At 73.1% G+C, this 108763-nt stretch carries 115 protein-coding genes, 1 tRNA gene, 3 pseudogenes and 1 riboswitch (2 of these 120 only partly in view); of the genes and pseudogenes, 64 read left to right on the top strand and 55 right to left on the bottom strand.

All coding sequences use genetic code 11. The annotated features are described in order from the left end of the window. The 3 genes from ACFYXS_RS19610 to ACFYXS_RS19600 all read right to left on the bottom strand — a co-directional run. On the bottom strand, positions 1 to 988 hold the 5' portion of the coding sequence (locus ACFYXS_RS19610; RefSeq protein WP_389249678.1) for a SpoIIE family protein phosphatase. 1163 nt of this gene lie to the left of the window's left edge; the window shows 988 of its 2151 coding nt (coding positions 1-988); the start codon lies at positions 986 to 988; its stop codon lies off the left edge, out of view. A 426-nt stretch (positions 989 to 1414) separates the two neighbouring features. Next, positions 1415 to 2182: a DUF4118 domain-containing protein gene (locus tag ACFYXS_RS19605; RefSeq protein ID WP_389249676.1), complete on the bottom strand. Its 768-nt coding sequence runs from the start codon at positions 2180 to 2182 to the stop codon at positions 1415 to 1417. 49 nt (positions 2183 to 2231) lie between these two features. Next, positions 2232 to 2756, bottom strand: coding sequence for a universal stress protein (locus ACFYXS_RS19600; protein WP_389249674.1), 525 nt, complete (start codon positions 2754 to 2756; stop codon positions 2232 to 2234). A gap of 248 nt (positions 2757 to 3004) precedes the next feature. On the opposite strand from ACFYXS_RS19600, the gene ACFYXS_RS19595 reads away from it, so the two are divergent. Together ACFYXS_RS19595 and lysA are read left to right on the top strand one after the other, a co-directional pair. Then, complete coding sequence (locus tag ACFYXS_RS19595) at positions 3005 to 3376, top strand: SAV_915 family protein (RefSeq protein ID WP_389249672.1); 372 nt, start codon at positions 3005 to 3007, stop codon at positions 3374 to 3376. A 13-nt stretch (positions 3377 to 3389) separates the two neighbouring features. Then, positions 3390 to 4739: a diaminopimelate decarboxylase gene (lysA, locus tag ACFYXS_RS19590; protein WP_389249669.1), complete on the top strand. Its 1350-nt coding sequence runs from the start codon at positions 3390 to 3392 to the stop codon at positions 4737 to 4739. A gap of 55 nt (positions 4740 to 4794) precedes the next feature. On the opposite strand, the gene ACFYXS_RS19585 is transcribed toward lysA, so the two are convergent. Genes ACFYXS_RS19585 through modA form a run of 3 tightly spaced genes read right to left on the bottom strand, consistent with a single transcriptional unit; the run spans position 4795 to position 7531 of the window. Next, positions 4795 to 5844, bottom strand: coding sequence for an ABC transporter ATP-binding protein (locus ACFYXS_RS19585; protein ID WP_389249667.1), 1050 nt, complete (start codon positions 5842 to 5844; stop codon positions 4795 to 4797). Next, entirely contained in the window at positions 5841 to 6644 is an 804-nt protein-coding gene (locus tag ACFYXS_RS19580; RefSeq protein WP_389249888.1) for an ABC transporter permease, read from the bottom strand. The genes ACFYXS_RS19585 and ACFYXS_RS19580 overlap by 4 nt, the downstream gene beginning before the upstream one ends. A gap of 32 nt (positions 6645 to 6676) precedes the next feature. Beyond that, entirely contained in the window at positions 6677 to 7531 is an 855-nt protein-coding gene (gene modA, locus ACFYXS_RS19575; protein WP_389249665.1) for a molybdate ABC transporter substrate-binding protein, read from the bottom strand. Between the two features lie 171 nt (positions 7532 to 7702). Between modA and ACFYXS_RS19570 the strand changes: the two genes are divergently transcribed. The 4 genes from ACFYXS_RS19570 (at position 7703) to ACFYXS_RS19555 (ending at position 9994) form a co-directional block, all read left to right on the top strand. Continuing rightward, a complete protein-coding gene (locus tag ACFYXS_RS19570) occupies positions 7703 to 8182 on the top strand; it encodes a molybdopterin-dependent oxidoreductase (RefSeq protein ID WP_389249663.1) in 480 nt (159 codons plus the stop codon). 56 nt (positions 8183 to 8238) lie between these two features. Next, on the top strand, positions 8239 to 8670 hold the full coding sequence (locus ACFYXS_RS19565) for a MazG nucleotide pyrophosphohydrolase domain-containing protein (RefSeq protein ID WP_389249661.1): 432 nt from the start codon (positions 8239 to 8241) through the stop codon (positions 8668 to 8670). A 101-nt stretch (positions 8671 to 8771) separates the two neighbouring features. Beyond that, on the top strand, positions 8772 to 9572 hold the full coding sequence (locus ACFYXS_RS19560; protein WP_389249659.1) for a VOC family protein: 801 nt from the start codon (positions 8772 to 8774) through the stop codon (positions 9570 to 9572). A 26-nt stretch (positions 9573 to 9598) separates the two neighbouring features. Then, on the top strand, positions 9599 to 9994 hold the full coding sequence (locus ACFYXS_RS19555; protein WP_389249657.1) for a DUF1992 domain-containing protein: 396 nt from the start codon (positions 9599 to 9601) through the stop codon (positions 9992 to 9994). Between the two features lie 440 nt (positions 9995 to 10434). On the opposite strand, the gene ACFYXS_RS19550 is transcribed toward ACFYXS_RS19555, so the two are convergent. The 3 genes from ACFYXS_RS19550 to ACFYXS_RS19540 are packed head-to-tail and all read right to left on the bottom strand — an operon-like array spanning position 10435 to position 12682. Then, positions 10435 to 11415 (bottom strand): RNA polymerase subunit sigma-70, encoded by a 981-nt coding sequence (locus ACFYXS_RS19550; RefSeq protein WP_389249655.1) that lies wholly within the window; start codon positions 11413 to 11415, stop codon positions 10435 to 10437. Further along, complete coding sequence (locus ACFYXS_RS19545; RefSeq protein ID WP_389249653.1) at positions 11412 to 11858, bottom strand: glyoxalase superfamily protein; 447 nt, start codon at positions 11856 to 11858, stop codon at positions 11412 to 11414. Before ACFYXS_RS19545 ends, ACFYXS_RS19550 begins: the two co-directional genes overlap by 4 nt. 35 nt (positions 11859 to 11893) lie before the next feature. After that, entirely contained in the window at positions 11894 to 12682 is a 789-nt protein-coding gene (locus ACFYXS_RS19540) for an SDR family NAD(P)-dependent oxidoreductase (protein ID WP_389249651.1), read from the bottom strand. A gap of 126 nt (positions 12683 to 12808) precedes the next feature. On the opposite strand from ACFYXS_RS19540, the gene ACFYXS_RS19535 reads away from it, so the two are divergent. Then, positions 12809 to 13684, top strand: coding sequence for a YhjD/YihY/BrkB family envelope integrity protein (locus ACFYXS_RS19535; RefSeq protein ID WP_389249649.1), 876 nt, complete (start codon positions 12809 to 12811; stop codon positions 13682 to 13684). A gap of 15 nt (positions 13685 to 13699) precedes the next feature. On the opposite strand, the gene ACFYXS_RS19530 is transcribed toward ACFYXS_RS19535, so the two are convergent. Beyond that, positions 13700 to 14194: a hypothetical protein gene (locus ACFYXS_RS19530; protein ID WP_389249647.1), complete on the bottom strand. Its 495-nt coding sequence runs from the start codon at positions 14192 to 14194 to the stop codon at positions 13700 to 13702. 98 nt (positions 14195 to 14292) lie between these two features. Between ACFYXS_RS19530 and ACFYXS_RS19525 the strand changes: the two genes are divergently transcribed. The 6 genes from ACFYXS_RS19525 (at position 14293) to ACFYXS_RS19500 (ending at position 20567) form a co-directional block, all read left to right on the top strand. Continuing rightward, complete coding sequence (locus ACFYXS_RS19525; RefSeq protein WP_389249645.1) at positions 14293 to 15600, top strand: hypothetical protein; 1308 nt, start codon at positions 14293 to 14295, stop codon at positions 15598 to 15600. Beyond that, positions 15597 to 17411, top strand: coding sequence for an APC family permease (locus tag ACFYXS_RS19520; RefSeq protein WP_389249643.1), 1815 nt, complete (start codon positions 15597 to 15599; stop codon positions 17409 to 17411). Before ACFYXS_RS19525 ends, ACFYXS_RS19520 begins: the two co-directional genes overlap by 4 nt. A gap of 276 nt (positions 17412 to 17687) precedes the next feature. Continuing rightward, positions 17688 to 18410 (top strand): response regulator transcription factor, encoded by a 723-nt coding sequence (locus ACFYXS_RS19515; RefSeq protein WP_389249641.1) that lies wholly within the window; start codon positions 17688 to 17690, stop codon positions 18408 to 18410. Then, positions 18407 to 19906 carry a sensor histidine kinase gene (locus ACFYXS_RS19510; RefSeq protein ID WP_389249639.1) on the top strand — a complete coding sequence of 500 codons (1500 nt, stop codon included), beginning with the start codon at positions 18407 to 18409 and terminating at the stop codon, positions 19904 to 19906. The genes ACFYXS_RS19515 and ACFYXS_RS19510 overlap by 4 nt, the downstream gene beginning before the upstream one ends. Before the next feature lie 53 nt (positions 19907 to 19959). After that, positions 19960 to 20343, top strand: coding sequence for a hypothetical protein (locus ACFYXS_RS19505; RefSeq protein WP_389249637.1), 384 nt, complete (start codon positions 19960 to 19962; stop codon positions 20341 to 20343). After that, positions 20340 to 20567: a hypothetical protein gene (locus ACFYXS_RS19500; RefSeq protein WP_389249634.1), complete on the top strand. Its 228-nt coding sequence runs from the start codon at positions 20340 to 20342 to the stop codon at positions 20565 to 20567. The genes ACFYXS_RS19505 and ACFYXS_RS19500 overlap by 4 nt, the downstream gene beginning before the upstream one ends. On the opposite strand, the gene ACFYXS_RS19495 is transcribed toward ACFYXS_RS19500, so the two are convergent. After that, the gene (locus ACFYXS_RS19495; RefSeq protein ID WP_389249631.1) at positions 20568 to 21512 is read right to left on the bottom strand and encodes a ribose-phosphate diphosphokinase; all 945 of its coding nucleotides are present in this window, start codon (positions 21510 to 21512) and stop codon (positions 20568 to 20570) included. 10 nt (positions 21513 to 21522) lie between these two features. Then, positions 21523 to 23175 carry a HEAT repeat domain-containing protein gene (locus ACFYXS_RS19490; RefSeq protein WP_389249629.1) on the bottom strand — a complete coding sequence of 551 codons (1653 nt, stop codon included), beginning with the start codon at positions 23173 to 23175 and terminating at the stop codon, positions 21523 to 21525. 107 nt (positions 23176 to 23282) lie between these two features. Here ACFYXS_RS19490 and cbiE point away from each other — a divergent pair, with 107 nt between their 5' ends. The 4 genes from cbiE to ACFYXS_RS19470 all read left to right on the top strand — a co-directional run bounded on the left by cbiE (position 23283) and on the right by ACFYXS_RS19470 (position 27263). Next, positions 23283 to 24521: a precorrin-6y C5,15-methyltransferase (decarboxylating) subunit CbiE gene (cbiE, locus tag ACFYXS_RS19485; protein ID WP_389249627.1), complete on the top strand. Its 1239-nt coding sequence runs from the start codon at positions 23283 to 23285 to the stop codon at positions 24519 to 24521. Beyond that, the gene (gene cobM, locus ACFYXS_RS19480) at positions 24518 to 25288 is read left to right on the top strand and encodes a precorrin-4 C(11)-methyltransferase (protein ID WP_389249625.1); all 771 of its coding nucleotides are present in this window, start codon (positions 24518 to 24520) and stop codon (positions 25286 to 25288) included. Before cbiE ends, cobM begins: the two co-directional genes overlap by 4 nt. A 203-nt stretch (positions 25289 to 25491) precedes the next feature. Next, positions 25492 to 26160: an RNA polymerase sigma factor gene (locus tag ACFYXS_RS19475; RefSeq protein WP_389249623.1), complete on the top strand. Its 669-nt coding sequence runs from the start codon at positions 25492 to 25494 to the stop codon at positions 26158 to 26160. Further along, on the top strand, positions 26157 to 27263 hold the full coding sequence (locus tag ACFYXS_RS19470) for a CU044_5270 family protein (protein WP_389249621.1): 1107 nt from the start codon (positions 26157 to 26159) through the stop codon (positions 27261 to 27263). Before ACFYXS_RS19475 ends, ACFYXS_RS19470 begins: the two co-directional genes overlap by 4 nt. A gap of 103 nt (positions 27264 to 27366) precedes the next feature. Here the strand turns inward: ACFYXS_RS19470 and ACFYXS_RS19465 are convergent, their stop codons facing one another. Continuing rightward, entirely contained in the window at positions 27367 to 27855 is a 489-nt protein-coding gene (locus tag ACFYXS_RS19465) for a MarR family winged helix-turn-helix transcriptional regulator (protein ID WP_389249619.1), read from the bottom strand. A gap of 189 nt (positions 27856 to 28044) precedes the next feature. Here ACFYXS_RS19465 and ACFYXS_RS19460 point away from each other — a divergent pair, with 189 nt between their 5' ends. The 3 genes from ACFYXS_RS19460 (at position 28045) to ACFYXS_RS19450 (ending at position 30238) form a co-directional block, all read left to right on the top strand. After that, positions 28045 to 28890, top strand: coding sequence for an alpha/beta fold hydrolase (locus ACFYXS_RS19460; protein ID WP_389249617.1), 846 nt, complete (start codon positions 28045 to 28047; stop codon positions 28888 to 28890). Positions 28891 to 28940: 50 nt separating this feature from the next. Next, positions 28941 to 29360, top strand: a complete 420-nt coding sequence (locus ACFYXS_RS19455; RefSeq protein ID WP_389249615.1) for an organic hydroperoxide resistance protein — start codon at positions 28941 to 28943, stop codon at positions 29358 to 29360. A gap of 119 nt (positions 29361 to 29479) precedes the next feature. Next, positions 29480 to 30238 (top strand): cobalt-precorrin-6A reductase, encoded by a 759-nt coding sequence (locus ACFYXS_RS19450; protein ID WP_389249613.1) that lies wholly within the window; start codon positions 29480 to 29482, stop codon positions 30236 to 30238. A gap of 13 nt (positions 30239 to 30251) precedes the next feature. Here ACFYXS_RS19450 and ACFYXS_RS19445 read toward each other — a convergent pair whose 3' ends face one another. The 3 genes from ACFYXS_RS19445 to cobG are packed head-to-tail and all read right to left on the bottom strand — an operon-like array spanning position 30252 to position 33717. Continuing rightward, positions 30252 to 31742 carry a precorrin-2 C(20)-methyltransferase gene (locus ACFYXS_RS19445; protein ID WP_389249611.1) on the bottom strand — a complete coding sequence of 497 codons (1491 nt, stop codon included), beginning with the start codon at positions 31740 to 31742 and terminating at the stop codon, positions 30252 to 30254. Next, on the bottom strand, positions 31739 to 32371 hold the full coding sequence (locus tag ACFYXS_RS19440) for a precorrin-8X methylmutase (protein ID WP_389249609.1): 633 nt from the start codon (positions 32369 to 32371) through the stop codon (positions 31739 to 31741). Before ACFYXS_RS19440 ends, ACFYXS_RS19445 begins: the two co-directional genes overlap by 4 nt. Further along, positions 32368 to 33717, bottom strand: a complete 1350-nt coding sequence (gene cobG / locus ACFYXS_RS19435; RefSeq protein WP_389249607.1) for a precorrin-3B synthase — start codon at positions 33715 to 33717, stop codon at positions 32368 to 32370. Before cobG ends, ACFYXS_RS19440 begins: the two co-directional genes overlap by 4 nt. Positions 33718 to 33834: 117 nt before the next feature. Beyond that, a riboswitch (cobalamin riboswitch) is annotated at positions 33835 to 33918 on the top strand. 52 nt (positions 33919 to 33970) lie between these two features. Here cobG and cobN point away from each other — a divergent pair. The 6 genes from cobN (at position 33971) to ppk2 (ending at position 42245) form a co-directional block, all read left to right on the top strand. Continuing rightward, positions 33971 to 37573, top strand: a complete 3603-nt coding sequence (gene cobN / locus ACFYXS_RS19430) for a cobaltochelatase subunit CobN (RefSeq protein WP_389249605.1) — start codon at positions 33971 to 33973, stop codon at positions 37571 to 37573. Positions 37574 to 37648: 75 nt separating this feature from the next. After that, positions 37649 to 38116, top strand: a complete 468-nt coding sequence (locus tag ACFYXS_RS19425; RefSeq protein ID WP_389249603.1) for a DUF4442 domain-containing protein — start codon at positions 37649 to 37651, stop codon at positions 38114 to 38116. 182 nt (positions 38117 to 38298) lie between these two features. Further along, a complete protein-coding gene (locus tag ACFYXS_RS19420; protein ID WP_389249601.1) occupies positions 38299 to 39858 on the top strand; it encodes a substrate-binding domain-containing protein in 1560 nt (519 codons plus the stop codon). A gap of 69 nt (positions 39859 to 39927) precedes the next feature. Continuing rightward, positions 39928 to 41079 carry an anion permease gene (locus ACFYXS_RS19415; RefSeq protein WP_389249599.1) on the top strand — a complete coding sequence of 384 codons (1152 nt, stop codon included), beginning with the start codon at positions 39928 to 39930 and terminating at the stop codon, positions 41077 to 41079. 34 nt (positions 41080 to 41113) lie between these two features. Next, positions 41114 to 41335, top strand: coding sequence for a hypothetical protein (locus tag ACFYXS_RS19410; RefSeq protein WP_389249596.1), 222 nt, complete (start codon positions 41114 to 41116; stop codon positions 41333 to 41335). A 13-nt stretch (positions 41336 to 41348) separates the two neighbouring features. Then, complete coding sequence (gene ppk2, locus ACFYXS_RS19405; RefSeq protein ID WP_389249594.1) at positions 41349 to 42245, top strand: polyphosphate kinase 2; 897 nt, start codon at positions 41349 to 41351, stop codon at positions 42243 to 42245. A gap of 79 nt (positions 42246 to 42324) precedes the next feature. Here the strand turns inward: ppk2 and ACFYXS_RS19400 are convergent, their stop codons facing one another. From ACFYXS_RS19400 to ACFYXS_RS19390, 3 genes are all read right to left on the bottom strand, one after another. Continuing rightward, complete coding sequence (locus tag ACFYXS_RS19400; RefSeq protein ID WP_389249592.1) at positions 42325 to 44304, bottom strand: Ig-like domain repeat protein; 1980 nt, start codon at positions 44302 to 44304, stop codon at positions 42325 to 42327. 257 nt (positions 44305 to 44561) lie between these two features. After that, positions 44562 to 45014 carry a hypothetical protein gene (locus ACFYXS_RS19395; protein WP_389249590.1) on the bottom strand — a complete coding sequence of 151 codons (453 nt, stop codon included), beginning with the start codon at positions 45012 to 45014 and terminating at the stop codon, positions 44562 to 44564. A 93-nt stretch (positions 45015 to 45107) separates the two neighbouring features. Then, entirely contained in the window at positions 45108 to 47174 is a 2067-nt protein-coding gene (locus ACFYXS_RS19390) for a putative Ig domain-containing protein (RefSeq protein WP_389249588.1), read from the bottom strand. A gap of 378 nt (positions 47175 to 47552) precedes the next feature. Between ACFYXS_RS19390 and ACFYXS_RS19385 the strand changes: the two genes are divergently transcribed. From ACFYXS_RS19385 to ACFYXS_RS19350, 8 genes and pseudogenes are all read left to right on the top strand, one after another. Continuing rightward, positions 47553 to 48356, top strand: a complete 804-nt coding sequence (locus ACFYXS_RS19385) for a MerR family DNA-binding transcriptional regulator (protein WP_389249586.1) — start codon at positions 47553 to 47555, stop codon at positions 48354 to 48356. Continuing rightward, positions 48353 to 49228, top strand: coding sequence for a hypothetical protein (locus ACFYXS_RS19380; protein ID WP_389249584.1), 876 nt, complete (start codon positions 48353 to 48355; stop codon positions 49226 to 49228). The genes ACFYXS_RS19385 and ACFYXS_RS19380 overlap by 4 nt, the downstream gene beginning before the upstream one ends. A 105-nt stretch (positions 49229 to 49333) precedes the next feature. Further along, positions 49334 to 50146, top strand: coding sequence for a putative protein N(5)-glutamine methyltransferase (locus tag ACFYXS_RS19375; protein WP_389249582.1), 813 nt, complete (start codon positions 49334 to 49336; stop codon positions 50144 to 50146). Between the two features lie 911 nt (positions 50147 to 51057). Continuing rightward, positions 51058 to 51360, top strand: a pseudogene (locus ACFYXS_RS19370) (transglycosylase SLT domain-containing protein); the annotation flags it as partial. A 179-nt stretch (positions 51361 to 51539) separates the two neighbouring features. After that, positions 51540 to 51980, top strand: coding sequence for a GntR family transcriptional regulator (locus tag ACFYXS_RS19365; protein ID WP_389249580.1), 441 nt, complete (start codon positions 51540 to 51542; stop codon positions 51978 to 51980). A gap of 8 nt (positions 51981 to 51988) precedes the next feature. After that, positions 51989 to 52912, top strand: a complete 924-nt coding sequence (locus ACFYXS_RS19360; RefSeq protein WP_389249578.1) for an ATP-binding cassette domain-containing protein — start codon at positions 51989 to 51991, stop codon at positions 52910 to 52912. After that, on the top strand, positions 52909 to 53913 hold the full coding sequence (locus tag ACFYXS_RS19355) for an ABC transporter (protein WP_389249576.1): 1005 nt from the start codon (positions 52909 to 52911) through the stop codon (positions 53911 to 53913). The genes ACFYXS_RS19360 and ACFYXS_RS19355 overlap by 4 nt, the downstream gene beginning before the upstream one ends. 107 nt (positions 53914 to 54020) lie before the next feature. Then, the gene (locus tag ACFYXS_RS19350; RefSeq protein WP_389249574.1) at positions 54021 to 54812 is read left to right on the top strand and encodes a maleylpyruvate isomerase family mycothiol-dependent enzyme; all 792 of its coding nucleotides are present in this window, start codon (positions 54021 to 54023) and stop codon (positions 54810 to 54812) included. A 22-nt stretch (positions 54813 to 54834) separates the two neighbouring features. On the opposite strand, the gene ACFYXS_RS19345 is transcribed toward ACFYXS_RS19350, so the two are convergent. Then, the gene (locus ACFYXS_RS19345) at positions 54835 to 55845 is read right to left on the bottom strand and encodes a trypsin-like serine peptidase (RefSeq protein ID WP_389249572.1); all 1011 of its coding nucleotides are present in this window, start codon (positions 55843 to 55845) and stop codon (positions 54835 to 54837) included. Positions 55846 to 55917: 72 nt separating this feature from the next. Further along, positions 55918 to 56802 (bottom strand): hypothetical protein, encoded by an 885-nt coding sequence (locus ACFYXS_RS19340; RefSeq protein ID WP_389249570.1) that lies wholly within the window; start codon positions 56800 to 56802, stop codon positions 55918 to 55920. Positions 56803 to 57000: 198 nt separating this feature from the next. On the opposite strand from ACFYXS_RS19340, the gene ACFYXS_RS19335 reads away from it, so the two are divergent. After that, positions 57001 to 57702 (top strand): Clp protease N-terminal domain-containing protein, encoded by a 702-nt coding sequence (locus tag ACFYXS_RS19335; RefSeq protein ID WP_389249568.1) that lies wholly within the window; start codon positions 57001 to 57003, stop codon positions 57700 to 57702. 9 nt (positions 57703 to 57711) lie between these two features. Then, positions 57712 to 58128, top strand: a complete 417-nt coding sequence (gene tsaA / locus ACFYXS_RS19330; RefSeq protein WP_389249566.1) for a tRNA (N6-threonylcarbamoyladenosine(37)-N6)-methyltransferase TrmO — start codon at positions 57712 to 57714, stop codon at positions 58126 to 58128. A 63-nt stretch (positions 58129 to 58191) separates the two neighbouring features. On the opposite strand, the gene ACFYXS_RS19325 is transcribed toward tsaA, so the two are convergent. Further along, on the bottom strand, positions 58192 to 59049 hold the full coding sequence (locus ACFYXS_RS19325) for a class II glutamine amidotransferase (protein ID WP_389249564.1): 858 nt from the start codon (positions 59047 to 59049) through the stop codon (positions 58192 to 58194). Positions 59050 to 59321: 272 nt separating this feature from the next. Here ACFYXS_RS19325 and ACFYXS_RS19320 point away from each other — a divergent pair, with 272 nt between their 5' ends. Both ACFYXS_RS19320 and ACFYXS_RS19315 read left to right on the top strand, forming a co-directional pair. Then, a complete protein-coding gene (locus ACFYXS_RS19320; protein WP_389249562.1) occupies positions 59322 to 60269 on the top strand; it encodes a LysR substrate-binding domain-containing protein in 948 nt (315 codons plus the stop codon). Positions 60270 to 60384: 115 nt separating this feature from the next. Beyond that, positions 60385 to 61563 carry an NAD-dependent formate dehydrogenase gene (locus ACFYXS_RS19315; protein WP_389249560.1) on the top strand — a complete coding sequence of 393 codons (1179 nt, stop codon included), beginning with the start codon at positions 60385 to 60387 and terminating at the stop codon, positions 61561 to 61563. A gap of 27 nt (positions 61564 to 61590) precedes the next feature. Here the strand turns inward: ACFYXS_RS19315 and ACFYXS_RS19310 are convergent, their stop codons facing one another. From ACFYXS_RS19310 to ACFYXS_RS19290, 5 genes are all read right to left on the bottom strand, one after another. Continuing rightward, complete coding sequence (locus tag ACFYXS_RS19310; protein ID WP_389249558.1) at positions 61591 to 61989, bottom strand: molybdopterin-binding protein; 399 nt, start codon at positions 61987 to 61989, stop codon at positions 61591 to 61593. Positions 61990 to 62073: 84 nt separating this feature from the next. Next, the gene (locus tag ACFYXS_RS19305; RefSeq protein WP_389249555.1) at positions 62074 to 63270 is read right to left on the bottom strand and encodes an ABC transporter permease; all 1197 of its coding nucleotides are present in this window, start codon (positions 63268 to 63270) and stop codon (positions 62074 to 62076) included. Next, positions 63267 to 63977, bottom strand: coding sequence for an ABC transporter ATP-binding protein (locus ACFYXS_RS19300; protein WP_389249553.1), 711 nt, complete (start codon positions 63975 to 63977; stop codon positions 63267 to 63269). The genes ACFYXS_RS19305 and ACFYXS_RS19300 overlap by 4 nt, the downstream gene beginning before the upstream one ends. Then, positions 63974 to 65101: a hypothetical protein gene (locus ACFYXS_RS19295; protein ID WP_389249551.1), complete on the bottom strand. Its 1128-nt coding sequence runs from the start codon at positions 65099 to 65101 to the stop codon at positions 63974 to 63976. The genes ACFYXS_RS19300 and ACFYXS_RS19295 overlap by 4 nt, the downstream gene beginning before the upstream one ends. Next, entirely contained in the window at positions 65094 to 65720 is a 627-nt protein-coding gene (locus ACFYXS_RS19290) for a hypothetical protein (RefSeq protein ID WP_389249549.1), read from the bottom strand. Before ACFYXS_RS19290 ends, ACFYXS_RS19295 begins: the two co-directional genes overlap by 8 nt. Before the next feature lie 123 nt (positions 65721 to 65843). Here ACFYXS_RS19290 and ACFYXS_RS19285 point away from each other — a divergent pair, with 123 nt between their 5' ends. Both ACFYXS_RS19285 and ACFYXS_RS19280 read left to right on the top strand, forming a co-directional pair. Beyond that, positions 65844 to 66542 (top strand): response regulator transcription factor, encoded by a 699-nt coding sequence (locus tag ACFYXS_RS19285; RefSeq protein ID WP_389249546.1) that lies wholly within the window; start codon positions 65844 to 65846, stop codon positions 66540 to 66542. Then, the gene (locus ACFYXS_RS19280) at positions 66539 to 68413 is read left to right on the top strand and encodes a sensor histidine kinase (protein WP_389249544.1); all 1875 of its coding nucleotides are present in this window, start codon (positions 66539 to 66541) and stop codon (positions 68411 to 68413) included. Before ACFYXS_RS19285 ends, ACFYXS_RS19280 begins: the two co-directional genes overlap by 4 nt. Here the strand turns inward: ACFYXS_RS19280 and ACFYXS_RS19275 are convergent. After that, positions 68343 to 69308 carry a DUF1152 domain-containing protein gene (locus ACFYXS_RS19275; protein WP_389249541.1) on the bottom strand — a complete coding sequence of 322 codons (966 nt, stop codon included), beginning with the start codon at positions 69306 to 69308 and terminating at the stop codon, positions 68343 to 68345. The genes ACFYXS_RS19280 and ACFYXS_RS19275 overlap by 71 nt on opposite strands. 206 nt (positions 69309 to 69514) lie before the next feature. Here ACFYXS_RS19275 and ACFYXS_RS19270 point away from each other — a divergent pair, with 206 nt between their 5' ends. Together ACFYXS_RS19270 and ACFYXS_RS19265 are read left to right on the top strand one after the other, a co-directional pair. Then, positions 69515 to 69901, top strand: a complete 387-nt coding sequence (locus ACFYXS_RS19270; RefSeq protein WP_389249538.1) for a hypothetical protein — start codon at positions 69515 to 69517, stop codon at positions 69899 to 69901. Positions 69902 to 69999: 98 nt separating this feature from the next. Beyond that, positions 70000 to 70317: a hypothetical protein gene (locus ACFYXS_RS19265; protein ID WP_389249536.1), complete on the top strand. Its 318-nt coding sequence runs from the start codon at positions 70000 to 70002 to the stop codon at positions 70315 to 70317. 31 nt (positions 70318 to 70348) lie between these two features. Here the strand turns inward: ACFYXS_RS19265 and ACFYXS_RS19260 are convergent, their stop codons facing one another. From ACFYXS_RS19260 to ACFYXS_RS19235, 6 genes and pseudogenes are all read right to left on the bottom strand, one after another. Further along, a complete protein-coding gene (locus tag ACFYXS_RS19260) occupies positions 70349 to 72397 on the bottom strand; it encodes a sulfatase (protein ID WP_389249534.1) in 2049 nt (682 codons plus the stop codon). A gap of 100 nt (positions 72398 to 72497) precedes the next feature. Beyond that, positions 72498 to 72917: a hypothetical protein gene (locus tag ACFYXS_RS19255; protein ID WP_389249532.1), complete on the bottom strand. Its 420-nt coding sequence runs from the start codon at positions 72915 to 72917 to the stop codon at positions 72498 to 72500. 3 nt (positions 72918 to 72920) lie between these two features. Continuing rightward, on the bottom strand, positions 72921 to 73349 hold the full coding sequence (locus ACFYXS_RS19250) for a hypothetical protein (protein WP_389249530.1): 429 nt from the start codon (positions 73347 to 73349) through the stop codon (positions 72921 to 72923). A gap of 19 nt (positions 73350 to 73368) precedes the next feature. Beyond that, positions 73369 to 74973 carry a peptidoglycan-binding protein gene (locus ACFYXS_RS19245; protein WP_389249528.1) on the bottom strand — a complete coding sequence of 535 codons (1605 nt, stop codon included), beginning with the start codon at positions 74971 to 74973 and terminating at the stop codon, positions 73369 to 73371. Between the two features lie 64 nt (positions 74974 to 75037). Beyond that, positions 75038 to 75394, bottom strand: a complete 357-nt coding sequence (locus ACFYXS_RS19240; RefSeq protein WP_389249526.1) for a WXG100 family type VII secretion target — start codon at positions 75392 to 75394, stop codon at positions 75038 to 75040. 68 nt (positions 75395 to 75462) lie between these two features. After that, positions 75463 to 75687: pseudogene (locus ACFYXS_RS19235) on the bottom strand (ATP-binding protein); the annotation flags it as partial. A 384-nt stretch (positions 75688 to 76071) separates the two neighbouring features. Here ACFYXS_RS19235 and ACFYXS_RS19230 point away from each other — a divergent pair. The 3 genes from ACFYXS_RS19230 to ACFYXS_RS19220 all read left to right on the top strand — a co-directional run bounded on the left by ACFYXS_RS19230 (position 76072) and on the right by ACFYXS_RS19220 (position 78216). Then, positions 76072 to 76845, top strand: coding sequence for an isocitrate lyase/phosphoenolpyruvate mutase family protein (locus tag ACFYXS_RS19230; RefSeq protein ID WP_389249524.1), 774 nt, complete (start codon positions 76072 to 76074; stop codon positions 76843 to 76845). Between the two features lie 118 nt (positions 76846 to 76963). Beyond that, positions 76964 to 77179: a hypothetical protein gene (locus ACFYXS_RS19225; RefSeq protein ID WP_389249522.1), complete on the top strand. Its 216-nt coding sequence runs from the start codon at positions 76964 to 76966 to the stop codon at positions 77177 to 77179. Between the two features lie 107 nt (positions 77180 to 77286). Continuing rightward, positions 77287 to 78216, top strand: coding sequence for a DUF4232 domain-containing protein (locus tag ACFYXS_RS19220; RefSeq protein WP_389249520.1), 930 nt, complete (start codon positions 77287 to 77289; stop codon positions 78214 to 78216). Between the two features lie 16 nt (positions 78217 to 78232). Here ACFYXS_RS19220 and ACFYXS_RS19215 read toward each other — a convergent pair whose 3' ends face one another. The 4 genes from ACFYXS_RS19215 to ACFYXS_RS19200 form a co-directional block, all read right to left on the bottom strand. Continuing rightward, positions 78233 to 78916, bottom strand: coding sequence for a hypothetical protein (locus ACFYXS_RS19215; protein WP_389249518.1), 684 nt, complete (start codon positions 78914 to 78916; stop codon positions 78233 to 78235). A gap of 137 nt (positions 78917 to 79053) precedes the next feature. Beyond that, on the bottom strand, positions 79054 to 79623 hold the full coding sequence (locus tag ACFYXS_RS19210; RefSeq protein WP_389249516.1) for a hypothetical protein: 570 nt from the start codon (positions 79621 to 79623) through the stop codon (positions 79054 to 79056). Next, positions 79616 to 80167, bottom strand: a complete 552-nt coding sequence (locus ACFYXS_RS19205) for a SigE family RNA polymerase sigma factor (protein ID WP_389249514.1) — start codon at positions 80165 to 80167, stop codon at positions 79616 to 79618. The genes ACFYXS_RS19210 and ACFYXS_RS19205 overlap by 8 nt, the downstream gene beginning before the upstream one ends. A gap of 177 nt (positions 80168 to 80344) precedes the next feature. Continuing rightward, positions 80345 to 80776, bottom strand: coding sequence for a hypothetical protein (locus ACFYXS_RS19200; protein WP_319660392.1), 432 nt, complete (start codon positions 80774 to 80776; stop codon positions 80345 to 80347). A 423-nt stretch (positions 80777 to 81199) separates the two neighbouring features. Here ACFYXS_RS19200 and ACFYXS_RS19195 point away from each other — a divergent pair, with 423 nt between their 5' ends. The 5 genes from ACFYXS_RS19195 to ACFYXS_RS19175 all read left to right on the top strand — a co-directional run bounded on the left by ACFYXS_RS19195 (position 81200) and on the right by ACFYXS_RS19175 (position 84813). Continuing rightward, positions 81200 to 81484: an FmdB family zinc ribbon protein gene (locus ACFYXS_RS19195; protein WP_389249512.1), complete on the top strand. Its 285-nt coding sequence runs from the start codon at positions 81200 to 81202 to the stop codon at positions 81482 to 81484. A 45-nt stretch (positions 81485 to 81529) separates the two neighbouring features. After that, positions 81530 to 82150, top strand: a complete 621-nt coding sequence (locus ACFYXS_RS19190) for an AmiS/UreI family transporter (RefSeq protein ID WP_389249510.1) — start codon at positions 81530 to 81532, stop codon at positions 82148 to 82150. Positions 82151 to 82239: 89 nt separating this feature from the next. Next, positions 82240 to 83490, top strand: coding sequence for a formamidase (gene fmdA / locus ACFYXS_RS19185; protein WP_389249508.1), 1251 nt, complete (start codon positions 82240 to 82242; stop codon positions 83488 to 83490). A gap of 142 nt (positions 83491 to 83632) precedes the next feature. Continuing rightward, a complete protein-coding gene (locus ACFYXS_RS19180) occupies positions 83633 to 84373 on the top strand; it encodes a carbonic anhydrase (protein ID WP_389249506.1) in 741 nt (246 codons plus the stop codon). A 71-nt stretch (positions 84374 to 84444) separates the two neighbouring features. Continuing rightward, a complete protein-coding gene (locus ACFYXS_RS19175) occupies positions 84445 to 84813 on the top strand; it encodes a VOC family protein (protein ID WP_389249504.1) in 369 nt (122 codons plus the stop codon). Positions 84814 to 84838: 25 nt separating this feature from the next. Here ACFYXS_RS19175 and ACFYXS_RS19170 read toward each other — a convergent pair whose 3' ends face one another. Next, positions 84839 to 85639: a hypothetical protein gene (locus ACFYXS_RS19170; protein ID WP_389249501.1), complete on the bottom strand. Its 801-nt coding sequence runs from the start codon at positions 85637 to 85639 to the stop codon at positions 84839 to 84841. Between the two features lie 252 nt (positions 85640 to 85891). Between ACFYXS_RS19170 and ACFYXS_RS19165 the strand changes: the two genes are divergently transcribed. Next, positions 85892 to 86038 (top strand): ABC transporter permease, encoded by a 147-nt coding sequence (locus ACFYXS_RS19165; RefSeq protein WP_389249499.1) that lies wholly within the window; start codon positions 85892 to 85894, stop codon positions 86036 to 86038. A 25-nt stretch (positions 86039 to 86063) separates the two neighbouring features. Here the strand turns inward: ACFYXS_RS19165 and ACFYXS_RS19160 are convergent, their stop codons facing one another. The 4 genes from ACFYXS_RS19160 to ACFYXS_RS19145 form a co-directional block, all read right to left on the bottom strand. Then, the gene (locus ACFYXS_RS19160) at positions 86064 to 86411 is read right to left on the bottom strand and encodes a MerR family transcriptional regulator (protein ID WP_384280813.1); all 348 of its coding nucleotides are present in this window, start codon (positions 86409 to 86411) and stop codon (positions 86064 to 86066) included. A gap of 180 nt (positions 86412 to 86591) precedes the next feature. Next, the gene (locus ACFYXS_RS19155) at positions 86592 to 86903 is read right to left on the bottom strand and encodes an SCO5918 family protein (protein WP_389249497.1); all 312 of its coding nucleotides are present in this window, start codon (positions 86901 to 86903) and stop codon (positions 86592 to 86594) included. Positions 86904 to 86954: 51 nt separating this feature from the next. Further along, entirely contained in the window at positions 86955 to 88493 is a 1539-nt protein-coding gene (locus ACFYXS_RS19150) for a DEAD/DEAH box helicase (protein WP_389249495.1), read from the bottom strand. 376 nt (positions 88494 to 88869) lie between these two features. Beyond that, positions 88870 to 89073 (bottom strand): cold-shock protein, encoded by a 204-nt coding sequence (locus ACFYXS_RS19145; RefSeq protein WP_272118185.1) that lies wholly within the window; start codon positions 89071 to 89073, stop codon positions 88870 to 88872. Between the two features lie 542 nt (positions 89074 to 89615). Between ACFYXS_RS19145 and ACFYXS_RS19140 the strand changes: the two genes are divergently transcribed. Further along, on the top strand, positions 89616 to 89840 hold the full coding sequence (locus ACFYXS_RS19140; RefSeq protein ID WP_319660205.1) for a hypothetical protein: 225 nt from the start codon (positions 89616 to 89618) through the stop codon (positions 89838 to 89840). Positions 89841 to 89974: 134 nt separating this feature from the next. On the opposite strand, the gene ACFYXS_RS19135 is transcribed toward ACFYXS_RS19140, so the two are convergent. Beyond that, entirely contained in the window at positions 89975 to 90340 is a 366-nt protein-coding gene (locus ACFYXS_RS19135) for a DoxX family protein (RefSeq protein ID WP_389249492.1), read from the bottom strand. 106 nt (positions 90341 to 90446) lie between these two features. Between ACFYXS_RS19135 and ACFYXS_RS19130 the strand changes: the two genes are divergently transcribed. The 3 genes from ACFYXS_RS19130 to ACFYXS_RS19120 all read left to right on the top strand — a co-directional run bounded on the left by ACFYXS_RS19130 (position 90447) and on the right by ACFYXS_RS19120 (position 92752). Then, on the top strand, positions 90447 to 90824 hold the full coding sequence (locus ACFYXS_RS19130) for a winged helix-turn-helix transcriptional regulator (RefSeq protein WP_389249490.1): 378 nt from the start codon (positions 90447 to 90449) through the stop codon (positions 90822 to 90824). A 100-nt stretch (positions 90825 to 90924) separates the two neighbouring features. Continuing rightward, a complete protein-coding gene (locus ACFYXS_RS19125; protein WP_389249886.1) occupies positions 90925 to 91440 on the top strand; it encodes a SigE family RNA polymerase sigma factor in 516 nt (171 codons plus the stop codon). Between the two features lie 55 nt (positions 91441 to 91495). Then, positions 91496 to 92752 (top strand): hypothetical protein, encoded by a 1257-nt coding sequence (locus ACFYXS_RS19120; protein ID WP_389249488.1) that lies wholly within the window; start codon positions 91496 to 91498, stop codon positions 92750 to 92752. A gap of 118 nt (positions 92753 to 92870) precedes the next feature. Here the strand turns inward: ACFYXS_RS19120 and ACFYXS_RS19115 are convergent, their stop codons facing one another. Continuing rightward, entirely contained in the window at positions 92871 to 93806 is a 936-nt protein-coding gene (locus ACFYXS_RS19115; RefSeq protein ID WP_389249486.1) for a helix-turn-helix domain-containing protein, read from the bottom strand. A gap of 249 nt (positions 93807 to 94055) precedes the next feature. On the opposite strand from ACFYXS_RS19115, the gene ACFYXS_RS19110 reads away from it, so the two are divergent. Next, positions 94056 to 95252, top strand: coding sequence for an MFS transporter (locus tag ACFYXS_RS19110; RefSeq protein WP_389249484.1), 1197 nt, complete (start codon positions 94056 to 94058; stop codon positions 95250 to 95252). A gap of 70 nt (positions 95253 to 95322) precedes the next feature. Here ACFYXS_RS19110 and ACFYXS_RS19105 read toward each other — a convergent pair whose 3' ends face one another. The 5 genes from ACFYXS_RS19105 to ACFYXS_RS19085 all read right to left on the bottom strand — a co-directional run bounded on the left by ACFYXS_RS19105 (position 95323) and on the right by ACFYXS_RS19085 (position 100754). Further along, positions 95323 to 96996, bottom strand: coding sequence for an esterase-like activity of phytase family protein (locus ACFYXS_RS19105; RefSeq protein WP_389249480.1), 1674 nt, complete (start codon positions 96994 to 96996; stop codon positions 95323 to 95325). Positions 96997 to 97150: 154 nt separating this feature from the next. Continuing rightward, a complete protein-coding gene (locus ACFYXS_RS19100; RefSeq protein ID WP_389249478.1) occupies positions 97151 to 97993 on the bottom strand; it encodes an alpha/beta fold hydrolase in 843 nt (280 codons plus the stop codon). Between the two features lie 245 nt (positions 97994 to 98238). Further along, positions 98239 to 99189, bottom strand: coding sequence for an alpha/beta hydrolase (locus ACFYXS_RS19095; protein ID WP_389249476.1), 951 nt, complete (start codon positions 99187 to 99189; stop codon positions 98239 to 98241). A gap of 534 nt (positions 99190 to 99723) precedes the next feature. Next, the gene (locus tag ACFYXS_RS19090) at positions 99724 to 100104 is read right to left on the bottom strand and encodes a hypothetical protein (protein WP_389249474.1); all 381 of its coding nucleotides are present in this window, start codon (positions 100102 to 100104) and stop codon (positions 99724 to 99726) included. A 128-nt stretch (positions 100105 to 100232) separates the two neighbouring features. Then, positions 100233 to 100754 (bottom strand): hypothetical protein, encoded by a 522-nt coding sequence (locus ACFYXS_RS19085; RefSeq protein WP_389249472.1) that lies wholly within the window; start codon positions 100752 to 100754, stop codon positions 100233 to 100235. 113 nt (positions 100755 to 100867) lie between these two features. Here ACFYXS_RS19085 and ACFYXS_RS19080 point away from each other — a divergent pair, with 113 nt between their 5' ends. After that, positions 100868 to 101125: a hypothetical protein gene (locus tag ACFYXS_RS19080; protein WP_389249470.1), complete on the top strand. Its 258-nt coding sequence runs from the start codon at positions 100868 to 100870 to the stop codon at positions 101123 to 101125. A 504-nt stretch (positions 101126 to 101629) separates the two neighbouring features. Here the strand turns inward: ACFYXS_RS19080 and ACFYXS_RS19075 are convergent. Continuing rightward, positions 101630 to 101776, bottom strand: coding sequence for a hypothetical protein (locus tag ACFYXS_RS19075; RefSeq protein ID WP_389249468.1), 147 nt, complete (start codon positions 101774 to 101776; stop codon positions 101630 to 101632). A gap of 652 nt (positions 101777 to 102428) precedes the next feature. Between ACFYXS_RS19075 and ACFYXS_RS19070 the strand changes: the two genes are divergently transcribed. Beyond that, entirely contained in the window at positions 102429 to 102929 is a 501-nt protein-coding gene (locus ACFYXS_RS19070) for a hypothetical protein (RefSeq protein ID WP_389249466.1), read from the top strand. Positions 102930 to 103077: 148 nt separating this feature from the next. On the opposite strand, the gene ACFYXS_RS19065 is transcribed toward ACFYXS_RS19070, so the two are convergent. Both ACFYXS_RS19065 and ACFYXS_RS19060 read right to left on the bottom strand, forming a co-directional pair. Beyond that, the gene (locus tag ACFYXS_RS19065; protein WP_389249464.1) at positions 103078 to 103239 is read right to left on the bottom strand and encodes a hypothetical protein; all 162 of its coding nucleotides are present in this window, start codon (positions 103237 to 103239) and stop codon (positions 103078 to 103080) included. Positions 103240 to 103787: 548 nt separating this feature from the next. After that, positions 103788 to 104105: a hypothetical protein gene (locus ACFYXS_RS19060; protein ID WP_389249462.1), complete on the bottom strand. Its 318-nt coding sequence runs from the start codon at positions 104103 to 104105 to the stop codon at positions 103788 to 103790. A 246-nt stretch (positions 104106 to 104351) separates the two neighbouring features. Between ACFYXS_RS19060 and ACFYXS_RS19055 the strand changes: the two are divergent. Continuing rightward, positions 104352 to 104685 (top strand): annotated as a pseudogene (locus ACFYXS_RS19055) (site-specific integrase); the annotation flags it as partial. Positions 104686 to 104736: 51 nt separating this feature from the next. On the opposite strand, the gene ACFYXS_RS19050 reads toward ACFYXS_RS19055, so the two are convergent. Continuing rightward, positions 104737 to 104810: transfer RNA gene (locus ACFYXS_RS19050), tRNA-Gly, on the bottom strand. Between the two features lie 345 nt (positions 104811 to 105155). Here ACFYXS_RS19050 and ACFYXS_RS19045 point away from each other — a divergent pair. From ACFYXS_RS19045 to ACFYXS_RS19025, 5 genes are all read left to right on the top strand, one after another. Beyond that, entirely contained in the window at positions 105156 to 105335 is a 180-nt protein-coding gene (locus ACFYXS_RS19045; RefSeq protein ID WP_389249460.1) for a hypothetical protein, read from the top strand. A gap of 71 nt (positions 105336 to 105406) precedes the next feature. Next, positions 105407 to 105982 (top strand): dCTP deaminase, encoded by a 576-nt coding sequence (gene dcd, locus ACFYXS_RS19040; protein ID WP_389249458.1) that lies wholly within the window; start codon positions 105407 to 105409, stop codon positions 105980 to 105982. 4 nt (positions 105983 to 105986) lie between these two features. After that, positions 105987 to 106499, top strand: coding sequence for a phosphoribosyltransferase (locus tag ACFYXS_RS19035; RefSeq protein ID WP_389249456.1), 513 nt, complete (start codon positions 105987 to 105989; stop codon positions 106497 to 106499). 131 nt (positions 106500 to 106630) lie between these two features. Next, positions 106631 to 107347, top strand: coding sequence for a hypothetical protein (locus ACFYXS_RS19030; RefSeq protein WP_389249454.1), 717 nt, complete (start codon positions 106631 to 106633; stop codon positions 107345 to 107347). A gap of 33 nt (positions 107348 to 107380) precedes the next feature. Then, entirely contained in the window at positions 107381 to 108247 is an 867-nt protein-coding gene (locus ACFYXS_RS19025; protein WP_389249452.1) for a GNAT family N-acetyltransferase, read from the top strand. A gap of 74 nt (positions 108248 to 108321) precedes the next feature. Here the strand turns inward: ACFYXS_RS19025 and ACFYXS_RS19020 are convergent, their stop codons facing one another. After that, a protein-coding gene (locus tag ACFYXS_RS19020; protein ID WP_389249450.1) for a Yip1 family protein crosses the window boundary here: on the bottom strand, positions 108322 to 108763 show its 3' portion. It continues 413 nt past the right edge of the window; only the last 442 of its 855 coding nucleotides appear in the window; its start codon lies off the right edge, out of view; the stop codon is at positions 108322 to 108324.

The following is a 108763-nucleotide window of genomic DNA, read 5'->3' as shown; positions in this document are numbered from 1 at the left end:
CCTCGGCGAGCGCGCCGGCGAGCTGCATCAGGTGGTAGATCGCCGTGACCCGGTCCGGTGCCGCCCCGGCCTCGTCGTTCCGGCCGTTCCGGGGGGCCCGCGGAGCCGGTCCCGGACGGTGCTCGGTGGGGGAGATCCGCACGCTCACCCCGGTCCGGTCCGGGTACAGCTGGAAGAGCATCCAGTCGTCGGGGGGCCGCCGGGCGATGAACGACGTCGGCTGCCCGCTGAGCACGGCGCCGCGGTAGCGGTCCTCGTGCACCGGGTCGCGCAGCCAGGGCAGCACCTGCCACGGCAGGGCGCCGAGCAGGACCCGGGCGGGCTCGCCGAGCAGCAGTTCGGCGCGGGTGCTGACGTAGGTGATCCGCCCGCTCTGGTCCAGCGCGCACGCGCCCTCCGGCAGCCGCCGGGCGAAATCGGCCGCCGCCTGCGCCTCGTCCGGCGCCGTCCGCGCCGCGCGGGGCCGCTTCAGCACCCGCGGCAGCGGGCCGGGACGGACGGGCTCGCCGACGGATTCCGCGCGCGACAGGTAGTCGCACATCTGTTCGCACGCGTGGCCGATGGTGGCGTGCTCGATCCCGGCCGGTGGCTCGGGATGGGATCCGGGCCAGATCAGCATCAGCGCGCCGCGCACGCTGTGCGCGACGTCCTGCACGGGCGCGGCGGCCAGGGCCAGGTCGTAGGGCAGCACCAGCGCGGTCTGCGGATAGCGCTCGGCCAGCTCCTCCCGCGTGCCCAGCCACACCAGGCGCCCGGTGCGCACCGCGTCCGCCACCGGCGCCGACCGGTTCAGCGCCACCCGCGCCCACGGCGTCGCCAGCTCCCGCGGCGCCCCGGTCAGCACCTCCAGGCCCAGCACCCGCCCCTCGGGCAGCATCAGGAAGACCGCGCCGATATGCGCGTCCGTGGCGCGCACGACCTCGGCGAGCGTCTCGTCCAGCTGCTCCCGTACGGGGGCGGTCACCACCATCGCGGGCCCACCGTCCATGCCGATCGGCTCCCTAAGGGGACCATACGCCTCATTCCCCCCTCGGCACCCGCCGAGCGGCGGCGCCGGGCAGCGCCGTGGGCGGGCCCCCGGGCGGCGTGCGAGGGATTCCCGCCAGAGCCGTGCCGGTGACCGGGGGCCGCGGTGCTGTGCGGGCCCGAGTGGCCGCACCGGCATGCGGGACGAGGCCGGTGGTGACTCCGCGTGCGTCGCAAGGGGTGTGGGCGCGGTGCGCGGGTGCCTGCGGTGGATGGCCGTGCCGGTGACTTGGGGCCGCGTGGGACGCGGGCCCGATTCGCGAGCGCGGCGGCGTGGGAAAGGGCGGTGCTCACGCGGTCGATGGGGCGTGCCGCAGGCGCTGCGCGTGGGCGGGCGGGCTCGGGGGACGAGTCCGGGCGGCGGGCGCGGCGCCTGCGTGGGGTCGGGCTACGACGGGTTCGCCGGGGCCGGGGCGATGAGGTCGATGGCAGTGCCGACCTGGTCGGCGAGGGTGACGGCGACCAGGCGGGCCTGGGGGGAGGGCACGGCTCCTGGGGTGGGGCGGAGCATGAAGCGGCCGTGGAAGCGGCCGTTGTGGAAGACCCGGAGCTCGACCTCCGTGTCGGGCAGGCCCTGGAGGTCGGCGTTCCAGGTGCGGCGGCCCCAGAAGAGCGTGCCGTCGGCCTCGAGCCGCGGCGGGTGGCCGACGAGGGTGCCGTACTCGAAGCGGTAGCCGCGCAGTTGCAGCAGGCTCACCAGCTGGTCGCCGACGTGCTCCACGACCCGGTGGGGGGAGGGGGCGCACTGGGCGAGCCGGGCGGTCTCGTGGATGCGGGCGAGGTGGTCCGCGTCGGTGACGACGACGACTTCCAGCCGCCTTGTCCGGGCGGCCAGTTGGGAGACGGCCAGCCCGACCGCCAGCAGGAGCACGGCGGTGGCGACGTCGCCGGGCCCCGCGATGGTGAACCGCTCGTAGGGCGGGGCGAAGAAGAAGTCGAACCACGCCGCGGCCGACAGTGCGGCGACGGCCCCGGCGACACGGTTGCCGAGGACGGCCACGGCGACCACCGCGACCACCAGGACCAGTGCCACGAGCGGCGCGGCGATGGTCGAGCGGAAGGGCAGCAGCACCGCGGTGACGGCGAGCGGCAGCAGGACCGCGGCCGGCAGGGCGAGCCTGCGCAGGGACGGGGACAGGGACGGGTTGCGGAGCACGGCCCTCACCTGATTCGGCTGGTTCGGACAACGACCCCCCACGGAACGGTCAGACGGGCCCGGCGGCCCGCAGCGGCAGCTGCCGGGCGTTGCGGCGGCTCACGGTCTCGAAGAGCTCCTGCAGCGACGGGCGCGGCACGGTCAGGACCGGGCAGGCCGCGTCCCGTACGCACCGGTGGGCCACCGGGGGCGACAGCAGCCTGCGCAGCAGGCCGGGGCGCCCGGCGCCGACGACGAGCAGGTCGTCCTCGCGGTCCGCGACGTGGACCAGGCAGCGGGCCGCCGGGCCGCGGGCGACGAGGGCCCGGACCGGGAGGCCGGCCGGCGCACCGCCGAAGGCGTTGTCCATCGCGGTCAGCAGTCGTGTCCGGGCCTGGTCCTGCCCTGCGCTCAGCAGCGGCGGGCACGGGTGGCGCCGGTAGGCGAACTCGCCCCCGGCCGGCTCCCAGGCGTGCACCACGACCAGCACCGCGTCACCGCGGCGGGCCTCGGCGGCCGCCCGGTGCAGTGCCGCGAGACTGCCCAGCGAACCGCTCACCCCCACGACCACGCGGCGGTATCCGGTGTCTTCCATACCCCCATGGAAGCGCCGTCCGCCTCCGCGTGCGCGGGCTCTTGTCGTCGCCCTGTCGCCGCCGCCGCGACCCTTGACGCTTCCCTGACCGTGCCGCCAGCGCACCGTCAACGCTTGGCCCGCGGACATCAACATCACGTCAGGGAAGGGCCCGGACCCGGACGTGCCGGGCATAGCGTCAATGCCTGGCCACGGACCACATCCGGCCCGCGGCCACCGTCACGAACGAATCTCACAGGAGGCACGCCATGAGCGAGACATGGAGCGGGGACGACCCGGAACCTTCCGAACCCGTCCCGGCCGGACACCCCAGAGGGGAGACGCTGTTCGTCCCCGTCCGGCCGGGTCCCGTCGGGTGCGTCGCGAGAATGTTCCGCACGCCCCTGGGCGGCCGTACCGCCGTCGCCTTCACCAGTGAGGAACGCCTGGCCGCCACGCTCGGCCCCGGCCAGGAATGGATCAGGCTCGGGGAGCCCGCGCTGCGGGCGCTCGCCGAACCGCTGGGGGTGACCACCCTCACCGTGGACCCGCAGTTCGCCGCGCCCGCCGTGGGCGCCACCCCGGACTGGGACCCGCGGGCCGTGCACACCGCCGACCACCTGCCGCTGCGCATCGGCTGAGGAGCGTCCTGCCATGACCATCTCTGAGACCACCGCTCTCACCGCGCTCGCCGCCGAGGGCGTCGACACCGGGCTGTCCGTCTGGCCGGCCTCCACCCGCACCGCGCCGCACGGCGAGCTGTCGGTGGGCGGTGTCGCCCTCACCGAGGTCGCCGAGCGCTTCGGCACCCCGGCGTACGTCCTCGACGAGGGCGAGGTGCGGGCCCGCTGCCGCACCTACCGGGCCGCGTTCCCCGACGCCGACGTGCTGTACGCCGCCAAGGCGTTCCTGTGCCGGGCGATGGCCCACTGGGTCGAGGAGGAGGGCCTGGGCCTGGACGTCTGCTCGGCCGGAGAACTCGAACTCGCCGTCATCACCGGCTTCCCGCCGGAGCGCATCGTGCTGCACGGCAACGCCAAGAGCCCCGAGGACCTGGCCACCGCGCTGCGCCTCGGCGTGGGCCGCATCGTCATCGACAGCACCGGGGAGATCGCCCGGCTGGCCGCCCAGGTACCGGCCGGGTCCCGGCAGAAGGTACTGCTGCGGGTCGTGCCCGGCATCGCCGCCGGCGGTCACGCCGCGGTGCGCACCGGCACCGACGACCAGAAGTTCGGGCTGTCGCTCGCCGACGGCTCCGCGCAGCACGCCGTGGCCCGGGTCCTGGACCAGCCTCGGCTCGAACTCGTCGGTCTGCACTGCCACCTCGGCTCGCAGATCTCCAGCGTCAAGCCGTACCTGTCCGCCGTGCGGCGGCTGGTGGGGCTGCTGGCCGGGATCCGCCGCCAGCACGGCGTCGCACTGCCCGAACTGGACCTGGGCGGCGGCCACGCGGTGGCCTACCGGCCCGGCGAGGCGGCGCTCGACATCACCTCGCTGGCCGCCCGGGTGCGCGGCGAGCTCACCGCGAGCTGCGCGGCGGCCGGGCTGCCGGTCCCGCGGCTGACGGTCGAGCCGGGCCGGGCCATCGCCGGGCCCTCGGGGGTGGCGCTGTACCGGGTGCTGTCGGTCAAGCGCACCGGCGGCCAGGTCTTCGTGGCCGTGGACGGCGGCATGAGCGACAACCCGCGGCCGGCGCTGTACGGGGTGCGCTACGCGCCCCGGCTGATCGGCCGGCACTCCACGGAGGAGCCCGCGCTGGTCACCGTCGTGGGCCGGCACTGCGAGGCCGGCGACGTGCTGGCCTCCGCGGTCCCGCTGCCCGGCGACATCCGGCCGGGCGACCTGCTCGGTGTACCGGTCGCGGGCGCGTACCACCTGTCGATGGCCTCGACCTACAACATGGTCGGCCGCCCGCCGGTGGTCGCCGTGGACGGCGGCCGGGCCCGGCTGCTGGTACGCCGCGAGTCGATGGAGGACTTCCGCAGGCGCGACATCGGCCTGTGAACGACCCCGGCCGCTCCCGGCGGTGCCGGCCGGTAGCCCGGAAGGGCCGCCCGGGTCACGCCGGATAGGCGTGCACCTGGGCGGCCTTGACGGTGGCCCAGACCTCGGCCCCCGGGTGGAGGTCGAGTTCGGCCGTGGCGGCGGTCGACAGGTCGGCCGCGAGCGGGAGTTCGCCGTCGACGTCGACACGGATGCGGTCGCCGCGGGACTCCAGGCCGGCGACCCGGCCGTGCCACAGGTTGCGGGCGCTCGTGCCCGCGGGGCGCTCCCGGTGCAGGGTGACCGCGTCGGGCGGGAACACCGCGAAGGCGGGGCCGGTCAGTTCGTCGGCGGTGGCGATCGCCGGTCCGCCGGCGAGCTTCACGGCGCTGCCGCCGGCCTCGCCCCGGTAGAGGTTGAGCCCCACCAGGTGCGCGATGTAGTCGGTGCGGGGGCGGCGGGCGACCTCGGCCGGGGTGCCCTCCTGCACGGCGCGGCCGTGCTCGATGACCACCAGCCGGTCGGCCAGCACCATCGCGTCCAGCGGGTCGTGCGTCACCAGCACCGCCACGGCCTCGAACTCGGCCAGGTGGCGCCGCAGTTGCGAGCGCACCTCCAGCCGGGTGCGGGCGTCCAGCGCGGCCAGCGGCTCGTCCAGCAGGAGCAGCCGCGGCCGGGTCGCCAGGGCGCGGGCCAGGGCGACGCGCTGTGCCTGCCCGCCGGACAGCCGCCGCGGCCGGGCCGCGGCGTGCTCGGCCAGTCCCATCCGCTCCAGCCAGGCCGCGGCCTCGGCGCGGGCCCGTGCCTTGGACAGGCCCTGGCAGCGCGGGCCGAAGGCCACGTTGTCCAGGGCGGACAGGTGCGGGAAGAGCAGGTAGTCCTGGAACACCACACCGACCGGGCGGGTCTCGGGCGGCATCCCGTCCAGTTCCGTCCCGTCCAGCCGCAGCCGTCCGCCGGTCAGCGGCGTCAGCCCGGCCAGGGCGCGCAGCGCCGTGGTCTTGCCGGCGCCGTTGGGCCCGAGCAGCGCCAGGACCTCGCCGGGTGCGGCGCTCAGCTGTACGTCGAGCCGGAACGTGCCCAGGTCGACGACGAGTTCGGCCCGCAGCCCCTCCGCGGCGCTCATACGGACGTCATCCAGCGGTCGCGCAGTCCCGCGAGGACCGCGACGGAGACGACGAGCAGGACCAGGCTGAGCGTGATGGCCGCCGCGACGTCGCTCTGCAGGGCCAGGTAGACGGCCAGCGGCATGGTCTGGGTGCGGCCGGGGAAGTTGCCCGCGAAGGTGATGGTGGCCCCGAACTCGCCGAGCGCACGCGCCCACGCCAGGACCGCGCCCGCGGCGACGCCCGGGGCGATCATGGGCAGCGTGACCCGGCGGAACGCGGTGAATCGGGAGGCGCCCAGCGTGGTGGCCGCCTCCTCGTAGCGGGGGTCGGCGGCGCGCAGCGTGCCCTCCACGCTGATCACCAGGAACGGCATGGCCACGAACGCCTCGGCGACGATCACCCCGGTCGTCGTGAACGGCAGGGTGAGCCCGAACCACTGGTCCAGGTACCGCCCCGCGATGCCGTTGCGGCCCAGCGCCAGCAGCAGCGCCACACCGCCGACGACCGGGGGCAGTACCAGCGGCAGCGTCACCAGCGCCCGCACCAGGCGGCGCCCGGGGAACTCGGTGCGCGCCAGCAGCCAGGCCAGGGGCACGCCCAGGACGAGGGTCACCGCGGTCGCGGAGGTGGCGCAGACCAGCGACAGCCGCAGCGCCTGCCACACCCCGGGGCTGGTCAGCTGGTGCGGGAGGTCGCTCCACGGCGTGCGCACCAGCAGTCCGGCGAGCGGCAGTACCAGGAAGGCGAGGCCGATCAGCGCGGGCAGCAGCAGGGGCAGCGGCGCCGGGGAACGGTGACGGCGCGGTCGGGCTTTCACGGGCCCGGCCGCGCCGTCGGGGGCGTCGTCCGTCACGGGTTGAGGAAGCCCGCGGCGCTCAGCACCTTGGCACCGTCGGGCGACTCCACCAGGGCGATGAAGGCCTTGGCGGCTTCGGCGTTGGGGGCGTCCTTGAGCAGGACGATGGGATAGTCGTTGATGACCTTGGCGGACTCGGGGAACTCCACGCCCTCCACCTTGCCACCGGCGGCCTTCACATCGGTCTTGTAGACGACCGAGGCGTCGACCTCCTTGAGCTCGACCTTGGTCAGCGCGCTCTTGACGTCCTGCTCGTAGGAGACCGGCGTGAGCTTCAGACCGCCGGCGTCCAGCGCCTTCTGGGCGGCGGCGCCGCAGGGCACCTCCTTGGCGCACAGGGCGACCTTGAGGCCGGAGTCGGTGAGGTCCTTGAGGGCGTCGACCTTCTTGGGGTTGCCGGGGACGACCGCGATCTCCAGCTGGTTGCGCACGAAGGTCTCCGGTTCCCCGGAGGCGTCCTCGGCGTCCGTGACGATCTTCATCGTCTTCGGGGACGCGGCCGCGAAGACGTCGGCCGGGGCGCCGGAGGTGATGCTCGCGGCGAGCGAGTCGCTGCCGCCGAAGTTGAAGCTCACCTTCGTGCCGGGGTGCGCCGCCTCGAACTGCTTGCCCAGCTCGGTGAAGGTCTCCTTCAGGGAGGCCGCGGCGAAGACCGTGACCGTGCCCTTGAGGTCGTCGGCGGGCGAGGCCGAGGCGTCCGACGAGGACGCCGACGACGCCGAGGCGTCTGCCGAGGCGTCGCTCGAGTCGCCGCCGGAGGAACACGCGCTCAGGGCCAGCAGCACCGCGGTGCCTCCGACGGCCAGCTGCAAGGTCCGGGTCCGGCGGTGCACGGAACGGTTCGTCACGTGGTCATTCCCCCTCGGTAAGTGGTCGCGCCTGCGCCGATGATAGTGCCGCAGGTGCGGCCCCGACGGTCCCCGATGCATTGCATTAGCCAGACGATTCGACAACTGATCCTGTACGTGCGTTTCCGCGGGGGGTCCGCGTGGGTACCGTTGTGCGGGAGGTGCATGCCCGTGACCGCGCCCGTTCCCGCGCCGCCGCCGCAGCTCGCCGGATTCGTGCTGAGCGGCGACCTGGCCCGCCCCGCCCCGCTCACCGTGCGTGACCTGCGGGCGTGGCCGCAGCACGAGGCGCGGGTGAGCTTCGAGTGCGCCACCAGCGGGATCCAGCACCACCGGTTCGAGGGGCCGCTGCTGCACGAGGTGCTGTGCGCCGCGGGACCCGCCTTCGACCCGGCCCGGCGCAAGGACCGGCTGCGCTTCCTCATCGTCGTCACCGGCGCCGACGGCCATCACGCCCTGCTGTCGTGGGGCGAGATCGATCCCGACTTCGGGCGGGCCGCGGTGCTGCTGGCCACCCGCATCGACGGCACACCGCTGGACGGGAGCGGCCCGCAACTGGTGCTCCCCCAGGACCGGTGCGGGGCACGCCACATCAGCGGCATCACCGCGATCCGGGTGGACGGCCGGTACGCGGGCGCCGCGGCGGCCTGATCCGCCGGGCACGGCGACCACGGCGGGCACAGCGGGCACGGATTACGATCGGCCGGATGCACTCCTCCTCCGCGTCCCCCGCCTCCCCTGCCTCGCCCTCCGGCCTCGTCCGCGAGTTCCACACCGCCTTCGGCCTCGACGTCCGCTCCGCTCCCGCGGAGATCTCCCCGGCGCACGCCGCGCACCGCCAGGAGCTGCTGGCGGAGGAGGTGGCCGAGGTCGCGGAGGCCTCCGCCGAGGGCTCACTGGCGCACCTCGCGCACGAGCTGGCCGACGTGGTCTACGTCGCGTACGGCACGGCGCTGGTCCACGGCATCGACCTCGACGCCGTCATCGCCGAGGTGCACCGCGCCAACATGTCCAAGCTGGGCCCCGACGGCCGGCCGACCCTGCGCGCGGACGGCAAGGTGCTCAAGGGCGAGCACTACCGTGCCCCGGACGTCGCCGCGGTGCTCCGCGACCAGGGCTGGTCGCCCCGCGAGGCGTAGCGGGGCGGGCCCCGGCGCGGGACGGCGCGGCGTCCCGCGCCGCTTTCGGGCCCTGGTGTCACGCTGGAAGGATCAGGGACGGACCCCGCGAAGGGAGCGCCATGATCACCACAGACTTCGTCCCCGGGTCGCCGTGCTGGGTGGACCTCGGGGCGCCGGACGTCGATGCCGCGGCCGCCTTCTACGGGGCCGTCTTCGGCTGGGCCTTCGAGCGGTTCGCCCTGGAGGGCGGCGCCTTCGGTCTCTTCCGGCTGCACGGGCGGACGGTGGGCGCGGTTGGGGAGCTCACGGAGGAGGGCGCCCGGTCCGCGTGGATGATCTACTTCCGCGCCCTGGACGTCGAGGTGGCCACCTGGGCCGCGATGCGGGCGGGCGGCACGGTGCGGCGGGAGCCGGGCGACGTGCGGGACGCGGGGCGGATGGCGCAGCTCACCGACCCGCTGGGCGCCGAGTTCGCCGTGTGGCAGGCGGGCGGGACGCAGGGCTTCGGCGCCGCCGACCTGCCGGGCACGCTGTGCTGGACCGAGCTGTACACGACGGACGCGGCGGCCGCGAAGGAGTTCTACGGCTCCCTCTTCGGCTGGAAGACCGATGACATGCCGCTCCCCGGCGGGAGCGGGGGCACGTACACCGTGATCACGCCCGCGGGCGAGAGCCAGGAGCGGATGCAGGGCGGGCTGATGGAGATGGCCCCGGAGTTCCTCGCGCTCAACGACGGGCGCCCCTACTGGCACCCGGTCTTCGCCGTCGAGGACTGCGACGCCGCCGCAGCCCGCGTCACCGGCAACGGCGGCTCGCTCCAGATGGGCCCGGAGGACGCCGAGGGCGTCGGCCGGCTGGCGGTCTGCCTCGACCCGGCGGGAGCGGACTTCGTCCTGTTGGACCCGGCACCTGCCGCCTGAGCGCGACCTGCGGGAGAATCGGGGGCATGACGGAGCGCAAGCCACCCGGTGTCCCGTTCGAGTCGTGGGTCGACCACCAGATCCGCGACGCCACGGAACGCGGCGCCTTCGACGATCTGCCCGGCGCGGGCAAGCCGCTGCCCTCGCTGGACGAGCCGTACGACGAGCTGTGGTGGGTCCGGCGGAAGATGGCCCGCGAGGGCCTGTCCCAGCTGCCGCCCGCACTCGTGCTGCGCAAGGAGGCGGAGGACGCCCTGGCGAAGGCGCGGCGCGCCCCCTCGGAACGCCTGGTCCGGGCCATCCTGGACGGCGTCAACGACAAGATCCGCGCGGCGCTGCGCATGCCGCCGCCCGGTCCGCCGCTGGGGCTGAGGCCGTTCGACGTCGAGCAGGTCGTGGCCGAGTGGCGGGAGCAGCACTGACCCGGGGGTGCCTCGGGCCCCCGGGGGCCGGTAGCCGAAGGCGCCGGACGGGTCGCCGAGCGGCCCCGGGAGGGCGGCCCGGACCCCTTCGACGAGGTGGGGCGGCGGCCTCCCGGCGGGGTCGCCGACGACGGGCAGCCGTCCCGGCCGGGGATCGGGCACGGCGAAGCCGGTGCCTGGAGGATGGCCTCGATGACGCCGCCGGGCCGGGCGGTGCGGGCCCCGTCGCCCGCGAGGCCGTCGTGCGGGGCGGACTCCAGGCTGAAGGTGCCCGTTTGCAGCGGGCGTGCCCCGCCGGTAGCGCCGGTCACCGTGAACGTGAAGACCCTGCCCCGGAACAACTCGAGGACGACGCCCTCCCAGCCGTGACCCAGCGGTGTCTCCTCCCCCTCCGGGACAGGTCCTCGGAGGGGGAGGGAGTGCGGGCATCGCCCGTCCGCTCACCGTGCCGCGGGAGCCGCCGGTTCCGTGGATCCCGGCAGCTCCGGCGGGAGGCCGAACGCCGGGAACAGTGCCGGGCCGAAGGTCGTGATCTCGGCGATCAGCCCGTTCTCCACCCGCAGGACGTCGAACTTGAAGGCCCGGAAGCGGGTGTCGCCCGGCCGTCGCAGGTAACTGGCGGCGGTCGGCATGCGGTTGGCGCTCGTCGGGAGCAGCCGCCACTCGCCGTCCCGGTTCTCGCCCAGCGCGCGCTCCAGCAGTGGCGTGATGGCGTCCAGCCCCTCGAAGACCATCGGCATCGGCGGCATCGTGATCCGCAGGTCCTGCGCGGAGATCGCCACGGCGGCCGCGGCGTCGCAGCGTTCGTGCGCGTCGATGAAGCGCTCCAGGAGGGCCTTCTCCTCGGCGCCGGGGTCGCCCGCCGGCCACTCGGCACGGCGTGCGGGCAGGTGCTGCCGCATCGTCGCCCGGGCCCGCTGCAGGGCGCTGTTGGCGGCGGCGACCGTCGTCCCCAGCAGGGCGGAGGTCTCCTCCGCCGGGAGCCCCAGGACGTCGCGGGCGAGGAACGCGGCCCGCTGCCGCGGCGGCAGCACCTGCAGCGCGGCCAGGAACGCCAGCTCGATCGTCTCCCGTTCCACGACGACCGCGTCCGGGTCGTCGCCGCCTCCGGCCACCAACTCGTCCAGCAGACCGTCCGGGTACGGCTGGAGCCAGGGCACGTCCGCGAAGGACTGCGCGGCGGCCGGGCGGCGGGCGCCCCGCCGCAGCGTGTCGAGGCAGACGTTGGTCGCGATGCGGTAGAGCCAGGCGCGGAACAGCAGGTGGCCGCCGAATCCCTCGCGTCCGCGCCAGGCCCGCAGGTAGGTCTCCTGCACCGCGTCCTCCGCCTCGTCGAACGAGCCGAGCATCCGGTAGCAGTGGACGTGCAGTTCGCGGCGGTGGCGCTCGCTCAGCGCCGCGAAGGCCCCCTCGTCCGTCATCCCGCGGCCCCGTCCTTCTCCCCCTGCTCCCCGTGCCCGCGCCGCACTTCCTGCAGCACCCAGGTGTTGCCGTCGGGGTCCGCGAAGTCGGCGAAGGAGTTGTACGGGGTGCGGCCCGGGTCGGCGCCGTCCACCCAGCCGCCCGCCGTCATGTGCCGGACGCCGCCCAGGGGGACACCGCGCGCGGTCAACTCCTTGTGCACGGCCTCGATGTCGCCGACGACCAGGTGCAGTCCGCGCACCGAGCCGGGCGCCGCGTCCGTGATGCCCTTGCCCACCGCGATCGAGCACGCGGAGCCGGGCGGGTCGAGCTGCACGACCCGGAAGTCGTCGCCGGCGCGGTGGTCGACGTGCACGGAGAAGCCGAGCTTCTCGCTGTAGAAGGCCTTGGCCCGGTCGAAGTCCGCGACCGGCAGGAGCACGAGTTCGAGCTTGAGATCCATGGGGCTGTCTCCATCCGTGGGTGGTGGGGATCGTGTCACCTGAGCACGAGACCGGCGGTCACATTCGTCATCGTGCCCGTCATGCCCGCCGCCCGGTCCGAGGCGAGGAAGGCCGCCACCTCCGCGACGTCGGCGAGCCGCGGCGTGCGGCGCAGCACCGACGCCCCGGCGATCGCCGCCAGCGCGGCCCGCGGGTCGGGGGCGTTCTCCCCGGCGACGGCGGCGAGCCCCTCGCGGGTCAGCGTCTCGGCGACCCCGGCCGTCCAGATGCCGCAGACCCGTACGCCGGACGGCCCGGTCTCGGCGGCCAGGTACCGCATGAACGCCTCGGTCGCCGCGTCGGCCGGTCCGGTGCTGCCCATGCCGGGCATCGCCCCCGCGCCGGACGCGCTGTTGAGGTGCAGGATCACCCCGGACCCCTGGGCGATCATCCGCCGGGCGGCGGCGCGGGCGGTGACGAACGAGGACCGCAGCCCGGTGTCGACGGCGCGCAGCAGGTCGTCCGCCGTCATCTCGACCAGCGGGACACCCTGCACGTCGCCGCGCGAGACGAGGTTGAACGAGACGTGGACTCCCCCGTGGCGCTCGGCCACGTCCTGGACGTGCGTCTCGACGGCCTTCTCGTCCAGCGCGTCGAGCACGGCGGTCTCGGCGCGGCCGCCCGCCGCGGTGATCTCCTCGGCCACCGCGTCGAGCCTCCCCCGTGTCCGTCCCGCCAGGCACACCAGCGCCCCTTCACGCGCGAGGACGCGGGCCACGCCGCCGCCGATACCGCCCCCGCCGCCGTAGACGATCGCCGTGCGGCCGTCCAGTGTCCCGGTCATCCCGGTCTCCTTCGGAACACGCGACCGCCCGTGCGGCGACCGCTCACGAACGTGAAACGACGGCCGCCGCGGAAACTCATCGGTGCACCGGTTGCGGGGCGCGGCGGGCTGAAAAATAGTCGGAGGGTGACAGACCGGCCGCGCGGCAGGATTCGGGACGGGTTCCGCGCCGCGCGCGCGGATCTGCCGCGCCGGGCCCGGGAGCTGCGCACCGGCGCCGAGCGGAGGTTCCCGGTCATCACCCGGCTGGCCGCCCGGCTGCTGACCGTGCACGTGCTCGACGCCGGGACCCGGCTGGCGGCGCAGGCCTTCCTCACCGCGGTGCCGCTGGTCTTCGTCGTCGCGTCCCTCGCGCCGGTCGACCTGCGCCGGGAGATCTTCGAGTCGCTGGAGGACCTGCTGGGGCTCAGCGGCGCGTCGCAGGTGCAGCTGGGTCAGCTGGCCGAGGCCGAGGCGGGCAATCTGCGCGAGACGGTCGGCGCGGTCGGCAGTCTCATGGTGCTGCTGTCCGCGACCGCGTGCAGCCGGTCGATGCAGCGGGTGTGCGAACGGGCCTGGCGGATGCCGAAGTCCGCCGCGCGGATCGCGGCCTGGCGGTGGTTCGTCTGGGTGGCGACGATGCTGGTCGTCGTCTTCCTCCTGGGCCCGCTGCGGGACGCCTTCGGCGTCGGCGCCTGGCTGGGCGTCCCGCTCTCGCTGGCCTGCGGCATCGCCGTGTGGTGGTGGACGCAGCACCTGCTGCTCGGCGGCCGCGTCGGCTGGCGGCCGCTGTTCCCCGGCGCCGTCCTCACCGCCGTGGTCCTCGAGATCGCGTACCTCACCGCCCCCCTCTACGTGCCCCTCGCCCTCAACCGCAGCCTGGAGGCCTACGGTTCGCTCGGCTCGGTCTTCACCCTCCTGTCCTGCCTGATCGCCGCCTGCGTGGCCGTCTCCCTCTGCATCACCCTCGGCGCCGTCCTCTCCACCGACCAGCCGTCCGCCGGTCCCGCCGATCCCGGCTGACGCCCGGCGGGAGACTCAGTGGCGGAGGGCGGTGTCGAGCGTGGCCTCGACGGTGCCGCTGAGGTCGCGGTGGCTGCGGGCGGTGGCCCGGCCGGTGCCGTGGGCGGGGACGTCGGGGACGGTGACGACGACCGCGTCGAGGAGGTTGCCGCCGGAGTCGCGGAAGGAGACCTGGACGGTGTAGTCGGCGGGCTTCGCGCCGTTGTTGGTGGCGGTGACGGGGACGGTCGCTTTGCCCTGGGACGTGGCGACGGTGCCGAGACGCACGTCCGCCTTGGCGTTGACGCCGCCCTTGATGCGGGCCAGTTCCGACGCCGCCGCGGCGGTCGCCGATGCCAGGGCCTCGCCGCCGCGGGCGGCCAGCGAGGACGCGGCGGAGGCGGCCCGGGACCCGTCGACGGAAGGGGTCCCGGCCCCGTCCGAGCAGCCGCTCAGGGCACCCGCCATGACGGCCAGTACGGCCGCTGCGTACGTCGCGCTCGCCGCGCGCCACCGGTTCACCGTTGTCATCGCCGTCCTCCGTACCGCTTCTGACGCCTCATATGGCACATCACGCACAATACGGATTAAATGACCCTGTCGCGTGGTCAGGGAGAGGCGGCGGTGACATGGCGGGCACGGGCCCCGAGGGCGGCGACCTCGCCGAGCTGCGCGCCCGGCTGGCCGCGCTGGAGGCACGTGAGGCACGCGAGGCACAGGTCAGGGACGCCGGGCCGGCGACCGGCGGGCGCCGTCACCACCACCCCGTCAGGGCCTTCTTCTCCGCGCTGCTGATCGTCCTCGCGTGCGTCCTCGTACCGCTCAGCGCGCTGGCCGTCTGGGTGAACTCCCAGATCGGCGACACCGACCGCTACGTCGCCACCGTGGCGCCGCTCGCCTCCGACCGCGACGTCCAGGACGCCGCCGCCGAGCGCATCACCGGCGCCGTCATGCAGCACGTCGACCTCAAGTCCCTGCTGGACGAGGTCGCCCCCGCCGACCGCCCCCGGCTGGACACCCTCCTGAACCGGCTGTCCGGCCCCCTGACCAGCGGCCTGCAGAGCCTGGTGCACACCACGGCCGAACGGGTGGTGCGCAGCGAGGCCTTCCGGACGGTGTGGGTGGAGGCCAACCGCCGCATCCACGCCACCGTCGACAAGGCGCTCACCGGCGAGGGCGGCGGCGCGGTGCGGCTGACCAACGACACCGTCGCCATCGATCTGGCCCCCGTCATCGACCAGGTCAAACAGCGGCTGGTCGACGCGGGCCTCACCGTCGCCGGGAAGATCCCGCAGATCCACACCGACTTCACCGTGGTCCGCTCCGAGAAGGTCGGGAAGATCAGGACCGGTTTCCGGCTGCTCCAACTCGTCGGCTTCTGGCTGCCGATCCTCGCGGTCGTGCTGGCGGCGGTGGGTGTGCTGCTCGCCGTGCGCCGCCGCCGGTCCCTGGTCGCGGCGGCGCTCGGTTTCGCCGGGGCCGCTCTCGTACTCGGCCTGGCCCTGACCGTGTTCCGGACGATCTATCTGGACGCGCTGCCCGCGAGCGTGTCCCAGCCCGCGGCCGCGACCGTCTACGACACCCTGATCCGCTTCCTGCGCGCCACGGTCCGCGCGGTGATCGTGCTCGGCCTCGTCGTGGCGCTCGGGGCGTGGCTCAGCGGCCCGGGGCGGTACGCCGTCCGGGTGCGCGGGGTGTGGGAGTCCGTGCTCGGCGCGGCCGGGGACGCCGCGGGGGGGGCGGGGATGCGGACCGGACCCGTCGGCCCGTGGCTGGACCGGCACAAGGTCCTGGTCGCCTGGATCGTGGTCGCGGCGGCGGGCCTCGTGCTGGCCTTCTGGTCGTACCCGACGGGCTGGGTGGTCGTCGGGCTGGCACTGGCCGTCGTCCTCGTCCTCGCGGCCGTGGAGTTCCTGGCCCGGCCGGTGCGGACATGACGTTCGGACTGGCGCGCCGTCAGGTACGGCCCAAGGTCCCGCTGCTGCACGGCGAGGGCGACAAGTCGCGGCTGACCAGTCTCCAGGGACTGGCGGCGCTGTCGCTGGACGCGCTCAGCTCGGTGGCGTACGGCCCGGAGTCCATCGTCGTCGTCCTCGTCGCGGCCGGGACGGCGGCGCTGTCCGCGACGCTGCCGGTCATGCTGGTCATCGCCGCGCTGCTGGTCGTGCTGGTGATCTCCTACGGGCAGGTCATCGCCGTCCACCCGGACGGCGGCGGGTCCTACGCGGTGGCCAAGAAGGACCTCGGCGTGCCGGTGAGCCTGCTGGCGGCGGCCAGCCTGGTCGTGGACTACGTGCTCACCGTCGCCGTCAGCCTGGCGGCCGGCGCGGCGAGCCTCGCCTCCGCCTTCCCGTCCCTGACGCCGTATCTGCTGGAGATCTGCCTCGGCGGCCTCGGCCTGATCACCCTGGTGAACCTGCGGGGCGTCGCGGACAGCGCGCGGGTGCTGATGCTGCCCGCGGGGCTGTTCGTCCTCAGCATCGGCGCGGTCGTGGTCGTCGGCCTGCTGCGCTCCCATCCGGTGGCGGTCGTCGGCACCGCGCAGCCTGTGCCCGCCACCGAGGCGCTCAGCCTGCTGCTGCTCCTGAAGGCCTTCTCCTCCGGCTGCTCCGCGCTCACCGGCGTGGAGGCCATCGCCAACGCGGTACCGGCCTTCCGGCCGCCCAAGGTCCGGCGCGCCCAGCGGACCGAGCTGATGCTCGGCGCGCTGCTGGCGCTGATGCTGATCGGCCTGGGCTTCCTGATCCGGCGCGACGAGGTGGCGCCGCGCGGCGGGGTGACGATCCTGGCGCAGCTCACCGCCGGTTCCTTCGGCGACGGCTGGCCGTACTACGCGTCGAACCTGATCGTGACGTTCGTCCTGGGCCTGGCCGCGAACACCAGCTTCGGCGGGCTGCCCGTGCTGATGAGCCTGCTGGCCCGCGACGACCGGCTGCCGCACGTCTTCGGGCTGCGCGCCGAACGGCCGGTCTACCGCTACGGGGTGGTGGCCCTCGGGCTGGTGGCGGCGCTGCTGCTGATCGTCGTGGACGCCAACACCCAGCGGCTCATCCCGCTGTACGCGATCGGGGTGTTCATCGGCTTCACCGTCAGCCAGACCGGCCTGGTGCGGCACTGGGCCGGGGCAAGGCCGCGCGGATGGCTGCCCAGGGCGCTGCTCAACGGCCTCGGCGCGGTGCTGACCGCGCTCGCCGGAGTGATCCTGCTGACCAGCAAGTTCCTGGAGGGCGCCTGGGTGGTCGTCATCGCGGTGCCGCTGCTGATGCTGCTGTTCGCCCGGATCGAGCGCTATTACGCACGGGTCCGCGAGGAGCTCCGGCCCGGGGTCGTCCCCGATCCACCGCGGCGCACGAACAGCCTGGTCATCGTGCCCCTCGGCGAGGTGAGCCGGCTGGCCCAGCACGCCCTGACCGCGGCCATGGCGCTCGGCGACGAGGTGGTGGTCGTCGCCGTCCACTGCGACCCGGAGAAGACCCACCGTCTGACGGAGACCTGGGAGCGCTGGCACCCCGGGGTACGCCTGGACGTCATCGAGAGCCCGCACCGCTCACTGGTGCAGCCGATCCTCTCCTACGTCAAACGCGCCGCCGCCGGCGGGCGGCAGATCGCCGTGCTCATCCCGGAGGTCGAACCCCGGCACCGCCGCTACCGCATCCTGCAGAACCAGCGCGGCATCCTGCTCGCCACCATCCTGCGGGCCCGCACCGACGTGGTGGTCTGCCTGGTGCCGTACCGGCTCGACATCTGACGGCGGCGGGCCGACCGCGGCCAGGAGCGCGCCTTCGGCGCGGCGCCGCCGCTGCTGCGGACCGCGCCGGTGGACGCGTCGGGGGCCGCGCAGGCGGATCCGGTGACCTCGTCGCAGGCCACCGTCCGCAACGCGGGCGTCTTCGCCGGTCGCCGACCGGCGGACGCGACGGCACGCCCTCCTGGCGCGACGACCTGTCGGGGACGCCCGACGCCGCACCGGGCCCGCGGGCGGGCGCCGCGTTCCCGCCGGGGCGGTGCGCCTACCATCACCGCCGTGAGAACCGATGCGCACACCGGCGGCCGCGTGCTGGTCGCCGACGACGACGCCGCCATACGCAGGTCACTGGAGCGGGGCCTGCGGCTGGGCGGCTTCTCGGTGGCCCTGGCCGACGGCGGGCACGCCGCGCTCGGCGCCGTCCGCGAGGGCGCGCCGGACGTGGTCGTCCTCGACATCTCCATGCCGGACCTCAGCGGGATCGAGGTCTGCCGGACCCTTCGGGCGGAGCGCAACGACGTTCCGGTGCTGATGCTCTCCGCCCTCGACGAGCTGGCCGACCGGGTCGCCGGGCTCCAGGCGGGCGGCGACGACTACCTCGTCAAGCCCTTCGCCCTCGAGGAGCTGGTGCTGCGGCTGCACGCCCTGCTGCGCCGCCGCCCGCCCGCGCCCTCCGACCTGGTGCGGGCGGGCGGCCTGCTCGTCGACCCGGCGACGCGGCAGGCGCGCCTGGACGGGGAGCCGCTGGCGCTCACCCGGCGGGAGTTCGAGCTGCTGGAGGTCCTGGCCCGCAACGCGGGATTGGTGATGACCCGCGACCAGCTGCTGGACCGGGTCTGGGGCTACGACTTCGACGTGCGCACCGACGCCGTCGACACCTTCGTCAGCTACCTGCGGCGCAAGCTGGAGGCCGGCGGCCGCCCCCGGGTCCTCCACACGGTGCGGGGCGTCGGTTTCGTCCTGCGCGACGATCGCGAAGGCCGCGAAGGCGGCGGGTCATGAGGCTGTCGACGCGGGTCGCGCTCGCCGTGGTGGCCGTGGTGCCGCTGCTCGTCCTGGCCTCCGGCGCGCTGCTGATCCGGCTGGTCGCGGCGGACCTGCACGCCCAGCAGGACGCGCACCTGCGGGAGCGGGCCGCGGCGGTCGCCCCGGACGCCAAGGCGCTGCTGCGGGTCACCGCGGCCGACCGCCCGGCGGCGGAACAGGCCCGCAACAAGAGGCTGTTCGCCTCGGCCCTCGACGTGGGCATCCGGCTCGTCGGCCCGGACGGCACCGTCGAGGGCGGTCCGCTGCCCGCCGCGTCGGTGGCGCTGCCCGCCACCGCGCCCCGCCCCGTCACGGTCGGCGCCGGCGGCGTCCGCTGGCGCGTGCTGTCGCAGCCGGTCGCCGGCTCGCGCAAGGGGGCCAAGGGCACGCTGTGGATCTTCTCGCCGGACGCGGCGACCGAAGCGCAGCTGCGGCGGGTGCGCCTGCGCGTGCTGACCGTGGCCCTGCTCGCCGCGCCCCTGTCCGGGCTGCTGGCCTGGGCCGCGGCCGGCCGGGCCGTACGACCGCTGCGCCGCCTCCAGCAGCGCGCGGGCGGCCTGGACCCGCGGATCAGCGCGGTCCGCCTGGAGCACACCCCGACCCGGCTCGCCGAGGTCGACGACCTGGCGCGCACCTTGCAGACGGTGCTGTCCCGCTACGACGAGCAGGCCGCCCGGACCGGCGAAGCCCTCGCCACCGCCCGCTCGTTCGCGGCCACCGCCTCCCACGAGCTGCGCAACCCGCTGATGAGCATCGGCACCAATCTCGACATCCTGACCCGGTACCCCGATCTGCCCGCAGGCGACCGCGCCGAGGTACTGGACGACCTGCGCGCCGAACACGCCCGGGTGCTCGGCCTGCTGGTGATGCTGCGCGCCCTGGCCCAGGGCGACCTGGTCGAGGAGGACACCTTCGTCCCGGTCGACGCGGGCGAACTCGTGGACGCCGCGGTCGCCGACCTGCGCCGCCGTCACCCCGACGCCCGGGTGACCGTCAGCACCGCGCCGGGGCTGCTCGTGCACGGCTGGGAGCAGGGGCTGCGCTCCATGACCGACAACCTGCTGACCAACGCGCTCGTCCACGGCCGCCCCGCGAGCGGACCGCCCGCTGTCGAGGTCGTCCTGCGGCGCAGCGGCGACGGGCGGACGCCGGCCGTCGTCCTCACCGTCGACGACCACGGTCCCGGCGTCGCGCCCGAGGCCCGCGCCGCGGTCTTCGAACGCTTCCACCACCGCCCCGGCAGCCCCGGCTCGGGGCTCGGACTCACCCTGGTCGCCCAGCAGATCGCCCTGCACCGCGGCACCGTCGTGATCGGGGACCGCCCGGGCGGCGGGCAGGGGGCGCGCTTCGAGATACGGCTGCCGCTGAGCGGCGTGCGCGGTGGCGAGCCGACGCTGCCGCTGCTGCGCCGCGACTGGCTGTCGGCGCAACGGCGGCAGGAGCCACAGGGTTTCCACAAAGACGCTCCCTAACGTCCGGCGCGAGGGGCGTGCTCCGCGTCCCTCGCGACCCGAAGGAGGACGTCATGCGACGCCGTACCACCGCCGTGGCCCTGGCCACCGTCGTCACCGTACTGGGACTCGCCGCCCCCGCGGGCGCCGCCACCGCCGCGCCGGGCCCGAAGGGCGACGGCGCCAAGGCCCTGTGCAAGCGCGCCGACCGGATCGACACCCGTATCGACCGTGCGCTGAAGCGCCTCGACGGACCCGTGACGCAGCGCGGTTCGATCAAGCGGCTGCAGCAGCGGGTGGACAACGCCAAGGCGGCCGGCCACACGGAGATCGAGACCTACCTCAACGACCGGCTGACCTTCCGCACCTCCCTGGTGCCGACGCTGCAGCAGCGGAAGACGGACCTCGGCAAGGTCCAGGACTGGTGCGCCGACCACAACGACGGCGCCGCCTCGTGACCGGCCGCCCCGTGACCCGCCGGCGCGCCGCCGTCCTGGCGGTCGCCGCCGCGGCCTGCGCCGCCCTGCTGACCGCCTGCGGGCCGTCCGACAGCGCCGCGCCCGCCCCGTCCGGCGGCCCCGCCTCCGTCGCCCCGGTCCCCTCCGACCTCACCCGGATCGTGAACGACGCCGAGAGCGCCGCCTCCCAGGCGGACTCCGACGCGGCCCGCGGGGACGGCTGATCAGACCGGGTCGAACAGGGCGCTCACCGATGCGCCGTCGTGGATCCGGCGCACGGCCTCGGCCAGCGCGGGCGCCACGGACAGCACCGTCAGTTTGTCCGTGCGCTGCGCCTCCGGGACGGGCACGGTGTCGGTGCACACGATCTCCAGCACCTCCGGCCGCTCCGACAGGCGCTTGAGGGCACCCGCGGCGAACAGGCCGTGCGTGCAGGCGACGCGGACCGTGCGGGCGCCCAGTTCCCGCAGCCGCTCCAGCAGTTCCAGGACGGTGCTGCCCTTGGCGATCTCGTCGTCCAGGACGATCACGTCCCGCCCGGCGACCTCGCCGATCACGGAACTGATGCTGACCCGGTCGTCGGCGAACCGCTGCTTGGCCCCCGCCGCGACCGGCACCCCCAGCATCCGGGCGAAGGCGGCGGCCTCCTTGGCGTTGCCCAGGTCAGGGGAGACGACCGTGGCGCGGGACAGGTCGTGGCCGCGGAAGTGCGCCGCCAGTTCGCGCAGCGCGTGCAGGTGGTCGACCGGGACGCTGAAGAAGCCGTGCACCTGCGGGGAGTGCAGCGTCATGGTGAGCACGCGGCTCGCGCCGGCCGCGACCAGCAGGTCGGCGACCAGACGCCCCCCGATGGAGATGCGGGGGGCGTCCTTCTTGTCGGAGCGCGCGTACGCGTAGTGCGGCATCACGACGGTGATCCGGCCCGCCGACGCGCCCCGCGCCGCGTCGCACATCAGCAGCAGCTCCACCAGGTGCTCCTGCACGGGCGCCACCAGCGGCTGGATCAGAAAGACGTCCCGCTCCCGGCAGTTGGCCTGCAACTGCACTTCCAGACAGTCGTTGGCGAACCGGCTGACCCGCGCCGGGCTGAGTTTCACCCCCAGGTGGGCGCAGAGCTCGGCCGCGAGGTGGGGATGGGCACTGCCGCTGAAAACCGCGATGTCGCGCACGCTGCGCATCCTACGGGCGGCCCTTCCCCGGCCGGCGCCGGAGCAGCCGCGGCCATCGACGCGCCGGACGGCTCGGCGCCGCCACCGGAGCGGGGCCGTCACGACGCACGGGGGCCGGAGGCGGGGGGCGGTCGATGCCGACGTGGAAGGCCAGAGTCCGGCGCGTGGTGTCGTCGAGGGCGACTGCCGCGACTGCTTGCTGGATCCGTCGCCGTTGGGTGTCCGGCAGGTTCGCCCATGTGGTGGCCGATTTGGTGACGAGCCAGTTGCGGATGCCCACCAGGCCAAGGGCCGCCAGCCGGGGATCGTCGTCGTCCGCGGCCCGGAGGTCGGCTTCGACGCGGTCCCAACTGCCGCGGCCGCGGTCGACCCGCCACGCGGCGCGCCTGCTCCAGGGCTGGGCGGACACCCAGGCGGCGTCCGTTGCCGCCCGGGGCGCGCCCAGTCGTACGAGGGTCGTCGCCGCGGTGGTGCCCACGCGGGGACTGGGGTCGAGCAGCATCGGCTCGAGGAGGGCAAGGGCCTCGCCCCGTGCCGCGAACGTGCCGACTCCGGTCACCGCGGCCGCACGGACTCGGGCGCTTGGGTGGCCCAGGCACGCGGTGAACACCGGGAGGTCCGCGCTGCCGCCCACCTCGACAAGTCCGTGGAGGCACCCGGCCAGAGCGTGGACCGGTGGGGCGGGCGTGCGGAGCCGGTCGCGGTACCGGTCCGCCGCGTCGATGCCCCGGCGGCGTGCGCGCCACTGCGCCTGCTCGCGTACGGCGGGCGACCGGTCGGCCAGTGCCCGTACGAGGTCGTCGTCGGCGAGGGCCTCGTCGGGGACGCGGGTGAGCGCCACGAGGCGCGCCACGACACTCTTCGCGGTCAGGAGTGGCCGCAGCCCCGCGGGCTGCGTGACCTCCACGAGCCATTCGGCGCAGGTGGCACGGATCCATTGGTCCTGGTCCCGGTGTACGGCGGTCAGCAGCTGCTCCGCGGTGAGCAGCCCGCGTTCGTGGCCGAAGGCGAACGCCCATCGCCGCACGCCGGGCCGATCGCTGCGCAGGAGGGACGACACCAGCTCCGAGGCCGGGTGCCGGTCGAGGAGAGTGTCGCGCACCCGGTCGACGGCAGCCGGCGCACGGCGGCGCTCGCGGCCGGCCAGCAGGACGTCGAGCACGGCGTCCGCGTGGTGCGCGTCGAGCCGGGGAAGGAGTGCGCGCCATGCCTCCTCGCGCACCTGGGGGACGTGGTCGAGCAACCGCACGGCGAGGGCGGAGACGGCCACCCGCCCCTCGTGCCCGGCGAGCATCCGGGTCGCCCGCTGCCGCAGGTGCCCGTCGCCGTGCCAGCTGGTGACCACGTCCGTGGGCCATCCGGCCGCCGGGTTCAGGGGAAAGCGAGCGGTGGCGTGGCCGGCGGGGCGGGCGGCCTCGTCCAGCAGGAGCCACGACCTGCCGTCGAGTTGTTCGAGCCGCCGTACCGCGACCGCCCGGGCGTCGGGGTCGTCGCCGGTCGCGGCCGGAATCAGCTCCGCCGCGAGGTCACGCGCCTGCGCCCATGTCATCACCGGCACAGCATCGCGGGAGGGGGGTGCCGTCGTCACCCGGATTCCGTGGACCACGGCGGCGGAGGACAGTTCGGTCCATGCGCCGGGGTGGGCGTGTTCCTCGCGGGTCATGGGCAGTTCGGCGTCCGCGACGCCCCGGCCCGGGGGTCACCTGGGGTTTCGCGTAGGCTGCGGCTGCTGTGCCCGCCCGAATCCGCCGACTTGCGAGGTGCCCCGTGATGGACGACGCGTCCGCTCGCGTGGCCGTCGTCGGGGTCGGGGCCGATGGCTGGGAGGGGCTGCCCGCCGCGTCGCGGGCGGTGCTCGTCGCGGCCGAGGTCGTGATCGGCGGCCCGCGTCAACTCGGGCTGCTGCCACCGGAGGTCGTGGGTGAGCGGGTCGCGTGGCCGTCGCCGCTGCGGCCGGCCGTGCCGGGGCTGATGGCCGCGCACCCGGGGCGCCGGATCGCGGTGCTGGCCAGTGGCGACCCGATGTTCCACGGGATCGGGCGCACGCTCACCGAGGTGCTGGGGGCCGGCCGGCTCGACGTGCTGCCGCATCCGTCGTCGGTGGCGTACGCGTGCGCCCGGCTGGGCTGGGCGGCGGAGGACACCGAGGTCGTGAGCCTGGTCGGCCGCCCGCTCGCGGCGCTGTCGGCGGCCCTCCACGACGGGCGGCGGGTGCTGGCGCTCAGCGCGGGGGCCGGGACACCCGCCGAGGTCGCCGCCCTGCTGCGGGAACGCGGCTTCGCCGGCAGCCGCATGCGGGTGCTGGAGCAGTTGGGCTCGGACCGCGAACGCGTCCTGGAGGGCACCGCCGCCGCGTGGCCGCACGCCCCCGGCGATCCGCTGAACATCGTCGCCGTCGAGTGCGCCGCCGACCCGGGCAGGCGGCGGCTCGGCCTCGTACCCGGCCTGCCGGACGACGCGTACGAGCACGACGGTCAGTTGACGAAGCGTCATATACGGGCGGCCACCCTCGCTGCGCTCGCGCCCGCGCCCGGCGAGCTGCTGTGGGACGTCGGCGGCGGCTCGGGCTCGGTCGCCGTCGAGTGGATGCGGGCCCACCGCTCCTGCCGGGCGGTCACGGTGGAGCGCGACGCGGTCCGCGCGGAGCGCATCACCCGCAACGCCGCCGCGCTCGGCGTGCCCGCGCTGCGCGTGGTGACCGGCCGCGCACCGGAGGCGCTGGCGGGACTGCCGGTGCCGGACGCCGTTTTCGTCGGCGGGGGACTCACCGCCCCCGGTCTGCTGGAGGCCTGCTGGGCGGCCCTGCGGCCGGGCGGCAGGCTGGTCGCCAACACCGTCACGCTGGAGTCCGAGGCCCTGCTCGCGCGGTGGTACACCCGGCACGGCGGCGACCTCGTCCGCCTCGCCGTCGCCCACGCCGTGCCGGTCGGCGGCTTCACGGGCTGGCGGCAGGCCATGCCCGTCACCCAGTGGTCAGCCGTCAAACCGGCAGGGGAGCAGCAGTCATGACCGTCCACTTCATCGGTGCCGGGCCAGGCGCCGCCGACCTCATCACCCTGCGCGGGCTGCGCGTGCTGGCCCGCAGCAAGGTCTGCCTGTATGCGGGCAGCCTCGTGCCCGCCGAACTGCTCGCCGACTGCCCGCCGGACGCCCGGCTGGTGGACACCGCGCAGCTCACCCTCGACCAGATCACCGAGGAGTTCGTCCGCGCCCACGAGCAGGGCCACGACGTGGCCCGCCTGCACTCCGGCGACCCCTCGGTCTTCAGCGCCGTCGCCGAGCAGATGCGCCGCCTGGACGCGGCCGGCATCCCCTACGAAGTCGTCCCCGGTGTGCCCGCGTTCGCGGCGGCGGCCGCCGCGCTCAAGCGGGAGCTGACGGTGCCGACCGTCGGCCAGACGGTGATCCTCACGCGGATCGCCCAGCAGGCCACGCCCATGCCGGAGGGCGAGGACCTGGCGACGCTCGGCCGCAGCGGCGCGCTGATCGTGCTGCACCTGGCTGCCCGCCACGTCGACCGGGTGGTGGCCGAACTCACCCCGAACTACGGCGCCGACTGCCCGGCGGCGGTCGTGGCGATGGCCTCGCGCCCCGACGAGCTGGTGCTGCGCGGGACGCTGGGCGACATCGCGGAGCGGGTGAAGGAGGCCGGGGTCGTCCGTACCGCGGTGATCATCGTCGGGCGCACCCTGGGCGCGCAGCAGTTCCGCGACAGCCACCTGTACTCGGCGGAGCGCGTCCACCGGCACGCGACGGACTGCGACGCCCCCTCCTGAGGGTCATGTTCCCTGCCGCGACGGGTTGTCGGCAGCAGGCGGGTGAGGCGGCCGGGCTGCCTCGGTGCGCCACGCCGTAGGCCCTCCGGGCCGGCCACGCGAACCGGCCAAAGGCCGTCACGGCCCCCTGTGTTCCATCATGTGACGTGGATCACGGGAACCCGGGGTGCCCGAAGCGACAGTCAGCAGAGGTGAGCACTGACATGCGTACCCGGATACGGGCCGGGGATCCGAGCGCGTTCGCCGAGTTGTACGACAGCTACGCGCGCGCGGTGTACAACCACGCCTTCCGCCTCACCGCCGACTGGTCGGCGGCCGAGGACGTGATGGCCGAGACCTTCATGGAGGTCTGGCGGTTGCGTGACCGGGTGGACGGCGAGGGCGGCTCCCTGCGGCCGTGGCTGCTGGGGGTGGCGACGAACGTCGCGCGCGGTCACTACCGGAGCAACCGGCGCTACCGGGCCGCCGCGAACGCCGCCGCCGAGGTCGAGATGACCCTGCCCGACCACGCGGACGAGGTGGCGGGCCGGCTCGACGACCGGAGTCGTCTCGCCGCCGCCATGCGCGCGCTGGCCGCGCTGCGCAGACCCGAACGCGAGGTGCTGACCCTCTGCCTGTGGGAGGGGCTGGAGTACACGGCCGCGGCCGAGGCGCTCGGCATCCCCGTCGGCACGGTCCGCTCCCGGCTCTCCCGGGCCCGTACCAAGCTGCGCAAACTCACCGAGGCGGAGCTCGCCGCCCCGCCCGCCCGGGACGCGCGCGGGCCGGCGGAAAAACTCGTCCGGGGAAATCGGGAACCCGGCCGGCCGGATCGACAGACAAGAGGGGACCGTATCAACGCGATCCGGCCCGTATCGGAGGGAAACCGATGAAAGCGAATCAGTCCCGGCAGAGTCCGGTGGAGTGGGAGGAGAGCGCCTCGCTCCTCCCGCAGGCTGGGCGCGATCTTCCGGCGGGCCGTCACCAGTTCCACAAGGAGCGTCTGATGGCCCACATCCAGCAGGACAGCCGGCGCGGCGAGCACATGGCGACCGCCGGCTCCGACCGGCCGAAGAACCGCGGCTTCCGCATGCCGCGCCTGGCGATCGCCCTGCCGGTGGCCGCCCTCGCCGTGGCCGGTGCCGTCGTCGCGGGCACCGCGCTGAGCGGTGGCGCGGGCGCGCAGCTCGCGGACGTGGCCACCGGGCCGGCGCTGACCACGCAGGTCAGCCCCGCGAGTGCCAAGGGCCTGAACCAGCTGATCGACCAGATCTCGCTGGCGGCGTCGGCGGAGCCGCGTCCGGTGATGAAGCCGGGCCAGTACGTCTACATCGAGTCCCAGTCGGCCGACACCTTCGTGCAGTCGACCGACGACAAGAGCAGCCTGGCCAGCCACGCGCTGCACAAGCGCCAGATCTGGCACTCCGCCGACGGCACGAAGGGCTGGCTGATCGACCCCGCTGTCAACGAGAGCCCCGAGGGCGAGACGCTGAGCCTGCCCGACGAGCAGGGGCACCCGTTCAAGGCGTCCCTGAACGGACCGTCGTACGACTTCCTGACGACGCTGCCCACCGACCCCGACGAGCTGCTGAAGATGATCTACAAGGAGGAGAGGGGGCACGGCAACTCCCCCGACCAGCAGGCGTTCACCACGATCGGCGACCTGCTCGGCGAGAGCTACCCGCCCGCGGAGCTGTACTCGGCGCTGTTCAGGACGGCGGCGAAGATCCCCGGCGTCGTCGTGGTGGACGACGCCCAGGACGCGATCGGCCGCACGGGCGTCGCGGTGGCCCGGCTGGACGAGACCAGCGGCGAGCGGCAGGAGTGGATCTTCGACAAGAAGACCCATGTCTTCCTCGGCGAGCGCACCGTGCAGGTCGAGGAGGTCTCCGAGTACGGCGTGGCGATGAAGCCCGGCACGGTGCTCTACACCGACGCCATCACCGACCGCGCGATCGTCGACGGCATGAAGCAGACCCCTGGGCAGAAGGCCTGACGTTCCGCGTCCGTCGGCGGCCCGCACGCCGCCGACCCCGCCCCCGTGGCCGCCGTCTCATGACGGCGGCCACGCGGCGTTTCCCAGGGATGCCCGGGAGGAGTCACCCGCCGGTGCCGGCGGTGTGGCGGTGGACGTTGGCCGTGAGCCGCCGCAGGAGGTCCTGGGCGGTGGCGATCTCCTCGGCGGCCAGCCCGATGGCGTCGCCGATCGCGGGCGGGACGCTCGCGATGTGCCGGTGGAGGGCGGTGCCCTCCGGGGTGAGGGCTACCTCGACGACGCGTTCGTCGTCGGTGCGGCGCTGCCGTTTGAGCAGCTGGTTCGTCTCGAGGCGCTTGATCAGCGGGGTGACGGTCCCGTAGTCGAGTTGGAGGGCGGCGACCAGGTCCTTCACGGTCATGGTGCCCTGCTCGCCGAGGGCGACCAGGACCAGGTACTGGGGATAGGTCAGGCCCAGCGGTTCGAGCAGCGGCCGGTACGCGCCGGTGACGGCGCGCGAGGCCGCGTACAGCGAGAAGCACAGGAGGTCGTCCAGCAGCGGCGCGGGCTCGCCGTGGCCGCCCGGCTCGGGCGTGCGGCTGTCGTCACTCACGGTGGGACCCCTCTCCTCGGTCGTCTGCTCTCGGAGCCATTGTCGCACTCTTGATGGGATGCGAGTGTCTGGCCCACCAATAACTTGTGCACGAGAGAAAAGCTCGCTAGGTTTCTCGATGTCGCCCCGGACGGGAACGCCCGGGACGGCGGCCGACCGGGTTCCACCCCCTTGTGAAGGAGAGCCACCATGAAGCTCACGACCGTCTTCCGCCCCACCCGCACGTCCGTCACCGTGCTGGGCGCCGTCGCCGCCGTGGCTGCCGCGTCCCTGACGGTCACCGCTCCGGCCAACGCCTCGGCCGGACACCACGCGGCGAAGAAGAAGCCCACGGTGGTCCTGGTGCACGGCGCGTTCGCGGACTCGTCCAGCTGGAACGGTGTGATCGAGCGCCTGCGGCACGACGGCTATCCCGTGGTGGCCCCGGCCGACCCGCTGCGCGGCCTGGCGAGCGACGCCGACTACCTCAACAGCTTCCTCAAGAGCGTCAAGGGCCCGATCGTGCTGGCCGGCCACTCCTACGGCGGCGCCGTCATCACCCAGGCCGCGGCCGGCAACCCGGACGTCAAGGCGCTGGTCTACATAGCCGCCTTCGCCCCCGACAAGGGCGAGAGCGCGCTCGAACTGTCGAACAAGTACCCCGGCAGCACCCTCGGCCCGACCCTGAACTCCGTGCCCTTCCCGCTTCCCGGCGGCGCCACCGGCACCGATCTGTACATCAAGGCCGACAAGTTCCACGACCAGTTCGCCGCCGACGTGCCCACCCCGGTCACCGACCTGATGGCCGCCACACAGCGCCCCGTCGCCTCGTCCGCACTGGAGGAGAAGGCCACCGAGGCCGCCTGGAAGACCATCCCCTCCTGGAACCTCGTGACGACCCAGGACCGCAACATCCCGGCCGCCGCCCAGCGGTTCATGGCCGAGCGCGCCCACTCCCGCACCACGCAGGTGAAGGCCTCCCACGCCGTCTCGGTCTCCCGCCCGGACGCCGTCACCCGCGTCATCGAGCAGGCCGCCCGCACCACCGTCCGCTGACCCGCCGCCACCGCCCGGCACGCCCCCCGCGCATCCGAAGGAGCAACACCATGGCCGACTACACCGCTGTTGTGAACGTGACCGGCGAGGGCCGCAACGGAGGCCGCGTCCAGTCCGACGACGGCCACCTGGCCACCACCCTCGCGCTGCCGAAGGAGCTGGGCGGCGCAGGTGACGCCACCAACCCCGAGCAGCTCTTCGCCGCCGGCTGGGGTTCCTGCTTCCTCGGGGCCGTGCGCCTGGCCGCCTCCCAGCGCAAGGTGAGGCTCACCAGCACCGCCGTCGACACCGAGATCACCCTGGTCCACGGCGACGAGGGGTTCGGCCTCGCCGCCGTACTCAACGTCGAACTCGGCGGCGTCGACCAGGACACCGCCACCGCCCTCACCGAGGCCGCCCACCAGATCTGCCCCTACTCCAAGGCCACCCGCGGCAACATCCCCGTCACCATCAACACCACCGCCGTCTGAGACCCCCGCACACCGAGCCGCCCCCCTGGCCGCCGCGCGCACCCCGTCGCGGCCGGGCACGGGGCGGCTCAGTGCGTGACGCGAACGACGGCTCCGCCCTGTGCCCCTAGGCTGCCGGAGTGACCGGCACGCAGCAGCACGTCCTGATCCTCGGCGGCACCACGGAGGGCCGCGGTCTCGCGGAGGCGCTGGCCGGTGAACCGGCGGGCCGCTGGCGGGTGACGAGCTCGCTCGCGGGCCGGGTGGCCGCACCCCGGCTGCCGCCGGGCGAGGTGCGGACGGGCGGCTTCGGAGGCACCGAGGGGCTGGTGCGCTGGCTGCGGGAGCACGCCGTCGACGTGCTGGTCGACGCGACCCACCCCTTCGCCGGAACGATGAGTGCCCACGCCGCCGCGGCGGCCGCGGCGACCGGCGTTCCCGTGCTGGGCCTGCGCCGCCCCGGCTGGACCGCCGGTCCCGGCGACCGCTGGCACCCGGTGGACTCGGCGGCGCAGGCGGCCGCGCTGCTGCCCGCGCTCGGCGGGCGGGTGTTCCTGACCACGGGACGTACCGGCCTGGCGGCCTTCGCCGGGGACGCCGGACGCTGGTTCCTGGTGCGGTCCGTCGACGCCCCCGAACCGCCGCACCCGCCGCGCATGGAAGTCGTCCTGGACCGGGGCCCGTTCACCCACGACGGGGAGCGGGAGCTCATGACCCGCCACCGTGTCGACGTGCTGGTCACCAAGGACAGCGGCGGCGCGGCGACGGCCCCGAAGCTCGCCGTCGCCCGCGAACTCGGCCTGCCCGTGGTGATCGTGCGCCGTCCGCCCGCCCCGCCGGGCGTTCCGGCCGTCCGGGACGTGGCGGGCGCCCTGGAGTGGCTGCGCGCCAGGGGGTGAGACGGGACGGGGGTCAGGCCGGGTAGCGCCGGGGCGTCCACACCACCGTCGTGCCGTCGCCGCGCCGCACCGCGCGGGTCTGCGAGGAGCCGACGAGCAGGACGCAGCGCATGTCCACGGTCGCCGGGTCCAGGTCCTCCAGCGTGGTGATCCGCACCGCCTGCTCCGGGCCGCCGACGTCGCGCGCGACGACCACCGGGGTGCCGGGCGCGCGGCCCTCCCGCAGCACCTTCAGGGCCTGCTCCAACTGCTCCCGGCGGCTGCGGGACGCCGGGTTGTAGAGCGCGAGCACCAGATCGCCCGCGGTTGTGGCGCGCAGCCGCTCCTCGATCACCGTCCAGGGCTTGAGCCGGTCGGACAGCGAGACCACCGCGTAGTCGTGCCCGAGCGGCGCGCCCGCGAGCGCCGCCGCCGACTGCGCAGCGGTGATCCCGGGGACCACCCGCACCGGCACGTCGAGGTACGGCTCGGCGGAGGCGGCCTCCAGCACGGCCGTCGCCATCGCGAAGACGCCGGGGTCGCCGGACGACACGACGGCCACCCGCCGCCCGCGCCGCGCGAGGTCGAGGGCGAACTCGGCGCGCTCGGCCTCGACGCGGTTGTCCGAGGCGTGCCGCAGCTGCCCGGGACGGACCGGGACGCGGTCCATGTACGTGGTGTAGCCGACCAGTTCGTCCGCCTCGGCGAGCGCGGAGCGCGCCTCCGCGGTCAGCCACATCGGGCCGGCCGGGCCGAGCCCGACGACCACGACCTCGCCCTCCCCCTGACGCGCGGCCGGCCGCTCGTCGATCCGGCTGGGCAGCACCGCGACGGCGAAGTACGGCACCGAGTCCGGGTCGACGTCGGCCAGCATCCCCAGGCGTTCGGCGTCCATCGTGGCCCGCTCGACGTAGTGCGCGTCGGCCAGCCGCCCTGCCGTGCCGAGCGCCCGGCGCACGGCGGGGAAGGTGCGGCCGAGCTTCATCACGGCCGCCGCGTCGGTGGCGGCGAGCCGTGCCGCGAGCTCGTCCTCCGGCAGGGTGCCGGGCAGGATCGTCAGCACCTCCTCGCCCTCCACCAGCGGGCGCCCGATCCGGGCGGCAGCGGCGCTCACGGACGTGACGCCCGGGATCACCTCGGCCGGGTAGCGGTCGGCCAGCCGCTTGTGCATGTGCATGTACGAGCCGTAGAAGAGCGGATCGCCCTCGGCGAGCACGGCGACCGTGCGCCCCGCGTCCAGGTGCGCGGCGAGCAGTTCCGCGGAGTCGGCGTAGAAGTCGTCCAACGCGCCCCGGTAGCCGCCCGGATGGTCGGTGGTCTCGGTGGTGACGGGGTACATCAGCCGCTCCTCGATCTGCTCGGGGCGGATGTGCGCCGCGGCGATCGAGCGGGCGATGCTGCGGCCGTGCCGGGCGCAGTGGTACGCGATCACATCCGCGGAGCGGATGACGTCCACGGCGCGCACGGTCATCAGGGAGGGGTCGCCGGGGCCGAGACCCACTCCGTACAGGCGGCCGGTGGTCATACGATCTCGTCCTCCGTGGCAAGGGCGTTGAGGGCGGCGGCCGCGAGCGCGCTGCCGCCGCGCCGGCCGCGCACGATCAGGTGCTCCAGGCCGGAGGGGTGGGCGGCCAGGGCGTCCTTGGACTCGGCCGCGCCGACGAATCCGACCGGTACGCCGATGACGGCGGCGGGCCGCGGTGCGCCCGCCTCGACCATCTCCAGCAGCCGGAAGAGCGAGGTCGGGGCGTTGCCGACGGCGACGACGGCGCCGTCCAGGCGGTCCCGCCACAGTTCCATCGCGGCGGCGCTGCGGGTGGTGCCGAGTTCGGCGGCGAGCGAGGGCACGGCGGGGTCGGAGAGGGTGCAGACCACGTCGTTGCCGGCGGGCAGCCGTTTGCGGGTGACGCCGCTGGCGACCATCTGCACGTCGCAGAGGATCGGCGCCCCGGCGCGCAGCGCGGCGCGCGCGTCGGCGACCACGGACGGGCTGAAGGCCAGGTCGCGGACGAGGTCGGTCATGCCGCACGCGTGGATCATGCGGACGGCGACCTGCGCGACGTCGGGCGGCAGGGCGTCGAGTTCCGCCTCGGCGCGGATGATGGCGAACGACCGGCGGTAGATCTCCGGGCCGTCCTTCTCGTACTCGATCACGTCGTGGTCCTCGGTGGTGGTGGGGTCGTACGTCGGGCGGTGGCGACGGCCGCGGGCAGCTCCCGGGCGGCCGTGCTGGTGGCGGCGCGCGCGCCGGTGCCGCCCGTGGTGACGCGGTAGTGCCCGTCGGCGGTGGCCATGACGTCGACCCGTGCGCCGTCCGGCCGGCCGCAGTTGCGTTCGCAGCCGGAGAAGTGGACGGGCAGCAGGGGATGTCCGGGACCGGCGGCCTCGGCGCGCACCGCGGCCTCGGCGTCCGCCCGCACGTCCGCCAGCGACTTGGCGCACCCGGGCCGCCCCGCGCACGCGGTGACCCCGCGCCACGGCGAGTCCTCGCCGGTCAGGAAGCCCGCTCCGGCGAGGCGTCGCAGCGCTTCGGGTGCCTCGTCCGCCGGGACGCCCGGTACGACCACGCCGCGCCACGGCGTCACGCGCACCTGCCCGGCGGCCGCGCCGGCGACCTCCGCCAGGACCCGCCACGCCCGCGCGGTCACGCGCCCCAGCGGCGCCCCGGCCGACAGCACCCAGGTCCCGCCGCCGGGCTGGGCCAGGCCCCCGAGCCGCGGCCCGGTCCGGTGCCCGGGCGAGGGGTCGGCCGGTCCGTCCCGCGGCGGAACGTCCGCGAGCGGCAGGAGCTGCGCGGTGCGGGCCCCCGTGGGGTCGACGTCGGCGAGGCGCCAGGCGCGGGCGGGGTGCCCGGCGGCGAGGGTGAGGAAGGCCTCGGCGGCGCGCAGCGCCCAGCGGGGGGCGTCGGCGACGGGGACGTGGGCGACGGGCGTGCCGGCGAGGCGGAGTTCGGCGCGGGCGCGGTCGGGACGGGCGATCACCGTCACATCGGCTCCGAGCGCCGCGACGTCGCCGCGGCCGTCGTCGAGGGCGAAGAGGAACCGTCCCGACAGCCCGGCCGCCGCGGGGCTCGCGCACAGCAGGGCGTCCAACTCGCGTACCCAGCGGCTCACATCGGCGTATCCGTGGCCGTCGAGCCCGCTCAGCGGGGAGGCGACGACATTGCGGGCCCGTTCGTGGGCGTACGAGGGGAGCAGTCCGGCGGCGGCGAGCCGGCCGGCGAGGGCGGTGGCGGCGTCGGGGGCGCGCAGGCCGCGCAGTTGCAGATTGCCCCGGGAGGTGAGGTCGAGGCGGCCGTCGCCGAGGTCGTCGGCGGCGTCGGCCGGTACCCGTATCTGGCGTGTCGTCAACAATCCGCCGGGTATGCGGACGCGGGCCAGCGGGCCGTCGTCGGCGGTGTGCAGCCGCAGTGCTCCCGGGCACGCGTCGTCGCGCGCCGCGCGCCCCGCCGCGGGCACGGCGGGGGCGCCGTTCACGGGGGAGTCCGGGGCTGCGGGCATGGCCGCGAGCATACCCGCGGGCACCTGGGAGGTGTACGGCCCATGCGACGTCACCAGCCCTTACGATGCTGGCGGGACGGTCGTCAGGCCGCGCCCACGCCATCGACGGCGCCAGGGGAGGAAACCGGTGCGAAGCCGGTGCGGTCCCGCCACTGTCATCGCGGCCCACGGGTAATGCCGGGCCGCGGGAGCCAGGAACTCCCGCCGTCATCCACCGGCCCGGGGCGCGGACCCCGAGGAAGGCACGCCCGACGTGATCCTGTTGCTCTCGACGTCCGACACCGATCTGCTCAGCGCCCGGGCCGCGGACGGTCCGGTCCCCTACCGGCTCGCCAACCCGGCCCGGCTCGCCGCGGGCGAGCTGCCCGCGCTCCTCGACGGCACCGACCTGGTCGTCGTGCGTCTGCTCGGCGGCCGCCGGGCCTGGGAGGAGGGGCTGGACGCGCTGCTCGCCGGGCCGCGCCCGGTGGTCGTGCTCACCGGTGAACAGGCCCCGGACGCCCAGCTGATGGAGCTGTCCACCGTGCCGGTCGGCACGGCCGCCGAGGCGCACGCCTACCTCGCGCACGGCGGCCCCGCCAACCTCGCCCAGCTGGCCCGCTTCCTGTCCGACACCGTGCTGCTGTCCGGCCACGGCTTCGAGCCCCCGGCCCCCGCCCCGTCCTGGGGCCGCCTGGAGCGCGCCGCGGCCGCCACCGAGGGCCCGCTGGTCGCCGTCCTCTACTACCGGGCCCACCACATGAGCGGCAACACCGCCTTCGTCGAGGCCCTGTGCGTCGCGATCGAGCAGGCCGGCGGGCGACCGCTCCCGCTGTACGTCGCCTCGCTGCGCGCCCCCGAGCCGGAACTGCTCGACGCCCTGTCCGGCGTGGACGCGATCGTCACCACCGTGCTGGCCGCGGGCGGCACCCGCCCCGCCGAGGCCTCCGCGGGCGGGGACGAGGAGGCGTGGGACGCGGGCGCGCTGACCTCGCTCGACGTGCCGGTACTCCAGGCACTGTGCCTGACCTCCTCCCGGGCCACGTGGGAGGAGAGCGACGAGGGCCTGTCCCCGATGGACGCCGCGACGCAGGTGGCCGTGCCCGAGTTCGACGGCCGGCTCATCACCGTCCCGTTCTCCTTCAAGGAGGTCGACGAGGACGGGCTGCCGGTCTACGCGGCCGATCCCGAGCGTGCCGCCCGCGTCGCCGGCATCGCGGTGCGCCACGCGCGGCTGCGGCACGTCCCGCCCGCGGAGCGCCGCATCGCGCTGGTGCTGTCCGCGTACCCGACCAAGCACTCTCGCATCGGCAACGCGGTGGGCCTGGACACCCCGGCCAGCGCGGTGGCGCTGCTGCGCCGGCTGCGCGAGGAGGGGTACGACTTCGGGCCCGCGGAGGAGATACCGGGACTGTCCTCCGGCGACGGCGACGAGCTGATCCGCGCGCTGATCGAGGCGGGCGGCCACGACCAGGACTGGCTGACCGAGGAGCAGTTGGCCCGCAATCCCGTGCGCGTCCGGGCCGCCGACTACCGCCGCTGGTTCGACGCGCTCCCGGCGGAGCTGCGCGACGCGGTCACCGGGCACTGGGGCCCGCCGCCCGGCTCGATGTTCGTGGACACCAGCCGCGACCCGGAGGGCGACATCGTGCTGGCCGCGCTGCGCCGCGGCAACCTGCTGATCGTCATCCAGCCGCCGCGCGGCTTCGGCGAGAACCCGATCGCGATCTACCACGACCCCGATCTGCCGCCCTCCCACCACTACCTGGCCGCCTACCGCTGGATCGCCGGCGCCCGGTCCGAGGGCGGGTTCGGCGCCGACGCGATGATCCACCTGGGCAAGCACGGCAACCTGGAGTGGCTGCCCGGCAAGAACGCGGCCCTGTCCGCCGCCTGCGGCCCCGACGCCGCCCTCGGCGACCTTCCGCTGATCTACCCGTTCCTGGTCAACGACCCCGGCGAGGGCACCCAGGCCAAGCGCCGCGCCCACGCCACCCTCGTGGACCACCTCGTGCCGCCGATGGCCCGCGCCGAATCGTACGGTGACATCGCGCGCCTGGAGCAACTGCTCGACGAGCACGCCGCGATCGCCGCCATGGACCCGGCCAAGCTGCCCGCCGTGCGCGCCCAGATCTGGACGCTGATCCAGGCGGCCAGGCTCGACCACGACCTCGGCCTGGACGACCGGCCGCACGACGCCGAGTTCGACGACTTCCTGCTGCACGTCGACGGCTGGCTCTGCGAGATCAAGGACGCCCAGATCCGCGACGGTCTGCACGTACTCGGCCGGGCACCGGCGGGTGCCGAGCGGGTCGACCTGGTCCTGGCGATCCTGCGCGCGCGCCAGATCTGGGGCGGCACCGCCGCCCTGCCCGGGCTGCGCGAGGCGCTGGGCCTGGACGAGTCGGCTGCCACGCGGGTCACCGCCGACGCGGCCGAGGAGCAGGCCCGCGCGCTGGTCCAGGCGATGGAGGACGCCGGGTGGGCCCCGGAGGCCGTCGCCGAGGTCGCCAAGGGCCTGTCCGAGGAGGTCGCCCGGGTACTGGACTTCGCGGCCCGGCAGGTCGTGCCGCGGCTGGCCCGTACGACGGACGAGATCGACGCCGTCGTGCACGCCCTGAACGGCGGGTTCGTACCGGCCGGCCCGTCCGGCTCCCCCCTGCGCGGCCTGGTCAATGTGCTGCCGACCGGCCGCAACTTCTACTCCGTCGACCCCAAGGCGGTGCCCAGCCGGCTCGCCTGGGAGACCGGGCAGGCCCTGGCGGACTCGCTGCTGGCCCGCTACCGCGAGGACAACGACGGCACCTGGCCGCAGTCGGTCGGGCTGTCGCTGTGGGGGACCAGCGCCATGCGCACCGCGGGCGACGACATTGCCGAGGCGCTGGCGCTGCTCGGCGTGCGCCCGGTGTGGGACGACGCGTCCCGCCGGGTCACCGGTGTCGAGGCGGTCCCCGTGCGGGAGCTGGGCCGCCCCCGGGTCGACGTGACCCTGCGCATCAGCGGCTTCTTCCGCGACGCCTTCCCTCATGTGGTGGGCCTGCTGGACGACGCCGTGCGCCTGGTCGCCGGCCTGGACGAGCCGGACGAGGCGAACTTCGTCCGCGCCCACACGAGCGCCGACCTCGCCGCGCACGGCGACGAGCGCCGCGCCACCACCCGGATCTTCGGTTCCCGCCCGGGCACCTACGGCGCGGGCCTGCTGCAGCTCATCGACAGCCGCGACTGGCGCAGCGACGCCGACCTCGCCGAGGTCTACACCGTCTGGGGCGGCTACGCCTACGGCCGCGGCCTCGACGGCCGCCCGGCGCGCGAGGAGATGGAGACCGCCTACCGGCGGATCGCGGTGGCGGCGAAGAACACCGACACCCGTGAGCACGACATCGCCGACTCCGACGACTACTACCAGTACCACGGCGGCATGGTCGCCACCGTCCGCGCGCTGACCGGCCGTTCCCCCGAGGCGTACATCGGCGACTCCACCCGCCCGGAGACCGTCCGCACCCGCTCGCTGGTGGAGGAGACCTCCCGGGTGTTCCGCGCCCGGGTCGTCAACCCCCGCTGGATCGAGGCGATGCGGCGGCACGGCTACAAGGGCGCCTTCGAACTGGCCGCCACCGTCGACTACCTCTTCGGCTACGACGCGACCACCGGCGTCGTCGCCGACTGGATGTACGACAAGCTCGCCCGCACCTACGTCCTGGACCCGGAGAACCGCGCCTTCCTCCAGGAGGCCAACCCCTGGGCCCTGCACGGCATGGCCGAACGGCTGCTGGAGGCCGAGTCCCGCGGGATGTGGGCGGAGCCCGACCCGGAGGTCGTCGCGGCCCTGCGCGAGGCGTTCCTGGAGACCGAGGGCGACCTGGAGGGCGGGGAGTAGTCCGCACGCCGATTCGTGGCACGACGGTCGAGTGGGTGTCACGCCCCCGTCGGACGGCCCTGCCACGCTGACGGTATGGACGCCACCGCGCTCGCACGGGCGCTGCTGGAACCCGTACCGGCCAACCGGACCGCGGGGATCGAGGTGGTCCGCGCCGAGGACGGCGCCGCGGAAGTGGCGCTGGACACGCCGGACGCGCTGCGGAACGTCATCGGGAGCCTGCACGCGAGCGGGCTGGTCGCGCTGCTCGACGCGGCCGGCCTGGCCGCGCTCGTCGCGGCGTGCGAGGAGCCCGCCCAGTTCGAGGGCGTCGTGCCGCTGGGCGCGGCGGCCACGATGGAGTTCCTGGCCCCGGCCCGGGGACGGCTCGTGGCGACGTGCGCGCTCGGGGCGGACGAACGCGCCGCCCTGCGGCCGCTGCTGGCGGGGGAGAGCGACCGCGCGCGGATCGCCACGGTCGCCGAGGTGCGGGACGCGGCGGGCAGGGTGGTGTGCCGGGGCGGCTTCGACTGGAGCGTGCGCCGGCTGCCCGGCTCCGGGTAGGCCGGGCTTCGCACGCGGTGGGGAAACGTCCGGCGAACATCTGACGGCAGGACAGGGAAAGTGCTACCGGCGCCCGTTCGCGCTCGTACGGTGACCGAACCTGACCGGACCGTCACCACCGTCACGACCGGCGCGGGCGGCACCACGGACACAGCGGCTGCACGGGGGATGCGAGAACGAGCATGGGCGATTGGCTGAGTGCCGACAACATCGTGGCGGTGCTGACCGCCATCGTCGGTCTGGTGGTCTCCGTCGGGGTGGTCTGGTACGAACGCCGGGTGCCGCGCCGCAAGCGCATTGGCTACCGCGTCCAGATGGACACCCCGATCGGCAGTGACGACCCCGACGGCGAAGCCGGCGCGACCAATGTGCGGCTCGGTCTCTTCAACGACCTGCCGGACATGGTGGACGCCACTCTCGTCCTGCTCCGCATCGAGAACGACGGCGGCGAGTCCGTCGCCGACAGCGACTACACCAACCGCGACCCGCACCGGGCCCTGAACGTGGTCTTCGCCGGGCGCCTGGTCCGCGGCGTGGCCGTCACCCAGGTCGACGCCGGCGGCCTCATGGACCACTTCGCCCCGGCCGGTGGCGAGGGCGGGGTCCGCCACGAGGGCAACGTCATCCACCTGCCCCGCGTGCCACTCAACCGGGGCCAGCACTACAAGCTGCTGGTGCTGCTCACCGGCGGCCACGTCGGCGGCGGCGTCCGGATCACCGGCGGCATCCGCGACGGCGTCGTCGTCCCCAACAAGGCGATGCCCGTCGACGCCGCGCCCCCGCTGTTCAGCCGCGCGACCCGGTGGATCACCATCCTGCTGACCGTCTGCGTCACCGTGCTGGCCTCGATCATCGTCGTGCGCGAGGACGCGCCGCCGCCCCTCGGCTGCGCCACCGGCCGGCTGACCGTCACCGGGTCCACGGCCTTCGCCCCGGTCATGGAGGAACTCGCCCGCCGTTACGCCGCGGACTGCGAGGGTTCCCACATCGAGGTCGACGCGAACTCCAGCGACCGGGGCGTCCGCGACCTGGCGGACGACGGGAAGGCGGGCCACGGCTCCTCGGTGGTGGCCATGTCCGACGGCCCCGCCCCGGACGACCTCTCCCAGCTCACGGACAGCCGGGTCGCCGTCTCCGCCTTCGCGCTCGTCGTGAACGACGACGTCCCCGTGACGAACCTGTCGGTCGCCCAGATACGGACCGTCTTCGATGGCACCGTGGACAACTGGAAATCCCTCGGCGGCGGTTCGGTCCCCATCCGCCTCGTCAGCCGCAATTCCGACTCCGGCACCCGCCAGATCTTCCGCACGCGCGTCCTCGGGGGCAAGGGCGAAGGCCCGTTCACCTCACGGGAATGCGTGAAGAAGGACTACCAGGACGCCCCGGTGATCCGCTGCGAACGCGACAGCACCGCCAAGGTCCTCTCCGAGGTCGGACAGGTCCCCGGCGCCATCGGCTACGCCGAACTGGGCGCCGCCAGGGCCGCACCGCACGTGCGGATCCTGGAGATCAACGGCTTCGCCCCGTCGACCGGGGCCGACGGCGACACCCGCTACCCCTTCAACGACCTCGAGTACGCCTACACCTTCGGCACCCCCGCCGCCGACTCCCTCACCGCGAGCTTCCTGCACTACATGCTCCTGGGCCCCGGCCAGGCCGTCGTCAGATCCCACGGCCACCTGCCCTGCTACTCCGCCGCCGCGATCCAGCGCTGCGGACTGAAGGACTATGCCGTGTCCTGACGAGAAGTACCGGCGGGCGTCATGCGGGCGTCGCCTGGTGTACGCGTGGAGCCCTTTCCCTCAAGGGGCATGGACCACATCACGTTTCTCGTGGCGGTCGTGATCGTGACCGCGCTGGCCTTCGACTTCACCAACGGCTTCCATGACACGGCGAATGCGATGGCGACGTCCATCGCGACGGGAGCTCTGCGACCGCGGACCGCGGTCCTCATCAGCGGCGTGCTGAACATCGTCGGCGCCTTCCTCTCCACCGAGGTCGCGAAGACGATCTCCGGCGGTATCGTCGACGACACCCTGGTCACCCCGGGCATGATCTTCGCGGGGCTGGTCGGCGCGGTGCTGTGGAATCTCATGACCTGGCTGCTGGGGCTGCCGTCGAGCAGCTCCCACGCCCTCTTCGGCGGCCTGATCGGCGCCGTGTGGGTGGGCGCCGGCAGCAAGGGCGTGCACTTCGACAAGGTTGTCGAGAAGGTACTGATCCCCGCGGTCGCGTCCCCCCTGGTGGCGGGGATCGCGGCACTGCTGGCGACGTACCTGGCCTACCGGATCACCGCGCGGGCGCGGCAGGAGTCGGTGACCCGGGGCTTCCGGCTCGGGCAGATCGCGTCGGCGTCGCTGGTGTCGCTGGCGCACGGCACGAACGACGCCCAGAAGACCATGGGTGTGATCACGCTCACCCTGATCTCCGCCGGTGCCCTCGGGCACGACGCGGGGCCGCCGGTGTGGGTGATCGGGGCGGCGGGCCTGGCGATCGGGCTCGGCACGTACCTGGGCGGCTGGCGGATCATCCGCACCATGGGCAAGGGGCTCACCGACATCCAGTCGCCGCAGGGCTTCGCGGCCGAGGCGGCCTCCACGACGGTGATCCTGACCTCCGCGCACCTGGGCTTCGCGCTGTCGACGACCCAGGTGTGCTCGGGCGGCATCCTGGGCGCCGGGCTGGGCCGCCGCCTGGCCGAGGTCCGGTGGGGCACCGCGGGCCGCATGGTGATCGCCTGGCTGGTGACGCTGCCGGCCGCCGCGCTGGTCGGCGGGGTCTCGGCGAGCGTCGTGCAGCACGGCGGCACCGCGGGCACCGTGGTGATCGCCCTGGTGGCGGTGGCGGTGGCGTCGTTCATCGTCGTGCTCTCACGCCGCAACCCGGTGCACGCCCACAATGTCAACGACACGCATACCGTGGCGCTGCGCCCCTCCGCGACCTCCGCCCCGTCGGCCGCCTGACCGCGTCCGACCGCGTCCGACAAGGAGAAATGCGATGCAACTGGACTGGAGCGCCCTCGGCGAAGTGGCCGCCGTCAGCACTGGCGTTACGGTGGGTGTGGTCGTCGTCTTCGCTCTCGGTGTCCTCGGCCTCTCGCGGGCCGAGGGTTCCCGCGACGGCGCGACCGTGTCGTACGCGGCCGCCGGCCTGTGCTTCCTGGCCTGTGCCGCGGTCGTGGCGTACGGCATCTATCTGATCGTTCCCCAGTTCCACTGAGAGGCGAGGCGACATGGCGACGCTCCCGCACCCCGCCGATCCGGACCTGCTGGCCGGTATGCAGGTCGACTACACCGACCAGGACGAGCCCGTGCTCATCCGCCCCGACGGCACCCCCGTCGAGACCTGGCGCGAGAACTATCCGTACGACCACCGGATGGAGCGCAAGGAGTACGAGTGGCACAAGCGGCTGCAGCAGATCGAACTGCTGAAGCTGCAGAGCTGGATCAAGGAGACCGGGCGCCGGCTGGTGATCGTCTTCGAGGGGCGTGACGCGGCCGGCAAGGGCGGCACCATCAAGCGGTTCACCGAGCACCTGAACCCGCGCGGTGCCCGGGTCGTCGCCCTGGTCAAGCCGACCGAGCGCGAGCGCGGCCAGTGGTACTTCCAGCGGTACGTCGACCACCTGCCGACGGCCGGCGAGATCGTCATGTTCGACCGCTCCTGGTACAACCGGGCCGGTGTCGAGCGGGTCATGGGCTTCTGCACCGACGACGAGTACCAGCGCTTCATGCGCCAGGCGCCCGCCTTCGAGCGGATGCTCGTGGACGACGGCATCGACCTGGTGAAGTTCTGGTTCTCCGTCTCCCGCGACGAACAGCGCACCCGCTTCACCATCCGCCAGGTCGACCCGGTGCGGCAGTGGAAGCTCAGCCCCATGGACCTGGCGTCCCTGGACCGCTGGGACGACTACACCGCGGCGAAGGTCGCGATGTTCCGCGAGACGGACACCGAGCAGGCGCCCTGGACGGTCGTGAAGAGCAACGACAAGAAGCGCGCCCGCGTCGAGGCGATGCGCAGCGTGCTCGCCCGCTTCGACTACCCGGACAAGGACGAGGAGGTCGTCGGCGTCCCCGACCCGCGGATCGTCGGCGCCGCCGTGAACCTGCTGGAGGCGGGCGAGGCCTGACCTCCCGCACACTCCGCACACGGACGAGGCCGCCCCGGGTGATCCGGGGCGGCCTCGTCCGTGTGCGGGGTGTGCGGCGTCAGTTGGTGAAGTACAGGTACTTCCAGTCGCCGTACGTCGTGGTGTTCAGGCTGTCGCCCGAGCTGCCCTTGATGTACGAGACGCGCACCCGGGCCCGGATACCGGCCTCGCCCGGTCCCGGCAGCGTGACCAGCGCCTTGCCGGCGGTCCCCAGCTCGAAGTACTCCTTGTCGGCCGGGTACCAGCGGCCCTGGTAGTAGACCTCCAGCTCGAACCGCTCTTCGCGGTTCGTGGCGTAGGTCATCGTCGTGCTGAACAGCGGCGCGGCGTTCTTGCGGAACCAGTAGTAGTTGGTCGAGCCGATCTTGCCCGTCCGGTAGTGGCGCGAGACGGACGTGGAGACCTTGACCTGCGTGCCGACCGCCCGCGACACCGACTTCGGCGCGTAGGAGAAGTCACCGCCGAACGAGGCCCAGAAGGTGGTGTTGCGGCTGAGCTTGTAGGTCACCTTCAGGTCGCCGGCGGAGTTGACGTTGGCGGTCTTGACCAGCTTCTTCGTGCCGCCGGCCGGCTGGGCGTAGATCGACACCACACGGCTCTTGCCGGTCTTGCCGAGGTGCCCGATGACGGTGGCCGTCGCCCCGTAGGAGTACGTCGAGTGGTTGGTCCTGATGCTGACCGACGTGGCCAGGCGGGAGACCGCGACGGTGTCCTTGCCGGTGGCGGGGTTGTGCTGGGCGTTGCCCGCGTAGGTGGCGGTGTAGGTGACGCTGCCACCGGTGGTCGGGGTGTCCGTGAAGCTGAACGTGCCGTTGGACGCGACCGTCTTGGTGCCGAGCGACTTGCCCTTGGGGTACGTGAGGTCGGTACGGACCACCGCGACCCTGGTACCGGCCGGGAAGGACACGCTCGACGTGAGCCTGCCCGTCACCGTGATCTTGGCGGACCGCTTCGCGGAGGAGGGGGCGCTCACCGTGAGGGTCGAGGCGACCCGGGCGACCTTGACGGTGTCCTTCGCGGTGGCGGCGGCGTGCTGGGCGTCGCCCGCGTAGCTGACCGTGTAGGTGTTGTTGCCCAGTGCGGACGGCACGTTCCGGAAGAGGAAGGTGCCGTTGGACGCGACCCCGATGGTGCCCAGCGTCACGCCGGCCGGGTGGGCCGAGTCGGTGCGGGTCACCGTGAGCCTGGTGCCGGCCGGGAAGGGCACGGGCGAGCTGAACGTGCCGGTGACGACGACCTCACGGCCGGGGATGCCCGTGGCGGGGGCGTTGACCGTGAGCGCGGTGGCGGTCCGGGCGACGCTGACGGTGGCGCTGCCGGTGGCGGCGTCGTGGTCGGTGTCGCCGGCGTAGCTGACCGTGTAGGTGCTGGTGCCCAGTGCGGACGGGGTGTCCTTGAGCGAGAAGGTGCCGTCGGCGGCGACCGTCGCGGTGCCCAGCGGCGCGTCGGCCGTGACGGAGTCGGTGCGGGTCACGGTGACCGTGGTGCCGTCCGCGAAGGGCACGGAGGAGGCGAGGGTGCCGGTGACGGTGACCTCGTCGCCGGGAAGCGCGGTGGCCGGGGCGTTGACCGTGAGCGCGGTGGCGGTCCGGGCGACGCTGACGGTGGCGCTGCCGGTGGCGGCGTCGTGGTCGGTGTCGCCGGCGTAGCTGACCGTGTAGGTGCTGGTGCCCAGTGCGGACGGGGTGTCCTTGAGCGAGAAGGTGCCGTCGGCGGCGACCGTCGCGGTGCCCAGCGGCGCGTCGGCCGTGGCGGAGTCGGTGCGGGTCACGGTGACCGTGGTGCCGTCCGCGAAGGGCACGGAGGAGGCGAGGGTGCCGGTGACGGTGACCTCGTCGCCGGGAAGCGCGGTGGCCGGGGCGTTCACCGTGAGGGTGGTCGCGGCGAGGGCCGGGTCCTCCTGGCTGAACGAGGACACCGGCGGGACGGCGGTCCCGCCGTCGGTGGCGGCAGCCGGCGTGGCCGCGACACCGAGCAGGGATGCGGTGGCGAGCAGGACGGACAGAGCCGTCCCGCCCGCGATCTGACGGGTGCGCAAGCTGGTTCCCCCCAGGCAGGCGTGGAGTCCGGAAGTCCTCCGGCGAGGTGTGGGTGCAGCCGTGGGGCGCGGGCGTCCGTGAGGATGCTCCGGCGCGCCTTCATCGGTGGCAAGGGGAAACGCTACGTCATGCCTATGACAGCGGGCTACTGCATTGATCGCCCGAGTCGATCCGTTACCGCGACTTCGTCGGGAGCTGACCGTACTGTGCCCGATTCGATGCCGGGATCCGTACAACCTTTTCGCGGTCGCGGTGTTCAGCCCTGGGCGACCCGCACGGTGACGGTCCACTCGCGCAGTCCCAGGCAGGCTACCCCGTCCGGGGAGGTCGGCTGGGCGCACAGGGGACGGGTGGCGGTGAGGCGGGCCGTGCCGGGGGCGGCGGCGTGGTACGCGGCGAGGGCGTCGCCGCGGGGGGCGCCGATGCCGGCGTTGCCTGCCCGCAGGGCGCCGCCCGTGAGCGCGACGGGGGACCAGGGGCGGTCGGGGCTGCCGTCGAGCGTGACGCGGACCGTGGCGCCGGTGCCCACGCAGAACGTGCGGCCGCTGTCGGCGGCGGTGAGGTCGAGCCGGGTGGGGCACGGCTTCACGCCGGTGGCCGGGCCGTCGCCCGGCTGGGCGCTGCCGCCGCAGGCGCTGAGCACGAGGGCCGCGACGGCCGCCGCTGCGGCGGCTGTCGCTCGGGGGTGCGGTCGGTGCGGTCGGTGCATGGGAGAGCCTCCTTTCCACTGTGACGTGTCCCGGACGGAAAAGGGTCCCGGCCGCCTCGCGGCGACCGGGACCCCACGCGGGGAGGAAGGGGCTCAGCCCGTGGTCAGGGCGGTGTCGTCGACCACGAAACTCGTCTGCAGGGAGGAGTCCTCGGCGCCGCTGAACTTCAGGGTGACGGTGGAGCCGGCGAAGGAGGACAGGTCGAAGCTCTTCTGGGCGTACCCGGTGGCCTTGTTGAGGTTGGAGTACGTGGCCAGGGTGGTGGACCCGGCTGTGACGGTGAGCTTGTCGTAGGCCGAGGTCGTGGTGGTCTCGGCGGTGTCGATGTGCAGCCAGAAGGTGAGGGTGGCCCGGCAGCCGCTCGGGACGGTCACCGACTGGGAGAGCGTGTCGGTGTGCGTGGAGCCGTAGCCGTCCAGCCAGGCCTTGTACGAGCCGCCGTGCGCGACCTCACCGGAGTCGTTGGTGACCACACCGCTGGAGGCGGTCCAGCCGGTGGCGCCGGACTCGAAGCCGGGGTTGGCCAGCAGCTGGCCGGCCGTGCAGGTGCCGCCGCCGGCCGGCGCGATCGTCCAGCCGAAGGAGGCCGAGCCGGAGGCGCCGGTGGAGTCGGAGGCGGTGACGGTGGTCTGGTAGGTCCCGGCGGTGCTCGGGGTGCCGGAGATCAGGCCGGTCGAGGCGTTCACGGACAGCCCGGCGGGCAGGCCGCTCGCGCTGTAGGTGAGCGCGGCGCCCGCGCTGTCGGTGGCCGCGATCTGCAGGCTGCGGGCGGTGCCGACGGTGCCGGTCTGGCTGCCCGGGTTGGTGACGGTCACCGTGTTGCCGCTGCTGGTGCCGTTCTTGAAGGCGGTGACACCGTTCGGGGTGCCGAGGCCGGTCGGGCCGTCGTAGCCGGACTTGGCGGTGCACAGGTAGGAGCTGGAGCAGCTGCCGTTGGCGCCGGTGGTCACGTCGTAGAGGTTGGCGGTGTGGGCGTAGGGGTACGACGCCGGGTTGCTGCCCGCGGCCGGGGCGCCGCCCAGGGCGTACACGCCCGCGATGAGCGGGGAGGAGGCACTGGTGCCGCCGTAGACCGCCCAGCCGGAGCCGCCGTAGGTGTCGTACACCGCGACGCCGGTGGCGGGGTCGGCCACCGCGGAGACGTCGGCGACGGTGCGCCGGGCGCAGCCGGTGTCGGTTTGCCAGGTGGGCTTGGTGTCGTACGCGGAGCAGCCCGAGCCGGTGCCGTCGCCGCCCGAGGTGGTGCCCCAGACCTTCTCGGTCCAGCCGCGGGTGGTGGAGGAGGTGTTCAGCGAGGTGCCGCCGACGGCGGTCACGTAGCGGGAGGCCGCCGGGTACTCGGCGCCGTAGCCGGCATCGCCGGCGGAGACGGTGATGGCGACGCCCGGGTGGTTGAAGTAGGCGCTGTCGTACGACGGGTCGGCGGACTCCTCGTCGCCGCCGTAGCTGTTGGAGACGAACTTCGCGCCGAGCGCGACGGCCTCGTTCACGGCCGCGCCGAGGTCCTCCATGCTCGCGGAGTCGGCCTCGACCAGCAGGATGTTGCAGCTCGGGCAGGCGGCGCTGACCATGTCGAGGTCGAGCGCTATCTCACCGGCCCAACCGCTGTCGGGGCTCGGCAGGTTGGTGGTGCTGCCGGTCTGGCCGACCTTCTTGAAGCAGCCGTTGGCGGTCGTGCACGCCGACAGTCCGTACTGGGAGCGGTAGGTGGACAGGTCGGCGGCGGCGTTGGGGTCGTCGTAGGCGTCGACGATGGCCACGGTGAGGCCGGAGCCGCCGGTGGACGGCAGGTTGTAGGCGCTGTGCAGGTTGGCCGGGCCCAGACCGGACGGGGTGGCCTGGGGGGAGAGCGTGTTGTCGCGCCGCATCGCGATGTCGGTGCGCCGCTGGGCCATGCAGCTGGCGTGACCGGCCGCGGGTGCGCCGCACAGGTGGCGGGTCGGGACGTGGGCACCGGCCGTGCCGGTCGAGTGCACCGCCTGGGCCTGCGGCGACTGCAGGGCCCGGGCGTTCTGGGTGTCGCGGGCCGAGGTGGTGTGGGGGGTGGGTGCCGCGGCCTGGGCCGCGGGACCGGCGGCCAGCAGGCCGCTGACGGCCAGGGCGAGCGCGGGCAGGGCCGCGGCGACCGATCGTCTCAGTCGGTGCGTGGAGAGGTGCACGAGGTGCCTCCGTCGAGTGCCGGGAGTGGGGGTGTCACGGCGCGGTGCGGGCGGCGCGGGTCCTGGGCGGCCGCGGGGGTGCGGAGGTCATCTGCCTGCAAGGCATGTGCATGTCATTTCGACACGCGTAGACCACCCCTGTGCTGCGGCTGCGTACGGGTGATGACGGCTGACGCGCCGAAGCTATTGCAGGGCGCCACCGCCGAACAGCGGCGGAGGAAGATCTTTACCGCCGCTTGAGGGGCGTTTGCCCGGACCGAGGCGGGAGCCCTCGGCCCGCCGTCGGCCGGTCCGATTTCCCTAGGGTTTTCCCTGTACGCCCCGCTGTGGCCGCGCCGTCCTTGACCTTGTCGCAGCGTCAAGGTCTCTACTGGCCCCATGCGCATCGGAGAACTCGCCGCCCTCGCCGGGGTCAGCACCCGCACGGTCCGGCACTACCACCGCATCGGGCTGCTGCCCGAGCCCGCGCGCCGCGTCAACGGCTACCGCGACTACGGGCTGCGCGACGCCGTCGGGCTCGCCCGCGTCCGGCGGCTCGCCGAACTCGGCCTCGGCCTGGAGGAGATCGGGGACGTGCTCGCCGACGACGCCGGCAAGGACCTGGCGGAAGTGCTCGCCGAACTCGACGCCGACCTCGCCCGCCAGGAGGAGGCCATCCGCGGCCGCCGCGCCCGCCTGGCGGAACTGCTGCGCCAGGCCGGGACCGGCGGGCTTCCCGCGGAGGGCCCCGTCTCCCCCGAACTCGCCGCGCTCTTCGCCGACATGGCCCGCGTCACCGCGGACCTGCCAGGGCCCGAGCCCGCGATGGCGGCCAGGGAACGCGAACTGCTCGCCCTCCTCGAAACGGCGGCCGGCCCGCAGACCCGGGGCTGGCTGACCGGCCTGCTGCGCTCCATGGACACCGGCCCGGACGCGATGCGCCGCGCGTACGCGGTCTACGCGCTCATGGACGAGCTGGCCGGGGCGCCCGTCGACGACCCCCGGGTCGGCGAGGCGGCGCGGGCCATCGCCGACGCCGTCCCGGACGAGATCGTCGCCGCGATGGCCGGCACCGGTGAGGACGACGTGGTGGCGGCCGCCGGGCAGGGCGGCTTCGTCGCCGCGTTCCTCGACGACCACGCCCCCGCCCAGGCCGAGGCGGTGCAGCAGGCGATCCGGCTGCTGCGGGAGCGTGCCCGATGAAGAGAGGCAGGGGCTGGGCGCTGGGCCTGCTGCTCTGCGCGGATGCCGTGCTCGCCGCGTGCTTGTCGGCCGGGGTGCCGGTGCCGCTGCTGGTGCTCCTGGGCACGGAACTCTGCCTGGCCGTCGCGTCCGCGTGGCGACTGACGCGCCTGGTGCGGACCCACCACGCGGCGAGGCGCCGGGGCGAGTCGTGGTGGGCCGCGCTGCGGACGGCCGTGCGCGACGCGGTGCCGGTGGCCGTGCGGCGGCTGATGTGTCACGAACTCGCCCTGGCCGCCAGCCTGTTGCGGTGGATCGCGGGACGGCCGCGGCACGGCGTGGGCAAGGGCGCGACCCCGGCCCCGTACGCCGGGGCGCAGACCGCGACCCTCCACGGCCTGCTTTTCGTCTCCGTGGTCGAGACCGTGATGCTGGCGCTGGTCATTCCCTGGCCCGCCGTGCACGCCGTTGTGCTCGTCCTCGACCTGTGGGGCTGCTTCTTCGTCCTGGCGCTGCACGCGGCCTGCGTGGTCCGCCCGCACGTCGTGGAGGCGGACGGCTCGCTGCGGGTGCGGTACGGCGCGCTCGTCGACATCCGGGTGCCCGCCGGGCGGATAGCGGCGGCCCGCGTCGACCGGCGCTTCCCCGGCGGACTGCTGCTGACGCTCTCCGGCGACGGCACCGCGGACCTGATCGTCGGCGGCCAGACCACCGTGACCGTCGAGCTGACCGAACCGGTGGCCTTCCTGCGCCCGCTGGGCGCACCCGCCCGGGCGGACGTGCTGCGCTTCCACGCCGACGATCCGCGCGCCGTCGTCGCCGCCCTGGGGTGGGCGGGCCGCGGGGGCTCGGGTAACGTGGCGTCGCCCGCAGTGGACGGACCGAGGAGGTGAGACCCATTACCGCCATGTCAGGTTGGGTGCTCCCCCCGTACGGCTCCGCTGCCACTCCGGCGTAGGAGACCGCGAGAGCGCCCTTCGGCATCCCGAAAGGCCTTCATGCCCGCATTGCCTCCTTCCGTGCCGCCCACCCCGATCGATCACCTGGCCGTCGTCGCCGCGCTCCGCGCCGCCGGCTGCGTCTTCGCCGAGGACGAGGCGCGACTGCTCCTCGCCGCCGCGCGGACCCCCGCCGAGCTCGCCGTCATGGTCGAGCGCCGTACGTCCGGCTTTCCCCTCGAACAGGTCGTCGGCTGGGCCGAGTTCCGCGGTCTGCGCATCGCCGTGGACCCCGGTGTCTTCGTGCCCCGGCGCCGTACCGAGTTCCTCGCCGGCGAGGCCGCCCGGCTGGCCCGCCCCGGCGCGGTCGTCGTCGACCTGTGCTGCGGTTCCGGCGCGGTGGGCGCCGCGCTGGCCGCCGAGGTGGAGCGGCCGCGGCTGTACGCCGCCGACATCGATCCCGCCGCGGTCGCCTGCGCCCGCCGGAACCTGGCCGCCGCGGGCGGTGAGGTCCACGAGGGCGACCTCTACGAGCCGCTGCCCGCCCGGTTGCGCGGCAGCGTCGACATCCTGGTCGCCAACGCCCCGTACGTCCCCACCGGGGCCGTCGGTCTCCTGCCCGCCGAGGCCCGCGACCACGAACCGCTCACCGCCCTCGACGGCGGCCCCGACGGCCTCGACATCCTCCGCCGGGTCATCGCCCGCGCCCCCGACTGGCTGGCCCCGGGCGGCCGGCTCCTCTTCGAGACCGGGGAGCGGCAGGCTCCGGCGGCGGTCGAGGCCGTCACCCGGGCCGGCCTTCGCGCGCGCGTCGCTGTCTCCGAGGAATGGCACGCCACCGTGATCGTCGGCACCGCGGCCCCGTCCGTATAAGGGTCCGCGGAGAAAAGTCCCCGCCGGAATGGGACCAAGGTCCCGTCGGCGCGCCGTCGAAAGGCCCGGCCGCCGAAAGGCGGAAAGTAAGAATGGGGGAAAGCGCGAAAGGGAGAAAGTCCCGGCCCGCTGAGGGGAAAGTCCCGGCGCCAGGAAGGGAAAGTCCCCCGCCCGTGTGAAGGGGAATCTGCCGCCTCTCCGCCGGCCTTCCGCGCTTCCTCTTTGTGCCGCGCCCGCGCGGGCGCGCGGGCGCGCGTAAGGGGGGTGTCCGGCGCCGGTCGCGGTGCCGGCGCCGGTCCGCCGCGCAGGGGCCGCCGCCCCGGTACCGATGTGCCGGAGCGGCGGCCCCTCGGCGCGTTCGCCCACGTCTGCTGGGGGCTGCACCTCTGTGCGGGGCCTGTGTCGGCACGGTGGGCAAGGCCCCGTTGCGTCGCCGTCGCGCGGGGGCCGGACACGCAGCGCCACGCCCCGGTCGCGTGGTGCGACATCGCCCGGGGATTCGTGACCGGGACCACGTGGCGCCGGTCACGCCGGGGGTGATTTGTGGGGGTTTGCGTGTGACGTGGCAGATATGGCGCGCGCCACAATCCGGCTCTCTTAGTAGTCCGCGGCCCTCAATTCCCGTCCGGTGACTGGGCGGCGGGACTTTGGACCCTGAGGGCACTACTAATCACGGTCGTAAGAGGGGGCATTGACCCCCGCCAGGAATTCGGCCAACAATTCATGGCGTACCCCACGGAAAAGGAAAGAAACGAATGCAGATCTCCTCCATGACGAAGTTCGCCTCCGCCGCCAAGGCCAAGAAGATCTCCCTCGGCGTCGTCGCTGCCAGCGCCGCCGTCGTCGCCGGTGGTGTGGCGATGGCCCCCACCGCTTCCGCCGCTACGACGCACTCCGGCTCCGTCAACGCCTGGATCAACCAGAGCCTGGAGATCATGCACAAGAACGGCATCCCGGGCACGTACAACGGCATCTACAAGAACCTGATGCGCGAGTCCTCGGGCAACCCGTCGGCGATCAACAACTGGGACAGCAACGCGGCGAAGGGCATACCGTCGAAGGGCCTCATGCAGGTCATCGACCCGACGTTCAACACGTACCACGTGCCCGGAACCTCCCACAACATCTACGACCCGGTCGCGAACATCACGGCGGCCTGCAACTACGCGGCCCACCGCTACGGTTCGATCGACAACGTCAACTCGGCCTACTGAGGCCGCGCGCGACAGCGCCACGAGTGTGTGCCCGTGAAGAGTGCCCCCGGCAGTGCCACTGCCGGGGGGCGCTCTTTTTTGTGTCCCCGGACCGCTTCCCGGGTCCGTGCTTGACACCGCCGCGGGGCCGACGCATCATCGTTCCACTAATCAAGTAGTGGAATGGTGGTGCTGGGAACGTGGAGTTCCGCATCGACCGGCGGAGCGGCGTCGCCGCCTACCAGCAGATCGTCCAGCAGACCAAGCAGGCACTGCGGCTGGGCGTGCTGGAACCGGGCGACCGGCTGCCGACGGCCAAAGAGGTCGCGGAGAGCAGCGCGGTCAACCCCAACACGACGCTGAAGGCCTACCGGGAGCTGGAGCGGGAGGGGCTCGTCGAGCCCCGTCCGGGCCTGGGGACGTTCGTCCGCCGGTCGCTCGCCCGCCCGCAGGCCGGGCCGGACTCGCCGCTGCGCGGCGAGCTGGACGAGTGGGTGCTCCGGGCCCGTGCCGCGGGCCTGGAGCGGGACGACGTGATCGCCCTGGTCACGTCGGTACTGGAAGAGCGGTACGCCGATCCCCTGGCGTCCGCCGCGGGCACGGAAACGCACGGGAACACGGGAAGCGGGAAGCGCGGATGAGTGAGGGCATGGATCTTCCGGGACCACCGGAGGAGTCGGCGATCGAGGCCTACGGCGTCGGGAAGAAGTACCGCCGGGGCTGGGCGCTGCAGGACTGCTCCTTCCGGCTGCCGGCCGGCCGGATCTGCGGTCTGGTGGGGCCCAACGGAGCGGGCAAGACGACGCTGATGAGCATCGCCGCCAATCTGCTGGAGCCGACCGCCGGAACGCTGCGCGTGTTCGGCGCGGCCCCCGAGTCGGCGGAGGCCGGCCGCCGGGTCGCCTTCCTCGCCCAGGAGAAGCCGCTGTACAAGCGCTTCACCGTGGCCGAGACGCTGCGCATGGGCCGCGAGCTGAACCCCGGCTGGGACCAGGCCGCCGCCGAGGGCATCGTGCGCTCCGGCAACGTGCCGCTGAACGCGCGGATCGGCACCCTGTCGGGCGGCCAGCGCACCCGTGTCGCCTTCGCCGTCGCGTTCGGCAAGCGTCCCGACCTGCTGCTCCTGGACGAGCCGCTGTCCGACCTGGACCCGCTGGTGCGCCACGAGATGATGAGCCTGCTGATGGCCGAGGTGGCCGAGCACGGCACGACCGTCCTGATGTCCTCGCACATGCTCGCCGAGCTGGGCAGCATCTGCGACTACCTCATGGTCATCGCCGGCGGCGGGCTCCGCCTCGCCGGCGACGTGGACGAACTGCTCTCCGCCCACGCCCTGCTGACCGGTGTCGCCGACGGCGGTCCGGGCGTGCCGGCCGGCCTGGAGCACCACACGTTCGTCGAGTCCCGCGTGAACGGGCGGCAGTTCACCGCCCTCATACGCCCCGACGGGCCGGTCGGCGCCCCGTGGCAGGCCGACACCCCGAACCTGGAGGAACTCCTGCTCGCCTACCTGCGCAACCCCGGGGCCCCCGCGCTGATCAGCCCCACGGCCCGGGTGGCGGTGGCGGCATGAGCACCATGACCGAGCCGAGGACCCCCGCCGCCGCCCCGGCCGGGGCGACCCGCCGCCCGCACCTGAGCGGCATGACCTGGCTGGTGTGGCGGCAGCACCGGGCCGCGTACTGGACGCTGATCGCCCTGACCGTGGCCGGAGTGGCCGGGATCGCCTGGCGGCGTTCCGCCCTGACGGACTACCTCGCACCGTACGGCTGGCCCCACCTGAAGTCCGACGACTGGGTCCAGGGCTTCACCGCCTACTCCCAGCAACTGAGCCAGGCGGGCCTGGCGCTCAGTTTCGTCCCCATTCTTCTCGCCGTCTTCATCGGCGCCCCGCTGCTCGCCCCGGACCTGGAGAACGGCACCGCCAAGCTGATCGCGGCGCAGTCCGTGAGCCGGGTGCGGTGGATCGCCAACAAGCTCGTCATCACCGGGCTCCTCCTGGTGATCGGCACGACACTGCTCTCGGTCGCGTACGCCTGGTGGTGGGAGCCGGCGAAGAGCCAGGCCGGGTGGACCGAGGCCGGCTACTTCGACACCACCGGTCCGGTACCGGTGGCGCTCACCCTGTTCCTCGTCGCCGCGGGCGTCCTCGTCGGCACGCTGCTGCGGCGCACGCTGACGGCGATGGTGGTGACCTTCTTCTTCGCGGTCTTCTCGGAGGTCGTCTGGAGCCTGACCCGGCTGCACCTGGGCACCTCGGTCACCGTGGCCACCCACCACGCCGCGGGTCTGCCGGGCCAGTCCCCCGCACTGCCGGCCGGCGCGTTCGAGATCGACTCCAACTACGTCACAGGCTCCGGCAAGCTGATGGGCTGGGGCACGTGCGCCAAGGAGGCGGACGAGAAGGCCGTCGAGGTCTGCCTGCGCAAGCTGGACGTGGTGGGCTGGTCGACCGAGTACCTGCCCATCTCGCAGCTGTCGACGATGCAGTGGCTCGGCGCGGGCATCCTGTTCGTGCTGACCGCCGCCCTCGTCGCGGTGATCGTCCTGCGGGGCCGCAGGCGACTGGTCTGAGCCCGGCGCCCGGACCCGGCTCCCGTCCCTCACCAGGGGCGGGAGCCGGGTCCTCGGCGCGTCACGGGTCTTTACAGACGTACCCGCCTCGGCCACCCTTCTCCTCCATGACGTCCGTCCCGCCGCAGGTCACCGCAGCCGTCCACGCCACCGCCGAGCGGATCGCCGAGCTGCTCCGCCCCTGCGCGGACGCGTCCGTGCGCATCCCCGGGGCCCAGTGGACGGTGGGCGAGGCGGCGGCGCACCTCGTGCTGGCGAACGAGCTGATGGCGGCGCTCGCGGGGGGCGACGACCGGCCCTACGGCGACGGCACGGCCGGCAGCCTCGCCGCCGCCAACGCGGCCTCGCTGGAGGCGTACCCCGAGCGCGACCCGGCCGTGCTGGCCGAGGGTGTCGTGCGCCACGCCAAGGCGTTCACCGAGGCGGCGGCCGGCCGCCCGGCGGAGCAGCCCGTCCTCACCCCGCTCGGCCCGATGGACCTGGCCACCCTCGGGTCGTACCTGGTGGCGCACATGCTCGGTCATGGCTGGGACATCGCCGCCGCGCTGCGCCGCCCGCACATGATCGACGCGGCGGCCGTGGAGGCGACCGTGCCGTTCGTCATGACCGCCATGCCCCGCGTGCTCAGCGCCGCGGCCGACGGCCACACCGCCTGCTACGACCTGCGGGTGCGCGGCGGCTCGCGCTTCGCGGTCACCTTCAGCGGCGGTGCCGCGGAGGTCACGCCGGAACTCCCCGGCCGCGCCGACGTGACGATCGTCGCCGAGCCCGTGACGTTCCTGCTCATCGCGCTCGGCCGGCGCACCGCCACCGGTGCCGTGGCCCGCGGCAAGATCCTCGCCTGGGGCCGCAAGCCGTGGCTCGCGCCGGCTTTCCCGTCGCTGTTCACCGCGCCCTGAGGCGCGGCGGTCCCGGGACCGTTCAGGCCGCATCCGCGGCGACCGACTCGTACACCGACCGCGCCTCCGCGCCCAGGCGCGGGCCGGCGAGCCAGGTGGCCGCCGGGGGGCCGATGGAGGTGTCGCTGACGAGCGCGAGCGTGCCGTCGGGCCGCTCGGCGAACCAGCCGCCGCCGGAGGCGCCACCGGTCATCGTGCACCCGATGCGGTAGAGCGACGCCCGGTCGGCGCGGAGTGACAGCCGTCCGGGACGGTCCTGGCAGGAGAACAGCCGCTCGCCGTCGAAGGGCGCGGCCGCCGGGTAGCCCCAGGCCTTCATCGCGGGGACGGCGCGCGTCGGCGGGGCGTCGAACCAGACGGGAGCGGCCGCGCCGGTCGTCTCCTGGAGGGACGCGCCGCGGCCCGGCATGCTCACGTGCAGCACCGCGTAGTCGCCCGGTGAACCGGCGCCGCCGGTCGGGGCCCCCTCGGCGGTCCATTCCGCGGAGGTCGCGGCCCGGTCCGCCCACCACATCCCGAAGGGCGCGACCTCGTCCGTCCCGGCGGCCGCCCGGTCGCCGCCGCGCAGCCCCCGGTCGTTGTACGAGGGCACGAAGACGATGTTGCGGTACCAGGTGCCCCCGGCGCCGCCGTGCACGCAGTGCCCTGCCGTCCACACCAGGCCGGAGCGGCCCGGGCGGGCCGGATCCTCGACCGCGGTGCCGGAGCAGACGGCCGGCCCCTGGGGGGTGTCGAAGAAGACCCTGCCCAGCACGGGAGCGCTGTCGCGGTACGGCGTGCGCTCGGGCACGGCCGCCACGGGTGCGGGTTCCGGGTCGGTCCCGCCCGCGTCGGCGCCGAGACCGGCGGGTACGCGGGTGTCCGCCGCAGCGGCCCCGGCCATCCGCTCCGTTGTCCACAGGCCGGGGACAAAGGGGTTGGAGAAGCCGGGCAGCGCCTGCCGTGCCGGGCCGGAGCAGCCGGTCGCTGCGGCCAGGGCGAGCAGGACCATCAGGCAGACGGCGGTCCACGGACGCCGGGGTGCGGAGCGCATCGTCGAGTTCCTCGCGTAGGGGTGGGCACGTTCGGGGTGGAAGCGTTCCGCCCCGAAGGCCGCGGGCGGGGGTCAGTTGAAGAAGCGGACGGACTTCACGGCCGGGAAGCCGATGGCCGACAGGTCGTTGACGTCGCCCTGGACGACCAGGGACGTGCCGGTGCAGTCGGGGCCGTCCCAGATCTTGGCGAAGCCGCTGATCTGCAGGGAGCCGGAGAAGCGGACCGGCCGGCAGCCCGGGCCGGTGATGCCCTCGGCCGGGTCGGCGAAGTTCGCGGAGTCGAAGAACGTGGCGCTGGTCGCGGGTGCGGCCGAGGGGCTCGCGCCGTCGTTCTGACCGCCGTTCTGGCCGTTCTGGCCGCCGCCCGCGGCCCGGCCGGCCTTCTGCCCGTCCGGGGTGACGCCGAACCACGTGCCGCCGACGCCCTGCCCGTTGGTGTCGCCGGGCTCGGTGTCCTTGCTGAAGAGGTAGACCGGCCAGCCGCCGATCGTCACCTGGAAGGCGCCGTCGCGCGGGACGAAGCCGATCGCCGACTTCCGGATGCCGTCGATGAAGACCTTGCCGCCCTTGGCGACCAGGTAGGGGGGCCACGTGCTCGCGCAGGCGTCGAAGCAGGTCGACCGCGACGGATTCGCCGAGTCGTTGTCGAAGCGGTAGAGCGTGAAACCGGCCCCGTTGAGCACCACCGGGTCCAGCGCCCCGGCCCTGCCGGCCGAGAGCTGCACCCACGTGCGGGCCACCGGCTTCCGCGCGGCCGCCGCGGGGGCGGCGCCCGGCGCGAGGTCGCCGGTGTTCGGCTGCGCGTGGTTCTGCTGAGCGGTGCCGGACCGGAAGGACAGGTCGGCGGCGCCGGCCGTCGGTGCGCTCGACGCGGTGGTGGCGCCGTTGCAGGCCGACAGCAGGAGCATGCCTGCGGCGGCGAGGGAGGCGAGTGCGGTGGCGCGCGTGCGGAACATCGTGGGAACCCCCGGGGTATCGGTTCGGTCGGCGCCCCGGCGTCCCCGGGGCGGTTGCACACCCCTGCCACGGACCGCGCTCCGGACCGGTTCGGACGGGATCACGCGGAGACGTGACCGTGACGATTCCCGGATCGCCCGGAGGCAATCGTCAACTTCGGGTTGACGATCCTCGATGCGTCAACCTAAGGTTGACGCATGACGCAACCCCTTCGGCTCGACGACCTCATCGAGGCCATCAAGAAGGCCCACCCCGACGCGCTCGACCAGCTCTCCGACGCGGTCCTCGCCGCGGAGCACCTCGGAGACGTGGCCGACCACCTCATCGGCCACTTCGTCGACCAGGCCCGCCGCTCCGGCGCCTCCTGGACCGACATCGGCAAGAGCATGGGCGTCACCAAGCAGGCCGCCCAGAAGCGCTTCGTCCCCGATCTCGACCCCAGCCAGGGCTTCAGCCGCTTCACCCCCCGTGCCCGCAACACCGTCATGGCCGCCCACACCGAGGCCCGCACCGCGGGCAACGCCGAGGTCACCCCCGAACACCTCGCCCTCGGCCTGCTCGCGGAACCGGAGGGCATCGCCGCCCGCGTCTTCACGGCGCAGGGCCACGCCCTCCCCGCCGTCCGCGAACACCTCACCGCCGCCCTGCCCCCCGCCGCCGGCCAGGTCCCCGAGGTCGTCCCCTACGACCTCCGCTCCCGCAAGGCCCTCGAACTCACCTTCCGCCAGGCCCTGCGCCTCGGCCACAACTACATCGGCACCGAGCACATCCTGCTCGCCCTCCTCGAACTCGAGGACGGCACCGGCCCCCTCACCACCCTCGGCATCGACAAGTTCACGACGGAGACCGCCGTCACCGAGATGGTCGCCGCCGCGGCCGCCGCCCGCGGCGGGGAGTGACCGCGCGGGATGGAGCGGCCGGAGTACGTGCTGCGGCCCGTCGGGCGGGTGGAGTCGCCGCTCAAGCGCAGGCAGGACGCGCCGAAGCAGGCGGACGAGGGGGCGCCCGAGGCGTGGCTGGTGTTCGAGCCGGCGGTGGCGGAGGGGCTGCGCGGGCTGCGGGCCGGCATGGAGGTGCTGGTGCTCACCTGGCTGGACCGGGCGCGCCGGGACGTGCTGGAGGTGCGGCCGCGCGGGGAGCCGGACCGGCCGCTGACCGGGGTGTTCGGGACGCGGTCGCCGGACCGGCCGAATCCGGTGGGGCTGCACCGCGTGGAGATCGCCGAGATCGACGGGCTGCGCGTGCGGGTGCGCCGGCTGGAGGCGCTGGACGGCACGCCCGTGGTGGACGTCAAGCCCGTGCTCGGGCGGTTCGACGAGCGGTGACCAGGGGTCCCGGGCGGCGCCGCGACGGCGTCCGGGACCTCGTCCCGTACCCGGGGACCCACGTCAGACGGGGGCGGCGTCGCGGGGGTCGACCGGCAGCGGGGTGAAGGGCAGCAGTTCGTCGCGGCCCGGCTGCACGACGCTGTACGTGCTCTCCGGCATCTCGTGCCAGGCGTCCGGCAGGTTGCCCAGGGGCTCGGAGACCACCAGCCGGGTCGCCGGGGAGACCTCCTGCAGCCACCACAGGTCGGGGTGCAGCTCCTCCAGCGACTTCACGCGGCTGCTGTAGAACAGCGAGCGCGACCTGCCCTCGCTGGAGTAGCGGAACGCCCACAGCCGTTCGCCGTCGGTCACCGCCACGGTCATCTGCATGGGGAACTCCACCCCGTGCTCGTGGCCGACCTGCTCCACCAGGCCCACCATGCGCGCCACGGCGTCCGGCGCGTTCTGGTCCAGGCCGAAGCTGAGGGCGAGCAGGAACATCACCTCGGAGTCGGTGGACCCCTCCAGGCGGGAGAAGAGCACGGGATCGATGGCGATCGACAGGTCGCGGCGCAGCCGGTGGAAGTCGGTGATCGAGCCGTTGTGCATCCACAGCCAGCGGCCCAGCCGGAAGGGGTGGCAGTTGGTCTGCTGGATCGCCGTGCCCGTGGAGGCCCGTACATGGGCGAAGAACGTGGGCGAGGTGACGTGGTGCGCGATCTCCCGCAGATTGCGGTTGTTCCAGGCCGGACCGGTGTCGCGGATGATCGCGGGGGTCTCCAGTCCGGGCGAGTACCAGCCGATGCCGAAGCCGTCGCCGTTGGTCGTCTCGACACCCATGCGGGAGTGCAGGCTCTGGTCGATCAGAGAGTGCTGGGGCTTGTACAGAATGTTGTCGAGCAGCATGGGTGTGCCCGAATAGGCCAGCCACCGGCACATCAGCACCACCCTCTTCCCCGGGTGTCCCCTCGTTCTCCCCCTTCTACTTCTTTACCCCCCTTCGTGTCCTGCCGCAGGCCGAGACCCGCCTCACTCGGCGACGGGGCACGGGTTCCGCGTGATCGCGGTGGGCGGGATGCGGATCGGCGCCCCCGGAACGCAGCCGTCCGCAGGCCGCCTGGGGGACCTCCCGATGCCGCGGATGCCACGTGAGCGGTCCGGAACCCCCGAGGGGGGAGCCTTCGGGCCGCCCGGTCCGTAGGCTCCGCGGCATGCTGCTTCGTCAACTGGAGTACCTGGTCGCGCTCGCCCGCGAACGGCACTTCGCACGCGCCGCGGAGGCCTGCTACGTCTCCCAGCCCTCGCTGTCCGCGGCGATACGGAAACTGGAGCACGAGCTCGGGGTGCCGATCGTGATGCGCGGCCGCCGCTTCGAGGGCCTGACGCCGGAGGGCGAACGGGTGCTGGCCTGGGGGCACCGCATCCTGGCGGAGCGGGACGCGTTGCGGCAGGAGCTGTCGGAGATGCGCGGCGGGTTGAGCGGCACACTGCGGATGGGCGCGATCCCCACGGCGCTGACCGCCGCGTCGCTGCTGACCACGCCCTTCTGCGCCCGGCACCCGCGGGCGCGGGTGAGCCTGGAGTCGCTGTCCTCGGGGGACATCACGCGCCGGCTGGCGGACTTCGAGCTCGACGTGGCGATGACGTACCTGGACGACGACACGCTCGTCCACGTCCGGAAGTTCCCGCTGTACGAGGAGCGTTACGTCCTGCTGACGCCCGCGGACGGCGCCCCGGGCCCGGGCCCCGGCCCGGACCCGGCGGAGAAGGTGAGCTGGGCGCAGGTCGCGGCGCTGCCGCTGTGCCTGCTGGCGCCGCGGATGCGCAACCGGCGGATCATCGACGCGTGCTTCGCCGCCGAGGGCGTGACGGCCGATCCGGCGGTGGAGTCCGACACGGTGGCCGGTCTGTACGCGCACCTGGCGGGCGGCCGCTGGTCGAGCGTCATCTCGCACGCGTGGCTGCACATGTTCGGGGTGCCGGACGGCATGCGCGTGATGCCGCTGCGGGGTCCGGCGCGGGGACCGCGGGTGGGGCTGGTCGTCGCGGACCACGAGCCGGGGTCGGTGCTCGGCGGGGCGCTGCTGGAGGTGGGGCGTGAGGCGGGTGTGCGGGACGCGCTGGACGAACTGCTGCACAGCTACCTCGGACGGCGCTGACCGCAGGTGATAGACGCCGCCTATCCCGGCATAGCGACAATCGCTTTGACCTGCGGAATCCCTCGCGAGGATGGTGAAAGGCACCTTCCGGCAACGGTGTTGAGGAGCCGCGATCATGGCCAAGGTTCTCTGTGTCCTGTACGACGACCCGACCGACGGGTACCCGACCACGTACGCCCGTGACGACCTGCCCCGCATCGACCACTACCCCGGCGGGCAGACCACGCCCACCCCGCAGGACACCGACTTCACCCCCGGCCATCTGCTCGGCAGCGTCACCGGGGAACTGGGCCTGCGCCGCTTCCTGGAGAGCCGCGGCCACACGCTGGTGGTCACCTCCGACAAGGACGGCGACGGGTCGGTTTTCGACCGGGAACTGCCGGACGCCGACGTCGTGATCTCCCAGCCCTTCTGGCCCGCCTACCTCACCCCCGAGCGCATCGCCGCCGCCAAGAACCTGAAGCTGGCGGTCACCGCGGGCATCGGCTCGGACCACGTCGACCTGGACGCGGCGATCGCGCACGGGGTCACCGTCGCCGAGGTCACCTACTGCAACAGCATCAGCGTCGCCGAGCACGTGGTGATGATGACGCTGTCCCTGGTGCGCAACTACCTGCCCTCCCACAAGGTGGTGCTGGACGGCGGCTGGAACATCGCCGACTGCGTGGCCCGCAGCTACGACCTGGAGGGCATGCACGTCGGCACGGTCGCGGCCGGCCGGATCGGGCTCGCGGTGCTGCGCCGGCTGGCGCCCTTCGACGTCAAGCTGCACTACACGGACCGGCACCGGCTCCCGGAGGAGACCGAGCGCGAGCTCGGCCTGACCTGGCACGCCGACACCGCCTCGATGGTGCCGCACTGCGACGTGGTCACCATCAACGCGCCGCTGCACCCGGAGACCGAGGGCCTGTTCGGGGACGAGCTGATCGGCACCATGAAGCGCGGCGCGTACCTGATCAACACCGCGCGGGCCCGGATCGCCGACCGGGACGCCATCGACCGGGCACTGCGCAGCGGTCAGCTGGCCGGCTACGCGGGCGACGTCTGGTACCCCCAGCCCGCACCCGCCGACCACCCGTGGCGGACCATGCCGCACCACGGCATGACCCCGCACATCTCCGGCTCCTCGCTGTCGGCGCAGGCACGCTACGCCGCCGGCACCCGGGAGATCCTGGAGTCCTGGCTGGACGGCAAGGCGATCCGCGACGAGTACCTGATCGTCGACGGCGGGGCGCTGGCCGGGACGGGCGCGCACTCCTACTCGACCTCCGCGTCGGCGGGCAGCGCCTCCTGACCGGGCCGGCAGGGGCCGGCGGGGCCGTCAGACCGTGTCGATGTGCACGCTGGTGGACTTCACGCGGGCGGTGGCCTCCATGCCGACCTCCAGGCCGAGTTCCTCGACGGCCTCACGGGTGAGCAGGGACACCAGCCGGTGCGGGCCGGCCTGGATCTCCACCTGGGCCGCGACGTCGCCGAGCTTCACGGCGATGACGATGCCGGGGAAGGCGTTGCGGACCGAGGTGTGCGACACCTCGTCGTCGGCGCCTCCCCCGGTGCGGGCGAGCTCCACCGAGAACGCGGCGAGGTCGCGGCCGTCGATGAGCCGGCGGCCGCCCTCGTCGCGGTGCGTGGCGACCCGGCCGGCGTCGGCCCACCGGCGCGCGGTGTCGGGGCTGACGCCGAGCAGCCGGGCGGCCTGGCCGATGGTGTAGGAGGGCATGTCGGATTCCTCTCGCCTCGGCCCGACGATATCCCGCCGTCCGCCCCGGGAGGCGGGGCACCGCCGCCCGCTCCCGGGGCCGCGTCACACCGCCGCCAGCGCCTCCGTCGGCGGCAGCCGCGAGGCACGGACCGCCGGGTAGACGCCCGCGGCCGCGCCCACGACCAGCGCGCCGAGCACACCCGCGGCGAGCGCGAGCGGCGGCAGGACCGGCGGCCACGACCGGGAGAGCGCGTAGCCGGCCGTCGCCGCCGCGCCCAGGACGGTGCCGGTGAGCCCGCCCAGGACCGACAGGGCGACGGACTCCGCGAGGAACTGCCCCCGGATCTGGCGGCGGTTGGCGCCCAGGGCCCGGCGCAGGCCGATCTCCCTGCGCCGCTCCAGTACCGAGACCACCATCGTGTTCGCCACGCCGATCCCGCCGACCAGCAGGGCGACCCCGGCCAGGCCCAGGAAGAGGGCCGAGAAGGTCTGCTGTGTGGCGCGCTTGGCGGCCAGCGCGTCCGAGGGGCGGCTGACCTGGACCAGACCGGGCAGTTCGGGGTTGACGGTGGCGGGCAGCACGTCACGCACCGCCTCGATCCGCGACTCGACCGCCCTGACGTAGATCACCGTGGGGTGGCCGTCGAAGCCGAGCGTGTCGCGGGCCGCGTCCCAGCCGACCAGGACGGAGGTCTCCAGCTCGGGGGTGAGCGGCATCGGCCGGAGCACGCCGATCACGGTGAACGCGTGGCCGTCGATGGACACCAGCGGCTCGCTGCCCGGGACGATCCGGTCGAAGCCCAGCCGGGACGCGGCGCGAGGGCCGAGGACGGCGGTCGGGAAGCGCTCGGTGGCGGGGGTGAGGAACCGCCCCGACCGCATGCTGCCGCCGATCGTGCCCAGCAGATCGGTCCTGGCGGCCAGGACGCTCATCCCGATCGAGTCGTTGGGGTCGGCCAGGTCGGAACGCCGCACCGTCGTATGGGTGTTGGCGACCGCACTCGCGCTGGTGACGGGGCCGATGCGGGCGGCCATGGCGTCGGCGGCCTCGGGGAGCAGGGCCTCCGGCCCGCTGCCCGACGGCGGCGGCTGTGCGCGCAGCATGTTGGTGCCCAGCGCGGACAGTTCGTCCATCAGCGCCCGCTGGCTGGAGGCGGGGATGCCGGTGACCACGACGAGCGTCGCGATGCCGATGGCGATGCCCAGCGCGGACAGCGCGGCCCGGGTCCTGCGGGTGCGCAGGCCCAGCAGGCCGAGCCGCAGGACGTCCAGGGGGGCGAGCCTGATGCGCTGGTTCATGCGGGGCTCCCGGCGGGGGTGCGGGTGGTGTCGGAGGAGATCCGGCCGTCGCGCAGTTCGACCCGGCGCGGCAGCCGGGCGGCGACGTCCCGGTCGTGGGTGATGACCGCGATGGTGGTGCCCTCCCGGTTGAGCGCGGTCAGCAGGTCCAGCACGGCCTGCCCGTTGGTGCTGTCCAGGGCCCCGGTCGGCTCGTCGGCGAGCACCAGCGCGGGCTCGTTGACCAGCGCGCGGGCGATGGCGACCCGCTGCCGTTCGCCGCCCGACAGCTGGCGCGGCAGATGGCGGGTGCGGTGCGCCAGGCCCACCCGGGCCAGTGCCTCCTCGGCGCGCGGGCGCCGCAGCCGGCGCGGCACGCCCGCGTACAGCAGGCCGGTGGCGACGTTCTCCGCCGCGTCGAGGCCGTCGGTGAGGTGGAAGTGCTGGAAGACGAAGCCGAGCAGCCGGGCGCGCAGCGCGGACAGCCGGCCGTCGTCCAGCCCGGAGACGGCGTGCCCGGCGATCTCGACGGTGCCGGAGGTCGGCCGGTCCAAGGTGCCCATGATGTGCAGCAGCGTGGACTTGCCGGACCCGGACGGCCCCAGGATGGCGAGCAGTTCGCCTTCCCCGACAGTGAGTGACACCCGGTCCAGGGCCGTGACGTCGCCGGGGTAGGTCTTGCTCACCTCGTGCACGACGAGGACCGGCGCGGTGGGCGGCCGGCTCATGAGGCCGTCACCACGGTCATGCCCTCCCCGACGCCCGGTCCGCTGATCTCGACCAGGCCGTCGGAGAACACCCCGGTCTCCACCGCGACCAGCCCGCCCCCGGGCCGCTGCACCGCGTACCCGCCCTCGCGGAGCGCGACGAGCGCGGTGACGGGAACGGCGAGGACGCCCTTGCGCTCGGTGCTGGTGAACAGGACCTGCACGGAGGCGGAGTCGAGCGCCTTGACGTCCGCGGCCCGCCGCGGCGTGACGGTGACGGCGACCGTGGGCGGGCCGGCCTGGGCCTGCTCCTCGTCCGAGGAGCCGCCCTGGACGGCGCGGGCGACCACGGTGACGGTGGCCGGGATCTCCCGGTTGTCCGGCAGCGTGACGGTGACGGCCTGCCCGGTGCGGACGCCGCCCACATCGGTGGCGTCCACGGTGAGCGCCACGGACTTGGCCGTCGAGGTGTACGTGAGCAGGTCCCCCTCGGCGGGGTCCCCCAGGACGGCGCCGACCGTGTTCACCCGCACCGGCCCCGGCAGGACCACGGCCCGGCCGAGGGCGAGGGTGCCGGTGGCCTGCTGGCCGGTGTGCTGCTGCCACCGCTTCAGCGCGGCGCTCAGGGCGGGGGTGAACTCGTCCCCGCCGGACGCGCCCTCCGCCCCGGCGGTGTGGCGGGAGGACCACGCGGTGTCCCCGATGTCGTACCCCAGGGCTCTGAGGTTGTCGGCCAGCACCGTGACGTCGTGCCCGTGCAGTCCCAGCTTGTCCAGCGGGCGGAAGAACGGGGTGTCGCCGAAGAAGACGGTGACGGGCTGGTCGTCGACCCAGTACAGGGCCTTGCCCCGGGCGGCCCGCGCGCCGGGGGACGGCAGCCGGGTGACCGTGCCCGCGCCCTTGCCGCGCAGGGGCAGCGGCCGCCCGTAGCCGAGGGTGCCGGGCATCGTGCGGCGGGTCGAGAGGTCGGTCCTGGCCACCTTGCTGGTGTGGAGGTGGACCGGCTGGTCGGGCGCGCTCTCGTGGGTGCCGGCCCGCGCATTCCAGGCGACGGTGCCCGCCCCGGCCGTACCGGCGGACAGCAGGACGGCCAGGGTCACCGTGAACCGGTGTCTGCGGCGGACGTGGAGGCGGTGCTCAGCCATGGCCGCCGCCGAAGGACTTCACCTTGCAGCTCAGGTCGAGGTCCGCCATCTTCTCGTCGCTCATGGTGTTCGTGCCGGTGAAGTTCCAGCCGGTGTTGCCGGGCAGCGCCGTGACGTGGAGGCCGCCGTCGTTGAGGCAGGTGACGTAGGCGCGGTAGTCCTCGTCGAAGTCGGGGTTGGTCTCGCGTTCGGTCTCGGGCGGCTGGAGCGGCATCTTGCCGGCGCACGCCTTCTCCGCGGCCTTGGCGGTGGGGCTGTTGTCGTTCTGGTCGACGGAGTAGGGGCCGCGTTGCAGGATCATCTTGTGCCCGTGCTCCTTCAGGCACTTCCAGTAGCCCTCCCAGTAGACCTGCGTCTCGGCATCGGTCATGTCCAGGCGCAGTTGCGGCCGGCCCTGGCCGGGGGCCGTGGAAGGGGCAGGGGCCCCGGAGGCGGGGGACTCGTCCCCGGCGGCGGGGGCGGACGCGGTCTGGAGCGAGGCGACGTCGTCCTTCCCGGCGGCGGTGTCGCCGCCCGGGGAGGAGGAGCCGCCGCAGCCGGCCAGCAGCAGCGCGGCGGCGAGGACGGTGGCGGCCCCCAAGGGGCGCGGGACGCGGCGGGGGATGTGCGAGCGGGTCATGCCGCCCCATCGTGGGCGGCGAATGTGGGGAACCTGTCAGGAAGCGTTCGCGGTCCCTTGGTCCCGGCCCGGAAGCGCCCGCGACCAGGGAAACGCGTCATTTGTCATATCTATACTCCCGGCATGAGCGCACGCATCCTGGTCGCCGAGGACGACACCAAGCAGGCCCAGCTGGTCCGCCTCTACCTGGAGCACGAGGGCCACACGGTGACCGTCGTCCACGACGGCCGGGCCGCGCTGGAGGAACTGCGCCGCGATCCACCGCACCTGCTCGTCCTGGACGTGATGATGCCCAAGGTCGACGGACTCGACGTCTGCCGCATCCTGCGCCGCGAGTCCGACCTGCCGGTGCTGATGCTGACCGCCCGCTGCACCGAGGACGACCTGCTGCTCGGCCTGGACCTGGGCGCCGACGACTACATGGCCAAGCCCTACAGCCCGCGCGAACTGGTCGCCCGGGTACGGACCCTGCTGCGGCGGGCCCGTCCCGCGCCGGCCGCCGCCCCCCGTCCGGATCCCGTGCTCACCGTGGGCGGCATCGCCGTCGACCCGGTGCGCCACGAGGTGAGCTGCGACGGCGAGCCGGTCGACTGCACACCGGGGGAGTTCCGGCTGCTGGAGACGCTGGCGGAGCAGCCGGGACGGGTCTTCACCCGCGAGCAGATACTGGCCCAACTGCACGGGACCGGACGGTACTTCACCGTGCGCACGGTGGACACCCACGTGATGAACCTGCGCCGCAAGATCGAGCCCGACCCGGCCCGCCCGATCCGCCTGCTCACCGTCTACGGCGTGGGCTACAAGCTCGCGGGGGACGTGTGACCCGGCCGGGCCTGCGCGGCAGCCTGGTGCTGCGGCTGCTCGTCCTGTCGGTGCTGATATCCGTCTGCTCGATCGGCGCGACCGCCTGGCTCGCCGTCCGCACCACCGCACGCGCCATCCACCAGGAGCAGGGCCAGGCCTTCGCCGACGACGCACGGATCTACGACGCGCTGCTGGGGCTGGCGGCGGGGCAGGACGACTGGCGCGGTGCGCAGCGGCTGGTCGACCGGCTGGCCCGGGAGACCGGGCACCGCATCGCCCTCACCGACCAGAACCGCCGGCCGTTCGCGGACTCGGCCGCCTCCGGGGACTCCGCCGGGGGCGCCCGTTCCGCGCCGCTGCCCGACCGGGCGTCGGCGACCGTGGACCCCCTCGCGGTCGACTCGGTCTTCGTGCCCGGCGCGGGCGACTCCGACCGCATCGACCCGCGCGCGGTCGGCCCGTTCCGGCTGCTGCGCGCGGAACGCGACCACCTGAGGGGACTGGCCCAACGGGAGGCGGCCTGCCTGCACGACGCCCTCGGCCTCGACGCCACCGTCACCACCACGCCCAGCGGGCGGCCGCGGCTCCAGACCTATCTCGCCCCGCCGCCCGCCGGCTCCGGCTGCGAGGCGGTCGGACTGGACGAGCCCACGGCCACCGAGGCCCGCGCGCTCGCCCGCCTCAACACCCTGGTCGACACCTGCCTCGCCCGCCGCGACGCCCCGCCCGTGTACCTCGCCCTCGACCTGACCTGGACGACCACCGGGTCCCGCAGCCCGGCTGCCCGCCGCACGCAGGCGCAGTGCCTGGCCACCGCCCGCCGCGAGCAACTCACCCCGTACGTCGCCCCGCCCGCGCTGCTCTTCGTCGGCGCTCCCGACCCGGAGGCCGCCGTCCCCTCCTCCCCCTTCGATCTGTCCGCGCCCAACCGGGTGCGGATCGCCGGGGTCGTGGGGGGTGTCCTGCTGCTCACCGTCGCCGTCACCGTCGTCCTGGGCCTGCGGCTCGTACGGCCGCTGCGCGCGCTGACCGGGGCGGCCCGGCGGTTCAAGGACGGCGACGTCTCCGCGCGGGTGGCGGTCACCGGCCGCGACGAGATCAGCCGGCTCGCGGAGGTCTTCAACGACATGTCCCGGCGCCGGGCCGAACTGGAGCGGCTGCGCACCGCCATGGTCGGCGACGTGGCCCATGAGCTGCGGACCCCGCTCAGCACCATCCGCGGCTGGCTGGAGGCGGCCGAGGACGGCATCGTCCCCGCCGACCGGGCCCTGATCTCCTCGCTGCTGGAGGAGGCGCTGCTGCTTCAGCACGTCGTGGACGACCTGCAGGACCTCGCCGCCGCCGACGCCGGCGAACTGCGGCTCCACAAGGGCCCGGTGGACCTCGCCGACCTGCTGCGCCAGGTCGCCGGGGCGCACCGCGGCCGCGCCGACAAGGCCGGGGTCGTCCTCGCCGTGGACACCGCGGACGACCTCGCGGACCTGCACGGCGACCCGGTCCGGCTGCGTCAGGCGGTCGGCAACCTGGTCTCCAACGCGGTCCGCCACACCCCGGCCGGCGGCACCGTCACCCTGCGCGGGCGGCGCGCCGGCGACACCGCCCTCGTCGCGGTCGCCGACACGGGCAGCGGCATCGACCCCGAGGACCTGCCGCACGTCTTCGACCGCTTCTGGCGGGCAGAGAAGTCCCGCAGCCGCAGTACCGGCGGCAGCGGTCTCGGCCTCGCCATCGTCCGCGGCCTCGCGCAGGCCCACGGGGGCACGGTCACCGCCGGGAGCACGCCCGGCGCCGGCTCGGTCTTCACCCTGCGGCTGCCGTTCAGTGGGGAAACGTCCGGGGCGGCCGCTGACGCGGAAGGTCGTCGCGGAACTCCTCGACGACCGAGCTGATCTGCCGGGTGAGCTGCGTGCCCTCCAGCCGGTCGAGGTACAGGTTGCGGCGGGCCAGGCCCACGGCGTCCACGCAGAAGTACAGCGCCATCAGCGGATTGACGAACAACTCGCTGTGCCGGGTGCGCTCGGTGAACTGCACGTTCCCGAACTCGCCCCGCACGGCGGCCGCCACGGAGCCGTTGACGATGCTCGGGTGGTCGGGCGTCGCGGCCTGCGCGTCGGCCACCGCGTCCAGGTAGAGCGCTCCCTCGCGGCTGTCGCGCGGCAGCGAGAACGCGCCGAGGTACGCGCCGTCCCGCTCCAGGGCGGCCAGGTTCTCCAGCACCAGCGTGTGGTTGACGCCGTGGTGGGCGTCCACCCCGAAGCCGAGGCACACCACGAGGCGCTCGGCCACGTCGGTCAGCCCGTGGACGGCGCCGAGGCTCGCCATGTCCTCCTCCGGGGTGCCGAGCCCGTGCTCGTCGCCCCGCATCAGGATGTCGGTGCCGCCATCGGCCAGCACGATCGCGTCGACCCCGCCCAGGTGCGCGATCAGCGCCCGGTAGGCCGCGCGCAGCGGCTCCACGCCCGTCCGCTCCAGCGCGTACACCGTGGACGGCATCCCCCGCGCCTCCAGCCACCGCGCGAGGGTGCGTTCCGGGAAGTACGTGCCCCGCGCCACGGTGTCCGGGCGGATCGCGGCGACGCCCGGCTCGACCCACACCTCCGTGTCCAGGCCGTACAGGTCCGCGAACGACAGGTTGGCCAGGGTCACCTCCTTGCCGGCCGTGCGCAGCGCCAGCGCCAGGGGGAGCCCGGCGTACACGTCGAATCCGCCGCCCGCTCCGGCCACGAGCACCCGCCGCGCGTCCCGCAGCCGTGTGAAGAGGGCCGGCTCGTCAAGGGTGAACACCGGTGGACGGTAACAGTCCCTTCCCGGGGGGCGTTGGGCCGTTCGGGGGAAATCGGCGGCGGGACGCGCGTGGCGACCGGGGAGCGGGTCGCCGGCCGCCGGACGAGATGGGGCAAGCGGTGTATAACCTCGGTGTCGGGGTCGTATGACGGGGACGCCGGTGAAGGGGCCGAGGGATACGGGGAACGGTGAAGAGGATCGCCCGAGTGGGAGTCGTCGTCGCGGGAGCCCTCGGTGTGCTGGGTACCGCGCCCGGGGAGGCCGAGGCCCAGGCGCTCCACCCGGAACCGTCGCTGCTGCACGCGGTCGCGGGCGCGGACGTCGGCACGGTGCTCCAGGCGGGACCCAACGTGGTGTGCGGGCCGCTGATCGGATTCACCTACCACGGCCCCGTGACCTGCGTGAACGGCCCGATCCGCAGCGGCAACAGCCGCAACAGCGGGAATTTCGTCAACCGCGGCAACCCCAACAACAGCGGCAACCTGTCGAGCTCCAACGGCTCCACCGGTTCCAACAACGAGGTCAACGGCGACGCCGTGGACAGCGCCAACTCCACCCAGGTCCTCCGGGGACAGGGCGGCCGGGGCCGCTAGCCGGGAGCGCCGAGTGGTCGGGCACGGGGGCCCGGCGGACAATGGTGGCGCATGTGCTGATTCCGCCCACGGGGGGCGTGAGGATCGAGAGGTCTGCGATGACACGAGCCGTGCGATACGCCCTGGTGACCGCCGGTGCCGGGACCCTGCTGCTGTGCGGAACCGGGCCGGCGTCCGCCGCCGGGTCCACCGACGTCCGCGCCCGCTGCACGCCGGACACCCGGTTCTGCGCCAACGGGCCCGTGAACAGCGGAAACATGAACAACAGCCAGAACGTCACGATCAACGGGACGGCGAACTACAGCGGCAACCCCGACATCGCCATGGGCTCCCAGAACAGCAACAACACGTACGAGGGCCCGGGCGACAACAGCTGGAACAACGTCCAGCAGATCACCCGGGCCCTCGGCGGCTGAGCCCGTTCCGGCCCGTTCCGCGAAGACCGCGCTACGGCGCGGTCTTCGCCCCGTACGTGGTCAGGAAGCGGTTGCGGAAGGTGTCCATCCGCCACACCGGCGCGTCCGGGTGCGGCTGGAGCCCGTCCTGCCAGCCCCAGCCGGACATCCGGTCGAGGACGTCCTTGTCGTGGGCGACGAGGGCGATCGGCACGTCATGGCTCGGGTTCTTCCCGCTGACCATGGTGGTCGGCTGGTGGTCGCCCAGGAAGACCAGCACGGTGTTGTCGTTGCCGTACCGCTCCACCCAGGACACCAGGCTGTTCACCGAGTACTCGATGGACTTGGCGTACTCCTGGCGCACCGAGTGCGCGCTCTTCCAGACGTCGTCGGGGTTCTTCCCCTCCTTGTTGATGGCGTTGAAGATCGAGCCGTCGCCGAGCTCGTCCCAGCCGACCGTCCGCGGGATCGGCGCCCAGGGGCGGTGGCTCGAGACCAGGATGATCTCGCTCATCAGCGGCTTGTCGTGCTTCTGGCCGTGCTCCATGCGCTGGAAGGCCTCCAGGCTGTACTGGTCCGGCACCGGCGACCAGCTGAAGTTGGGGCCCTTGTAGCCGAGGTGCTGGGAGTCGTAGACGTTGTCCAGTCCGTAGAACTTGCCCTCGGGCCAGGACCGGATGACGCCCGGCATGATGCCCACCGTGCGCCAGGCGTCCGCGCGTTGGAAGGCGCCGGTGAGGGTGAGCCGGTCGCTGGAGGTGACGGTGCGGTAGCGCTGCTGGTTGTCGATCCACAGCCCCGACAGGAACGTCGAGTGCGCCAGCCAGCTCCCGCCGCCGAACGTCGGCGAGGTGAGGAACGCGCTCCGCGAGGAGAAACCGGCCGCCTGGAGCCGCTTCGTCCCGTCCGCCAGCATCGCGTTCACCTGCGGTGCCATCTCCGGTGACTCGACGGCGCTGCGGCCGTAGCTCTCCACGAAGGCGAAGATGACGTCCTTGCCGCGCAGCCCGCTCAGCAACTGGTCCGGCGGGACGTCGGCGAACGGGTCGACGGCCGCCTCCTTGGCGAACTTCTTCGAGTCCGCCAGGCTGACCCGCGCCATGTGGATGTGGTCCGCGGCCTGTTCCGCCGTGGTCTTCGCGGCCAGCGGGTCACCGGCGATCCGCACCCCGAAGGCCGCCAGCGCGACCCACAGCGTCCCGAGCACCAGCGTGGCGCGGGTCGCCACGGCACTGTGCCGGGTGACGACGTCGCTCATCCGTACGAGGGCCAGCGTCATCAGCACCAGCAGGGCCACGACCAGCAGGATCGCCCCGATGACGGCGGCGACGGCGAAGGCCTGGCCCGAGGTCTCCTTCAGGTACTCCTCGCCGTCGCTGACCAGGGTCCAGTCCAGCACCGGGTCGAAGGGGCGGTTGAGCACCGAGCGGAAGCCCATGTCGAGGAACTTCAGGATGGTCAGCAGACCGAGGGCGATGCCGAGCACGATGGCGACGATCCGCCGCGGCCGCGGCGGGAGCAGCAGCGCCAGCCCCACAGCGAGCAGGGCCTCCGCCGGGATCCGCGTGAACTGCACGACCGTCAGCTTGTCCAGCGCGTCCGGCAGCAGCACGGCACCCAGCACGAGCACCGCGGCCAGCGCGGTCGTCGCCGCCGCCACGCCCCGCGCGGCCCCCGGATACCGCCCCCGCCACCCCCGCGGGGTCTCGCCCTCGGGCGGCGGGGTGACGGACTCGGCCTCGGCGTCGTCGTCGGTGGCCCGGGCGTCCGTGGCCGTCTCGGGCTCGTCCGCGTCTTCGGCGGCGTCCGGTTCGGCTGCGGCCTGGTCGGCTTCGGCGTCGTCGTCGGTGGAACGGGTCTCCCCGGCCGCCTCGGGCTCGTCCGCGGCGTCGGTCGCCGTGGTGTCGGCGTCCTCGGCCGGTTCCGGGGCGCCGGCGGCTTCGGCGGACTCCGCGGCGGTGTCGACCGGTTCGGCCGGTTCGGCCTTGTCGGGCGGGGCGGCCGGGGCCGTCGTGTCGGCGTCCTCGGGGACGCCGGTTGCGCCGGGCGGCACGTCCTTGTCCGTGCCCGGCGGCTGTTGAGAACGCGTGAAGAGCGACAACCCGAAGGTCCTTCCGTACGAGGCCCCGCTGACGGCGTGGCGGGCCGGAGTGCTGGACCGCCGCTTCTACGGTGCTGTACGACCTCACGGTGCGCCAGGTTCAACGCCCCGGCGGGTTTTGCCTCCCCATTGCCACACGCAGACCCATGATGTCCGCGACGGCGGTCAGCCAGCGTGCGGTGGTCTCGTCGGCATCGACGTCGGCGCCCGCGCCGGAGGCATCCGCCGCGGTGAGCCAGCGCTGCGCGAGGGCGGTCGCCCGCGGGCCCGGCAGCGGCTCGGGCAGCGCGGCGGCGGCTTGCGTACCGCCCGCGCGGACCAGCGCGGCGAGTGCCGCGACCGCGCGCGGGCGGACGTCCAGCCGGGCCAGCAGGACGGCGGCGCCGACGGCCCCGTCGCCGAAGAGCGCGGTGCGCTGCGGCCCGGGACGGGTCAGGCCGTGGCGGAGCAGCACCGGCAGGTCCTGTTCGGCGCGGTCGGCCAGCTCGGCTTCGGTGAGGGGAGCGGGTGACGGGGCCATGGGTTACCTCACGGTGACGGTGTACGTGTAGTAGCGGGGCACGGAATCGGTGGCGGTGTGCTGGGCGGTGACGCCCGGCGAGGGGGAGGCCGAGGGGCCCGCGCCCACGCACGTGCGGGCCGGGCAGTGCAGCAGCCGGACCTGCGTCCGGCCCGTGCCGACGGCCTCGAAGGCGAAGGTCTTCGCGCCGTCGTCCCCGTCCTCGGCACCCGCGCGCAGCACCGCGGTGTCCGGCGCGGGGTCGACGCGGTACCACCACTCGCCCTGTCCGGGGTCGTAGGGAACGGAGATGCGGAACTCCTCGCCCGGCGCCGCCTTGATGGCGTGCGTGCCGGTGCCGTACTCGGCGGTGCCCGACGAGCAGCCGGTCAGGGCGAGGAGCGCGGCGGCCGTCGTGGCGGCCGCGGCGGCCGGGAGGGATCGGGTGGTCATCGGCGGTCCTCGGGCGGGTTCACTCGGCGGGCAGGTGGACGGAGTAGGCGTCGGGCATGCGGTTGTCGGCGGTCCGGTCCATGCGGCCGTCGACGAAGTCGTCCTCGCTGATCCAGGTGGTGTGACCCCAGGGGTTGTAGACCTGGAGCATGTCGCCCTCCTGGCCGACGATCATCACGGCGTGGCCGACGCGGTCGCCGTGCTCGTCCTTCCCCTCGATGTTGACCGGCACCGGCTTGCCCTCGGCGACGGAGCGCTCGATGTCCGGCAGCACGTCGCGGCGGGCGTCGGCGCTGCGGACGTCCTGCTGGTGGTACTCGCTGCCGGTGTGCGGGCTGATCTCCTTGTCGGCGATCTCGGTCTGCCCCTCCAGGTCCATGCCGGTGCGCTCGCGGCCGAAGGGGAAGTCGTAGGCGTAGCCGCCGTCGCCCTCCTCGTACAGCCGGGACTGCTCGTCGCGGAGCCGTTCGCGGAAGGCGCCGGTGTCCTCCTCCTGCCCGCTCGGGCCGCCGGTCATTTCCAGGGCGTAGACCGGGTCGACCATTGCCCGGCCGGTGACCACCGAGGAGGGCACGCAGGTCGGGCCCTCCTGGGACCAGCGTTCGCCGTTGAAGTCGGCCTGGTCGGAGTTGACGTTGGAGCCGTCGGGGTTGCGGCCCTCGTCGGCCAGGCTGTCGTCGCGCGTGACGTAGGGCGTCAGGTGCCGCTGCAGCCACACCGGGTCCTTGCCGTGGATCTTGTCGCGGAAGGCGGCGACCTCGTCCACGTCGTAGCCCGCGGCCATGGCCTTGGTGAGGTAGGCGCGTTCCTCCGGGGTGGAGGCCTCGGCGAGCATCCGCTCGAAGCGCGCGCGGTCGGCCGGGGACATGCGGTCCATGCGCTGTCCGGCGCGGTCCAGGTCGGTCGCGGTGAGGATCTCGTTGTGCTCGCGGTCGCCGCCGGCCACGCCCGTGTCGGCGAGGGCGAGGCGGTCGGCGGCGGACAGTTCGCCGGTGTCCATGCGGGCGGCGCGGGCCTCGGCGGCGTACTTGTTGAGCTCGCGGGCGGCGGCGCGGGCGGCGTCGTCGGCGGTGACGGCGGCCGCGTGCAGGCGCTCGGCCCCGGCACCGGCGACGGACTGGGCGCGGCGCCGCTCGGCCTCCTCCGCGTCCTTCTCGACCATGTCGTCGAAGAAGCCGTCCTCGTCGCCCAGGATCGTCAGCGCCTCGCGCAACTGCTCGCGCCCGCCGCGGTCCTCGGCCCGCGCGGACTCCACGGCCGTGGAGAGCGTCATCAGCGCGCTGCCCGCCGCGCGGAAGGCGACGGCCATCTGGTCCGCGTCGCGGTAGGCGGCGGCCACGACGTCCGCGGCGCGCGCACCGGTGTCGCCCACCCACACCTCCGGCAGTCCCGACCGGGCGACGGACTCCACCTCGTCGTGGACCTTCTCCGCCTGGTCGGCCTGCTTGCGGTAGGTGGTGCCCAGGGTCTCCAGGACGTCGGGGTCGCCGACCGGGGCAGACACCTCCAGGGCCTTCCTGATCGCCCCGATGAGGCCGTTCTTGCTGTCGGCGCCGGCGATGTCGTCCCGCGCGGCGCTCAGGCGCTCGCGGCGGTCGGTGGTGGATTCCCCCGTGTCGGGCATGGCTGCTGGGTCCCCGTGGTGTCGTACGGCTGTGGGCTGGTGGCGGTGGACGCCGGTGCGGCGGCTATCCGAAGACCGAGCGCGGGCCCGCGGGTTCGGCCGGCGCGGTCGTCGTCGCCGCGCGCCGGAGCCCGCTCTCGGCCCCGTGCTCGGCGGTCCCGTAGGCGCGGGCGGACAGGCGTACCTTGCCGGCGAGTTCGTGCAGCGCCTCCTCCAGCAGCCGCGCCTCGGCCTGCCAGGCGGCGGCGAACCGGTCGTACGCCGGGCCGGAGTCGGAGCCGCCGAGGGCGTCGGCGGTCCAGCACAGCTGACGGGCGAGGACCTCGCCGATGTCGCCGGTGTCGTCCCCGGCGCGGTCGAGGCGGCCCGCCTGGTCGCCCATGCCGCCGCGCTGGACCTCGTACCCACCCGAGCCGTTCATGCGCATCCCCCGAATCACGCGTACTGGCCGGTCACTTGACCGCCGGTGACTATAGCAATACGCATTCTTTACCGGGCCCGGCGGCCGCCGACCGGCGTCACCGACACCGGCAGGGTCAGTTCGAGGAGCGCGCCGCCCGACGGTGCCGCGTGCGCGGTGAGCGTGCCGCCGTGCCGTCGCGCCACGTCGCGGGCGATGGCCAGGCCCAGGGCCGCGCCGCCGTCGTCGCGGCTGCGCGCGTCGGCCAGCCGTACGAACCGCTCGAAGATCCGCTCCCGTTCGGCCGCCGGCACCCACGGCGTCCACACGGGCGGTGACGATCGCGGTGGCGTCGCCACCAGCGACGACCACGGCGGCGACGACCGCTGACGCGACGGGACGGGACGGGCCGGGACGGGCCGGGCAGGTCGGTGGTGCGGACCAGCCCTCCGTTCCACGACGGCCGGTTCGTTGTTCCCGCTGAGGACGCCGTGGAACACGGTGGCCGAGGGGGTTGGCCGAAGAGGCCATTCCGCGCCCGTCGCGGCGCGGGGGCCCGATGGGCTCGGACCCCACCCGCCTCCCACCGCCTCTTCCCGTACGACAGCGCGCCCCCGAAGGGGTTGAGTGGTGGGTGGGGACGGGGCGCACCCGCCCCACCACCTACCGCACGCGACCCATGAAAGGCGTCCTGGCCCATGACCTTCCGTGAGCTCCACTTCGCGGGCGACCTGCCCCTCCTCCTCCCCAACGCCTGGGACGTCGCCTCGGCGCTCGCGTTCGCCGAGGCGGGGTTCCCGGCGGTCGGCACGACCAGCTTCGGGGTCGCCGCGGCCGCGGGCCGTGCCGACGGCGGCCGGGCCACCAAGGACGCGACCCTCGCGCTGGCCCGCGCTCTCGCGCCGCTGCCCGTCCACATCACCGCGGACATCGAGGACGGCTACGACGAGGATCCCGAGGAGGTCGCCGCGTACGCCGCCGCCCTCGGCGTGGCCGGGGTCAACATCGAGGACAGCACGGCCGGGCGGCTGATCGCGCCGGAGTCCCACGCGCGCAAGATCCGCGCGGTGAAGCGCCGTGCCCCGGGGCTCTTCGTCAACGCCCGCGTGGACACGTACTGGCTGGGCCAGGAAGCCGGCCCCGCCGAGACGCTGCGCCGTGCGACCGCGTACGTCGAGGCGGGCGCCGACGGTGTCTTCGTGCCCGGCGCGACCGATCCCGGGGAGCTGCGGCGGCTGGCCGCGGAGATCCCGGTCCCCGTCAACGTCCTCGTCGTGCCCGGTCTTTCGCTCGCCGAGCTGGGCGCCCTGGGCATCCGTCGCGTCAGCACCGGCTCCCTGCCGTACCGCTCCGCCCTCGACGCCGCGGTCGGCACGGCGACCGCCGTCCGCGACGGCCGGCCGGTCCCCGCGGCGACGCCCTACCAGGAGATGCAGCGCAGGCTCCTGCGGTACGAGGAATCCGCCCGCTGACCGCGGTTCCTGGGCCGGACGGGTGAAGCCGGGTCCCGGAACGCAACCGGCACTTCCCCGGCGGCAGTCCTGCACGGCAAGTCCGGTCGATTCCGTCCGAGATCCGAGGGGAAACACCATGAGCCTTCTCGATGCTCCGCTGCGGTCGCACGACACCACCCCCGCCCTCTCCGCCGTCGACGCCCGCTGGGTCGACCTCCACGCCGCGCTCATCGCGGCCGGCGTCCCGCCGCTCCCCGGCGACAGCTCCGCCGTCCGCGCTCTCGCCCGGAGTCTCGACGACGCCACGGTCGGCGCCGTCGTCGCCTGGATCGACAGCGCCGCCGCCCGCTGACGCGCCGCGACGGCGGAGGCCGGTCCGGCCCGCACTGTGACGAGGGTGTTACCGGAACTGTGGCCTCCGCCACGGTCGGTACGGCGCCGTCCTGATGGGGTGGGCCGATGCGCACCCTTCCCCTCACCGTGCCTGCCGTACTCGCGGGCGTCCTGGTCCTCACGGCGTGCGGAACGCAGATGGCCGGTGCACCGGGTGCACCCGGTGCACCCGGTGCCCCCGGCGGCGTCCCGCGGGCGACCGGCCCGTCGTGCCGGCCCGTACCGGCCACGGCCGGTGCCACCGGGGACGAGGGGACGGACGGCGTCGGCATCGTCGGCTCGGACGTGGCGTCGCCGTCCTGCGGCCCGGTGCTCCAGGTCACCAACCACGGGTCGGAACCCTTCACCTACACCGTCACCCTCACCTTCGCCACGGCCTCCGGAGCGGCGATGGACAATACCGAGCAGACCGTCCCGGCGGTCGGTCCGGGCCGCACCGTGCGGCGGCCGGTGGACCTCGCCGCCGGTGGCGTACGCAGTGGAGACCTTCCCCTGTACATCAAGGTCCTCCAGGTCCGCAGCGTCCCGACGGCCGAGGCGCCCGCGCCGGCCGGCCCCTGTCCGGCCTCCGGTGTGCGCGTCACCGCCGACCAGGGCGACGCCGCCATGGGACTGCGGGTCGTGGGGCTGCACTTGGAGAACTGCTCGGACGCGCCCTACCGCGTCGAGGGCTACCCGCAACTGCAGCTCCTCGACGCGGCCCACCGGCCCGTCACCGGCATCAAGATCCTTCACGGCAGCGAAACCCGCTCCGTGACCACCGGCTTCGACGACCCGCCCCGCCCTCTGGTCCTCCAGCCCGGCGAGTCCGCGTCCGCCGGGCTGATCTGGCGCAACACCGTCACCTTCGGCGACCCCGTCAACGCTCCCTACGTCCGGGTCCGTGCCGAGCCCGGCGCGAGTCCCGTGACGGTGACGCCGGAACTCGACCTCGGCACGACCGGGAAACTGGGCGTGAGCGCGTGGCAGACGTCCGAGGTCGACGCGTGGCGTTGAGTCCGGGGCCGTGCTGTCACGGGGTGTAGAGCGACTGCAGTCTGACGACCCTGCCCTGCGCGTCGAAGCTGAGGTCGTAGCCGAGCCCTTCCCGGAAGGACGGCGACTGGGCCCTCAGCCGCTTGACGAACTCGGCCGCCGAGTAGGAGGCGGGGACGGAGTCGTCCCCCAGCGGGACGGACAGGAGCAGGCGGCCGTCCGCGGCCAGCGGAACGGTGGTGTAGGGCCCCCGGCCGGGGACGATCTCCCATGCCTCGATCGGCCCGGTGGCGGCCTGCTTGCGGGCGGACCGCACGGACAGGTAGGTCCGCCCGCCGGTGGTCCAGGCGTTCTGCATCTGCACGAACTGCTTGGTGCCGGCCCATCGCGCCGCGTCGGCCGGCGGTACGGACGCCACGACGGACGGCGGCGCGTCGGCCGGCGGTACGGACGCCACCACGGAGGGCGGCGCGTCGGCCGGCGGTACGGAGGCCACAGGGGAGACGGGCCCCGACGCCGACGGGGCCCCCGGGGTCGACGGCACTGCGGAGGGCGCGGCCGGCGCGGAGGCGCCCGACGGGTCGCCGGCACCGACCTGCCGGTCGGCGCCACCGGAATCGGCACCGGAACAGGCGCTGAGGGCAAGGCAGGTGAGGGCGGCCAGGGTGCCGGCCCAGACGGCGGTCCGGCGGCGTGAGGTGAACATCGTGCGGTGTCCCATCGGTTCGGTGATCGGGATACGTACACGGCCTCTACGCACGGGCCCGCCCCGGCGGTTACACCCCGAAGGTCACGACGTCGTAAAGCCGTTGGGGCGCGCCGTCACGCCCACGCCTCCGCCTCCGCCCTCGCCCCCGCCTACGCCTCGCGCAGCGACACGACCCGGCCCTCGGTGTCGTAGTCGATCGCGAACGTCCACCGCGGACCTCCGGCCAGCCGGCCGACCAGTTCGGACAGCCGCAGGTCCGAACGGTGACCGCCGGAGAGCAGGCGCGCCTCGACCAGGGTCGCGCCGGGCAGCGTGAGGGTGTGCACGACGCCGGTGGGCGTCGCGCCTCCCGGGGCGGCCCGGAGCTGCTCGACCGTGACGCGCACCGCGTCGCCCTCGGCCACCGCGTTGTAGACGCGGCCCAGTTCGTCGGCGTACTCCGCGTCCGGGGCGGGCGCGGGAGGGGTGAAGAGCGGGGGAACCGGCGCCGGGGTGACCGCGGCGGGCCGGGGCCCGGGGACGGACCCGGCCAGCGTCAGACCGCCCGCGAGCAGTGCGCACGCCAGCAGCGCGACGCCGCCCGCCGCGGCCGTCCGCCTGCGGCGCAGCCGCCGCTCGCCGCGCGCCCGCACCTGGTGCGCGGCGAGCGGCACGACGAGGCCCTGCCCCGACTCGGCCAGTCCCGAGAGGTGTCTGCCCAGTTCGGTCTCGTCAGCCACGTTTCCCCTCCCGCAACCGGTCGGCCCGGGGATCCAGGTCCGTGTGCTCCAGCAGGCGTGCCAGGGCCGCCCGCCCCCGGCTCAGATGCACCTTGACGGTACCGACCGGCGACCCGGTCTCGGCCGCGACCTGCTCCACCGACAGATCGCACAGGTGGTGGAGGACCACCGCCCGCCGCTGCGCCTCGGGAATCCGCCGCAGCGCCTCGACCAGCACCACGTGGTGCGGCTCCGGCGGCGGCACCGCGGGCGGGGGACCCTGCCGCCGGGCAAGGGCCAGCGCGCTCCGCATCCGCCGCCACCGGCTGACGGCCAGCCGCCACGCCACGGTCCGCACCCATGCCTCGGGCGCGCCGTCCAGGTCCAGCTCGGCCCGCCGCTCCCAGGCCCGGGCGAATGCCTCCTGGACGACGTCCTGCGCCTCCGCGAGGTCGCCCGTCATCGCGTACAGCTGGCCGATGAGACGGCCCACGCTCGCGCTGTAGAAGGCATCGAAGTCGGCCTCCTCCGTGCCGCGTCCCGGCAGGTTCTCGGGCAGTCGCATGCCTCTTTCCCGGTCCCATGCCGACGGCCCGCGCCCCCGCATGATCGACGATGCGGCGCCCATTGTGCTGGCCGGGCCCGCACGGCATCAAGCGGCCCAGGGTACGGCGAAGGCCCCGACCGGTTCACGGTCGGGGCCTTCGGCGCGGGGTCCGCGCGGGGTCGGCCCGGTGCGGGATCAGTTCGCGGCGGGCTGCCCGCCGATCTCGCAGGCCTGGCAGGGCGGCCGGCCGCAGGTGCACTGGGTGATCGCCGCCAGCACCCCGTGGTCGTGGTAGAGGCACTCGTCCCGGCAGGTGTGGCGGGGGATGAAGCCCGCCTCGATCTCGCCGGGCCACGGCTCGTGCCCCTCGCGGCAGCGGGCGAACCGCTCCGGGTCGGTGGCGTGCAGTTCCCGCATGGCGGAGCGGGCGTCCTCCTCGAGCTCCCGTACCCGCGTCACGAGGGCCTTGAGCTCGGCGGCGATGCCGGCGTAGTGGTCGGCCCCGGTCCGTACGTGGGCGGCCCGCAGCGCCATCGCGGCGTTGCCGAGGAAGCGGCCGGCGTCCTGGAGGTCGGTCACGTGGTGCAGCTGAATGCCCGTCACGCCCCGGACCCACACGGCGTCCATCGTCACGTCTCTCCGCCTTTCCGGTGTTCTCCGGTGCTTCTCCGGCGCTCTGCGCGCCGTCGCCACCGCATTTCTCGGGAAAGGCGGCCGGATATCGACGCTAAATCCACGGGTGATAAGCGTCCAGGAAAAGGGCAGTGAATCGCCTCACAAGGTGCGCGTCGCGAACGCACCGCGCCCGGCACAAGCGGCGGCGGAATGTGCGGCGGCCGTCACGCGGAGCCACGACGCCCAGCCCGCGAACAGGGCCGAAAGTCCCGGGAAATGAGGGCGCCGGGCGTTCCCACCCACCCCCTGAGTCACCTTGACAACGGTGTTGCCGTGGCGTCTCCTGGAATGAGGGATCGTTCCCCGGCGAGCGCCCCGTAAAGGGGAGCGGACGCCGAGGTCGGCCGAAGTGCGCCGTTTCACGGAGGCAACTGCATGGCGACCTATGAATACTTCTGCGACCACTGCGGTTCCTTCGAGGTCAGACTCGCGATCGGCACCGCTCCCGACGGTCACGGCTGCCCCGCGTGCGCGGGCCCGGCGCGGCGGGTGTTCTCCGCCCCCTCGCTCGCCATGACGCCGCCGTCGACCGCTTCCCTCAGGGAACGGGAGGAACGGTCCCGCGAGGCCCCGGACGTCGTGTCCGCCGTGCCGTCCCGCCCGCGCCGCCGGCCCGAGCCGGCCCCGCATCCCGCGCTGTCGCGGCTGCCCCGGCCCTGACCGGGCGGAGTCCCGTCCTTCCGCATACCTAGGAGGTGCGTCCCCGTGGCCAACGTGGGACTGCTCTTCGTCGGTGCGGTCCTGTTCATGAACGGCCTGCTGCTGCTGGGAAAAGCCGACCCCAGGTCCGCGGCGGTGTTCAACCTCTTCATCGGCGCACTGCAGGTCCTCACCCCGACCTATCTCATCTTCACGGCCGGAAATGACCCGGACAAGATCCTTTCGGCGTCCGGTATCTATCTGTTCGGATTCACCTACCTCTACGTGGGCATCGTCCTGCTCGCCGGCATGGACAACATCTGCGTCGGCTACTACTCGCTGTTCGTCGCGGTGGTGGCCCTGGGGTATTCGTTCGCCAACTTCCACCTCCTGAAGGACAACCCCTTCGGGGTGATCTGGCTGTACTGGTCATTCCTGTGGGGTCTGTTCTTCGTGCTGTTCGGTCTCCGGCGGACGGAACTCACCGTTTACGTGGGCTGGGTCACGGCCATCGAGGGCTGGATCACCGGAGTGATTCCCGCGGCGCTGCTGCTGTCCGGCTACTGGAAGCACACCACGGAGATCGCCATCGCCCTGGGCGCGTTCGCCGTCGTGGTGTTCGGCGCGCTGTGGCCGCTCACCCGGAAATCACGGCAGGCGGCCCGGATCGCCGGACAGGCGTCCTGACCCGAGCCGGCCCACCCGGACCCGAACGGACCCGAAGAACCGGAGCCCCGAAGAACCGGAGACCCGGAGAAGAACGAGGAGAGGCTGTCATGCCCGACGTAGTTTTCAGCGTCGACCAGACCAAGTCGATGCGGGAGCAGGCCACGCCAGGACACAACAGGTGGCACCCCGACGTCCCGAACGTCGCCATGGTGAAACCCGGGTCCGAGTTCCGGATGGAGTGCCGTGACTGGACCGACTGCCAGATCGGCAACAACGACTCCGCCAACGACGTCCGCGACATCGACCTGACCATCCCCCACATGCTCAGCGGCCCCATCGGCGTCGAGGGCGCGGAACCCGGCGACCTGCTCGTCGTCGACATCCTCGACCTCGGCCCCGTCCCCCAGCAGACCGGGGACGCGGCGGGCCAGGGCTGGGGCTACACCGGCATCTTCGCCAAGGCCAACGGCGGCGGCTTCCTGACCGACTACTTCCCGGACGCGTACAAGGCCGTGTGGGACTTCCACGGCCAGCAGGCGGTCTCCCGGCACCTTCCCGGCATCCGCTTCACCGGTATCACCCACCCCGGACTCTTCGGCACCGCGCCCTCCGCCGAACTGCTCGCCCGGTGGAACGCCCGCGAGCAGTCGCTGATCGAGACCGACCCGCAGCGCGTCCCGCCGCTCGCCAACCCCCCGGACGCCGTCAACGCCCTCGCCGGGACGGCCACCGGCAGCCTCGCCGCGCGCATCGCGGCGGAGGGCGCCCGCACGGTGCCGGCCCGCGAGAACGGCGGCAACCACGACATCAAGAACTTCACGCGCGGCTCGCGGGTCTTCTACCCCGTGCACGTGAAGGACGCCAAGCTCTCCGGCGGCGACCTGCACTTCAGCCAGGGCGACGGGGAGATCACTTTCTGCGGCGCCATCGAGATGGGCGGCTTCGTCGACTTCCACGTCGACCTGATCAAGGGCGGCATGGAGACGTACGGCATCTCCACCAACCCCGTCTTCATGCCCGGCAACGTCGAGCCGCGCTACTCGGACTTCCTGACCTTCATCGGGATCTCCGTCGACCAGGACACGGACACCAACTACTACCTGGACGCGACGATGGCGTACCGCCGCGCCTGCCTCAACGCCGTCGAGTACCTCAAGCGCTTCGGCTACAGCGGCGAGCAGGCCTACCTCCTGCTCGGCTCCGCCCCCATCGAGGGACGCATCAGCGGCATCGTCGACATCCCCAACGCCTGCTGCTCCCTCTACCTGCCGACCGCGATGTTCGACTTCGACGTCCGCCCGTCCAGCGCCGGCCCCCTCCGCGCCGACCGCGGCCGGGCCGCCCTCACCAGCACCTGACCCCGCCGCCGCCGGGCGTGGGCCGTCGGTGTTAATGGCGCGCGCGTCCATCGGTGCCTGCCGCCGGATCGGCCGTACCGGGCCGAGGATTCGCCGTGCCAATACGTACGGACGGCTCCGACGGCAGTGAGGGGAACAACCGATGGACAGCGCAGGACTCCCGCAGCGCAGGACGCTCCTCGCCGGCGGTCTCGTGGTCGCCGCCGGCGCGCTCTCGGCGTGCTCGTCGTCGAAGAGCATCGCCCCGAGCGCGATGACGTCCGCGCCGGGGCAGTCGCGGCCGCGCACGCCGTCCGAGGCCTTCGACCGGCTGATGGACGGCAACGAGCGCTGGGTGAACGGGAACCTCCAGCACCCCGACCGGGACCCCGACCGGCGGGAGTTCGTCGCCATGAAGCAGGAGCCCTTCGGGTCGGTCCTGTCGTGCATCGACTCCCGCGTCCCGCCGGAGCTGCTCTTCGACACCGGTCTCGGCGACCTGTACGTGATGCGCACCGGCGGGCAGGCGATCGGCCCGGTGGTCACCGGTTCCGTCGAGTACGGGCCGATGACCAGCGGCACCCCGCTGGTCGTCGTCCTCGGCCACCAGCGGTGCGGTGCCATCGAGGCGGCGTACAAGGCGATGCACGGGGGCACCGCGCTGCCGGGCAACCTGGAGGCGATCTCCCGGGCCCTGCGCCCCGCGTACGAACAGGCGGTCAAGAAGGGCGGCTCCGACCCCGTCGAGACGATGACCCGCGCGCAGATCAAGATCACCGCGGACGAACTGCGGGCCAACCGGGACCTCGCCCCCCTGGTGAAGAAGGGCAGCCTCGCGGTGGTCGGCGCCTACTACTCGCTCGACACGGGCAAGGTGCAGGTCCTCACCGGCGCTCCTGCCTGATACCGGCGCTGCGCCATGGACAGGGCCGCGGTCCCGGGGCAGACTGCGCCGTGCGATCCCGAACCGAAGGCATGGGGTGGGGAACCGCGATCGAGGCCCCGGACCCCGGTGCCTTGGCGAGGTTCTCTTCGGAGCTGCTCGGCTGGCCCATCGGGCACGAGGAACCGGGAACGGCCGTCGTCGTCGCGCCCGGGGGCCCCGTCCACCTGGTGTTCCAGCAGGCGGACGACTACCGGCCCCCGGTCTGGCCGCCTGTCGACGGGCACCAGCGTCCGATGATGCACTTCGACTTCCAGGTCGGCGACCTCGACTCCGCCGTCGCCGACGCGGTCGCCCTCGGCGCCTCGCCGGCCGGTCACCAGCCCCAGGAGAACGTCCGCGTCCTCCTCGACCCGGCCGGCCACCCGTTCTGCTCGTGCAAGGAGGCGGACGGCTCCTGAGGGCGCCGGGGCCGGCGCGCGCGGGTCAGCCGCCGGTGCGGGGGAACGCCGTCTCCAGGGCCTTGGTGACCATGGCGAGCGTGCCGTCCGCCGGGCCGCGCAGGCAGACGGAGATCTGCAGCTCGAAGGGCTTGCCGGAAGGCGCCGTACGGCCGTGGCCCCACCCGATGGTCCCCACGCTCCCCAGCAGCGTGCGGCAGCCCTTCCCGGCGGTGGTGGCGCCGCCCATCGCGAGCGGCACCGCGTCGGTCGCCTTGCCTGTCGCGTCGCTGCGGAACGCCATCAGGACGCCGCCCACGTGCAGTGACGTCAAGGGCCGGCAGGTGACGAACAGTTCGTCCGGGGAGCCGGTGCACAGGGCGTGGGCCGGGGCGGTCAGAGGCTGCGAGGAGACGTAGCCGACCACATTGCCCTGCCGGTCGGCGACTTCCAGGGCGTGCCAGCCGCGCGGCACCCGCAGCGTCAGTCCCCCGAGCCCGGGCAGGTGAAGGGCCGTCAGCCCGGCGTCGACGGTCGCCGAGACCGTGGGCGAGGGCGTCGGCGTGGGAGAGGCCGCGTACGAGGGCGCCGCCGCGGGTGTCGCGGCCCGGTCCGTTCCGTTCTGCGGTGACCGCAGCCCCGGTAGGACGACGGCGAGGGCCACGACGGCGGTGAGCGCGGCGGCCGTGCCGAACGCCGCCCGGCGCCGCCGTGCGCGCCGCCGGACCCGCAGCGCGATCCGGACCAGCCGGTCGGCGGGCGTGGCCGGCTGCGGCACGGTGTCCCTCAGGAGGAGCCGTACGGCCCGCTCCGCCTCGCTCCACCGCTCGTCAGCCGCGGTGCGCATCTGCCTCACTCCCCTTCACCGGCCGGGACGTCGCCGCGCGTTCCGTGCGCGGCGGCGGGCACAGTGCCCACGCTCGCCTCAACCGGGCGAAGGCCCCTTTCGGTTGCCCGCGGGCGCGGAGTTCCTCCGGCACGGCCATGTCCGCGCCCGCAGTGATGTGCGCCACATCGTGAACGGGGGCTACGCCCTGCCCGGCGGTCCACCGGGTCCGGCGCCGCCCTGGGCACGGTCGTCGTGGTCGTCGTGGCGGCCGTGAACCACTGGACTCCGGTCCTCGACCTCCGCCTCGCCCTCGGCGCCCCGGTCGCCGGAGCCCTCGTCGGGCTGCTCGCGGGCCTCTACCCCTCGCTCCGGGCGGCCAGGACGGAGCCCGTGGACGCCCTGCGCGCGCCCTCCTGAGCGGCTTCCCCGCCCGTCGCCGAGGTCATCCGGCGGTGCCGGAGGCGCCCCGCTCCTCGGCCGCGGCGCGGCGGAACTCCGCGTTGATGCGCTGGGCTTCCTCGAGTTGGTCCTCGAGGATGATGATGCGGCAGGCGGCCTCGACCGGCGTGCCCTGGTCGACGAGTTCGCGGGCGCGGGCGGCGATCCGCAGCTGGTAGCGGGAGTACCGGCGGTGTCCGCCCTCCGAGCGCAGCGGGGTGATGAGGCGGGCCTCGCCGATGGAGCGGAGAAAACCCGGGGTGGTGCCGAGCATCTCGGCGGCCCGTCCCATGGTGTACGCGGGGTAGTCGTCGTCGTCGAGACGATCACTGAGCGGAGTGTCCTCGGTCATTCTCACCTCGTTGTGCGACGCGTCGTGAGGTCCCGGTGCCTCACGGCGCCGGGGCCCCGGGGGAAATTCAACACCATTCCCCGGTCTCCGAGCGGTGGCGACCTTCCGCTCGAACGGACCCCTGACGCGACGAGGGCCCGACCGGCATGCGCCGGTCGGGCCCTTTGCTCTGCTCGTCGATCACACCGGCGAGGGGAGTCCCAGCAGCACCGATGCCTCCTCGAGCGGGCTGAGGGCGGGCGCGGCCGAGGTCTCCGGGGCGGCGGCCCGGCACGTGAAGCCGAGACGCGTCATGGCCCGGGTGACCTCCGCGGCCGTGAAGTCGCGGCGGTCCTGCCGGGTGATGACTTCGCCGACCTGCTTCACGGGGTACTGGCGGCGGCCGATGATCACGGACTCACCCGTGATCGGTTCGGGCTTGACGCCCTTCATCGACGCCAGGACTCCGTTCTTGGTCAGTTCGAACGGGAAACGGGCGATGACGCAGCGCATGGTGCCTCACAGGTGGGGAGGGAACGGGACCGGGCGGCGGGGCGGTTGGTCCTAGGCTGCCGCGTCGAAGGTGGACCGCCGGGTCGAGCGGCGCGCCGGCCGGCCGGTCCTGCGGTTCTCGGTGGCGCCGTGGTTCTCCGTGCTGCGGCTGCGCCGGCCGCGGGGGCCGGGGACGCTGCGTCCCGTGCGCTCGGCCACCGGTGCGGTGATGACGACCGGGACGCCCGACGGGGTCCGCGCGCCGGTGATGCGGCTCAGCTCGGCCTCGCCGGAGCGGACCTGGGTGGTCCGGGGGCGGATCCCGGCGTGCACCATGAGACGGTCCATGTCGCGGCGCTGGTCGGGCGTGACCAGGGTGACGACCAGGCCGGACTCCCCGGCGCGAGCGGTGCGGCCGCCGCGGTGCAGGTAGTCCTTGTGGTCCGTGGGCGGGTCCACGTTGACCACCAGGTCGAGGTTGTCGACGTGGATGCCGCGTGCCGCGACGTTGGTCGCCACCAGCACCGTGACGTGCCCGGTCTTGAACTGCGCCAGGGTCCGGGTGCGTTGGGGCTGCGACTTGCCGCCGTGCAGCGCGGCCGCCCGTACACCGCTGTTCAGCAGGTGCGTGGTGAGCCGGTCGACGGCGCGCTTGGTGTCCAGGAACATGATCACGCGGCCCTCGCGCGCCGCGATCTCCGTCGTCGCCTGGTTCTTGTCCGCGCTGTGCACGTGGAGCACGTGGTGCTCCATCGTGGTGACCGCGCCCGCGGACGGGTCGACGGAGTGCACCACCGGGTCGGACAGGTAACGGCGGACCAGGAGGTCCACGTTGCGGTCCAGGGTGGCCGAGAAGAGCATCCGCTGCCCCTCCGGACGCACCTGGTCCAGCAGCTCCGTGACCTGCGGCATGAAGCCCATGTCGGCCATCTGGTCGGCCTCGTCGAGGACGGTGATGCCGACCTGGTCCAGGCGGCAGTCGCCGCGTGCGATGAGGTCCTTCAGCCGGCCCGGCGTCGCGACCACGACCTCCGCGCCGTTGCGCAGCGCACCGGCCTGCCGGCCGATCGACATGCCGCCCACCACGGTGGCGAGACGCAGCTGCACCGAGCGGGCGTAGGGGGTGAGCGCGTCGGTGACCTGCTGGGCCAGCTCCCGGGTCGGCACCAGCACCAGGGCCAGCGGCTGCCGGGGCTCGGCCCGCCGGCCGGCCGTACGCGCCAGCAGCGCCAGGCCGAAGGCGAGGGTCTTGCCGGATCCGGTGCGCCCGCGGCCGAGCACGTCGCGGCCCGCGAGCGAGTTCGGCAGCGTCGCCCCCTGGATCGGGAACGGCACGGTCACGCCCTCGCTGACCAGCGCGGCCAGCAGCTGCTTCGGCATGTCGAGATCGGCGAACGCCTCGACGGCCGGGAGCGCCGGGGTGGTCGTCACCGGCAGGGCGAACTCGCCCTGCGGCGCGGCCGGACGGCGCCGCTGACCGCCCGAACGGCTCGGAGCGCCGGAGCGGTTGGAGCTGTAGGTCTTGCCACCCGCGCGGCTGCCGCCGGTGCCGGTGCCGGAACTGCCGGAACGGGTACGGGTGTAACGGTCGTTCGTACGTGTGCGGTTCATGGAGAACCTTCCTCGAAGCGGCACGCATCAAGGAATTTCTGCGGCGATGAACAGCACAGAGAATCGCAAGTACGGGCCGGAAAAGAAGCGAAAACGGATCCGACCCGGCGGAGAACGCTCGCGGGTCGAGGCGCCGAAAGGGTCGGCGCGATCCTGGTGGGAGAATGCGGGGCGGGCAGTGTGCGGTACGTCCCTGTGGCTGTCGCGGCGCGACGCCGAGGGAAACATCCGTCATGGGGCGGGTTCATCGACCCGCCGGAATGCCGCTGCCCCGCTGGTCGTCGCGGCGCGACGCAGGGGCCGCGCCCGGAAGGGCAACACGCCGAGGCCCGCACCCCTTGGTGCGGGCCCCAGCGGCGAACTGCGCGTGCGGTGATCAGGCGGGAACGATGTTCTCGGCCGTCGGGCCCTTCTGGCCCTGCGCGATGTCGAAGCTCACCTTCTGGCCTTCGAGCAGCTCGCGGAAGCCCTGGGCGGCGATGTTCGAGTAGTGGGCGAACACGTCAGGCCCGCCGCCGTCCTGCTCGATGAAGCCGAAACCCTTTTCCGCGTTGAACCACTTCACGGTGCCAGTAGTCATGTGTCAAATCTCCTTCGGGCAGTGCCCGGAATCCGCACTGTGCGGACTCCGCGTCGCTGTGATGATGACCCTGCCCGGGAAATGACCGGAAATGCACAGCACTTCCACCGGCGTGGAGACCGGTGAACGCACCGGAAGTTCTTGGGTATCACAACTGCAACTGCTTCGACAGTAGCACGGAGCGATCGACCGTGCGCGGTGGATAATTACGCTCCGCCTGTTGTGCCAGAAAGCCTCACCGCGCGTCGCGTAAATTTCTCTCTTCGCCACCGCAGATATTGACGCGCCCCGACATCGTTTTCCCCGGTGGCCCCCGGGTCCTCGCCCGCCCCGCCGCGGCCCCGCGACACGCTCGGAGCGCGCCCCGCGGGTGCCGTCGGCGGGTGGACAAGTTCACGCGGCCTCGAGGCGGCCCACGGGCGCCGGCGGGGCCGTTCCGGCAGGTCAGGGCGGGGTGCGGGGCGCCGTGCGGAGGTCTGTCCGTCATTCGTGCGCATGTTCGAGCCTATGCGCCGGGCATCCCACCACGCATACTGGCTGCAATGACGAAAAGATCCGCGCCCCCGCGCCACTTGCCCACGAGCCCCTTCAAGGCGCCCGCCGAACCGGTCCTCAAGCAGTTCGCCGTGGGGGACCGTGTCTCCCACGACCAGCACGGCCTTGGAAAAGTCATGGCCGAGGAGGCCGCGGGCGGGGCACTGCTCGTCGACTTCGGTTCCCAGCTGACGCGCATCGTCAGCCCCTACTACGGCATGCACAAGCTCTGACCACGCGACCCCTCACCGGTGGCCTCGACTACCGTCGGGCCACCCCTTCGCGTGCCCTGCGACGCTGTGCCGGGCACGCGACCGCCTGACGGTACGCGGCAGGCCGCTCAGGCATGCCCGGGAGCCGGCGGGCCTCAGAGCCGGACCGCCCCCAGCCACACCGCCGCCGCCGCGGCGAGCAGCAGGACGATGTTGAGCCCGATCACCCGCACCTCCCCCCGGGACAGGTGCAGGACCGTCCCGCCGATCTGTATCAGGACCAGGCCGACGGCCGCCGCGATCGCGAGCCCGGGTGCCACCCCCGTCAGGGGCGGCAGGACGAGTCCCAGCGCGCCGAGGACCTCCAGCCCGCCGATGACCCTGACCAGCGGCATCGGCACGCGGTCCACCCAGCCCATCATGGGCCGCAGTCGCTCCCGCGTCTGAAGGAGCTTCTTGCCCCCCGCATAGGCGTAGAACAGGGCGAGGAGCCCGGCGACGATCCAGTACGCGACGTGCATGATGGCCCCCACACGATGGTCTCGAAACGCGAGTGGCCACATCATGGGTCAGCGCCGGACGCCGTACAAAAGGCACACGGATGTGAGCAACGCACAAGGAGTTGTCATGTCGCAGTACGAGCACACGTGCATGATCCGCGGGGACGGCGGCCGGACCGTGCGCGCCGTACTGGACCGGATCTGCGACAAGTGGACGCTGCTCGTGGTGGCCACGCTCGACGGCGGACGCATGCGCTTCACCGAACTCCACCAGCACATCCCCGGCATCTCGCAGCGGATGCTGACCCTGACCCTGCGCAACCTGGAGCGGGACGGCCTCGTCTCCCGCACCGCCTACGCGGAGGTGCCGCCGCGCGTCGAGTACGCGCTGACCTCCCTGGGGAAGAGCCTCATCCCTCCCGCACTGGCCCTCGCGGGCTGGGCCATGGAGCACAACGCGGAGATCCAGGCCAGCAGGGCCGCGTACGGCCCGCGGGCGGACTGAACCGGGCTTCGACGCGGCCGGCCGCCGGGAACGGTGAAACATTTCGGCGGCCCCACCGCATTAGTGGGGTGAGGCCGGTGTCGACGACTGCGGGGGCATGATGGGGCAGGGACGGGCGAAGGACTACGCCGAGTTCGCGGAGGCGCGGGCGGGGCACCTCTACCGTTCCGCCTGCCTGCTCACCGGTGGTGACACCCACCTCGCCGAGGACCTGGTCCAGGAGACGCTCGGCCGCCTGTACGTCAGTTGGCGACGGGTCTCCCGCGTCGGCAACCCCGCCGGGTACGCCCAGACCACCCTCACCCGTGTCTTCCTCGCCCACCAGCGGCGCCGCAGCAGCAAGGAACGGGCCACGGACGTCCTCCCCGACCTCCCGGACCCGCGGAGCACCGGCGCGGACCCGCTCCTGCGGCTGACCCTGGTCGAAGCGCTGGGCCAACTGTCCCCCAAGGACCGGGCCGTGGTCTTCCTGCGCTACTGGGAGGACCGCAGCATCGAGGAGACCGCCGATGTGATGGAGGCCAGCTCGGCCGCGGTGCGCACGCGCTGCAACCGCGCCCTGGGCCGGCTCCGGGCGCTGGTCGGTGACGCCATCGGCGAGTACGCGTCACCCTGACCGGCCGCAGGCCATTTCCCCCATTCCGACAACCGTGCAGAGACGGCGGTTCGCCATGCCCGTTGAAGACCACAAGGAACACGACGACCTCTTCGAGGACCAGCTCGGGGAAGCCCTCCTCCACGCCGGTGGAGACTACGAGACGGACCGCAGGGCCCTGGTCGCGGCCGGGACGGCACGCGGCCGCACGCTCCTGCGGCGGCGCAGGGCAGCCATCGCGGCAGGCGTGGCCGCGGTCGCCCTCGTCGGCGTGGGCGGATCGCTCCTCGTCCCCTCGGGCGGCGACGGGGGCGGCAGGCAGACCGTGGCCGCCGGACGGCCGACCCCGCCCCCGCCCTCGGAGAACGACGGAGAGATCTCCGCCGCCGATCTGATCAGCACCCTCAAGGGACTGTTGCCCAAGGGCGAGTTCCGTGAGGAGCAGGGGCGCGGCGTCGGGGCACGGCCGGGGCCGTACGCGCAGCTCGTGTACGACGACGGCAAGGGAGGCGGCGCGGTCTCCGTGGGCCTGGGCCGCGTCGAGCCGGGCAGCGAGCAGGCCCGCGAACTCGCTTCCTGCCCGGACAGGATCGCGATCCCGTACGACCACTGCACCGCCACCGTACTGGCCGACGGCTCGACACTCACGCTCTTCCAGGGGTACGAGTACCCGGACCGCCGTGTGGACACGAAGTGGTGGCACGCCGACTTCGTGAGCCCTCTGGGACACCACGTCGACGTCAGCGAGTGGAACGCCGAGGCCGAGAAGGACGCGCCGGAAACCAGGGACGAACCTCCCCTGTCCATGGCGCAGTTGACGAAGGTCGCCACGGCCACGGCCTGGCGCAAGGCCATCGACGCCATTCCCAAGGACCCCCGGCAGGTCCCGCAGGCCCCGTCGTCCGACCCCGACGGCGGCGCGGTCCGTCACACCCTCGTCTCCCTGCTCCCCAAGGGGGTCACGGTGGTCACGAAGGGCAGCCCGCAGGACGGTTTCGCGGATCTCGTGCTCGACGACGGCAAGGGCAGGAGCCTGGTCCAGATCAATGTGCAGCCCCGCATGTCGGACGTCGAGGGCGAGCTCTTCGGTTCCGACGCCGAGGTCCTGCCCGACGGCACGAAGGTGGTGTCGCACCAGGAACCGGGCGAGAAGGGCGGGGCAGGGGTCGTCATGTGGACCGTCGACACGATCCGGCCCGACGGGCTGCGGGTGGTGGTCAGTGCCTTCAACGCCGGCGACCAGCACAGCGCCGCGACGCGCGACACCCCCGCGCTGACCATGAAGCAGCTCAGGGCGATCGCCACCAGCGCCAAGTGGAAGAAGCTGGTCTGATCCCCCGCGGGAGCGAGCCGGTACTGCGCTCGCTCACCGCAGTCGCAGTGGCCGTGCCGGCAGGGAGCCGGCACGGCCGCTCGGCGTCCCGCGGGATCCGGGCGATGCCGCGTCCTGCTCAGTCCCGTGCCGCGGCCGCCCACTCCCGTGCGGCGTCCGCGCCCCAGCTCGCCAGCAGGCCCAGTGCCTCCTGCGACGCCGAACCGGGCTCGGCGTGGTACGTCGACAGCGACTGCTCCGCATCGTCGGGGAGCGCGAACGACTCGTAGCGCAGGGTCAGTTCACCGGCGAGCGGGTGCGTCAACCGCATGCTGCCGTGCGACTTCCTCCTGACGTCGTGGGCGGCCCAGAGCCTCCGGAAGTCCGTGCTCTTGACGGAGAGCTCCCCTACCAGCGCCGCGAGCAGCGGATCGCCGGGGTGCAGGCCGGCGTCCAGCCTCAGCTGTCCCACCACGTCCGAGGCCTTGGACTCCCAGTCGGCGAAGAGCCGCGTGGCCGCCGGGTCGAGGAAGGCGATCCTGGCCCAGTTCCGCTCCTGCGGGGCGCGCGCCGCCCAGTCGCCGAAGAGCGCGGACGCGGTGCGGTTCCACGCCAGGACGTCGGTGCGGCGGCCCCAGACGTACGCGGGTACGCCCTCCAGCGCCGTCAGCAGATGCAGGAGCGCGGGCCGTACCTGCTGCCGCCGCGCCTCGGGCCGTTGCTTGCGATGCCTCGGCTTGGCGAGGTGCAGCAGATGGTCGTGCTCCGCGTCGGAGAGCCTGAGCGCAGCGGAGATCGCGTCCAGTACCTCGACCGAGACGTTGTGGCCGTTGCCCTGCTCGAGGCGCGTGTAATACGCCACGGAGACACCGGCGAGCTGTGCCAGCTCCTCCCGCCTCAGGCCCGGCACCCGGCGCCGGCCGTACTCCGCGAGCCCCACGTCGGCGGGCTTCAGCCGGGCCCTGCGGGTGCGCAGGAACTCGTTCAGTTCCGCGCGCAGGTCGAGGCGCCGCTCCTGGCCGGGCGGTTCACGGCCGGGTTCGGTGCCGGTGTGCGGGGCGGAGTGGGTGGCCATGGCCTCCAGTATCCCGCCGGCCGCCGGACGGATCCTGTCCCTGCCAGTGGTACGCACACCGAACGTGGGCAGAGCAGGGCTCTGGGTAACGCCGCATCGCCGGAGCAGCCTGAACGCGTCCCCGGGAAACCGCCCGGGGTCACCCGACCGGGGGCCGGCAGTCGGCCCGACCGAGGCCGTTCCGGATCGCGTGCCGCCTTCGGCCCGTGCGTCCACCGCCGGGTCACCCTCAGCCCATGGACAGAACGCATGACGCAGACAACCCTTGCCCCGCCCACCCGACAGCGCGGGCGGGACCGCCTTCCTCGCACGGCCCTGTTCGGCCTCTTCCTCAGCGGGTTCGTCGGCATCCTCACCGAATGCCTGCCGGCCGGCCTGCTGCCGGACATCAGCGGCACGCTGCACACGAGCGTCTCGCTCACCGGCCAGACCGTGACGATCTACGCCGCCGCCACCGCGATCGGAGCCATCCCGCTGGCGCGGGCGACGTCCCACTGGCCCCGCAAGAACGTGCTCCAGCTCGCGCTCGCCACCGTCGCCGTCACCAACGCACTCACCGCCCTGTCCGGCGACTACGCGCTGACCCTGGTGATCCGGTTCGTCGCCGGTCTGGGCACCGGGCTCATCTGGCCGCTCCTCGGCGGTTACGCCGCTCGCCTCGCGCCCGAGGGGAGGCAGGGCCGTGCCATCGCCATCGCCCTGGCCGGGACCCCGGTCTCCCTGGCGCTCGGCATCCCCGCGGGAACCTGGCTGGGCGGCCTCGGCGGCTGGCAGCTCGCCTTCTGGGCATCCGCCGCGCTGACCGCGCTGACCATGGTGTGGATCCTGGCGACGCTTCCGAACCTGGAAGGCCGGCCGGCGGACCAGCGCGTGAAGGTCTCGCGGGTCCTGGTGACTCCCGGGCTGCGCGTCATCCTGACGGCGCTTGCCGCCTACATGATCGCGCACAACATCCTGTACACCTACGTCACCGACTTCCTCAGGCACCTGGGCATGGGCGGTCAGACGGGCTGGGTGCTGTTCGCCTTCGGTGCCACGTCCATCCTGACCGTTCTGGTGGTCGGCACCCACATCGACCGCCACCTCCGCAAGCTCGTCGTGGCCAGCACCGCACTCTTCGCGATCGCCGTGCTCGTTCTGGCCCTGTTCTCCGGTGTGCCGGTGCTGATCTATGCGGCCGCCGCGGCGTGGGGCCTCGCGTTCGGCAGCTCGCCGAGCCTGTTCATCGGCGCCGCCATCAACGCGACGGGAGCGGCCGCGGACGTCGCCCAGTCGATCACCATCACGGTCTTCTCCGCGTCCATCGCCCTCGGCGGCCTCCTCGGCGGCGTCCTGGTCGCGGACCTGGGCGCCGCCTCGATCACTTGGGCGTCGCTGGCCCTGCTGGCCGTGGCCGCCGCGGCCGTTGTCGGCGGAAAGAAGCACGCTTTTCCCGGCAGCGCCTGACCGGCGGGCGGGACCGGCCCGTCGGGCACGCCCACCGCGGTGGGCGTGCCCGACGGCGCTTCCGCGTGCGTCAGCGCACGTGGACCGTCACCGTGACGGTCTTGAGGACCGCGGGCAGCTTCGTGGTGTCGACCTTCAGGATCTCGCCGTTGTCGGTACGGCCCGTGGGCGGCAGCACCTTCTGGTGGACGGTCCACTTGCCGTCGGGGTCGACGGCGATGGTGTCGATGCCGAAGTCGTCGTCGTTGGCCAGGTACAGCGTCCGGCCGCCGTCGGTGGTGGCGACGCCCTCGACCTTGTCGTGCGCGAAGAACGCGCCGGTGGGGTCGAGCTGGCTGACCAGCATGCCGACGTTGACGTACGGCTGCTTCTGGGCGACGTTGACGCCGGCGCCGGTGAGCGCGGCGAGGGCCGCGTTGGTGCCGTTCGTGCCGACCAGCGCCTCGGGCGACTTGCCGCCGATCGTCAGGCCGCTGACGTCGGTCGCCCCGTTGATGTCGACCTGGTTAAGTGTCTTCTGGGCGAACGGCTCGAAGCTGCCGTCGCGCTCGTCGATGAGGAACTTCGTGCCGGACAGCGCGGTGATCTCGCTGTTGGCGGCGCCTGTGCTCGCCGGGTTGTCCAGCAGGTACAGGTACTGCTTGGTCCGGTAGGTGCGCAGGTCGACCGTGACGATGCGGGTCGGCGCGACGTTGGCGGCCTTGAGGCTGCCGAGGTCCGGCTGCTGGAGCGCGGACTGCATGACACCCACCAGGGTGGAGCCGTCCGGGGTGACGGTCAGGCCCTCCATGCCCTTGTTCTTCGCGCGGAAGGCGAGTTCGGCCGGCAGGTACCCGACGACCTTGTGGGCGGCGTTGTCCGGGCTGTTCCGGTACGGCGTCAGCCGGCCCAGCTCGTAGCCGTTCCTGTCGAAGTGCGTGAGGTACGGGCCGTACTCGTCCGAGACCCAGAACGAGCCGTCGGACAGCGCCACCAGGCCCTCGGAGTCGTAGCCGTAGGGGTCCCGCGCGATGGGCGTCGGCGTGCCGCCGTTGGCGTTCGTCGCGGCGACGTCGTCGATGACCTCGCTCGTGTCGTGCGGCGGGCGGCCGCTGTACTTCACGCCGCCGAGGCTCTTCGGCCCCTTGAGGGTGACCTGCTCGAGCAGCTCGGCCTTGCCGTCCACGAGCTTGAACTCGCCGATCTCCGGCGTGAAGTCCGGGACCATCTCGGATTTGTTGCCGTCGGGGGCGTCGGCGTTCGGGCCGCGGTCGGTGAGACCGTAGAAGTGGCCCGGCTTGCCCGGCACCGGGGCGAGCGAGGAGCCGAAGCCCTCACCGGAGAGCTCGGTGGTCGTACCGGCCGGCCCGGCGACATGGCCGAGCGGCGGCAGGGGGGCGCCGTTGGCCTGGGCGTCCTCGAACAGCTGCACCGCGTCGGTCGTGCTGTACGTGAAGGTGTCCGTGCCCGTGAAGCCGGAGTTCGGCGTGTACGTGAACGTGCCGTCCGCGTCGACCGCCACCTTGCCGTTGGCCGGGTCGGTGTGCCGTACGACCGCGGTCGCGCCGGAGTCGTTCCGCAGCACATCGCCCGTCACCCGGCCGTGGCCGGAGAAGGAGTCGGCGACCGCCCCGAAGTCGTGCGACGGGGCCCACAGCCAGCCACCGGAATGGGCCGCGGCCGTACCCGTGCCCGCCACGGCGATGGTGGCACCGATCGCGATGACGAGCCGGATGCGCTTGCGAGAGAAGCGTCTTGAAGTCATACCCCTGAACTTGACTGCCAGTGGTGAACTTTGAGGTGGTCCCGGGTGAACCATTGGTTCACAAAGCACTGGCGCTTCGAGCCCGCCCACCTTGCCGAGGTCGACGATCGGGTGGGGCGGCACACCGCGCCGCCCCACCCGTGGCGTGTTCCGGTCAGCGGACCGTTCGCGCGGCCTCTTCGATGACGCGGGTGACGGCGTCCGGGTGGGACACGGTCACGGCGTGGGAGGACCGGACCTTCTCGATGTGCGCATGGGCGCGCTCGGCCATCCAGACCTGGAGCTTCTGCGGGATGATCCGGTCGTTGGTGCCCACCAGGGCCCAGGACGGGATGGTCTTCCAAGCGGGCTCGCCGGAGGGCTCGTTGAGCGCGGTGCCGGTCCCGGGGCGCTGGGTGACCGCCATCAGGTCGGCGGTCGCCGCGGGGACGTCGGCGCCGAACGCCTGGCGGAACCTGGACTGGTCGATGTAGAGGTCGACGTCCTTGGATCCGTCGGGGTCGGTGATCGGGACGGGACGCAGCACCTTGCCGATGACGCTGTCCGGGGCCTTGTTCGCCAGGTCGTTGGCGCTCTCGCCCTTGTCGGGGAGGAAGGCGTCGGCGTACACCAGCGCCTTGACCTTGTCGGAGCCGGCGGCGGCGTTGCTGATCACCGCCCCGCCGTAGGAGTGCGCGGCGAGGACCACCGGCCCCTCGATGCTCGCCAGCAGGTTCTTCACGGAGGCCGCGTCGCCGCTCACGCTCCGCAACGGGTTGGCCGCGGCCACCACCGGGTAGCCGTCCTTCTTCAGCCTCTTGATGACCCCGTTCCAGCTGGAGGAGTCGGCGAACGCACCGTGGACGAGGACGACGGTCGGCTTGACGCGCTGCGGATGTGGGGCCTTGGCGGCGTTCGCCGAGCCGACCGACGTGGCGACCAGGCCGGCGGCGACCGCTGCCGTGGCGGTGAGGGCGAGCGGGGTGCGGGCACGCCGGTACAGCGAATGACGGGGCATGGGGGGTCCTTTCGAGGCCGAAATTCCAGCCATGTGCGGACAAATCGACACGGCTGTGGTTGCGGCGGGATGCTGCCGCAAGTCAGGGAGAGGTGGACCGCGGGCGGCAGGTGGGAACCGGCTGTGGCCGGGCATCGACGCGGCTCGGCGCGTCGAGCGGTTCGCCCACGGCTCATCGTGTCGGTGGGGCCGATGAGCGGGGCGGAAAGGGGGCAGCCCTGTTCTCCCGGGCGCCGGGTCCGGGCTCAGCTGCTGCGGAGGGCGGTGCGCAGCGTGTGAACGGCCAGCTCCACCGCGGCAGTTGCCGCCTGTGTGGGCCGAAGCGGGTTGAGCATCATGAAGTCGTGGAGGATGCCGTTGTAGCGGACGCTCGTGGTGGGGACGCCGGCCCGGGTCAGCTTGCGGGCGTAGGCCTCGCCCTCGTCGCGCAGCACGTCGTTCTCGTCCACGATGACGAGCGCGGGCGGCAGGCCCTCCAGCTCCTCCAGGCTCGCCCGCAGCGGCGAGGCGGTGATCTCGGCCCGCTGGGCGGGGTCGGTGGTGTAGCAGTCCCAGAACCAGGCCATGCCCTTCGCCGTGAGGAAGGGGCCGTCCGCGAACTCCCGGTAGCTGTCGGTGTCCTGGGCCGCGTCCGTGACCGGGTAGTACAGCGACTGGTGCACGAAGGACACGTCGCCGCGCTGCTTGGCCATGAGGGTCAGCGCGGCGGTCATGTTGCCGCCGACGGAGTCGCCGGCCACCGCCAGGCGTGAGGCGTCCAGGCCTTCCTCGGCGCCCTTCGCGGTGATCCATTGAGCGGTCGCGTACGCCTGCTCGATGGCGACCGGGTACGCGGCCTCCGGCGAGCGGTCGTACTCGACGAACACGACGGCGGCGTTCGCCCCGACCGCCAGCTCACGCACCAGACGGTCGTGGGTGCCCGCGTTGCCGAGCACCCAGCCGCCGCCGTGCATGTAGAGGACGACCGGCAGCGCGCCCTCACTGCCGACGGGCTTGACGACGCGTACCCGCACATCGCCCACCTCGGCGGGCACCGTGATCCACTGCTCCGTCACATCAGGCTTCGCCACCGGCGCCGCCTGCAGGTCGTCCAGGACCTTCCGGGCGCCCTCCGGACCGAGCTCGTGAAGGAACGGCGGGTTGGCCGTCGCGTCCGCGAGCTCCTGGGCCGGGGGCTCCAGAACGGGATGAGTCATCGATGCACTCCTTGGTTCGGCGGGCTCCTGCCTGCTTTCACACTTGTGACAAGAGCACGCGCCAACGTGTGACACGCACCGGGGCGAAACGGCCAGGAACCCGGTGAAAGGGATCTCGGATTGCCCTGTGACCTGGGGCTTCGCGATTTCCATGGAGTCCGCACGGTGGTCGGTGGGCGGGCGCCCGAGCCTCCGCGTCGTCGACGTCTCGTCGGCCGTGGTCCACCACCCGGTCGGGCATGCGTCGCACGGGCATGTCCCGTATCAACGGCCCTTCTGTGAAGGGAGGTTGGACGGTGGTCCGGCGGTGACAGTGCCACCACGCTCCAGTGATGGTTCACCTGCGTGGATCCATACAGCGCCAGCTGCCGAGGCCGACAGCGGATACCGCATCCCGGATACGGGACAGGCAGCGAAGGCGCACCAGTTCATCGTTCCCGGGGGGAATCGTCATGTCTGCTCGACGTATCGTTCTTGCGCTCAGCGACGTCAGTCACAACGACGTCGCCCGCGGCTGGCACCACGCCCACGCCCTCATCGCGTGAAGCCGGCCTCGCGGTCGGCGGCGGCGACCTCGCGGTGAAACCGTTGGTGGACCCAGTGGCGCTCGCCGAGGAGGTCCATCCGGCCCCATCGGCCCGAGACCGGACCGAGCCGAGTACGGCGCGGCAACGTGGCCACCAAGGACTGCGGCCTGGCGCCACCGGAGAGTTTGCTGCTCTCCAGCACGTAGACGGCGTCCCGGGTGACCGCGACGCAGCGGTACGTGATCCAGAACATCGTCAGCCCTGTGAGGTAGGTGACGAGGAAGAAGCCGAAGTTCGGCGCGGCTTGGCAGATGAACACCTGCCGGATCTCGCTTCCCTCCGGCAGGAAGGGCGCCGAACGCTCCACCAGGTCGGGTCGTGGGCTCACGTGATCGTCAGGGCGATGAGTCACCGGCCATTGGTACCACGGTCGTCGTCACACCCGTCCAGGTGCCCGAGGGGCAGACGCTTTCGGGCCGGATCGGTCGGAGGACGTGCGTGGCACCACCACCAGATCTAACCTCTCACGATCTCCCCGATGGCGGCCTTCATGTCCCGGGACCCCACCATGAGGCCGGCGATCTTTCCCACCGTCTCGGCCATCCACCGCGGCTCGCCAAGTTGTGCCGCCCGACCGCATTCGACGGTCTGCTCGAGGAGCGCCTCGGCCTGGCGAATCTCCGACGTGCGGTATTTCCTGGGCGGATGCGAGAAATGCGCGACCCAGTCCTCGTACGGTTTTCGCAACGTCGCCGCGAGACAGGCCTCTGCTCCTCCGTGACGGGAGGCTCCCGTGAGGGCCAGGGCGAGGTCCGTAAAGGCGGCGAGCGCCCTTGAGTTTCCCCGTCGGCCGGCTTGGGCCGAGAGGCGAAGGTCCATGAGTCGGGACCAGGGGACGATCTGGACCTCGGCCCCCTTGACCCGATGACTGAGGCCCTGTTGCTGGAACCTGAGGTGCTTGCCCTCGCGGGCGGTCGCGTCGCCGATGATCCACTCGCCTGCGATGTATTCCAGAGGACCCAGAACAAGAGCGGTCATCGGTCACCCGTCCACTGTCGATCACTACGTGACGTTGATGTGAGCCGTCGATGTCGGACGGTTCACACCGAGTTTGTACACGGGACTCCGGCCGCCGACCCTATGCTGCGGCGGTGATCCTGGGAATGGTCTTCTTCTTGGTGGTGGGGACGTGCTTGACCGTCGCCCACTGCGTCAAGCGGCGGTGGCGCATCGCGGCCCTGTATGCGCTGGGCCTGCTGTGCGCGGAGCTGGCGCTCGCGGCGCACGCGACCGGAGAGCTGTGGCTCACTGTTGCCGGGACGGTCGTGGGGCTTGTGGGTTTCGGCCTGCAGGTCGTCTGGTCGCGGCGTGGCGACGAGGGGGCCTCCCGCGCGAACCGCACGGAGTGAGGGGCGACAAGGGCCCGCAGGCGATCCGCAGCGTGCGGCAGTCGCACCCTGATCGGGCCCCACATCCACCGACGGCCTCCCGAGGTGGATCCACCACACACCGCCGCCTCGGCCGGCGGGACCGGACGTCGGGCCACGAGACGTTTCCTGCCACGTGGTGCAGCCAACGAGGAAGCCCCGGGCTGCTACGCCCGGGGCTTCCTCGTCGAGTAGGTGACGAGAATCGACCTCGCGCTCTGAGCTTGGGAAGCACCGGCCACAACGGGCGTGGGACGGGCGCTGACCTGGCATGAACGGCGGCCTGTGCTGCTTTGACGGAGCCCGCAGCAAACCCTGGCGGGCCGTGGTTCACCGTTCGATCGGACGCGCGTGGGGCGGGGGCAGGACTCTGCCCATTGGGGAGGGCGCGGCATTGCCGGCCGCTACGAGAAGTTGAAGCTGCTGTCTATCGGGCCGGGCTCCTCCCGGCACATCTCTTTCCGGAGCCGACCGGTGATGCGTCGATCAGGAACTCTCGACGAAGCGGACGGACCACGCGTAGCCGCTCAAGCAGTCGTGCGGGACGCGTCGGACTTCTCTGACCTGGCAACCGTCGTGGGCGTACTTGCGGGAGAACCGGTCGAGGCGTTGCTCCTCGGTGAGATCCTCCATGGACAGTGGTGCTCCGACGACGAGGTCTTCGTGGATGACCTCTTGCGCGCCACCATCCGAGCAGGAAGAGCAATGATGCGTTTTCGGTAGGGCCATGGGCTCAGTGTCCTCCTGACGCGGATGCCCGACGTACACACCACGCAATGACCGCACCGTGCCGTGCGCAGCCCGACGGCGGGGCGTTGGCTTCGGCGCGATCCGAACCCTCATCGGCGGCGCAAAACGACCCGAGTACGTGGGGTCGGCGGCTCGACGCAACGTCGCCGCTGTGGATGTCACGACAGAGGGCGGCAGGCTTCAGCAGCGGATACGCGTACTGGGGCCCTTCGTGAAGTCGTTCGGAATCAGGCCGCTGGAGTCCTCAGCCCAAGAGATTGCCGCAGTGTTCCCCTGCCGTGGAATGTTCGGTGCTTCCGGTGTGGGATTTCGCACCGGACAGGTCGGATCCAGGCTCGGGAACCACCGGCCGGGTCGGGGCCGCCCGGCAGACTTCCTGCTCGACCGTTGGTGCGGGCCTGCTCCGCTGTCCAGCGGTCGACCGTGACTGACCGCCCGTTCTGGGCACAGTTCTGGCACACGCACGGTGGGCCGCGGACCAAGGAACCGGTTTTTCCAGAGCCGCGTCCAACGGGCAGGAGAAGGGGGGTACGGCGTGATAGCTCAGAGCAGCGCCTGCCGCCGCCGTGTGGCGGCTGTTTCGGCCCGCTCGTGGCTCGTCGCGGTAGCGGCCACGTCCTTGCTGGGCGCCGGTTGCGGCATGTTGGGCGATCCGGTGAAGGAACGCTGGGCGTCCAGAACCGAGTTTTCGAGTTGTGGCGAAGTGAGTTTGGATCAGGGAGAAGAAATAAAGAGGAAGGCGGTGCGGGAGATCTCCTGCCTCCGGCAAGCCCTCAAGAGCGGCGAGAGCGCAGAGCTGAAGGTGGCTTATCTCACTACCGAGGGTGATCCGATGCGCGAGTACTACCGCTTGACGCCCCAACGCAGGCTTGAGCTGTACACCGACAGTACGGACGACCGCTACTCGGACCAGAAGTGGTCGTTCGCCGAGTGCTGCACGCCGGAATGGTTGGCTGAGATTTCCTGCGATCAGCGACCAGGTCAACTGCCAGACGCCGTCCCGACTGTCCAGGTGAGCGAACTGCCAACCGGATGAGTCCCATGTGCCGTGCGTGATGGAGGTATTGACCGTACCGCCGAGCGGCCAGCAGGATCAACAGTCTTGAAAACCGTCGTGGCAGCGATTCCCCGATTCCCCGCCTGATCGGGCACGCCAGGGACACGGACTCGGCCATGCTGCTCGTCTAGACGGCCAGGACCGCGGCGAGCAACGAAGCCGCCATTGCGGAGAAGAGCCGCGACTTCCTCCAGCCCGGTCCGGAAGCCTGCCGGGTCAGTTCCCAGATACCCACCAGTCCGCCACCGAGCCCCAACGCGTCCCGCAGCAGGAGAACGGCGGTGTGCACAGGGGGCCTCCAGTGGCTTCGAGCGGACGGGAAGGCTACCCCTTGCGGCGGTCGCGGGATTCGCCGGGGCCCCAGCTCGGAAGACTGAGGCTGCAAACCACTGAACTGGCTGTACGCCGACCTGGGAGAACGTCGGATGCTGCCTGTGTTTCCCCGTGGCTCCGCGCTCGACACGGTCGTGTCTGGCACGGCTGTGGTTTGGTTTTCGTCCCAAAACAGCCGGGAGACGCTACGCCGGCCGCCGGCCCTTTACGGCCCGCGGGGCTGTTCAGCGTGAACGCTTGGCTCTACGAGCCTGCCGACGCTTTCGATATTTGGGTCCGAGGTTGCCAGTGGCCATGGCAACCAGTGCGAAGCAGGCGGAGCTCATCCAACTCATGGGGTCATCATCGATGGTCCGGCTCATGAGCCAGAACAAGACGGTGGACACGAGCCACCACGCCGCGAACGGCCCGATCACAGGCCAGCTGGTCCACCACTTATGCACCTCCGGAGCCTACCCGCCACGCACGCACAGGCCGGCGGCGGGCGGTGTCCCGAGGCCCTCGTCAGTTCTTCTGGAATCGGTCTGCCGAGCTTGTCGCCTGCGACTTCTCGACGCGACGGGCCCTCGTCCTGCCCCACAGCCACAGCACTCCACCGAGCACGACGAGTGCCAAGGCCACACCGGCAAGGGTTGCCCTCGCTCCGATAGAGAGCCCGAGAAGTGTCGGCCCGCCATCCAAGGCGAAGCCACCACCCATCACGATGAAACCCCAGCCGAACACAGGCGATCTCGTATTCTCCGCGTTTCCTCGGCCGTTCAAAGCCAGCACGCCGAGGAGTACGAGCGCAGAGCCGGAGGCCAACATCAATGAGGCATACACGCGGGAACAGTACCGTGCGGACGGTGAAGGGACCTCGGTATGGAGTTCGGCACGGGGGCGTGGGCCCGCTGTGTACGCCTACTTCGTCCAGGGCCGGTTGTTCTGCATTGCGATCCATGCGGTCCGCGGACCTCAGGTGACGCTCTGGGGACGAGAGTTGGCAAGGTAGCCCGAGGCTGCTCGCCTGGGGGCTTTCTGGCGGAGCGGGTGACGACGGCTCGGAACCGCCCGGGCTACTCGTCGGCGGAAAAGGGCGCCCCCTTCCGGCGTTCGTCCTTCGGGCGGAAATGGCGGAAAGCCCGCTCCAAGGTCGGCTTTGCCGGAGAACTTCCGTTCTACGATCTGTGGCACACCGGCCACACGCTGGCGACGCAGTGGGGTGCCACGCTCAAGGACGCCGTGGTCCGCGCCGGCCAGTCCTCCGAGCGTGCTGGCGCTGATCTACCAGCACTCGACGCTGGAGCGGCAGAAGCAGAAGGAGGTCGCCGCCGCGCTCGACGTTCGTGTGCGGGCTGACCGCGCATCAATCGACGGGCACGACGACGGCTCATCGGGCACGCACCGGGCACGGGAGAGATGAAGAGGTCTGGACAGCAAAGAAGCCCCGGGCTGCTGGCCTGGGGCTTTCTGGTGGAGCGGGTGACGAGAATCGAACTCGCGCTCTGAGCTTGGGAAGCTCATGTTCTACCATTAAACTACACCCGCGTAAGACGCCCGTTGAGGCGGCTCATCGTCGGACACTGTACCCCATGGCCGGCCCCGGACGCATGCGTGCCGGGGCCGTCGTGTTGCCGTGGCGGGCCTGGTCGGGGGCCGGTCGGGGCCCGACCAGGCTCCGAGCGGCCCCCGGTCAGAGGTCGGACGGCGGCGTGGTGAAGGGGATGTGGAGGGGCGTCTCGCGGAGTGGCGGAGCGTGCGCCGCGGGGGCGATCGGGCGTACGGTGAGGGCCGGTTGGCCGGGCCGGGGTGGGCGGAGTGCCGTGCGGGGCAGGGGTGGGTTCATCCCCTAATGTGGCTTTCGTCGTTGAGGTACCGGGGAGAAGGGGAGCGATGGATCGCACCGTCGTTCGTTGTGCCGAAGGGCACGTATTCAGCACCGCCACGCTGCCGATGCAGAACCTGGGAGCCGGACGGCTGGGCCCGGGCCGGTTGATCAGGTGCCCGCAGTGCGCGCGCATGCGGAGTGTGGTGCCGGTGTCCGTGGCGGGCCCGGCCGAGGACGAGAAGTAAGCAGGCCGGACGGGACGCGGGGGCCCGTGGCCGATTCGGCCATGGGCCCCACCGCCGCGTAATCTGCTGGTGTGCTGCTCTCAGACAAGGACATCCGGGCCGAGATCGACAACGGACGGGTCAGGGTCGATCCGTTCGAGCCGACCATGGTGCAGCCGTCGAGCATCGACGTGCGGCTGGACCGTTTCTTCAGGGTGTTCGAGAACCACCGCTACCCGCACATCGATCCGGCCGTCGAGCAGCCGGACCTGACGCGGCTGGTGGAGCCGGAGGGGGACGACGCGTTCATCCTCCACCCCGGGGAGTTCGTGCTGGCGTCCACGTACGAGGTGATCTCGCTGCCGGACGACATCGCCTCCCGTCTGGAGGGCAAGTCCAGCCTCGGCCGGCTGGGGCTGCTGACGCACTCGACGGCGGGCTTCATCGACCCCGGCTTCTCGGGGCACGTGACCCTGGAGCTGTCGAACGTCGCGACGCTGCCGATCAAGCTCTGGCCCGGGATGAAGATCGGGCAGCTCTGCCTGTTCCGGCTGACGTCGGCGGCGGAGTTCCCGTACGGGTCGGACAAGCACGGATCGCGCTACCAGGGGCAGCGGGGGCCGACCCCCTCGCGGTCCTACCTCAACTTCCACCGGACGCAGGTGTGAGCGCATGACCGGGCCGGCGCGGGAGAACCTGACGTATGAGGCCTTCGGCGACGCCGTGCGCGAGATGGCGCAGGCGATCGCCGACGACGGCTTCGAGCCCGACATCGTGCTGTCGATCGCCCGCGGCGGCGTCTTCGTGGCCGGCGGCCTGGCCTACGCGCTGGACTGCAAGAACATCCACCTGGTCAACGTGGAGTTCTACACCGGGGTCGGCACCACGCTGGAGATGCCGGTGATGCTGGCGCCCGTGCCGAACGTGATCGACTTCTCCGACAAGAAGGTGCTGATCGCGGACGACGTCGCCGACACCGGCAAGACGCTGAAGCTCGTCCACGACTTCTGTGTCGACCACGTCGCCGAGGTGCGCAGCGCGGTGATCTACGAGAAGTCGCAGTCGCTCGTGAAGTGCGACTACGTGTGGCGGCGCACGGACGACTGGATCAACTTCCCGTGGAGCGTCCTGCCTCCGGTGCGCAAGCCGGGGGAGCAGGTCAAGCCGAACACCGAGGCGCTCTGACCCACGGCTCGTACGGGCAGCGGCCACGACTTGCCTCACCCAATAGGAGTATATGCTCATAATGGGAGTGGCAGGGGCCCGGACTGTCGCGCCTGCGGCGATACATCCCACGGATCAAGGAGAAATGTGCCATGAGCGATCTCGTCACCACGGTCATCGAGGCGCACGGCGGCCTGGAGCGCTGGAACCGGTACGGCTCGGTGACCGTGCACCACCGGGTCGGCGGGTCGCTGTGGACGCTGAAGGGGCAGGAGGGGGTGCTGAGCCATGTGGCCGTCCGGCTCGACCTGCGCCGGCAGCGTGCCGCCCATTACCCCTTCACCGCCCCCCATCTGCGGACGTCCTTCACCGCGCGGCGGGTGGCCGTGGAGACCGACGCCGGCGAGGTGGTGGCCGAGCGGACCGACCCGAGGGCGTCGTTCCCGAGCGACGTGCGGGCTCCCTGGGACGATCTGCACGTCGCGTACTTCGCCGGAGAGGCGATGTGGACGTATCTGACGTCCCCATTCACCTTCGCCTCCCCCGGCTTCGAGGCCGTGGAACTGTCCCCGGTCACGGAGGAGGGGGAGACCTGGAGGCGGCTGCAGGTCACCTTCCCCGAGCACATCGCGACGCACTGCCCCCAGCAGGTCTTCTCCTTCGACGCGAACGGGCTGCTGCGCAGGCACGACTACACGCCCGAGGTCATCAACGCCGGGCCGGCCGCGCACTATCCGTCCGCGTACCGGGAGTTCGACGGGATCATGGTCCCGACCCGGCGGCGCGTGTACCGGCGCGGCGCGGACGGAACGGTGGACCGGGACGTCGAACTCGTTACCATCGACGTGGAGAGTGTCCTGTTCATCTGACCTGACCCCTCCGGGCGTACCAGCATGTGGGGCATGCGCCCGGATGACTGGCACCTCACAGCAGACGTCGACGACTTTCTCGCCCGGGCCGGGGACTTCCTGCGCTCGCGGCCCGGCCTGCACACCATGACCCTGACAACGACCGAGAAACTGCGCACGCGCGGGGCGGAGGGGTACGGCCCCGGGGCCCACGTGTTCGGGCTGCTGGAGCGGGCGGGCGAGGTCGGCGCCGCCTTCCACGGGGTCCCGTCCCGCGGCCTGAGCGTCACATGCCTCACTCCCGGGCAGGCCGACACCCTCGCCGCCCGTCTGGTCTCCCTCGGGCACTCCCCTACCCACGTCAGCGCGGACCGTGACAGCGCCACCGCCTTCGCCGAGGCCTGGCAGCGGCACACCGGCGCGGCGGCGACGCTCCGCAACCGCCTCCTTCTGTACCGTCTCGGCACGCTCACCGCCCCGGAGCCGGTCCCGGCGGGCCGGGGCAGGCTCGTGGGCGAGCGGGACAGTGAACAACTCATGGGCTGGTGCCGCGCGTTCGCCGCGGATGTCGGGGAGGCCGTCACCATTGACGCCGTTTCCTGGGCCGGCACGCGTTTCGCCGAGAAGCGCTACACGTTCTGGGAGACCCCGGACGGCACGCCCGTCTCCATGGCGGGCGCGAACCCGCTGGTCGGCGGCCAGATCCGGGTGGACCCCGTCTACACCCCGGCCCCGCTGCGCGGTCGCGGATACGCGGGCGCCGTGACGGTCGAGGTGAGCCGGGCCGCGCTGGCCGCGGGCGCCCAGGAGGTCGTGCTGTTCACGAACCCGGCCAACGCCACCAGCAACGCGCTCTACCGGCGTATCGGGTACGTCCCGCTCACCGAATGGGCCGTGTACGACTTCGCGCGCGCCGCCTGAAAAGCACGGACGGGCGGCCACCCCGCGAGGTGTGCCGCCCGTACGGACGGGTAGTGCGTACCGCTCCTGCCGGGTCAGATCACCGGCAGTTTGAAGAGCACCAGCAGCGCGATCAGCTGGATGGAGGCCGCGCCCAGCGCCTTCGGCCAGGGCAGGTCGTGGGACTTGCTCACCATGGACGTCAGGAGCGCGGCGCAGCCGATCCAGGTGGCCCAGCCCAGGACCTGGACGAACATGTTGGCGCTGCCGAGGAAGATCGCGAAGACCAGACGCGGTGCGTCGGTGATCGACGTGATCAGCATCGCGAGGCCGATGGTGGGCGCCCAGGCGCCGTCGCCGCCGAGCTGGCGGGCGAGGGCGTTGGTGACGGCGCCGAGCATCAGGCCGCTGAGGATGACGGCGACGGCGGTGCTCAGCACCCAGGGGATGCTGTTGGAGAGCGTGGCGTCGATCACGTCCTCGCGGGCGCTGTCGAAGCCGAAGACGGCGAGCAGCCCGTAGAGGAAGGTGATGGTG

Source organism: Streptomyces sp. NPDC002574 (genome assembly GCF_042889545.1).
Lineage (GTDB): Bacteria > Actinomycetota > Actinomycetes > Streptomycetales > Streptomycetaceae > Actinacidiphila.
The sequence above is the reverse complement of the archived record's forward strand: the minus strand, read 5'-3'. Positions and strand labels throughout refer to the sequence as shown.

Excerpts from the sequence above, each read along its gene's own strand:
- ACFYXS_RS19325 (WP_389249564.1), bottom strand. The coding sequence starts at position 59,049 with ATGTGCCGGTGGCTGGCCTATTCGGGCACACCCATGCTGCTCGACAAC.
- ACFYXS_RS19045 (WP_389249460.1), top strand. The coding sequence starts at position 105,156 with ATGGATCGCACCGTCGTTCGTTGTGCCGAAGGGCACGTATTCAGCACC.
- ACFYXS_RS19520 (WP_389249643.1), top strand. The coding sequence starts at position 15,597 with ATGACGTTCGGACTGGCGCGCCGTCAGGTACGGCCCAAGGTCCCGCTG.
- ppk2 (WP_389249594.1), top strand. The coding sequence starts at position 41,349 with ATGGCGACGCTCCCGCACCCCGCCGATCCGGACCTGCTGGCCGGTATG.
- ACFYXS_RS19510 (WP_389249639.1), top strand. The coding sequence starts at position 18,407 with ATGAGGCTGTCGACGCGGGTCGCGCTCGCCGTGGTGGCCGTGGTGCCG.
- ACFYXS_RS19345 (WP_389249572.1), bottom strand. The coding sequence starts at position 55,845 with ATGCGCTCCGCACCCCGGCGTCCGTGGACCGCCGTCTGCCTGATGGTC.
- ACFYXS_RS19555 (WP_389249657.1), top strand. The coding sequence starts at position 9,599 with ATGACGGAGCGCAAGCCACCCGGTGTCCCGTTCGAGTCGTGGGTCGAC.
- ACFYXS_RS19395 (WP_389249590.1), bottom strand. The coding sequence starts at position 45,014 with ATGCACCGACCGCACCGACCGCACCCCCGAGCGACAGCCGCCGCAGCG.
- ACFYXS_RS19115 (WP_389249486.1), bottom strand. The coding sequence starts at position 93,806 with ATGGCCACCCACTCCGCCCCGCACACCGGCACCGAACCCGGCCGTGAA.
- ACFYXS_RS19095 (WP_389249476.1), bottom strand. The coding sequence starts at position 99,189 with ATGACTCATCCCGTTCTGGAGCCCCCGGCCCAGGAGCTCGCGGACGCG.
- ACFYXS_RS19140 (WP_319660205.1), top strand. The coding sequence starts at position 89,616 with ATGACGAAAAGATCCGCGCCCCCGCGCCACTTGCCCACGAGCCCCTTC.
- ACFYXS_RS19110 (WP_389249484.1), top strand. The coding sequence starts at position 94,056 with ATGACGCAGACAACCCTTGCCCCGCCCACCCGACAGCGCGGGCGGGAC.
- ACFYXS_RS19490 (WP_389249629.1), bottom strand. The coding sequence starts at position 23,175 with ATGACCCGCGAGGAACACGCCCACCCCGGCGCATGGACCGAACTGTCC.
- ACFYXS_RS19250 (WP_389249530.1), bottom strand. The coding sequence starts at position 73,349 with ATGACCACCCGATCCCTCCCGGCCGCCGCGGCCGCCACGACGGCCGCC.
- ACFYXS_RS19545 (WP_389249653.1), bottom strand. The coding sequence starts at position 11,858 with ATGGATCTCAAGCTCGAACTCGTGCTCCTGCCGGTCGCGGACTTCGAC.
- ACFYXS_RS19410 (WP_389249596.1), top strand. The coding sequence starts at position 41,114 with ATGCAACTGGACTGGAGCGCCCTCGGCGAAGTGGCCGCCGTCAGCACT.
- ACFYXS_RS19460 (WP_389249617.1), top strand. The coding sequence starts at position 28,045 with ATGAAGCTCACGACCGTCTTCCGCCCCACCCGCACGTCCGTCACCGTG.
- ACFYXS_RS19100 (WP_389249478.1), bottom strand. The coding sequence starts at position 97,993 with ATGCCCCGTCATTCGCTGTACCGGCGTGCCCGCACCCCGCTCGCCCTC.
- ACFYXS_RS19225 (WP_389249522.1), top strand. The coding sequence starts at position 76,964 with ATGAGCCTTCTCGATGCTCCGCTGCGGTCGCACGACACCACCCCCGCC.
- ACFYXS_RS19375 (WP_389249582.1), top strand. The coding sequence starts at position 49,334 with ATGCCCGCATTGCCTCCTTCCGTGCCGCCCACCCCGATCGATCACCTG.
- ACFYXS_RS19470 (WP_389249621.1), top strand. The coding sequence starts at position 26,157 with ATGAAAGCGAATCAGTCCCGGCAGAGTCCGGTGGAGTGGGAGGAGAGC.
- ACFYXS_RS19130 (WP_389249490.1), top strand. The coding sequence starts at position 90,447 with ATGTCGCAGTACGAGCACACGTGCATGATCCGCGGGGACGGCGGCCGG.
- ACFYXS_RS19265 (WP_389249536.1), top strand. The coding sequence starts at position 70,000 with ATGACACGAGCCGTGCGATACGCCCTGGTGACCGCCGGTGCCGGGACC.
- ACFYXS_RS19175 (WP_389249504.1), top strand. The coding sequence starts at position 84,445 with ATGGGGTGGGGAACCGCGATCGAGGCCCCGGACCCCGGTGCCTTGGCG.
- fmdA (WP_389249508.1), top strand. The coding sequence starts at position 82,240 with ATGCCCGACGTAGTTTTCAGCGTCGACCAGACCAAGTCGATGCGGGAG.
- ACFYXS_RS19585 (WP_389249667.1), bottom strand. The coding sequence starts at position 5,844 with ATGAGCGCCGCGGAGGGGCTGCGGGCCGAACTCGTCGTCGACCTGGGC.
- ACFYXS_RS19310 (WP_389249558.1), bottom strand. The coding sequence starts at position 61,989 with ATGCCCTCCTACACCATCGGCCAGGCCGCCCGGCTGCTCGGCGTCAGC.
- ACFYXS_RS19475 (WP_389249623.1), top strand. The coding sequence starts at position 25,492 with ATGCGTACCCGGATACGGGCCGGGGATCCGAGCGCGTTCGCCGAGTTG.
- ACFYXS_RS19595 (WP_389249672.1), top strand. The coding sequence starts at position 3,005 with ATGAGCGAGACATGGAGCGGGGACGACCCGGAACCTTCCGAACCCGTC.
- ACFYXS_RS19600 (WP_389249674.1), bottom strand. The coding sequence starts at position 2,756 with ATGGAAGACACCGGATACCGCCGCGTGGTCGTGGGGGTGAGCGGTTCG.
- ACFYXS_RS19155 (WP_389249497.1), bottom strand. The coding sequence starts at position 86,903 with ATGCGCTGCGTCATCGCCCGTTTCCCGTTCGAACTGACCAAGAACGGA.
- ACFYXS_RS19380 (WP_389249584.1), top strand. The coding sequence starts at position 48,353 with ATGAAGAGAGGCAGGGGCTGGGCGCTGGGCCTGCTGCTCTGCGCGGAT.
- ACFYXS_RS19125 (WP_389249886.1), top strand. The coding sequence starts at position 90,925 with ATGGGGCAGGGACGGGCGAAGGACTACGCCGAGTTCGCGGAGGCGCGG.
- ACFYXS_RS19425 (WP_389249603.1), top strand. The coding sequence starts at position 37,649 with ATGGACGCCACCGCGCTCGCACGGGCGCTGCTGGAACCCGTACCGGCC.
- ACFYXS_RS19295 (WP_389249551.1), bottom strand. The coding sequence starts at position 65,101 with ATGGCTGAGCACCGCCTCCACGTCCGCCGCAGACACCGGTTCACGGTG.
- ACFYXS_RS19215 (WP_389249518.1), bottom strand. The coding sequence starts at position 78,916 with ATGGGACACCGCACGATGTTCACCTCACGCCGCCGGACCGCCGTCTGG.
- lysA (WP_389249669.1), top strand. The coding sequence starts at position 3,390 with ATGACCATCTCTGAGACCACCGCTCTCACCGCGCTCGCCGCCGAGGGC.
- cbiE (WP_389249627.1), top strand. The coding sequence starts at position 23,283 with ATGGACGACGCGTCCGCTCGCGTGGCCGTCGTCGGGGTCGGGGCCGAT.
- ACFYXS_RS19360 (WP_389249578.1), top strand. The coding sequence starts at position 51,989 with ATGGATCTTCCGGGACCACCGGAGGAGTCGGCGATCGAGGCCTACGGC.
- ACFYXS_RS19385 (WP_389249586.1), top strand. The coding sequence starts at position 47,553 with ATGCGCATCGGAGAACTCGCCGCCCTCGCCGGGGTCAGCACCCGCACG.
- ACFYXS_RS19230 (WP_389249524.1), top strand. The coding sequence starts at position 76,072 with ATGACCTTCCGTGAGCTCCACTTCGCGGGCGACCTGCCCCTCCTCCTC.
- ACFYXS_RS19120 (WP_389249488.1), top strand. The coding sequence starts at position 91,496 with ATGCCCGTTGAAGACCACAAGGAACACGACGACCTCTTCGAGGACCAG.
- ACFYXS_RS19180 (WP_389249506.1), top strand. The coding sequence starts at position 83,633 with ATGGACAGCGCAGGACTCCCGCAGCGCAGGACGCTCCTCGCCGGCGGT.
- ACFYXS_RS19150 (WP_389249495.1), bottom strand. The coding sequence starts at position 88,493 with ATGAACCGCACACGTACGAACGACCGTTACACCCGTACCCGTTCCGGC.
- ACFYXS_RS19335 (WP_389249568.1), top strand. The coding sequence starts at position 57,001 with ATGACGCAACCCCTTCGGCTCGACGACCTCATCGAGGCCATCAAGAAG.
- ACFYXS_RS19085 (WP_389249472.1), bottom strand. The coding sequence starts at position 100,754 with ATGACCGCTCTTGTTCTGGGTCCTCTGGAATACATCGCAGGCGAGTGG.
- ACFYXS_RS19350 (WP_389249574.1), top strand. The coding sequence starts at position 54,021 with ATGACGTCCGTCCCGCCGCAGGTCACCGCAGCCGTCCACGCCACCGCC.
- ACFYXS_RS19530 (WP_389249647.1), bottom strand. The coding sequence starts at position 14,194 with ATGACAACGGTGAACCGGTGGCGCGCGGCGAGCGCGACGTACGCAGCG.
- ACFYXS_RS19105 (WP_389249480.1), bottom strand. The coding sequence starts at position 96,996 with ATGACTTCAAGACGCTTCTCTCGCAAGCGCATCCGGCTCGTCATCGCG.
- ACFYXS_RS19290 (WP_389249549.1), bottom strand. The coding sequence starts at position 65,720 with ATGACCCGCTCGCACATCCCCCGCCGCGTCCCGCGCCCCTTGGGGGCC.
- ACFYXS_RS19305 (WP_389249555.1), bottom strand. The coding sequence starts at position 63,270 with ATGAACCAGCGCATCAGGCTCGCCCCCCTGGACGTCCTGCGGCTCGGC.
- ACFYXS_RS19195 (WP_389249512.1), top strand. The coding sequence starts at position 81,200 with ATGGCGACCTATGAATACTTCTGCGACCACTGCGGTTCCTTCGAGGTC.
- tsaA (WP_389249566.1), top strand. The coding sequence starts at position 57,712 with ATGGAGCGGCCGGAGTACGTGCTGCGGCCCGTCGGGCGGGTGGAGTCG.
- ACFYXS_RS19245 (WP_389249528.1), bottom strand. The coding sequence starts at position 74,973 with ATGCCCGACACGGGGGAATCCACCACCGACCGCCGCGAGCGCCTGAGC.
- ACFYXS_RS19445 (WP_389249611.1), bottom strand. The coding sequence starts at position 31,742 with ATGACCACCGGCCGCCTGTACGGAGTGGGTCTCGGCCCCGGCGACCCC.
- ACFYXS_RS19075 (WP_389249468.1), bottom strand. The coding sequence starts at position 101,776 with ATGGAGGATCTCACCGAGGAGCAACGCCTCGACCGGTTCTCCCGCAAG.
- ACFYXS_RS19035 (WP_389249456.1), top strand. The coding sequence starts at position 105,987 with ATGACCGGGCCGGCGCGGGAGAACCTGACGTATGAGGCCTTCGGCGAC.
- ACFYXS_RS19420 (WP_389249601.1), top strand. The coding sequence starts at position 38,299 with ATGGGCGATTGGCTGAGTGCCGACAACATCGTGGCGGTGCTGACCGCC.
- ACFYXS_RS19455 (WP_389249615.1), top strand. The coding sequence starts at position 28,941 with ATGGCCGACTACACCGCTGTTGTGAACGTGACCGGCGAGGGCCGCAAC.
- ACFYXS_RS19540 (WP_389249651.1), bottom strand. The coding sequence starts at position 12,682 with ATGACCGGGACACTGGACGGCCGCACGGCGATCGTCTACGGCGGCGGG.
- ACFYXS_RS19565 (WP_389249661.1), top strand. The coding sequence starts at position 8,239 with ATGCACTCCTCCTCCGCGTCCCCCGCCTCCCCTGCCTCGCCCTCCGGC.
- ACFYXS_RS19025 (WP_389249452.1), top strand. The coding sequence starts at position 107,381 with ATGCGCCCGGATGACTGGCACCTCACAGCAGACGTCGACGACTTTCTC.
- ACFYXS_RS19220 (WP_389249520.1), top strand. The coding sequence starts at position 77,287 with ATGCGCACCCTTCCCCTCACCGTGCCTGCCGTACTCGCGGGCGTCCTG.
- ACFYXS_RS19505 (WP_389249637.1), top strand. The coding sequence starts at position 19,960 with ATGCGACGCCGTACCACCGCCGTGGCCCTGGCCACCGTCGTCACCGTA.
- ACFYXS_RS19415 (WP_389249599.1), top strand. The coding sequence starts at position 39,928 with ATGGACCACATCACGTTTCTCGTGGCGGTCGTGATCGTGACCGCGCTG.
- ACFYXS_RS19550 (WP_389249655.1), bottom strand. The coding sequence starts at position 11,415 with ATGACGGACGAGGGGGCCTTCGCGGCGCTGAGCGAGCGCCACCGCCGC.
- ACFYXS_RS19160 (WP_384280813.1), bottom strand. The coding sequence starts at position 86,411 with ATGACCGAGGACACTCCGCTCAGTGATCGTCTCGACGACGACGACTAC.
- ACFYXS_RS19320 (WP_389249562.1), top strand. The coding sequence starts at position 59,322 with ATGCTGCTTCGTCAACTGGAGTACCTGGTCGCGCTCGCCCGCGAACGG.
- ACFYXS_RS19560 (WP_389249659.1), top strand. The coding sequence starts at position 8,772 with ATGATCACCACAGACTTCGTCCCCGGGTCGCCGTGCTGGGTGGACCTC.
- cobG (WP_389249607.1), bottom strand. The coding sequence starts at position 33,717 with ATGCCCGCAGCCCCGGACTCCCCCGTGAACGGCGCCCCCGCCGTGCCC.
- ACFYXS_RS19200 (WP_319660392.1), bottom strand. The coding sequence starts at position 80,776 with ATGGACGCCGTGTGGGTCCGGGGCGTGACGGGCATTCAGCTGCACCAC.
- ACFYXS_RS19340 (WP_389249570.1), bottom strand. The coding sequence starts at position 56,802 with ATGTTCCGCACGCGCGCCACCGCACTCGCCTCCCTCGCCGCCGCAGGC.
- ACFYXS_RS19300 (WP_389249553.1), bottom strand. The coding sequence starts at position 63,977 with ATGAGCCGGCCGCCCACCGCGCCGGTCCTCGTCGTGCACGAGGTGAGC.
- ACFYXS_RS19170 (WP_389249501.1), bottom strand. The coding sequence starts at position 85,639 with ATGCGCACCGCGGCTGACGAGCGGTGGAGCGAGGCGGAGCGGGCCGTA.
- ACFYXS_RS19240 (WP_389249526.1), bottom strand. The coding sequence starts at position 75,394 with ATGAACGGCTCGGGTGGGTACGAGGTCCAGCGCGGCGGCATGGGCGAC.
- ACFYXS_RS19315 (WP_389249560.1), top strand. The coding sequence starts at position 60,385 with ATGGCCAAGGTTCTCTGTGTCCTGTACGACGACCCGACCGACGGGTAC.
- ACFYXS_RS19255 (WP_389249532.1), bottom strand. The coding sequence starts at position 72,917 with ATGGCCCCGTCACCCGCTCCCCTCACCGAAGCCGAGCTGGCCGACCGC.
- ACFYXS_RS19145 (WP_272118185.1), bottom strand. The coding sequence starts at position 89,073 with ATGACTACTGGCACCGTGAAGTGGTTCAACGCGGAAAAGGGTTTCGGC.
- ACFYXS_RS19030 (WP_389249454.1), top strand. The coding sequence starts at position 106,631 with ATGAGCGATCTCGTCACCACGGTCATCGAGGCGCACGGCGGCCTGGAG.
- ACFYXS_RS19135 (WP_389249492.1), bottom strand. The coding sequence starts at position 90,340 with ATGCACGTCGCGTACTGGATCGTCGCCGGGCTCCTCGCCCTGTTCTAC.
- ACFYXS_RS19525 (WP_389249645.1), top strand. The coding sequence starts at position 14,293 with ATGGCGGGCACGGGCCCCGAGGGCGGCGACCTCGCCGAGCTGCGCGCC.
- cobM (WP_389249625.1), top strand. The coding sequence starts at position 24,518 with ATGACCGTCCACTTCATCGGTGCCGGGCCAGGCGCCGCCGACCTCATC.
- ACFYXS_RS19205 (WP_389249514.1), bottom strand. The coding sequence starts at position 80,167 with ATGCGACTGCCCGAGAACCTGCCGGGACGCGGCACGGAGGAGGCCGAC.
- ACFYXS_RS19355 (WP_389249576.1), top strand. The coding sequence starts at position 52,909 with ATGAGCACCATGACCGAGCCGAGGACCCCCGCCGCCGCCCCGGCCGGG.
- ACFYXS_RS19285 (WP_389249546.1), top strand. The coding sequence starts at position 65,844 with ATGAGCGCACGCATCCTGGTCGCCGAGGACGACACCAAGCAGGCCCAG.